This is a genomic window from Streptomyces sp. LBL (genome assembly GCF_029893585.1).
In the GTDB taxonomy this organism is placed as follows: domain Bacteria; phylum Actinomycetota; class Actinomycetes; order Streptomycetales; family Streptomycetaceae; genus Streptomyces.
Window position 1 is genome coordinate 1 of record NZ_JARXYX010000035.1, and the last position, 113276, is coordinate 113276.

Here is a 113276-nt window from a genome sequence, read left to right on the forward strand (position 1 = left end):
GTGAAAGAGGTCGCGGCGACCCCGCCGAAGCTGACCGCCGTCGCGCCGGTGAAGCCGGTACCCGTGAGGGTGACGGTGGTGCCGCCGGAGACCGGTCCCTGGGTGGGTGACAGGCCGGTGACGGAAGGGAACCCGAGGTAGGTGAACGTGAGGGCGTTGCTGGTGCCGCCGGGGGCGGTCACGGTGACGGCTGCGGTGCCGGCCGTGTGGGGCGGGGTGACCGCGGTGATCTGGGTGGCCGAGTTGACGGTGAAAGAGGTCGCGGCGACCCCGCCGAAGCTGACCGCCGTCGCGCCGGTGAAGCCGGTACCCGTGAGGGTGACGGTGGTGCCGCCGGAGACCGGGCCCTGAGCCGGCGTCAGACCGGTGAGGGACGGTGCCGGGACATAGGTGAAGAGCACCTGCGGGATGCTGGTGCCCTGATTGGTGGTGACAAGGACATACACCGAACCGGTGCCCGACGGACTGACCGCCGTGATCTGGGTGCTGCTGTCGACGGTGTACGAGGTGACGGGTTTGCCGCCGAAGCGGACGAGTGCCACTCCGGTGAAGCCGGTACCGGTCACGGTGACGGTGGTGCCGCCGGAGGCCGGTCCCGCGCTGGGACTGACCGAAGCGACCACAGGGGCGGACATTTCTGTACTCCTTCGGTAGGACACGCTCGTGATGCGAGTCGGGGCACTCCCGGTGATGCGGGTCGGGGCGCTCCCGGGCGACGGACGGCCCGTCGCCCGGGCGGCGTGTGGGGCCTGCCGCCCGGGCGCGGGTCAATGCCTCCGTCGCGCGAAGGCTGCCGGCTGGGTCAGATGCCGGGACCTGTGATGTAGGTGAAGCCGCCGACTGCGGTGGCCGACCCCGAGGGGTTGGTCACCACCACGTCGAACGCGCCCGCTGCGTGGGGCGGGGTGACCGCCGACAGCGTGGTGGCGTTGATCACCGAGAAGGGGGCGGCGACGCCGTCGAAGGTGACCGACTCGGTGCTGCTGAGGTTGGTCCCGGTGATGGTCACCGCCGTCCCGCCGGAGGTCGAGCCGGAGGTCGGGCTGATGGTCCCGATCGTCGGGTCGTCGATGTACGTGTATGTCAGGCCGTTGTTGGTGCCGCCGGCGGTGGTCACACTGACCCCCACCGATCCGGCCGCGGCGCCCGCCGGAACAACGACGGAGAGCTGACTGTCGCTGACCACGGTGGGGGTCGCGGGCGTTGCGCCGAAGGAGACGCTGGTGGCCGTGGAGAGGCCGGTGCCGTTGACGGTGATGGTGTTGCCGCCGACCAGTGGCCCGGAGCTGGTTCCGAGGGAACCCTTGAAGGGGGCTCCGACGTAGAAGAACGACACCGGGTTGCTGGTCCCGCCGGGCGTGGTCACGGTGACGCCCACCGTGCCGGTTCCGGAGGGGGAGACGGCGGTGACCTGCGTCGCCGTGACCTGAGTGATGCTGGTCGCCGACTTGCTGCCGAACTTCACGGCGCTGGTGTTGGACAGGTTCGTCCCCGTGATGGTGACCAGCGTTCCGCCACCGGTGGAACCCTGATTCGGAGAAATGGGCATGGGGCACTCCTCGCTGGTTGGTGGAGACTTGCGCGGAACCGGCAAAGGGCACCCGGCCACCGGCTGCCGCAGCTGCGGATCAGCCCTGCCGACAGGCAGGCCTGCTGCTCTCATCCCGGGTGATCGAGGAGCAGTCGGTGTTGTCGGACACGGGGCGAGGGAAGGGTCGTCCGCCTTCGCACACAGGGCGAGGGAAGAGTCGTCTGCTTCCGCACACAGGGCCGGAGGCACAGCAGCCTTCAGGCATCCCTGGGCACAGGGATAACCGGCAAGAGCTGCCCTTCTCAACGATGCCCCGGCACGGGATGGGCAGCCCGCCGGTTCGCACTCTCAGTGACTCATAGGTCCGATCGAGTGACAAGAGCCCTCAATGCTTGTCGCTCAAAAGAGTGACAAGTCGCTTGTTCGTCCTGGCCGGTGATGAGTGTCGAGATGTGGTCGAGAGGTCAAGGGCTCGACTCCAGGGCGGGAACTGGGGGCCGTGTCAGCCGGTGCCGCGGACGGCACCGGCTGAACGGGATCCGGATTCCCCACCGGGGGTGCCCATCGCGGTATGCCGACTGGTCACCCGGACTCTTCCGGAAAGCGCCGCGGGTGGGCCGACTGCCGCATCCCCCGGCGAGGGCGGGCAGCCCACCGGTCGGATCTGCTCCAGTTATTCATCGTGGCTATGCCAGCGGCAAGCCGCTCCCGACCGGCTCACACGAACGGCCCAACGCATCTTTCGTGTCGCCTCGTGTCTCCTCGTGTCCCCTCGTGTCCCCTCGCGTTCCGTCGGGTCGGCGAGCAACAAGCGGCGCATTCCGCCTGATCGCCGGCATCGTCGCCGGTGGCGCCGCCGCCGGCAGCCCCGTCACCGACAGCACGACCGATCAGTGCGCCCCGTCCGGCGCCGCCCCGGCTGCGGGGCAGTGACCGATCGTCAGAAGATGGCCACCGGCGCCACCGGAGTGCCCGTGGCGCCGACGAACGGCTCGGGCATCGCGGACAGCAGAAACGCGTAGCGGTTTTCTTGTCCACAGGCTGTGGACAACTTTTCCAGATTCCAGTTCTGGCCTTGCAACATGCCCATCTCCACGAGGTCGAGCGCGTGCACGGGCAGCCACAGATCCTCGATCTCGGGCGGGAAGATCTCGAAGGTGAGCGTGTCGTTGGCGACCGCGGCGACATCGCGCGCGTGGAACCACTCCGGGGTGCGGATCGACAACCCCGGCGACGGATAGCCGTACGCCTCCTTGTCGCCGGCCAGATACACCTGCACCTGGCCGGTCCGTACGAGCACGATGTCACCGGCGCGCACGCGGGTGCCCGCTAGTTCCTCGGCGGCTTCCAGGTCCTCCGGCGTGACGGCGTGCGCGCCGTCGAGACGGTCCCTGCCGTGCGCCCGGGCCACGTCGAGCAGTACCCCGCGCGAGATGATGTGCCGCGCCTTGTCGATGCCGCTGAACTCGGCGCCGCCGTGCGGGGTGATGCTGTCGGCGGGGCGGCCGTTGTAGAGCTTGCCCGAGTGTGAGACGTGGGGGAGCGCGTCCCAGTGGGTGGCTGCCTGGAGGCCCATGGTCACGGCGTCGTCGCTGCACGCCACCGATCCCGGGCCGAAGATCTCCTGGTTGATCTGCACCATGGCGTGCAGGGGGTTGACCCGGCCGGGGATCATCCCGGTCTGCACACCGTCCTGCCGGAGGGGAAGCGCGAGCGGGACACGACGGCCCGTGCGGACCTCCGCCGCCGCCCGTTGCACCACCTCGTCGGTGATCAGGTTGAGGGTGCCGATCTCGTCGTCCACCCCCCAACGGCCCCAGTTGTTCACGCGCTTGGCGATGTCGTGGAACGCGGGATGGAGCGTGGGTGACGACATCCGTCCTCCCGGGGGCTTGTCTCCGACTGTCCGACAGAGCAAAAATCTAACGGACCGTCAGAAACCGCGGGAAGGGGCCGGCGTGGGGAACTTCTTGGCAGGCAAGGTGATCGCCGTGACAGGCGCCGGGCGGGGCATCGGCCGGGCGGTGGCGCGCGCGGCCGCCGCCGAGGGCGCTCGGGTCGTCGTCAACGACTACGGGGTCTCCGTCGACGGCGCCTCGCCGACCAGCTCGGTCGCCGAGGCCGTGGTCAAGGAGATCGAGGCGGCGGGCGGGGAAGCGGTCCCGGTGGCCGACGACGTGTCGACCATGGCGGGCGGTCAGCGGATCGTCGACGTGGCGCTGTCGTCGTACGGACGGCTCGACGGTGTCGTGTGCGTGGCCGGGATCCTGCGCGAGCGGATGCTGTTCAACATGTCCGAGGAGGAGTGGGATCCGGTCGTGGCGACCCATCTCAAGGGCACGTTCACGGTGTTCCGGGCGGCGGCCGCGGTGATGCGGCAGCAGCGGACGGGGACCTTGATCGGGTTCACCAGCGGAAACCATCAGGGGTCCGTCTCCCAGGCCAACTACAGCGCGGCGAAGGGCGGGATCATCTCGCTGGTGCGGAGTGCGGCGCTGGGGCTGCACAAGTACGGGGTGACCGCCAACGCGGTGGCCCCGGTCGCCCGTACGCGGATGTCGGCGAACGTTCCCATGGAGCTGGCGGAGATCGGGGAGCCGGAGGACGTGGCGGCTCTGGTCGTCTATCTGCTGTCGGAGCGGGCCCGGGAGCAGGAAATCACCGGGCAGGTGTACACCATCGCGGGGCCGAAGATCGCGGTGTGGGCGCAGCCCAGGGAAGTGCGTTCGGCCTATGCGGAGGGGGCCGCCTGGACGCCGGAGCGGATCGCGGAGTTCCTGCCGGGGTCGGTCGGGGTCGACCCCATGCCGATGTTGGAGCGGCTCGCGGGGATGGAGAGGGCGGCGCGGGACGGGAACCGGCCGAACGCCTAGCGGCCCGCGGCGCAGCTGCCTGGGGCGCAGCTGCCGGGGGCGCGTGTTCTTAGGCGGGTGCGTGTGATTCGGGGGGTGGGTGTTCTTCGGCGGGTGCTTGTCCGTTGGCAAGTGCGGGTCCGTTGTGGCTGGGCGGGCCGTCGCGGCGGAGCCGCACATCGATACAGCCCCGTGCCCCTGGGGTGCCTGGAGCGCCTGGGGACTTGGGGACCTGGGGTGTTGGATGCGTCCGGTGTCGAGAGGAGACCCTGTGGACTTCGGGTTCAGTGTCGAGGACGATGCGTTCCGGGCGGAAGCCCGGGCGTGGCTGGCCGAACACACCCGTGCTGAACAGGACCGCCGTACCTGGGAACACACCCTCGGCAAAGCCGGGTGGATCGGGCTCGGCTGGCCCGAGTCGGGCTACGGCAATCGCAGCGCCGGTCTCACCCGACAGGTCGTCTGGGCTGAGGAGTACGCGCGGTCGGGGGCGCCCCCGCGGTCCGGTCACATCGGGGAGAACCTGCTCGCGCCGACTCTCCTCGCCCACGGGACGCAGGAGCAGAAGGCGCGTTTCCTGCCGCCGATCGCCGCCGGTGACGAGCTCTGGTGTCAGGGGTACAGCGAGCCGAACGCCGGGTCCGATCTGGCCGGTGTGCGGACCGCGGCCGTGCGTGAGGGGGCGTGTTATCGCGTCACGGGGCAGAAGATCTGGACCTCGCTGGCCCATGAGGCGGACTGGTGTTTCGTGCTCGCGCGGACGGAGACCGGCTCGCGTCGGCACCACGGGCTGAGCTTCCTCCTGGTCCCCATGGACCAGCCGGGGCGCATAGAGGTGCGGCCCATCCGGCAGATGACCGGGACCAGCGAGTTCAACGAGGTTTTCTTCGACGGGGCACGCGCGCGTGCGGAGCATCTCGTCGGGGGCGAGGGCGAGGGCTGGAAGGTCGCGATGAGCCTGCTCGGCTTCGAGCGGGGGGTGTCCACGTTGGCCCAGCAGATCGGCTTCGCCCAGGAGCTGGGGAGGGTGGTGCGCGCGGCTGCGGAGACGGGGGCTCTCGCCGATCCCGTCGTACGGGAACGGCTCGTCCGGCAGTGGGCCGAGCTGCGGGTGATGCGGTGGAACGCTCTACGGACTCTCGGGAGTTCGGGCGACGCGGGCGCGCCCAGCGTGGCCAAGCTGTTGTGGGCCGGTTGGCATCAGCGGCTGGGAGAGCTGGCGATGCTGGTGCGGGGCGCGGAGGCGGCCGTAGGGCCTGCGCCGTGGGCGGCCGCGGAGCCGTACCGACTCGACGCCCTGCAACACCTGTTCCTCTTCTCCCGGGCCGACACCCTCTACGGCGGCTCGGACCAGGTTCAGCGCACGATCATCGCCGAGCGGGTGCTCGGCCTGCCCAGGGAACCCAAGGGGGTCGTCTGATGCGAGGCGTGCTGTTCGACGGCAAGCGGACCGAGGTCGTGGACGATCTGGAGGTGCGGGATCCCGGGCCCGGGGAGGTGCAGGTCGCGATCTCGGCGGCCGGGTTGTGCCACAGCGACCTGTCTGTGGTGGACGGGACCATACCTTTCCCTGTTCCCGTGGTGCTCGGCCATGAGGGGGCGGGTGTGGTGGAGGCAGTGGGGGCGGGTGTCTCGCATGTGCGGCCCGGCGACCACGTGGCCCTGTCCACGCTCGCCAACTGCGGGACGTGCGCGGAGTGCGACCGTGGGCGGCCGACGATGTGCCGGCAGGCGATCGGGCGGCCCGGGCGGCCGTTCACGCGGAACGGGCGGCCTGTGTTCCAGTTCGCGTCCAACTCGGCCTTCGCGGAACGGACCGTGGTGAAGGCCGTCCAGGCGGTCCGCGTTCCGAAGGACATCCCGTTGCCGTCGGCCGCGCTCATCGGGTGCGGGGTGCTGACCGGGGTGGGCGCCGTGCTCAACCGGGCGAAGGTCGACCGCGGGGACAGTGTGCTGGTGATCGGCACGGGCGGGATCGGGCTCAACGTCCTCCAGGGGGCGCGGATCGCGGGGGCGCTGCGGATCGTGGCGGTGGACGCCAATCCCGCGAAGGAGGCGGTGGCCCGGCAGTTCGGGGCGACGCACTTCCTGACCTCCATGGAGGGCGTGCGGGACGTCCTGCCGACCGGGGCGGACCACGCCTTCGAGTGTGTCGGGCGCATCGAGTTGATCCGGGCCGCGATCGACTCGTTGGACCGGCACGGCCAGGCAATCCTGCTGGGTGTTCCGTCGGCGAAGGCCGAGGCGTCCTTCCTCGTCTCCTCCCTGTTCCTGGACAAGTCGATCCTCGGCTGCCGCTACGGCTCCTCCCGCCCGCAACGGGACATCATGCTGTACGCCGCGCTCTACCGGGAAGGACGGCTGCTGCTCGACGAGTTGGTGACCGAGACCTACCCGGTCGAGGACTTCGAGAAGGCGGTGGCGGACGCGGAGGCGGGGCGGGTGGCGCGCGGGGTGCTCACCTTCTGAAAGGGAGGGGTGCTGACTTCGCGAGGCCCTGCTCAAGGTGGCGGCGCCGTCCACGGCGGGTCGTGGCCGGGGTGGGCGTGACGCTGACGCTGACCTTGATCGGGTGGTGGGGCGAGGCTCGACGCGGTGACTGTTCAGCTCAGGGCGCCGACCGCGCCGTGGCGCTCGGTACCGCCGCTTCCGCCCCAGCCGCTTCCCACCCAGCCGCTTCCCACCTCGTTGCCTCCGGCCCGGAAGGTGCGTCGATACGCGGTCGGAGTGACGCCGAGGACCGCCTGTAGGTGCTGCCGCATCGACTGGGCGGTGCCGAAGCCGGCATCGCGGGCCACCTGGTCGACGGACAGGCCGGTGGACTCCAGCAGGTGCCGGGCCCGTTCCACTCGCTGCTGGGTGAGCCACTGGCCCGGGCTGACGCCGACCTCCTCGCGGAAACGGCGGGTGAAGGTGCGTACGGACATGGCTTCCTGCTCGGCCATATGGGCCCAGTGCGTGGTGGCGGGGCGGCCGTCGAGGAGGCCGGCGGCGGCCAGGACGTAGACGCCGGTGCAGATGGAGGCGAGCCGGGTGCCGGGGCGGATGCGCGTGAGAGCGGCGGCCAGTTCGCCGGTCAGGACGCCCTGCTCGATGACCGGGCCGAGTTCGTACGACGTCGGGATGATCACGGTGTCGGCGGTGGCCAGGGCCTCGGGGCCGTGGGCGACGTGGAGGGTGAAGTCGGCGTCGGTCCCGACCGGGCCCGGCGGCCGGACCGAGCAGGTGACCACGTCGTACAGATGACGTCCCCGGGCGTCCTTGGGGCGGCCGAAGATGCGGTGCGGGATGCCCAGCTCGAAGGGGAGCAGACCATCGAGGGCCAGCACGACGACGCGATGGGGGCGGAAGCCCGGCTCACGACTCATGGCCCGATCCTAGCGAACACTGTCCTACGGGCCAGTGGCTCGGAACGCGGACAGGCCGGAAGCTCTATGTCGTGACTCAGACAACTGACGCCGCCACCGTTCAGGAGCCCCGGGCGGGCCGGCGCCCTCGCATCCACCGTGCCTGGTTCGTCGCCGCCGTCACCTTCGTGACGATCATCGGCGCCGCCGCCTTCCGCTCGCTGCCCGGACTGCTCATCGACCCTCTGCATGCCGAATTCGACTGGTCGCGTGGCACCATCGGCGCGGCCGTCTCCGTCAACCTCGCGCTGTACGGGCTGACCGCGCCCTTCGCGGCCGCGCTGATGGACCGCTTCGGCATCCGGCGGGTGGTCGCCGTCGCGCTGACCGTGATCGCGGCCGGCGCGGGCCTGACGGTGTTCATGACAGCGCCCTGGCAACTGCTCCTGTGCTGGGGTCTGCTGGTCGGCCTGGGCTCCGGCTCGATGGCGCTGGCCTTCGCCGCCACCGTCACCAACCGCTGGTTCACCGAACGGCGCGGCCTGGTCACCGGCATCCTCACCGCCGCCTCGGCCTCCGGCCAGCTGATCTTCCTGCCGCTCCTGTCCTGGATGGTGGAGGAGCACGACTGGCGCCCGGCCGCCCTCACGGTCGCCCTCGCCGCCCTCGCGGTCGTCCCCTTCGTCTGGCTGCTGCTGCGCGACCACCCGGCCGACGTGGGCCTGAAGCCGTACGGCGCCCAGGAGTTCGTCCCCAAGCCCGAGCCGGTTCCGGGTGCCGCCCGACGCGCGGTCACCGTGCTGTTCAAGGCCGCCCTCCCCCACTCTCGGCTGCGCTCGAGCGGGGGGACCCCCATCGGCCCCTTCTGGCTGCTCGCCGGTACCTTCGCGATCTGCGGGGCCTCCACCAACGGCCTGGTGCAGACCCACTTCGTGCCCGCGGCCCACGACCACGGCATGCCCGCCACGGCGGCGGCCTCGCTGCTCGCGGTCATCGGTGTGTTCGACGTGGTCGGCACGGTGGCCTCCGGCTGGTTCACCGACCGCTTCGAAGCGCGTCGGCTGCTGGCCGTGTACTACGCCCTGAGGGGTGTCTCGCTGCTCTTCCTCCCGATGCTGCTGGCCTCGTCGGTCCACCCGCCGATGCTGTTCTTCATCGTCTTCTACGGCCTCGACTGGGTTGCCACCGTCCCGCCGACCGTGGCCCTGTGTCGCGAGCACTACGGCGAGGACAGCGCGATCGTCTTCGGCTGGGTCCTGGCCTCCCACCAGGTGGGCGCCGCGCTGGTGGCCTTCCTCGGCGGTGTCGCGCGGGACGCCTTCGGGACGTACGACATGGTCTGGTACGCGTCGGGAGCGCTGTGCGCGGCGGCGGCGTTGATGGCGTTGGTGATCCGACGGAGGCCGGTGGTGCCGGTGGTCTAGCTGTCCTGGTGTCTTACTGTCCGGATGTCCAGCTGTCGAGATGTCTAGAGGAAGTGCCCCTTGTGGAACAGCAAAGGGGCCGCGTCCTCGCCGTCGCCCGTGTCCAGGGCGTCCACCCGTCCCACCACGATGAGGTGGTCGCCCCCGGTGTGCACCGCGTGGATCGTGCAGTCGATCCACGCGAGTGTGCCGGCGAGACGGGGGGAGCCGGAGACGGGGGACGGGTCGTGGGTGACGCCCGCGAACTTGTCCGCGCCGCGCACGGCGAAGGAGCGGCACAGCTCGCCCTGGCCGGCGCTCAGGATGTTCACGCAGAAGACCCCGGCGCGGGCGATGCGCGGCCAGCTGGTCGACGTACGGCCGACCATGAAGGCGACGAGGGGCGGGTCGAGGGAGAGGGAGGAGAAGGACTGGCAGGCGAAGCCGGCGGGGGCGGTGTCGGGATCGGGGGCGGGAGCCGTGACAACGGTCACGCCGGACGCGAAGTTCCCGAGCACGCGCCGGAAGTCGCTCTGGTCGACGGGCACTCGTTCGTTCTCCCGCACACACCGCAGCTCCGGCCGCGGCAACGCCTCGACGGGGCGCGCGAACGGCGCGGTCCCGGTCGACCTGAGGTAGCGGACGGCGGCTTCGGCCATCCCGGCTTGTCCCATCATGTCTTGCATTAAAGCTGACGATATGTCAGATAGGAAGGCCGGCGCAGGCCTGACGAGAGACCTGCGCGGGTCTAACGCCCCCCGTACTCCGGGCTTCTGCGCTCCACGAAGCTCCGTACGCCCTCCTGCGCGTCCGCCGTCGTCATGTTGATCTCCTGTGCGGCGGCCTCGGCGGCGAAGGCGGCGGTGCGGTCGGTGTCGAGGGAGGCGTTGACGAGCTGCTTGGTGAGGGCGAGGGCGCGGGTCGGCCCGGCGGCGAGGCGTGCGGCCCACTCGCGGGCCGTCTTGTCCAACTCCGCGTCCGGTACGACGCGGTTGACGAGGCCGAGGCGTTCGGCGTCCGTCGCGGTGAGCGCGTCGCCGAAGAACATCAGCTCCTTCGCCCGCTGCGGTCCGACGAGCCGGGGCAGGAGATACGCTCCGCCGCCGTCCGGCACGAGCCCTCGCCGGACGAACACCTCGATGAACCTGGCGGTCTCCGCGGCGAGTACGAGGTCGCAGGCGAGGGCGAGATGCGCGCCGAGGCCGGCCGCGGTGCCGTTCACGGCCGCGATGACGGGTTTCTCGCAGTCGAGGACGGCGGCGATGAGGCGTTGGGCGCCGGTGCGGAGGGTGCGGGCGACGTCGCCGGCGGTTCGCTGCCCGGTCGTCGCGGCTCCGCGCAGGTCCGCCCCGGCGCAGAAGCCGCGGCCCGTGCCCGTGATCACCACCGCCCGTACGTCCGGGTCGGCGGAGGCTTCCGACAGTAGCTGAATGATGCGTTCCCGCTGGTCAGGAGTGAGGGCGTTGAGGGCTTCGGGCCGGTTGAGGGTGATGCGGCAGACCTGATTGTCAGTGGTGTGCCGTATCAATGACTCAACGGAAATTTCGGGCTCTCGGGGGGAATCGGGCGTGTTCATCTCAGTAGGAGTGTTCATCTCAGCGGCACACCGCCAACGCGTCCAGCGCCACCGCGCCCTGCCCCTGCGGCAGCACCATCAGCGGATTGATGTCGAGCTCCGCGAGGTCGTCCCCGAGTTCCAGGGCCATGCGCTGCACCCGCAGCACGACTTCGACCAGCGCGTCGAGATCGGCCGGGGGGCGCCCCCGGACCCCGTCGAGGAGGGCCCGCCCGCGCAGTTCGGCGCACATGTCCCGGGCCTGTTCCTCCGCGAAGGGCGGCACGCGTACGGCGGTGTCCCGCAGCACCTCGACGAGCACCCCGCCGAGCCCGACGGTCACGGTCGGCCCGAACAACTCGTCGTGGGTGACGCCGACGACCATCTCGACGCCCCGTTCGACCATCTGGCACACGAGGACGCCGTCCAGCGGGACGTCTTCGTAGCGGGCGATGTCGGTCAACTCCCGGTAGGCGTCCCGGACCTGGCTGGCCGAGGTCAGCCCGATCTTCACCAGTCCGAGCTCGGTCTTGTGGGCGATCCGCGCGCCGGACGCCTTCATCACCACGGGGTAGCCGACCAGTCCCGCCGCGCGCACGGCCGCCGCCGCGCTGGTCACCAACTGCTCACGCGGTACGCGAATGCCGTACGCCCGCAGCAGCTGCTTCGCCGCGTGCTCGCTCAGCTGCTGTCCTGGTCGCATCAGTGCCTGCGCCTTGCGGAAGGACGGCGAGGGGGTGCGGGGCGCGGAGTCGAAGGGGGAGCGGTAGCCGCTGACGAAGCGGTGGTGGTCGAGGTAGGCGCGGACGGCGGTGATGCAGTTCGCGACGGTGCGGAAGGTGGCCACGCGGGAGGAGCCGAGCAGGACCTCGCGGTACGCCCGCTCGGTGCCGACCGGGGAGCCCCACACCACGCACACCAGCTTGTCCGTCCGCTCGGCCGCGTCCACCAGATCCTGGACGAGCTTGTCGCTGAGGGGCGGGAAGGGTCCGGTGATCGGACAGATCAGCACCCCGACCTCGGGGTCGTCGAGGATCGCGTCGATGATCTTCCGCCCGCGCCAGTCGCCGACCGGGTGACCCCCGTTGTCGACGGGGTTGGCCACGCTGAGGTACTCGGGTATCCACTGGTGCAGCTCGGCCTGCCTGGCGTCCGACAGCCGCGGCAGGCTCAGGCGCGCCTCGGTGGCCAGGTCGGCGAAGTGGGCGCCCGTGCCGCCCGAGATCGAATAGACGACGACCCCGTCGGCGTGGGGCGGCCGGGCACGGGCCAGCAGGGTGGCGGTGTCCTGGAGTTCGTCCAGGCCGTCGACGCGGATCACCCCGTACTGCCGCATCGCCGCGTCCACCACCGCGTCGGCGCCGGTCAGCTTGCCGGTGTGTGAGGCGGCCGTGCGGGCGCCGGTCTCGGTGCGGCCCACCTTGACCGCGACCACGGGCACCTTGCGGCGGGCGGCCCGGTCGGCGGCGAGCAGGAAGGAGCGGCCGTCCTTGAGTCCCTCGACGTAGCAGGCGATGGCGCCGACCTCGGGCCGCTCGGCGAAGTAGGAGAGGAAGTCCGAGGTCTCCAGGTCGGCTTCGTTGCCGGTGGGCGCCCAGTGAGAAAGACGGATGCCGAGTTCCTGGAGGGCGAAGACCGGGCGGCCCTGATGGCCGGACTGGGTGATGAGGGCGATGGCCGGGCCGTCCAGGTCGTCCCGGAACTCCTCGAAGGCGTTGAGGTTGGTGTTGGGGCCGAGCAGCCGCATCCCGGACCGCGCGACGGCGGTGGCGAGCCGGGCCTGGGCGGCCGCGCCCTCCTCGCCCGTCTCGGCGAACCCGGAGGCGAAGACGACCGCGAACTTCACCTTGGCCTCGGCCAGTTCCTCGATCACGGGAAGGGGGTCGGCGACCAGCAGCACGGCGAGGTCGACCTGCTCGGGCAGGTCGGCGACGGAGGGGGAGCAGGCGATGCCGAAGACGGACGGACGGGTGGGATGCACCGGATGCAGCCGGGCGCCCACCCGCTCGGACCAGGCGAGCAACTGCCGGGTGACGCCGGTGTTCGGTCGGCCCTCGGCGTCCGAGGCGCCGATCACCGCCACCGACTCGGGCCGGAAGAAACGGTCCAGATCGGGGGTGGCGGCGTACAGGGTCCGGCCGCTGACGTCGAGGTCGTCCACCTCGGCGGGCCGGCCGTGTACGGCGGGCCCGGGTTGCTCGCCGCACGCGATGATCCGGGCCCGGCGGGAGTCGGTGGTGAGGGTGCCGTGGGTTGATCCAAGCATCGGTCCGCCCGCTCCTTTGTGACTGCCCAGTAAACTGACGCACTGTCAGATTACAGAACTGGCGGGATGTCAGGAATGGCCCTGCACGCAAAGGATGGCCGGTTCGCGTGACCGGTAGGGCGTACCCCGCCTGACCGGCAGGGCGTGAAGGTGTCCACGTCGGGCGCGTCTCAGGCGGGGAGCCGGGAGACCTGGCAGCCGGTGTCCTTGGCGATGGCCTTCGCGATCTTCTCGGCGTCGGCGGCCAGTTCGCGGAAGGTGCCGCTGATGGGGGTGACGAAGCCGGTGAAGTAGAGGCCGGGCGCGTTCTTCGGGGTACGGGCGCCGTTGACGACGGGCATGCCGTGCGCGCCGAGGACGTCGAGGTGGCCGACCAGGTCGTCCAGGGCGCGGGTGTAGCCGGTGGCGGCGATGACGGCGTCCGGGGAGATGGGACCGCCGCCGGCGAGGACCACCTTGCCGTCCTCGAAGCTCTCGACGGCGGACACGACCTCGACCCTGCCCCTGCGCACGGCGTCGATCAGGCCGACGTCCTGGACGGGGATCGCGCCCTCCTCGACCACGCGGCTGTAGAGGCCGGTGTCCGGACGGGGCAGGCCCTGCGCGGAGAGGTCCGGCACGCTCAGCTTGGCGAGCGGCACGGCGAGCCGGTCGACGAGCCGGACCGGCAGGCGGCGGACGAGGATGGCCGTCTGCTGGGCGGACCACCCGGCGGTGGAACGCCGGCAGATGTGCGGGGCCGTGCGGACCGACAGCCGCACCCGCGCGGCGCCGCCCTCCACCAGGTCGACGGCGATCTCGGCGCCGGTGTTGCCGACACCGACGACCAGGACGTCACGGTCGGCGAAGGGCTTCGCGTTGCGGTAGTCGCCGGCGTGCAGGAACTCGCCGCTGTAGGTGGCGCGACCGGGCCAGTCCGGTATGCGCGGGGTGTGGTTGTAGCCCGTGGCGACGACCACCGCGGCGCCGGTCAGTTCGCGGCCGCCGGTGGCGTGCAGCAGCCAGCCGGTGCCGTCGGCGGTGCCCTCGACGCGGGAGACCTCCACGCCGGTGACGACCTCCAGCTCGTGGTACTCGGCGTACTTCTCCAGATAGCGCACCACGTCGTCGCGGGCGACCCAGCGTCCGAACCGGCGCGGCATCGGCAGCCCGGGCAGGGCCGAGAGCCGGCGGGTGGTGTGCAGGTGCAGCCGGTCGTAGTGGCGCCGCCAGGACGCCCCGACGTGGTCGGACCTCTCCAGCACGACGGCACGCAGCCCTTTGGCGCGCAGGGCGTACGCGGTGGCGAGTCCGCCGGGGCCGCCGCCGATGACGTACACGGGGCGTTCTGCGTGATGCGTCGGCTCCGCCGGGTGCGCGGACACTGTCGAGTCGGCCATGTGCGCGAGCGTAATCCCGGGGGTGATTGATGGGTCTCGGTCAAGACCGGAATTGGTTGCGGATTGATCACGCTTGTAGGAGCAGTGGGTGGGGCTCGTGGCGTAGGACGCCTGGTTGTGTGGGGAATGGGTGGGCGGGCTTCTCGTATTCGGCTCGCATTCGGGTCCGCAGGCGGGCTCGCATTCGGGTCCGCATGCGGCTCGGATGCGCTTCTCGTGCGGTTCGCCTGCGCCTTGCCTGGTGCCTCGCCTGGTGGCTCGCCTGCACTTCGCCCGCGCCTTGCCTGTCACCTCGCCTGCACCTCTCGTGACCGTGGGGTTCCCGAGGGCGACTATCTGACGTACCGTCAGATCCGTGGATACGATCGGGCTCACCGGGGAGCAGTGGCTGGCCGTACTGCGCATAGGACTCGGGCTGTGGTGGTGGGAGAGCTGGCGGCACAAGGACAAGAAGACGTGGTTCGAGGGCGGCGGGATCACCTGGGCGGCCGACATCGCCGCCAAACACCGGTGGACCGCGGTGCGCAGCGGCTTCGACATGGTCGTCACTCCGCGCCCGCGGACGATGGCGTACGTCGTCGCCTACGCCGAACTCGCCCTGGGGCTCGGACTGGTCCTCGGCTTCCTGACTCCGGTCGCCCTCGTCGGCGGACTGCTGCTCAACGTCCTCTACTTCGTGCTCATGATCCATGACTGGGCCGAGCAGGGGCAGAACTCGATGATGGCGCTCATCTCGCTGGTGGCCCTGTTCGGGATGTCGTGGCAGGACTGGTCGGTGGACGCGGCGTCGGGGCTCTTCCAGTGAGCGCCTCGGACGTGCGCCACGACCTCCCCGAGCCGGACGCCTTCACCCGCACCTACTGGGACGCCGCCGCGCAGGGCCGGTTGCTGCTCAGGCGCTGTGGGGCGTGCGGGCGGGCCCATCACTACCCGCGCGAGTTCTGCCCGCACTGCTGGAGCGACGACGTCGTCTGGGAGGCGGCGAGCGGCCGGGCCACGCTCTACACCTGGTCCGTCGTCCACCGTAACGACCTGCCGCCCTTCGGCGGTCGCACTCCGTACGTCGCCGCCGTGGTCGACCTCGCCGAGGGGCCGCGGATGATGACCGAGGTCGTGGAGTGCGCCCACGAGGAACTGCGGGCCGGGATGGAACTGGAGGTCGCCTTCCGCGACGGGACGACCGGGGCGACCGGGGCGACCGGGGCGGCTGAGGCGGCTGGGACGATCCGGGTGACCGGGGCGGCTGAGATGACGGGTACGACCGGGACGACCGGGACGGCAGTGCGGGACGGGAGTGCCGGTCGGGAGGAGGCGCCAGCCGAGGTGTCCGGGGTCGTCTCCCGCGGCGGCATCTCGGTCGTCCGCGTCGTCCCCGTCGTTCCCGTCGCCCCCGTCGTCCTCGGCATCCCCGTATTCCGCCCGCGTCGGTGACGATGGCCAGGTTGAATTACCTGATGGCCGACGTCGACGATCAGTACAGCGCCCGCCGGCGCCCGTACTCCTTCCCCTTCCCGTTTCCCTTCCCCGAGCTGAGCGGCCACGGACTGCGTCTGCGCCCCTGGGACGCGGACTCCGAGGCCGACGTGGCGACCTGGTTGCGCGGGTTCACCGACCCCGAGTTCCAGCGCTGGAACACACCGATCAGGCCGGTCACCGACGCCGACAGCGCACGTGAGTCGCTGCGCTCCAAGGCCGTCCAGGCGGCGGACGGCAGCTCGGCGTCGTACTGCGTGACGGACGCCCGCACCGGTACGGTCCTCGGGCACATCGGCGTCAACGCCATCCACCCCGACCTGCGCTACGCCCGCGTCGGCTACTGGGTGCTTCCCGAGGCGCGTGGCCGCAGGGTCGCCACCCGCGCCCTGGCCCTCGCCGTCCACTGGGCCCACACCGAGCTGGGCATGCACCGCCTCGAACTCGACCACGCCGTCGGCCACGACGCCTCCTGCCGCATAGCCGAGCGGTGCGGTTTCCGGTTCGAGGGGATCCTGCGGGGCGCGATATTCGAGGCGGGGCGGCAGGACGCGTTCCGGGACACGCACCTGCACGCCCGCCTGGCGACGGACCCGGAGCCGGATCTGTCCCAGGGCTCGTCCTGAAGCAGCGGGGTGGGCCACCCACCGAAAAACCGCAGGCGTTGACCGTCCCCCGCACGTGACCATGAGGCATGCGCCCCGACAACTGGCACCGCACCGAAGACCTGCCCCGCTTCCTCGACCGCGCCGGGGACTTCCTGCGCTCCCGGCCCGCCCCGCACACCATCCCGCTGTCGGTGACCGAGACGCTGCGCAGGCGCGGGCCGCGGGCCTACGGCGACGAGCAACCCGTCTACGGCACCCTGGAGCGGGACGGCACCGTGCACGCGGTCTACCTCCAGACCCCGCCCCACCGGCTCAACCTCACCCCCCTGACCCCCGAGGAGGCCGACTCCCTCGCCGCTCACCTGGCCGGACTCGGCGTCCCGGTCCCCGGTGCCGGCGCGGACCGCGAGACCGTGGAGTCCTTCGCCGCCGCCTGGCAGGCCCGCACGGGCGCCACGCCCACCCTCCACCAGCGCCAACGCCTCTACCGTCTCGGCACGTTGACCGTGCCGGAGCCGGCCCCGCCGGGCCGGGCCCGGATCGCCGTCGAGTCCGACCGGGCCCAACTGGCCACGTGGTACGACGAGTTCGCCGAGGCCGTGGGCGACCCCGCCACCGGCGCAGGTGTCTGGGCCGACGCCCGCATCGCCTACGGCGGCGTCACTCTCTGGGAGACCCCGGACGGCACCCCCGTCGCCATGGCCGGAGTGACCCCGCCGGTCGCCGGCCAGGTCCGGGTCGCCCCCGTCTACACCCCCGCCCACCTGCGCGGCCGGGGCTACGCCGGTGCCGTGACCGCCGAGGTCAGCCGGGCGGCGCGGGACGCGGGCGCGGACGAGGTGCTGCTCTTCACCGACCTGGCGAACCCGACCAGCAACAGGTTGTACCAGCGCATCGGATACCGACCCGTCACCGACTTCGCGGCGTACGACTTCGCGGCGTACGACGTCGCGGAGAACGACGTCTCGGAGGTTCCCGCCGCGGAGAATGACGCCGCGGAGAACGGCGTAACGGAGAACGGCGTCTCGCAGAACCGAGTCACCGAGTAGCCCCTACCGTCGTTCGGCCCTCGCGATCCTGAAGAGCCGTATCTCCCGCTCAACCCGTGCCTGATACGCGGCGTACGGCGGCCAGAAGGCCAGCGCGGCCTTCCAGACGGCCGCCCGTTCGTCTCCCTCCAGCAGCCGGGCCGTGACGGGGATGTCCAGGCCCTTCCAGCTGATCGTGGCGTCCGGGTGGGCGAGGAGGTTGGCGGTCCAGGCGGGGTGACCGGTCCGGCCGAAGTTGGAGCCGACCAGAATCCAGCTCGCGCCGCCCTCCTCGGGCATACAGGCCAGCGGGGTACGCCGGGGCTGTCCGGTCCGTGCGCCGGTCGAGGTCAGGATCACGCCCGGGAGCAGCCGGGCGCTGAGGAGCACCTTGCCCCGGGTGAGCCGGTGGACGGCCCGGTCCAGGGCGGGGATCACATGGGGGGCGACCTTGGCGAACCCCGGGGTCGAGGACACCTTCTGGATCACTCGTACGCCGATCACATGGTCACCTCCTGCCCGGCGAACAGCCGGGCCGTCTCGGCGGCGTGCGCCCGCAGCCGGTGCACCGGGCCGAAGAGCAGTTCGTCGCCGGAGGCCCGCTTGAAGTACAGGTGCACCTCGTGCTCCCAGGTGAACCCGACGCCGCCGTGCAACTGGATCCCCTCGGCGGCGGCACGGCGCAACGCCTCCAGGGCCTGCGCGAGGGCGAGACCTCCGACGCGCTCCCCGTGGACGGTCGCCCACGCCCCGTAGTACGCCGCCGAGCGGGCCGCCTGCACCTGGACGTACACGTCCGCGAGCCGGTGCTTCACCGCCTGGAAGGACCCGATCGCCCGCCCGAACTGCTCCCGCTGCCCGACGTACTCGACGGTCCGGCCGAGCACCTGGCCGGCGGCCCCGACGGCCTCGCAGGCGAGAAGGACGGCGACCGTGTCCCCCACACCGGCGAGGGAGCCCAGGACATCCGCGTCCTCGTCGCCCAGCAACTCGGCCCGCACGTCCCGGAGCTGGAGCCGCGCCTGCGGCCGGGTCGCGTCCAGTGCGGTCTGCCGTACGCGGACGAGGCCCTCCGCGTCCCCGGGCACGAGGAAGAGCAGGGTCCGCGAGCGGGCGAATCCCCCGGCGTGGGCGGCGAGCAGCAGCAGCCCCGCGCTGTGCCCGTCGAGGACCTGGTCGACCTGCCCGTACAGCCGCCACCCCTCGCCCGTCCGACGGGCCTGCACCCCGCCCGCGCGCCCGCCGCCGGCCCACTCGCCGCCGTTGTCGCCGGTCAGCGCGAGGGCGGTGGCGAGACGGGGGCCGGGCACGGCGAGGGCGGCGGTGAGGCCGCCGGACGCGATACGGGGCAGCAGTTCCGTCCGCTGCGGGGCCGTCCCCAGGGACAGCAGCAGGGGGGCGGCGAGGCCGGCCGTGGCGAGCAGCGGGGAGGGGGCGAGGAAGCGGCCCGTCTCCTCGCAGGCGAGGGCGAGGTCGGTCACCGAGCCGCCGACACCGCCGTACGCCTCCGGGAGCGCGAGCCCGGGCAGGCCGAGCTGTTCGGCGAGGGCGCTCCACAGGGCGGGATCGTGCCCGGCCGGGGTGTCTACGGCGGCGCGTACCTCCGCCGGGCCGCTGCGCTTGCGGAGCAGTTCGCGCAGGGTGCGGCGGATCTCGTCCTGCTCGGCGGTGAAGTCGGTGTCCATGGGCCCCTTCTCCGCTGGACGCTGAACGCTGGTGGACGCTGAACGTTGGACGCCAGACGTTGGATCTGACGGTTCGTCATATTAGGGCTGCAGGGCGGGGATGCCCAGACCTGGGGCGCCCAGACCTGGGGCGCCCAGACCTGGGGCGCCCAGACCTGGGACGCCCGGACTTGCGACGCCCGGACCCGGGGCGCCCGGACCTACAACACCTGCCGCCCGACACCAGATCTGATGTACCGTCAGATCCATGACGCGCCTCCGGAAAGTCGCGATCGTCGGTGTCTCCCTCTCCGACTGCGGCCGCGTGGACGACGCGACCCCGTACGCGCTGCACGCCCAGGCCGCCCGCCGTGCCCTTGCCGACGCGGGCCTGGACCGCGCGGTGGTCGACGGCTTCGCCTCGGCGGGCACCGGCACCCTCGCACCCGTCGAGGTCGCCGAGTACCTGGGACTGCGCCCCACCTGGGTCGACTCCACCTCCGTCGGCGGCTCCACCTGGGAGGTCATGGCGGCGCACGCGGCGGACGCGATCGCCGCCGGCCACGCGAACGCGGTGCTGCTGGCCTACGGCTCCACGGCCCGCGCGGACATCAAGGCGGGACGCAGAACCGGCAATCTCTCCTTCGGTGCGCGCGGCCCGCTCCAGTTCGAGGTGCCGTACGGCCACACGCTGATCGCCAAGTACGCCATGGCCGCCCGTCGGCACATGGCCGAACACGGCACGACTGTCGAGCAGTTGGCGGAGGTGGCGGTGCAGGCCCGCGCCAACGCCGCGCTGAATCCCGAGGCGATGGTCCGCGAGCCGATCACGGTGGACGACGTCCTGTCCGGCCCGATGATCGCCGACCCCTTCACCAAGCTGCACTGCTGCCTGCGTTCCGACGGCGGCGCGGCGGTGCTGCTGGCGGCCGAGGAGTACGTACGGGACTGCCGTACGGCCCCCGTGTGGATCCTCGGCACCGGCGAGCACGTCTCGCACGCCGCCATGTCCGAGTGGCCCGACTTCACCGTCTCCCCGGCGGCGGTGAGCGGCCGGCTCGCCTTCGAGCGGGCCGGGGTACGGCCGGCGGAGGTCGACTTCGCGGAGATCTACGACGCGTTCACCTATATGACGCTGGTCACCCTCGAAGACCTCGGCTTCTGCGCGAAGGGCGAGGGCGGGGCGTTCGTGGAGAAGGGCCGGCTGAAGGTGGAGGGCGGGGAACTGCCCGTGAACACGGACGGGGGCGGACTGTCGGCCCAACACCCCGGGATGCGGGGGTTGTTCCTGCTGGTGGAGGCGGTACGGCAGCTGCGAGGGGAGGCAGGGGAGCGGCAGGTCCGGGGGCGGGGAGGAGAGTTGCCTCGACTGGGAGTGGCTTCCGGTACGGGTGGCTGGTTCTGCTCGGCGGGGACGGTGGTGTTGGGGCGGGGGTGAGAACGGATCGTCCGAATGCGGCACGAGAGACGGGTGGTGTCGTCGGATCCTGGAAGGGGCCGGTCGGCAGGCGCGTTCGGCAGGGCCGGTCGGTAGGGCCGGTCGGTAGGGTCCGAGCCGCTCGACACGTGACAATCGGGGCATGGGAACGGATCTTCATGAGCTGCTGAGGTCACTGCGGGTGTGGGACCCGGAGGTGACCACGCTGCCGTCCTTCGACCCGGACACCGCTCCGGACGACCCCGTCCCCCTCTTCACTGCCTGGTTCGCCCAGGCCGTCGCGGCGGGACAGGGCGAGCCGCACACCATGTCCCTCGCCACGGCCGACGAGGAGGGCCGGCCGGACGTACGGATCGTCATGCTGCACGGCGCCGACGTGGACGGCTGGTCCTTCGCGACCCACGCGACCAGCCGCAAGGGCGGGCACCTGGCGGCCCGCCCGTACGCCGCCCTCAGCTTCTACTGGCCCGTCCTGGGCCGCCAGGTACGGGTCCGGGGCCCGGTCACCGCCGCCCCGTCCGAGGAGGGCCGGGCGGATCTGCGGGCCCGCTCCACCGGATTACTGGCGGCCGCCCTCACCGGTCGGCAGAGCGAGGACCTCACGTCCCTCGACGAGCTGGCGCAGACCTCGCAGGCCGCGTGGGAACGGGCTCAGCACGAGCCGGAGGCTCCGGTGCCGACCTGGACGCTGTACCGCCTGCGCCCGGAGGAGGTGGAGTTCTTCCAGGGGGACGAGCGGCGGCGGCATGTACGGCTGATGTACCGGCGGGGGGAGGGGAGCGAGAGCTGGGGCAAGGGGTTGCTCTGGCCCTGAGCACCGACGGCTGAAGCTTGGCCGGCCGCTGCACCAGCAGGAACGCGCCCGACCGCGCCCGACTGGCCGGGCGGTGGGCCACCCGGGTGCGCTCCCTGACGGTGAGCACGCCGGACCAGGCAGGCAGGCAGGCAGGCAGGCAGGCAGACAGACAGGCTGCGGGGGCAGGAAGCCCGCCCGCCTGGCAGCCCGGCGCCCCGCCCCGGGGTGAAAAACGCTTCGGAGAACGCCGCGGGCGGTAGTCCACCCGAGTGAACTTGACCCGAGTGAACTACCGCCCGCCAGACAGGACTTGGGGACCGTATAAAGGATGTGGGTTACTTCGTCGGCTTCTTCCCGGTCACACCGAGGTGCACCAACAGCGCAAGGTTCGGCTTGAGTTCGGCCTGCTTCACACCCCAGGTCTGGAAGCCCTTCTGGTGCGAGGCGACGGCCGCGAGCATCGCGACGATCGAACCGGCGATGGCGGCCGGGTTCACGTCCTTGTCGACCTTTCCCTTGGACTGCAACTCGGTGACCGCGTCCACGAGGGAGTTGTTCACCGAGTTCAGAATTTTCATACGGAGCTTGTAGAACCGTTTGTCGCCCTCGGCGGCCCCGAGATCGACGACCCGGAGGATGGCATCGTGCCTGCGCCAGAACTCCAGGAACCCGTCGACAAGTTCCTGGGCGGTCTGCCAGCCGGCCTTGCCGACCCAGGAGCGGCCGGCGAGGAGCTCGGTCAATCCGGCGCCCTCCGCGGCCATTTGCTCGGCGATCTCCAGGACGGCGCCCTCGACGTCCGGGAAGTACTGGTAGAAGGTCGCGGGTGAAGTCCCCGCCTTCCGGGCGACATCGATGACTTTGACGTCCCGGTAAGGGGAGGAGCTGAGCATCTCGCTGAGGCAGTCGAGCAGCTTCTGCCGGGTCGCCTGCCCACGCCGGCCGGCCACGCGGCCGTCGACGGTACGCACTTGTCCTGTCATGACGTCAGCTTACCGAGGGGTGATGGGAGCGCGATTCAGCCGACTGCAAATGGGGTGCGCGGGGGTTCAGAGGCTGGTGTGCCTGGTCTGCGGGGTGTGGGCGACACGGTTACGTTGGCGACATGGCCGAAAACAGGGCATCGGGGTACGGAGAGGACGTCTACGGAGAGGGCGTCCCCTGCTGGGTGGACGCGCAGCTTCCGGACGTCGAGGCGGGCAAGCGGTTCTACGGTGAGCTCTTCGGGTGGACCTTCGACGACCCACAGGCGGCGTACGGCGGCTCCGTGTGGGCCCGTCGCGAGGGGGCACCCGTCGCCGCGCTCGCCCGCAAGCCGGACGGCCGGCTGCCCACCGTCTGGACGGTGTACTTCGCCACCCCGGACGTCGAGGGCCTCGCCGACCGGGTCTGGGCGGCCGGCGGCCAGGTCATCACCGCGCCCGTGCCGGTCGGCGAGCTGGGCGCGACCGCGCTGGTCACCGACGCCGAGGGCGCCGTCTTCGGCCTCTGGCAGCCGGGCACCCACGCCGGCTTCGGCAGACGGCACGAGCCGGGAACCTTCGCCTGGGCGGAGCTGTACGCCCGGGACACCGAGACCGCCAACACCTTCTACGGCGGCCTCTTCCATGACGCCCTCTTCGGACCGGAAGCGCGCCCCGACTTCGGGCGCGCGCTCGTCTCCGACGTCTTCCCGGCCGAGATGCCGCCGCACTTCCTCGTCCACTTCGCAGTGGAGGACTGCGAGGCCGTTCTCGGTACGGTGAACCGGCTCGGCGGACGGGTCCAGGTGCCTCCCTTCGAGGCGTCGTACGGAAAGGCGGCCGTCGTCACGGACGATCAGGGGGCGTCCTTCGCGATCCTGGAGCGGTGACTGGGCCGGACTGGGCGGGACCGAGTGGTGACGGAGCCGGACTGAGCGGTGACTGGCGGGACTGAGTGGTGACTGGGCGGGACCGAGAGGTGACAGAGCGATGGGTGGGCGTGGGATGGGTGATGGCTGAGTGATGGTCGGCCGATGAGCAATCCTGTATTGATGTGAGACACCCCATTTTGTCCTCGGGTTCGCCAGCAGCGCCCCGGCCAGGAAGAATCGGGGTGCGTGCCGCCATGGCGGTGCGGTGGTGAGACGCTGCACGGGGTCGCGTACATATCCAGGTGGCGCGGCTCGTACGGGGAGGTGGCAGGCAAGTGGTGGATCAGCTGACGCAGCACGATCCGCGGCGGATCGGGCCGTTCGAGGTGCTGGGACGGCTGGGCGCCGGCGGCATGGGGCTGGTCTATCTCGCGCGCTCGGCGTCCGGTCGGCGCGTGGCGATCAAGACGGTCCGGACGGAACTCGCCGAGGACCAGCTCTTCCGCGTCCGCTTCACCCGGGAGGTGGAGGCGGCCCGCGCGGTCTCCGGCTTCTACACGGCGGCCGTGGTCGACGCCGATCCCCGGGCGGCCGTGCCGTGGCTGGCCACCGCGTACGTGCCCGCGCCCTCGCTCGAGGAGATAGTGAACGAGTGCGGGCCGATGCCCGCCCAGGCGGTGCGCTGGTTCGCAGCGGGTGTCGCCGAGGCGCTGCAGTCGATCCACGGCGCCGGGCTGGTGCACAGGGACTTGAAGCCGTCCAACGTGCTGGTGGTCGAGGACGGGCCCCGGGTGATCGACTTCGGTATCGCCTCCGGGGTCTCGAACACACGTCTGACGATGACGAACGTCGCCGTCGGTACGCCCGCCTACATGTCTCCGGAGCAGGCCAAGGACTCTCGCAGCGTCACCGGCGCGAGCGACGTGTTCTCGCTCGGCTCCATGCTGGTCTTCGCCGCCACCGGACACCCGCCCTTCCACGGCGCCAACCCGGTCGAGACGGTCTTCATGCTGCTCCGCGAGGGCCCCGACCTCGAAGGCCTCCCCGACGAGCTGCGCCCGCTCATCGAGTCCTGCATGCAGATGGACGCCACGGCCCGCCCCAACCCGGCCGACCTCCAGGCCCAGCTCGCCCCCCACCTCTACGGCTCCGGCTCCGACGACAGCGGTACGGCGTCGGCGTGGCTGCCCGAGCGGGCGGTGAGCCTGATCGAGACCCGCCGCGGCGGCCGTACGGTGGTGCAGTCCGCGCAGGCGGGCGGCCGCAACGGGGGCGGCCGTCCCGTCCCGCTGCCGCCCCCGCCGTCCCACGACCCCGTCGTCCCGGCACCCGGCCCTGGCCTGGTGCCGTCCCCGCTGTCCGCGCCGCCCGTGTCCGTCGGCGGCCCCGACACCGGCCCGGTACGCCTCGCGGGCGCCGAGGTGCCGATCGGGCCCGGCCCGCGCGTCGCCGACGCCCGCGCCGCCGCCGTGAAGGCGCCCCCGCCGGAGGCCGGCCTGGTCGCCTCCTGGACCAAGCCCCGCCCTGGCGTCAACGGCACAGACGCTGCCGTAGGCCCTGCCGTACCGTCCCCGTCGCCCGTGCCCGCGGAGAGCGCGAGCGGCTGGCGGCCCTGGCGTTTTCGCATGTCGAACGATGTCTGGGGCACCCCCTCGGTCGCCGGCGACCTGGTGTACGTCACCTCCTTCGAGGTGCACGCCCTCGATGTGGCCACCGGCCGGCGTCGTTTCAAGACGCGGGACGTGGCCTGGTCGATGGCGGTCGCCGACGGCCGTATCCACGCCTCCGACGGACCCACCCTGTTCGCCCTCGACGCCCGCGAGGGCGGCGACCTGTGGCGGCTGTCCACGGACGCCTGGGTGTACACCCTGAAGGCCGACCGGGGCACCGTGATCACCGGCACCCGCGGTGGCGGCGTCCAGGCCTGGGAGGCCTCGACCGGGCAGAAGCTGTGGGAGACCACCGGCTGCCAGACCGACTTCGAGTCCGCGGAGGCGGGACCGACCCTGCACGAGGGCACGGTGTACCTCTGGCAGGACGCCCGGCTGCGCGCCCTGGACGCCCGGACGGGTGACGAGCGCTGGTCGTATCCGATCGGCGACGCGGCCTCCTGTGGCGGCGTGCCGGTGCGGGTGGCACCGGCCCACGACGGCTTCGTCTACGTGTCCGCGGGGACGCGCGTGATGGCGCTCGACGCGGCCGGCGGCCACGTCCGCTGGCACTTCGAGGCGCCGGCGGTCTTCCTGTGCCCGCCGACCTTCGTCCCGGGCCCGGCCGTGACCGGCGGCGGCATCTACCTCGCCGACTACCTCGGCACGGTCTACGCCCTCGACGCCACCGACGGCCGGGACCGCTGGCGCATCGCCACCGAGGGCCGCTCGTCCGTCGACTCGGTCCTGGTGGCCGCCGGGCACGTGCACGTGGGCAGCGGCAAGGGCCTCTACACCCTGGACGCCGTCACCGGCACCCCGAAGTGGCGCTTCCAGGCGGGCGGCGACATCGTCGGCGCCCCCGCGGTGGCGGAGGGACGCATCCACTTCGGCTCCACCGACCACCTGCTGTACACCCTGAAAGCCGACGACGGCCGCCTGCGCTGGAAACTCGCCACCGGCGGCGAGATCACCGGCTCCCCCGTCGTGAAGGACGGGGTGGTGTACGCGTGCAGCAAGGACCGCTGCGTGTACGCGCTGGACGCGGAGAAGGGAACGGGGACGGCCCGGACCGTCTGAGGTCGGGTTGGGGCTGTCCGAGGTTCGGACCGCCTGAGTTTCGGACGCCCTGACCCGTGCGTCCGGACAGGCCCTAGAGTGATCGTATGCATGCACGGGGGCGCACACTCAAGTTCACGGCGGTACTGGCCTTGGTCGTACTCGCACTGACCGGCTTCTCGACGGGGCGTCACGGTCACCGAAGTGGCAGTGACAGTGGCGGCGGGGGCGGTTGCAGCAGCTCCAGCCAGGACCACGACAGTTCGTCGTCGTCCTCGTCGTCGTCCGGTGGGGGCTCCTATGGATCCGGTTCGGATGACGATTCGTACAGCGGCTCGTCCGAAGACAGCTACGGCAGTGGGAGTGGCGGCAACAGCGGGAGCAGCGGCGGGAGTTCGTATCAACGCCGTCCCACGTACCGGTCCACGCCGACCGCGTCCGGCACCGGCAGCAGCAAGCCGCTGAAGGACGGGACGGCCAGGCTGATCAGTTGTGCGACCGACACACGGCCCTACGCCACGGTCGAGATCACGAACCCGAACAACCGCGAGGCCGAGTTCCAGGCCCGGGTCACCTTCTACGACGCCGAGGGCACCCAGCTCCTCAAGAACTCCTCCAGTACGGTCACGGTGCCCGCGCAGGGCAAGGCGACCACCCGGGTGAAGCTCGGGGAGCGCTTCCTGACGTCGGTCGACCACTGCGCGGCGGAGCCGGAGGCCGAGGTCCGGGACTGAGGTCCGGGGTTCGAGGTCCGGGGTCTGCGGTTCGGGGGTTGAAGTACGGGGTCCGAGGTCGGGGCCGATCACCAGGCCTTCACCGCGCGCCGGCGCGTGAATCGCTAACGCAACCCGAACTCGCGTTGCCGCGCCCGGAACAGCTCCGCCTGTCGCTCACCCGGGAGGTTCCCGAGCGCGACAAGATGCGGCGCCTGCGCGAACCCCTGGGTCAGGGAAGCCTCCTTGGCGGCCCACAGGGCACGCACGGTGCCCTGGGTGGCCTCGGTCGGGTAACCCGCGATGACGGCGGCGGCGGTGGTTGCGGCCGTCAAGGCTTCGCCCGGCTCGGTGAGTTCGGTGACGAGCCCGATGTCGTACGCCCGTCGCGCGGACATCCGCTCGGCCGTCCCCATGAGCGCCGTCCGTGCCGCCTCTCCGTGCGGCATCATCTGCGCCATGAGGATGGCCTCGTACGCGCTGACCATGCCGTAGGTGGTGTGCGGGTCGAAGAAGGTGGCCGTCGTGTCCGCGACGAGGAAGTCGCTCTCGCCGAGCAGATAGAAGGCCCCGCCGCAGGCCGCCCCCCGCACGGCGGCGACGACCGGCTTCCACAGATCGTTGGACTTCGGCCCGATCCGCAGCAGCGGGTCGTCCGCCATGTAGGGGGAGTCCGGCTGTGGCACGACCGCGTCCCGGTCGATCCCGGTGCAGAAGGCCCGCTCCCCGCTGCCGCTGATCACGATCGCCCGTACGGAGTCGTCGAACCGCAACTGACGCCAGGCGTTCTGCAGTTCGCCGACCATTGCGAGGTCGATCGCGTTGAGCCGCTCGGGCCGGTCGAGGGTGACGACGGCGACGCCGGTGTCCTTGTCGGGGCTGATCCGGCTGACCTGAACGCTCATGTCCGCTCCAGGACCCACTGGGGAAGCCCGGTTGCGTGGTCGAAGACGAACTGCACCTTGGCGCCGATCCGGACGCGGTCCGGGTCGAAGGAGCCGAGAGGCGCCCCGGCCTCGGTGACCAGGTTTCCGACCAGCCGGATGCCGGGGGCGTCGGTCAGCTCCACGAGGATGACGTTGTAGGGCGCCTGCTCCGCGTAGTCGGGCAGGAGGGGCGGGTGGGGGACGACGTAGGACCAGATACGCCCCTGCCCGGACACCGGGCGCCAGTCGTTCGCGAACGACTGGCAGCGCGGGCAGCAGGGCCGGGGCGGGAAGCGGGGTTCGCCGCAGTCGGCGCAGGTCTGGACGCGGAGTTCACCCTGCGCGGCGTACGCCCAGAAGGGGGCGCCGTCGGCGTCGACGAGGGGCTCGAGCATCTCAACTCCTCAGGTCTTCAGCAGAAGGGCGGAGGTGGGGACGCCCTCCCCGGCGGTGACGAGGCAGGTCGAGGCGCCCGGCACCTGGGCCGTGCTCGTCCCCCGCAACTGCTTCACGCCCTCGTTGATGAGGTTGAAGCCATGGACGTACGCCTCGCTCAGCCCGCCGCCCCCGGTGTTCAGGGGCAGCCGCCCGCCGATCTCGAGGGCGCCGCCCTCGGTGAACGCCCCGCCTTCCCCTCTGCCGCAGAAGCCGTAGCCCTCCAGGGAGAGCGGCACCAGGGGGGTGAACGCGTCGTAGATCTGGGCGACGTCGACGTCCTGCGGGGTGAAGTCAGCGTGTTTCCACAGGTGTCGGGCGGCGCTCCAGGCGGGGCCGGTGAGGGGGTCGTCGTTCCAGTAGTTGACCATGCCGTGATGCTGGGCGGGCAGTCCCTGGGCGGCGGAGTGGACGTACACGGGTCTGCGCCGGCAGTCCCGCGCCCGCTCGGCGCTGACGACCACGCAGGCCAACGCCCCATCCGTCTCCAGGCAGTTGTCGAAGAGGCAGAGGGGCTCGCTGATCCAGCGGGCGGTCATGTACATCTCGCGGGTGAGGGGACGGTCGTACATCATCGCGGCGGGATTCTGGTTGGCCCGGTTGCGGCAGGCGAGGGCGACGTTGAAGAGGTGGTCGCGGGTGGCGCCGTACTCGTGCAGGTAGCGGCGGGCGAGCAGGGCGATCTCGTCGACGGGCCGGAGCAGGCCGAAGGGGCGCGTCCACTGGGCCGGAGTGGGCAGTTGGACGGCGGTGTTGGTCCAGGGCCGGGGTCCGGAGCCGCGTTTGCGTGACCGCCAGGCGACGCCGACGGTGGCCTGCCCGGCGGCGATCGCGGCCGCGAGGTGGGCGACGGTGGCGCAGGACCCACCGCCTCCGTAGGGGACGCGGCCGAAGAAGGTGAGGTCACCGAACCCGACGGTCTTCGCCAGCTCCACCTCGTCGGTCTCCTCCATCGTGTACGAGGCGAGCGCGTCGACCTCGCCGGGAGCGATTCCGGCGTCGTCGAGCGCGGCGAGAACGGCCCGGCAGGCAAGGGCCTTCTCCCCCTCCTCGAGCCGTTTGGCGAAGGCCGTCTGACCGATGCCGACGATCGCGGTGGCGTCCTTGAGTCCGGCCATGCTGGGTATACCTCCCCCTGGCGGTGCTTTGTAGTTGACGCTGCGTCAGCGAGTTGGCGACTGGGGCTTGGGCTTGGGCCTGGGCCTGGGCGGCTGACAGTGCGTCAGGTTACAGCTAATCTGACGGATAGTCAGCTCATCGGTCGGGAGGCTGTTGTGCGCGGAGACCTGGAGTGGGGCAGCGTTCCGAGGCTCGTCCGATTCGCGGCCGAGCGGTACGCGGACGTCGAGGCGGTGGTGGAAGGACGTACCCGGATCTCGTACGCCGAACTGGGCGCCCGCGTCGAGCGTGCCACGGCGGCCTGTATGGCGGGCGGCGTGTCTCCCGGCGACCGGGTCGCGATCTGGGCCCCGAACACCCTCGACTGGATCGTCTCCGCGCTGGGTGCGGTGTCGGCGGGTGCGGTGCTGGTTCCGCTGAACACGCGTTTCAAGGGAGCGGAGGCGGCGGACGTGCTGCGGCGCAGCGGGGCGCGGCTGCTGTTCGTGACGGGGACCTTCCTGGGAACGTCGTATCTGGCGTCACTGCGCAGGGCGGTCGCGGACGGGCCGGAGCTCCCGGAACTGCGGGACGTGGTGGTGCTGGCGGACGACGCCCCGGCGGACTTCCGTACCTGGAAGGAATTCCTGGCGAGCGGGGACGGAGTGGGCGAAAGGGAGGTGCGGGAACGCTCGTCGGCGGTGGAGGGATCCTGGGCGTCGGACATCGTCTACACCTCCGGTACGACGGGACGCCCCAAGGGTGCGGTGATCACCCACGCCCAGACCCTGCGGGCGTACGGGATCTGGAGCGACTTGGCGGGACTGCGGCAGGGCGACCGCTACCTGATCGTGAACCCCTTCTTCCACACCTTCGGGTACAAGGCCGGGGTGATCGCGTGCCTGATGCGGGGCGCGACGATGATTCCGCAGCCGGTGTTCAGCGTGGACACGGTGTTGGCGAACATCGCGGCGGAACGGGTGTCGGTCCTGCCGGGTCCGCCGACCCTGCACCAGTCGCTGCTGGACCACGCCTCGCGGGACGCGTACGACCTCTCGGCGCTGCGGCTGGTGGTCACGGGCGCGGCGGTGGTGCCGTTGCGGTTGGTGGAGCGCCTGCGCGGGGAGTTGGGCGTGGAAACCGTCCTGACGGCGTACGGCCTCTCGGAGGCGAGCGGCATCGTGACGATGTGCCGCCACGGCGACGACCCGTCGGTGATCGCGTCGACATCGGGGCGGGCGATACCCGGCACGGAGGTGCGGGTGGAGGACGCCGAGGGGAGGCCGGCCGAGGCCGGCGTACCCGGCGAGGTCCTGGTCCGCGGGTTCAACGTGATGCGGGGCTACTACGAGGACGAGGCGGCAACCGCGGAGGTACGGGGAGAGGACGGCTGGCTGCGGACGGGTGATGTCGGGGTGCTTGACGGGGCGGGCAACCTGCGCATCACCGACCGGATCAAGGACATGTTCATCGTCGGCGGCTTCAACGCGTACCCGGCGGAGATAGAGCAACTCCTGGGCCTCCACCCGGACGTGGCCGACGTAGCCGTCATCGGCGTCCCGGACGCCCGCCTGGGCGAGGTCGGCAGGGCGTACGTGGTCCGGCGGCCGGGGTCGGTGGTGACGGGGGACGACCTGATCGCCTGGGCCCGCCGTGAGATGGCGAACTACAAGGTGCCGAGGTCGGTGGAGTTCTTGGGCAACCTGCCTCGGAACGCGAGCGGGAAGGTGCAGAAGGGGGAGTTGCGGGGGAGTTGAAGGGGGGTGGGGTTCCGCGTCGGCCGGGTGGGCGTGTGCCGGGCTTGTTCAGTGGCCCGCGGCGAGCCGTGCGGGAAGCAAGGAAACACGCGTCGGCCGCGGTGGCTCCCCCTCCGCGCCACCGCGGCCGCGCTTCCCCGTCCAGGGTGGTCTGCTACTTCGACGGCTCGCTGGATGCGTGAGCGTCGCCGGTGGTGATCTTCTTGCCGGATGCGCCGGCTGCGTCGGCATTCGCCGGCTCGCTGGACGCGTGGGCGTCGGCCGGCTTGAGGGGCTCACTGGACGCGTGGGCGTCGAGGGTGTGGAGCTCCTCGCCGGATGCGTGGGCGTCGGTCGGCTTGAGGGGCTCGCTGGATGCGTGGGCGTCGGTCGGCTTCAGGGTGTCACTGGTGTCGGCCATGGCGAACAACTCCTGGTTGATATGCGTACGCGGTGGATGAGCCCGTTCGGCAGCTCCCCCGTGGGCGCCGAACGGGCATCGCAAGGCCGATCACCTTAATCGGTGCGGCCGAGCCCGAGTCGCCTGCCCCCCGACGCGACGAATCGGTACCTATGAGAGTGCCGTGCGGCGATAAACGATTGATGAACGACGGCGCGGGCCTCAGACGACCGCGGCGGGGCGCAACAGCGACCGGACGTCGTTCGCCTCGGGGGACCCCAGCGTCTCGAAGACGGCGAGGGCGTCGGTCCAGCACACCTGGGCTCGTCCGGTCTGCCCGATCGCGGCGAGCCCCCGGCCGAGGACCGTCAGGATGTTGGCCCTGCGCCACTCGCCGCCGATGCCGTGGAGTACGGCGAGCGCCTGCTCCGCCAGCTCGGCGGCCTGTGCTGCCCGGCGGTCGACCAGATGAACCTCGGCCAGCCGAAAGAGCGTCATGCCGTGCCAGAACTGCTGGCGGTTCTCGCGGAACGTGTCCAGGGCCTCGGTGAGCACGGTTCGTGCGCGATCGACGTGGCCGGCTCCCGTAAGAGCCAGGCCGAGCGCGTACTTGCCGTTCGCGAGCCGCAGGGCCAGGCCGGTGTCCGCCGCTTCGTAGAGCGCGATTCCCTGTTGGGCCAGTTCGACGGCGCTTGCGGTCCGCCCTGTCGCGAGGTGTACACGGGACAGATTGCAGAGCGCGGCTGCCTCGCCGGGCCTGTTGCTGTCCGCGCGGAACGCCTTCAGGGCCCAGGTCAGATGGTCTTCGGCGTCGCCGTGCCGGTTCTCGTAGAGCGCGATGATGCCCCGCTGGTTCGGTGCCTGGCTCGACGACACGGGGTCTCCCGTGGCGATCCCCAGCTCGAGCGCCCGGCGCGCCTCGGACTCCGACTCGGCGAAACGGCCGGAGAGGCTGTGGACATGGGTCAGCATGGTCCGCGCCCGGGCCTCCGCGAGAGCGTCGCCCGCGGACCGGGCCGACTCGCTGACGGCCGTGGCCGCCTGCGTGAACTGGTAGGAGTTCGCGCCGGACTCGCCGAGATCCACGGCAGCCATGAGCAGGTCCGCAGCACGTCGTGTCATGCCGACGGTGGCCGACTGCCGGGCGCAGGACAGGAGGCTGCCGGCCTCGGCGAACAACCAGTCGAGAGCGGCTTGTTGGGTGGTGAAGGCGAGACCCTTGTACGAGGTGTCCTCGAAGTGGTCGAGTACCCGTTCGCCGGGGCGCTCCAGGGCGTAGACCCCGGCCGCCGTAGCCAGATAGAAGTCCAGCAACCGCGACATCGCCGCCTCCGGCTCGCTGGGCGGCCGTTCGTCCCTCTCCGCGCATGCACGCGCGTAGAGCCGCACCAGGTCGTGGTACCGGTAGCGGCCGGGAGCCGCCGATTCCAGCAGTGAGGTGTCGACGAGGGATTCGAGGAGATCCTCCGTGTCCTTGGGCGGGAGGTCCAGGACCGCCGCGGCTGCGGCGAGCGAGATGTCCGGACCGTCGGCCAGGCCCAGCAGCCGGAAGGCGCGGGCCTGCGCCGGCTCCAGCGCGCCGTACCCCAGCTCGAACGTCGCTTTCACCGCCAGGTCGCCGGCCTGGAGTTCGTCCAGGCGGCGGCGTTCGTCGGCCAGCTTCGCCGCCAGGACCGAGACCGTCCAGGTCCGGCGGGCGGCCAGGCGGGACGCCGCGATCCGGATCGCGAGAGGGAGGAAACCGCAGGCCGCGACGACGTCCAGGGCGGCCTTCCGCTCCGACGCCACCCGTTCCTCGCCCACGATCTTCGTGAAGAGGGACAGCGCCTCGTCGGGGGACATCACGTCCAGGTCGACGAGGTGGGCGCCGGCCAGGTCGACCAGGCGGACGCGGGAGGTGATGAGGGCCGCACAGCCTCCCGTGCCGGGCAGCAACGGGCGTACCTGGGCCGCGTCCCGTGCGTTGTCCAGCAGGACCAGTACCCGGCGGCCGTCCATGACCGAGCGGTACAGCGCCGCCCGTTCCTCCAGGGAGTCGGGGATGGCGGAGTCGGACGTGCCCAGGGCGCGCAGGAAGGAGCCGAGGACCGTCTCCGGTTCCGCCGCTCTCGATCCCGCGCCCTGGAGGTCGACGTACAACTGGCCGTCGGGGAAGGCGCTCCGTGCCTGGTGGGCGACGTGTACCGCCAGTGTCGTCTTGCCGACGCCTCCGATGCCGGCCAGGGCCGAGACCGCCATCACCCGGCCCTCCGCGGACTCCAGCACCTCGCCGAGTTCCGTGACGAAGGCGGATCGTCCGGTGAAGTCGGGTACGGTCGCCGGAAGTTGGGCGGGACGGACCGGTACCGCAGCGGGCTCCGCCTTCGGGCCCGAGGGTTCCGCGAGGCCCGGGTCCGCCTGGAGGATGCGCTGCTGGAGTTCGCGCAGGCCGGGGCGCGGGTCCACACCGAGTTCGTCGGCCAGCAGCCGACGCGTGTCGGCGTACACCGCCAGGGCCTCCGCCTGCCGGCCGCTGCGGTACAGGGCAAGCATCAGGAGCTCACGCAGCCGTTCGCGCAAGGGGTGTGCGGCCGTCAGGGCGGTCAGCTCGGACACCGCCTCCGCGTGGCAGCCCTGCTCCAGGTCCATGTCCAGGCGGGTTTCGAGGAGTTGCAGCCGCCACTCCTCCAGCCGGACCCGCTGCGTCTCCGCGTACGGGCCCGGCACCCCCGCCAGCACCTCCCCGTCCCACTGGGCGAGCGCGCGGTCCAGCACGTCACGGGCCCGGCACAGGTCCCCGGCGTTCTTCGCCTTCTCCGCCTCGGTCGCCAGGTCCTGGGCGACGGTCAGATCCAGGGCGCCCTCGGGCAGCCCACGCACGGCGTATCCGCCGGACTCGCTCACCAGGACCCCGGGGCCCAGCACCTTGCGGAGACGGGAGGCGTACGTCCGTAGCGCCGCCAGGGCCTGCAAGGGCGACTCCTCGCCCCACAGTGCGTCGATCAGTTCGGCGGCGGTCGCGGTGCGGCCCTCGCGCAGCAGCAGGGCGGCCAGCAGGGCGCGTTGCTGGGGGGAGCCGGTGCTCAGTGGCTCCTCGCCACGCCAGGCGCGCACCGGGCCGAGCACGCTGAAACGCAGCAGCACCCGCTGCGTCGCCGTCTCGGCCTCAGCCACAGCTTCTACTTCCGCTACCGCCTCGGCCTCCGCCACACCTTCGGTCTCCGTCACAGCTTCCGCTACCGCCTCGGCGTGCGTCACAGCTTCGGCTCCCTGAGCCACCGCCTCAGCTTCCGTCACCGCCTCCGCCTCGGTCTTCGCCTCCGCCTCCACCACGGAGGCGGGACGCCGCTGCTCCGGTACGCGCGGTACCTCCGGCGCCTCCGGTACCTCCGGCACTCGCGGTCCACCGTCCATCGCCGTCGTCCCCCTAGGGCCTGTTTACAACCCCGCCAGTTTGCCTTGTTCACGGCAGATGCGTCAGCTGTGGAGAGCGCGATCACTGGTCGGCTCACGGGATATCACAAGGCCCTCACCCCCTCTTCGCACACACCCGCCCAGGAATCACCACAAGCGCTCCCACAACCGACCCCCACGTACACAGCTGACGGATCGTCAGATCGGCGCTACCGTCAGCGCCATGGAGACCAAAGACGGCGCGCACACCCAAACCCCCGCCCGCACCCCCACCGAAACCTCCACCCCCACCGAGACCCCCACCCTCACCGAAACCTCAGCCCCCACCCATCCCTCAACCCAACCCCCCACCCCCCTCCCCCTGATCATCTCCGTCGACGACCACACCGTGGAGCCCGCCACCGTCTGGCAGGACCGGCTCCCGAAGAAGTACCGGGACACCGGCCCCCGGATCGTGCGCGCGCCCCTGCGGGAGATGACCTTCCTCGGCGGCCGCTTCAAGCCCGTCATGGGCACCCCGGGCACGGACGACGGTCCCCTCGGCGACTGGTGGGTCTACGAGGACCTGAACCGGCCCCTGACCCGCCTCGACACCGCCGTCGGCTACAGCAGGGACGAGATCAAGCTGGAGGTCATCACGTACGAGCAGATGCGGCCCGGTTCGTACGACGTCCCCGCCCGCCTCGCCGACATGGACGTCAACCACGTCCAGTCCGCCCTCTGCTTCCCGACCTTCCCGCGCTTCTGCGGCCAGACCTTCACCGAGGCCGCGGACCACGAACTCGGGCTGCTGTGCATCCAGGCCTACAACGACTGGACGGTGGAGGAGTGGTGCGGCCCCGAGGCCCACGGCCGGCTCATCCCGCTCACCCTCATCCCCCTCTGGGACGCGGAACTCGCCGCGCAGGAGGTCCGGCGCAACGCGGCCCGCGGGGTCCGGGCGGTCGCCTTCTCCGAGATACCTCCGCACCTGGGCCTGCCTTCCGTCCACACCGACGACTGGGACCCGTTCCTCGCCGCCTGCGACGAGACCGGCACGGTGGTCGCCATGCACATCGGCTCCAGCAGCCGGATGCCCTCCACCTCCGACGACGCCCCGCCCGCGGTCGGCTCCACCATCACCTTCGCCAACTGCTGCTTCTCGATGGTCGACTGGTTGATGAGCGGCAAGTTCGAACGCTTCCCGAACCTCAAGGTCATGTACGCGGAGGGCCAGATCGGCTGGATCCCCTACATCCTGGAGCGCGCCGACATCGTCTGGGAGGAGAACCGCGGTTGGGGCGGCGTCGCCGACAAGGTCCACCGGCCGCCGTCCGAACTCTTCGCCGAGCACGTCTACGGCTGCTTCTTCGACGATGCCTTCGGGCTGAGGAACCTCGACTCCATCGGCGTCGGGAACGTCCTGTACGAGACCGACTACCCCCACTCCGACTCCACCTGGCCCAAGTCCCGCGAGGTCGGCGAGGCCCAGATGGGGCACCTGGAGGCGGACGTGGTGGAACGGATCGTCCGCCGGAACGCCATCGACCTGCTCGGACTCACCCCGGACGGACTGTGGGACGGTTCGCGGTGATACGGACCGAGGGACGGACCGGGGGACGGCCCGAGGTGATCCAGTACGGCATCCAGCTCCCCGTCCAGTCCCAGAGCACGATCTACGCCGAACCCTGGGAGGCGTCCGCCGGCCCGTCCGACCTCGTCGAGATCGCGCGGACCGCCGACCGGGCCGGGTTCTCCTACGTCGCCTGCTGCGACCACGTCGCCGTCCCGCGCCGGCTCGCGCCCGCGATGAGCACGGTCTGGTACGACCCGGTGGCCACCCTCGCCTTCCTGGCCGCCGCCACCGAACGGGTGCGGCTGCTCAGCCATGTCGCCGTCGTCGGCCTGCGGCACCCGCTCGTCACCGCCAAGCAGTACGCCACCCTCGACCAGCTGAGCGGCGGACGGCTGGTCCTGGGGGTCGGCGCCGGGCATGTGGTGGAGGAGTTCGAGGCGCTCGGGGTCGACTTCCGGCAGCGCGGGGCCGTCCTCGACGAGTCGATCGACGCCCTGCGTGCCGCCCTGGGGCCCGACGAGTTCCCCGAACACCACGGCAAGCTCTTCGACTTCCAGGATCTCGGCCAGCGCCCCCGGCCCGCTCAGCCCCGCGTCCCCCTCTGGGTCGGCGGCTCCTCGCCCGCCGCCGTGCGCCGGGCCGCGCTCAAGGGCGACGGCTGGCTGCCGCAGGGGGACCCGCGGGAGCGGCTGCCCGCGCAGATCGAACGGATCAGGGAGATTCGCGCGGAGCACTCCCGCCAGGGCCCCTTCACCGTCGGTGCCATCGCCGAACCGCTGTACGTCGGCACCCCGGCCTGGGACGTCGGCCGGCGCACGCTCAGCGGGCCGCCCGACGAGCTCGCCGAGTCCCTGCGCGCCTACCGCGCGATGGGAGTCCACCAGATCCAGGTCCGCTTCCGCAGCCGCGGCCGGGCCGAACTCACGGACCAGATCACCGCGTTCGGGGCCCAGGTGGCCCCGCTTCTCACCGAGGAGTGACATGGGCAAGCTGGACGGACGTGTCGTGCTCGTCACCGGCGCGGCACGCGGGCAGGGGGAGCAGGAGGCCCGGCTGTTCCGGGAGGAGGGCGCCGAGGTCGTCGTCGCCGATGTGCTGGACGACCAGGGGCAGGACCTCGCGAAGGAGCTCGGCGCGCTGTACGTGCACCTCGACGTGAGCCGGGAGGACGAGTGGGAGTCGGCGGTCGCCGCCGTCCTCACGGCGTACGGCCGCATCGACGGGCTCGTCAACAACGCCGGCATCCTGCGCTTCAACACTCTCGTCGACACGCCTCTTGACGAGTTCATGCAGATCGTGCAGGTCAACCAGGTCGGAGTGTTCCTCGGCATCAAGACCGCCGGGCCCCGGATCGCGGAGGCCGGGGGCGGCACGATCGTCAACACCGCCTCGTACACCGGGATGACCGGCATGGCGTACGTGGGGGCGTACGCGGCCACCAAGCACGCCATCGTCGGGCTCACCCGGGTGGCCGCGCTGGAGCTGGCGGGCCAGGGGGTGCGGGTCAACGCCGTGTGCCCGGGGGCCGTCGACACCGCGATGAGCAATCCGGGTGGTGGCGCAGGGGAAGCGCTGGACGGGCTGTACCGCAAGCTCGTGCCGCTCGGCCGGATCGGGAGGCCGGAAGAGGTCGCCCGCCTCGCGCTCTTCCTCAGCTGCGAGGACTCCTCCTACATCACCGGGCAGCCGTTCGTGATCGACGGCGGGTGGCTGGCGGGTGTCGGCATCAGCTGACGGCTCGTCAGGTATTGACGCTCCCGGTGGCCGATGGAACAGTTCGAAGCCATGAATCTGACGATCCGTCAGAAATAACCGTGGGGACGGTGAACCTCCGTGGAATTCGGGCTCTTTGTACAGGGATACGTGGGCAAGCGCGCCGAGACCGATCCGCTGGCCGAACACAAGGCGCTGATGGAGGAGACCGAGTACGTCATCCAGGCGGACAGGTCCAACTTCAAGTACGCCTGGGCCTCCGAGCACCACTTCCTGGAGGAGTACTCGCACCTCTCGGCGAACGACGTCTTCCTCGGGTACCTGGCGCACGCCACCGAGCGCATTCACCTCGGGTCCGGGATCTTCAATCCCCTCGCCCAGGTCAACCATCCCGTGAAGGTCGCGGAGAAGGTCGCCATGCTCGACCATCTCACCGGCAACCGCTTCGAGTTCGGCAGCGGACGCGGCGCCGGCTCGCACGAGATCCTCGGCTTCCTTCCCGGCATCACCGACATGAACCACACCAAGGAGATCTGGGAAGAGACCATCGCCGAGTTCCCGAAGATGTGGCTCCAGGACGAGTACGAGGGCTTCCGGGGCAAGCACTGGCAGCTCCCGCCCCGCAAGGTGCTCCCCAAGCCGTACGGGAAGTCCCACCCCGCGATGTGGTACGCCGCCGGGTCGCCGCCCTCGTACGAGATGGCCGCGCGGAAGGGCCTCGGGGTGCTCGGGTTCAGCGTGCAGAAGGTCTCCGACATGGAGTGGGTGCTGGAGAAGTACAAGAACGCGATCGTGGACGCCGAGCCGGTCGGGGACTTCGTCAACGACAACGTGATGGTGACGACGACGGCGATCTGCGCGCCGACGCACGCCGAGGCGATCGAGATCGCGGTCAGCGGGGCGCTGCACTATCTGCCGTCGCTGGTGTTCCGGTACCACGACACGTTTCCCCGTCCCGAGGGGTTCCCGGTGTGGCCGGAGACGCTGCCCGCGTACAACGAGGAGCTCATCGAGCTCCTCATCGCCGAGGAGCTGCTGATCTGCGGGGACCCGGACGAGGTGCTCACCCAGTGCAAGCGGTGGGAACAGGCCGGGGCCGACCAGCTGAGCTTCGGGCTGCCGGTCGGCGTGCCGAAGGAGAAGACGCTCCAGACGATCCGGCTCGTCGGGGAGCACGTGATTCCGAAGATCGACACGGATCCGGTGCACCGCACCACACGGTTCCGCCAGGGCGCGTAATCGCGGCGGGGCGCGTGATCGGCGCGGCGGAGCCGCATATCGACACGGTCCCGCGCCCCTTTGGGAATGTTTGGGAACGTTTGGGAACACCTGGGAACGCGCCCTGCGCATCGGAACTTGAGGAGGCAAGGTCCATGCTCGATCACGTCATCAAAGGCGCGACCGTCGTCGACGGTACGGGCGCTCCCGCGTACGTCGCCGACGTCGGTGTCCGGGACGGTCGTATCGCCGTCATCGGAGGCGTCACCGAGGAGGCCCGGACCACCGAGGACGCGGAAGGCCTGGTCCTCGCCCCCGGGTTCGTCGATCCGCACACGCACTACGACGCCCAGCTGTTCTGGGACCCGTACGCCACTCCCTCCCTCAACCACGGCGTGACCACGGTCGCCGCCGGGAACTGCGGGTTCACCCTGGCGCCGCTCCACCCGGACCGCCCGGACGATGCCGACTACACGCGGCGGATGATGTCCAAGGTGGAGGGCATGTCGCTGGTCGCCCTGGAGGAGGGGGCGCCCTGGAGCTGGAACTCCTTCGGGGAGTATCTGGACGCCCTGGAGGGACGGATCGCGGTCAACGCGGGCTTCATGGTGGGGCATTGCGCGCTGCGGCGGTACGCGATGGGGCCGGAGGCCGTCGGGGGGCAGCCGAGCGAGGAGCAGCTCGCGGTGATGCTGCGGTTGTTCCACGAGGCCATGGACGCCGGGGCGTGGGGTCTGTCCACCACCCAGTCGTCCACCCACTCCGACGGCGACGGGAAACCGGTCGCCTCCCGGCACGCGCTCCCCGCCGAGCTGCTGGCGCTCTCCCGGGCGGTCGGTGAGCACGAGGGCACCCAGATCGAGGCGATCGTCGCGGGCTGCCTGGACCAGTTCAGTGACGCCGAGATCGATCTCCTGGTGGAGATGAGCGCGACGGCGGGACGGCCCCTGAACTGGAACGTCCTCACCGTCGACGCGTCCGTCCCCGAGCGGGTGCCCCGGCAGTTGTCCGCGAGTGAGCAGGCCCGGAAGGCGGGCGGCCGGGTCGTGGCGCTGACCATGCCGATCCTGACCCCGATGAACATGTCCCTGGGCACCTTCTGCGCCCTCAACCTCATCCCCGGGTGGGGGCCCGTCCTCGGCCTGCCGGTGCCGGACCGCATCGCGCGGCTGCGCGACCCGGACGTACGCGCCGAGCTGCTGGCGCACGCCGTGTCCAAGGAGGCCGGCGTCTTCCGGCGGCTGACGAACTTCGGGCGGTACGTCATCGGCGACACGTACAGCGAGGCGAACCGTGGGCTCAGCGGGCGGGTGGTGCGGGAGATCGCGGCGGAGCGCGGGCAGGAACCGTTCGAGTGCCTGGTGGAGATCTGCGCCGCCGACGAGCTGCGTACGGTCCTGTGGCCCATGCCGACCGACAACGACCCGGCGTCCTGGGCGCTGCGTGCCGAGACCTGGCGGCACGAGGACGTCCTCCTCGGCGGATCGGACGCCGGGGCGCATCTGGACCGGATGTGCGGGGCCCCGTACACGACCCGCTTCCTCGGGGACTGTCTGCGCGGGCGGAAGCTGGTGGGGCTGGAGCAGGCCGTGAAGATGCTGACGGACGATCCGGCGCAGTTGTTCGGACTCCGGGAGCGGGGCCGGATCCGGGAGGGCTTCCATGCGGACCTGGTCCTCTTCGACCCGGAACGGATCGCCGCGGGTACGGCCACCCTGGTGCACGACCTGCCGGGTGACAGCCCGCGGCTCGACTCCCAGGCCATCGGGATCCGCGCCGTGTGGGTCAACGGGGCCGAGGCGATCCGGGACGACGTGGTGACCGGGGCCGTACCGGGGAAGGTCCTGCGGTCGGGGCGGGACACCCGGACGGTGGCGACCAGGTGACCGGGGGACAGCGGCTGTTCGTCGGCGGGGCCTGGGTGGAGCCCGAGGGCGGCCACTACGAGGTCGTCGACCCGGCGACGGAGGAGAGTGTCGGGTGGGCTCCGGAGGCCTCGCGTGATCAGGTGCGCGCGGCCTGTGCCGCGGCCCGCGAGGCCTTCGGGTCGTGGTCGCGTACGGCGACCGGGGAACGGGCGGCGGTGCTGGCGCGGGCCGCGGAGATCATCGGCGGTCACCTGGCGCCGTACACCGAGCTGGCCCGGGCGGAGACCGGGGCGACCACGGCGACGGCCCGGGGGATGCAGGTCGGGGTGGCCGCCGCCCGGTTCCGGCGGTACGCGCGGGTGGAGCCCGCCGAGTGGGCGATCCCGCCGCAGATCAACGAGGCCGGGCCGATGGGGAGGGCGGCGGTGATGGGCGCGCTGGCCGTGCGCCAGCCCGTCGGGGTCGTCACCTGTATCACCTCGTACAACAACCCCTGGGCGAACCCGGCGGGCAAGGTCGCCCCGGCGCTCGCGATGGGCAACACGGTGGTGGTGAAACCGGCCCCGCAGGACCCCCTCTCCGTCTACCGGATGGCTGAGGCGCTGGAGGCGGCGGGCGTGCCGCCCGGGGTCGTGAACGTCGTCTCCGGCCGCTCGGTGGAGGTCGGCGAGGCGGCCGTGGACTCGCCGGACGTCGACATGGTCAGCTTCACCGGCTCCACGGCGGTCGGGCAGCGCATCGCCTCCGTCTGCGGGCGCGACATGAAACGGCAGTTGATGGAGCTGGGCGGGAAGGGCGCGGCGGTCGTCTTCGACGACGCGGACGTCCGCGCGGCGGTGGCCGGGATCGGGACGACGTTCTCCTTCTACAGCGGGCAGATCTGTACGGCGCCGACGCGGGTGCTGGCACAACGGGGGGTGTATGACCGTCTCGTCGAACAACTGGCCGCGTACGCGGGCCGCCTGAAGGTGGGCGCTCCGGCCGAACCGGACACGATCGTCGGCCCGGTGATCTCCGCCACCCACCGGGACCGCGTGGAGTCGTACGTCGAACTGGGCCGCAAGGAGGGCGCGGTGGTGGTGACGGGCGGCGAACGCCCGCCCCTGGACCGGGGTTTCTACGTTGCCCCCACCCTCCTCGCCGACTGCACCAACGACATGCGCGTGGCCCGCGAGGAGATCTTCGGCCCGGTCGTGTCGGTCATCCCCTTCGACGAGGAGGAGGAGGGCGTGGCCCTGGCCAACGACACCGACTACGGCCTCATCGACTACGTCTGGTCGGCGGACGTGGCCCGCGCCTTCCGCGTCGCCCGGCAACTGCGGGCGGGCGGGGTGGGTGTGAACACCGTCGGCCGCAACATGGAGGCGCCGTTCGGGGGGTTCAAGAAGAGCGGGGTCGGCCGGGACGTGGGGTCGTACGCCCTGCACGCGTACAGCGAGGTGCAGGCGATCGTGTGGCCGGGGTGAGGAGCGCCTGGTCGCTCTCGGACCGTTTGCTCGCTCTCGGGCCGGGCTGCCTGGGCAGCCCACCGGGTTACCCGGGTCACAGATCGAAGACGGCTCGCAGGCCGATCTCCACCGCCTCCATGACGCGCTCGTCCACAGGACCCAGGTCTTCGGTGAAACGGACGGCGGACAGCGTCCGGAACTCACCGAGCACGACCGTGCCGACCGAAGGCGTGCCGACCGGGATGTCCACGAGTGTGGCGTCGCGAACCTGCTGCGGGTAGATCAGCACGCAGGTCGCGGACTTGTTCTGTTCGTTGAGCGGGTCGGACGAGATCACCAGAACGTGCGCGGGACCTCCGGCGAACGACAGCTCGTAGACGTGCCCCCGCTTCACCGGGGGGCCACCCGCGCCCACCGTTCCAAGGTGGCCTCTTCGCTCTCGGCGGGTTCTGCGGCCGTCGCCACGATTCCGGCTTCGGCCCGCATCCGAGCGGACCTCTCCAGTTCCTCGGCGAGCATCTGCCGACGCAGTATGCGGGCCGTGTAGGCGGAGGCGTTCCCCTTCGACTTCACGAAGGCGGCCACTTCATCGGGCAGGCTCATCGTCATGTTGACCGTCATGCCGGGATCATACGGTGCTTCATGTGCGACGTATGGCGAAACGGTCGGTATCCGGCGCGGTAGCTCGGCCGACGTGGCTCATGGCCTGTCCGCCGCCTTCAGTGCGCTGAGCAGGGCGCCGAATGCGGCGGGGTCGGTTGTGAGGACGGTCTGGGCGGGGTCGGCGCTTTCGATGAGGTGGATGGTGGTGGAGGCGGCCGATATGTGGACGCAGGATTCGCCCTGGCCGCAGTAGGACGACTTCTGTGCTGCGGCCGCGACATGGACGCAGGATTCGCCCTGGGCGCAGTAGGACGATTTCTGCCATGCGTAGTCGGTCATGAGGGCCCTCTCACAGTTCGGTGGCCAGCTTGTGGATGAAGTCCCGGGTCTTCTCCGGGGGGAGAGCCACGGATTCCATGCGGTGCAGCAGGTTCCGGTACGTGTCCAGTTCGGCCTCGGCGTCGACCAGTACAGGTCCGTGCGACTGGTCCAGCGAGACAGTGTCGAGCCGGGGGACAGGGCCGTGGATGTACAGGAACGTCTGGCCCGAACCCGGGTAGGCCCCGATGGCGAACGGAATCGCCTGGATCGTGATGCCCTTTCGCTCGCTCTGCTCCACCAGGTGCTCCAGTTGACGCTTGGCGACGGCGTGGCCACCGACCGGAATGCGGAGAGCGGCTTCGTGGATGATCGCGCGGAACGGAGTCGGTTCGTTCTGGTCCAGTAGCGCCTGGCGCTGTAGTCGATGACTCACCCGGTGCTCGATGTCTGATCGCGAGAACTCGGGAACGACCTGTCGGAAGATCTCGCGGGCGTGGTCGGTGGTCTGGAGCAGTCCCGGGATGTGTGCGGTGTTGGCGGACCACAGTGCGGTGGCGTGGTGCTCCAACTCCGCGATGTTCAGGAGTGTCGGGGGGAGCACTCTCCGGAAGGTCTCCCACCAGCCACGGGACTACCCGAGGGTGCCTCCCGGCTTCTCGGACCGGGACAGCCCGACGCCCCCACTGGACGCGGAGGACGGTCGTGGCCTGCACCTCGTCCGCGCCTGCGCGAACGCATGGGGGACCTCTGTGCTCCGAGAGCTGGGCGCGTCGAAGGGCGGCAAGCTGCTGTGGGCCGAGTGCGGTGGCGAGGCGACGACGTGGTGATGCGGGCCACGCGTGGTGAGACATCCAGGCGCACGTAGAAAGCACGGCAGAAGACGATGTGCTCCCGCGTCACCGGGATGCTCGGAACCGACCGGCCACCGCCGCCTACGCCCGCCCCAGGAACACCGGGTTCGTGAACGCCGCCAATGCCCCCGGTACCGGACCCGCCGCCGTCTCGTGCCGCAACTCCGCGCGGACGTAGGCCGCGTACGAGGGCGTCGTGTGCCACTCCACGACCCCCGAACCGGCCACCGGCAGCGGCGCGCTGGTGAACAGGACGCCCTGGTCCGTGACGAAGCGGACGGTGCAGCGTGGGGCGCCCGTGACCTCCAGGCGGACCGTCACCGGGGTGTCGCGGGCGACCGCGAGCCGCCCGCCGATGCCCGCGTGTTCGCCCCGTCCGCTGCTCGCCGTGAAGGACAGGGACAGCGTCTGGGACTCGGCGACGTACGAGCGGCCGGCCCGGATGCCGTCCTGGATCGCCTCGCGGGTCAGGTCGTCGGCCAGGACCACCGTCTGGGGCAGGCCGACCGAGTCCGGGTCGCGGTGGGTGTCGCTGCTGCCCATCGCCGGGATCCAGTCCCGGCTGCCGTCCCGAACGGACGCGACGAGCATGCTGTCCCAGTCCGCGAGGGTCACCTCGTCGTCGGGTGTGTAGGGGCCGTTCCACACCTCCACCGCGTCCGCCTCGCCGAACCCGAACTTCCAGTTGCAGCCGACGCAGGTGGCGTGCGGGTGGGCCGGTACGACCAGGCCGCCCGCGCGACGGATCCGGCGGGCGAAGCGGCCGAAGCGGTTGTCGCGGGCCCGGTAGCGCCAGTCGACGAAGGTGCCGGGATCGATACCGAGGGCGACCACGTGGCCGTTCCTCGTGGTGACCTCCTCGCCGAGCATGATCAGCAGGTCGTCGCCCGCCTCGGACGCCCAGTGCGCGTGCGCCGAGTGCGTGTTGTGCTCCGAGGAGTTGATGAAGTCCAGGCCGGCCGCCCGGGCGAGCGCGGCGATCTCCGCGGGGGTGCGGCGGCCGTCCGAGTACCAGGAGTGCAGATGGCAGTCGCCCCGGTACCAGGCCCGGCCCCGGCCCTTCGCCCGGGACGGCGGGTACGTGGGGCGGAAGGTCTCGCCGGGTGCGCCGTAGGTCAGCGTGATCGTGATCTCGTACGTCAGTCCCTGCGGGGCGACCGTGTACGGGCCGAGGGCGATGTGCCAGGTGCCCTCCCGCACCGGTCCGGGGAGGTATCCGGGCGTCGCGTCGTCCGCCCGGACGACGAACTCCGTGCGCGCCCCGCCCGACCAGCCCCGGAAGCCCTCGCCGCCCACCTCCGTGCCACGCTCGTCGAAGATGCCGATGTCGAGGGCGTTGCCCGGGGTGCCCGCCGGGACGGACGGCCGGTCGTAGGTGTACGCGACCTTGATCTCCCGCACTCCGGTGGGGACCTCGACGGGCAGGTACACGAAGTCGGGGGAGCCGGGAGGCAGGGTGCCGCGCACCGTTCTGGTCTCCTGGCCCCCGTCGGCCGCTCCGGCCGCTGAAGCGAAGCTCACACTTCCCAACGTAAGGGCGGCGGCGGCTCCCGTCACGAACAGCGCGCGTCTTCCGACGCCGTGGTGGACGTCGTTGTCGTGGTGGACCTCGTTGTCGTCACACATGCCTCCACCGTGCCGGACGCGTGTGAACTGCCATGGAAAAGCAGGGGAATTGGCGCATACCCGTCATGGTCGGAACGAGATGCCGACCAGTCGGTATGGACAGGTGGGATCCGAGCCGGTACAGATGATCCATGCGCATCTCCGTGACGATCTTCCTCACCGACGAGACGATCGCCCCGACCCGGCTCGCCCGTGAGCTGGAGCAGCGGGGCTTCTCCGGCCTGTACCTGCCCGAGCACACCCACATCCCCGTGGAGCGGACCTCGCCGTACCCGGCCGGCGGCGAGCTGCCGCCCGAGTACGGCCGTACGCTCGACCCCTTCGTCGCGCTCGGCCAGGCAGCGGCCGTCACCGAGCGGCTCGGGCTCGGTACGGGCATCACGCTCGTCGCCCAACACGACCCCATCGACCTCGCCAAGCAGATCGCCACGCTCGACCACCTCTCCGGCGGGCGGTTCACCCTCGGCCTCGGCTTCGGCTGGAACGTCGAGGAGGCCGCCGACCACGGTGTGGAGTGGCGCACACGGCGCGAGCTCGTCCGGGACCGGATGGCGTTGATGCGGGCCCTGTGGAGCGAGACGCCCACCGCGTACGAGGGCGCGTTCGGGAGCGTGCGGGCCAGTTCCGCGTACCCCAAGCCCGTACAGAAGCCGCGCGGGCCGGTCGTCGGCCCGCGCACGCTCGTCGGCGGGGCCGCCGGTCCGAAGCTGTTCGCGCACATCTGCGGGTACGCCGACGGGTGGCTGCCGATCGGTGGGCGGGGCCTCGGTGAGTCCCTGCCCCGGCTGCGTGCCGAGTGGGCCGACGCGGGCCGCGACCCGGCCGCCCTCCAGGTCGTTCCGTACGCCGTCCAGCCCGCGCCCGGCAAGCTCGCGCACTACGCGGAACTCGGCATCGAGGAGGTCGTGGTGCAGCTGCCGCCCGCCGGGGAGGCGGACACCCTCAAGGCGCTCGACGGCTATACCCCCTTTCTCCCGTCTGCCGGTGTTCTCCCCGCTGTGCCTGACATCGAGTAATCAGGTGACGGACGGCGGGCGGGGCGTGGCGGACGGCGGGCGGGGCGTGGCGGACGGGGGCCGGGGCGTGGCGGACGGGGGCCGGGGCGGGGCGGACGACGGGCGGGGCGTGGCGGACGACACGTCTGTCCTGATCACCGCGCTCGTATGCTCGAAGGATGACGACTCCCGCGACCTCCGGAACCGGCCCCACCGAGAACTCCATGCGTCGTGCCCTCAAACGCGCCCGGGACGGCGTCGCGCTCGACGTCGCCGAGGCGGCGGTGCTGCTCCAGGCACGAGGTGAGGCCCTCGACGACCTCACCGCGTCCGCGGCCCGGGTGCGGGACGCGGGCCTCGACGCGGCGGGCCGCCCGGGGGTCATCACGTACTCGAAGAGCGTCTTCATCCCCCTCACCCGGCTGTGCCGGGACAAGTGCCACTACTGCACCTTCGTCACCGTGCCCGGCAAGCTGCGCCGGGCCGGGCACGGAATGTTCATGTCGCCCGACGAGGTCCTGGACGTGGCCCGCAAGGGCGCCGCTCTCGGCTGCAAGGAAGCCCTGATCACCCTCGGGGACAAGCCTGAGGACCGGTGGCCGGAGGCGCGCGAGTGGCTCGACGCGCACGGCTACGACGACACCATCGCCTACGTCCGCGCCATCTCCATCCGCATCCTGGAGGAGACGGGCCTGCTGCCGCACCTCAACCCGGGCGTCATGTCCTGGACCGACTTCCAGCGCCTGAAGCCCGTCGCCCCGTCGATGGGCATGATGCTGGAGACGACGGCCGAGCGGCTCTGGTCGGAGCCGGGCGGCCCGCACCACGGCTCCCCCGACAAGGAGCCCGCCGTACGCCTGCGCGTGCTGGAGGACGCCGGCCGCTCCTCCGTCCCCTTCACGTCCGGGCTCCTCATCGGCATCGGCGAGACCTACGAGGAGCGCGCCGAGTCCCTCTTCGCGCTGCGGAAGGTCTCCCGTTCCTATCACTCGATCCAGGAACTGATCATCCAGAACTTCCGCGCCAAGCCGGACACCGCGATGCGCGGCATGCCGGACGCGGAACTCGACGAACTCGTCGCCACGGTCGCCGTCGCCCGGCACATCATGGGCCCGTCCGCCTGCCTCCAGGCCCCTCCCAACCTGGTCGACGCCGAATACGAGCGGCTCATCGGGGCGGGCATCGACGACTGGGGCGGCGTCTCGCCCCTGACGATCGACCACGTCAACCCGGAACGTCCCTGGCCGCAGATCGAGGAACTGGCGTCCCGTTCGGCGGCCGTCGGCTTCGAGCTGCGGGAACGTCTCTGCGTCTACCCCGAGTTCGTGCAGCGCGGCGAGCCCTGGCTGGACCCGCGGCTGCGCCCGCACGTGGCGGCGCTCGCCGACCCGGAGACGGGACTGGCGCTTCCCGGAGTACTGCCGAAGGGGCTGCCCTGGCAGGAGCCCGAGGAGGTGTTCGAGTCGACCGGCCGCACCGACCTGCACCGCACCATCGACACCGAGGGCCGCACCTCCGACCGCCGCGACGACTTCGACGAGGTGTACGGCGACTGGGGCGCCCTGCGCGAGGCGGCCGCCCCCGGCATGGTGCCGGAGCGTATCGACACGGACGTACGCCAGGCGCTGGCGACGGCGGCCGACGACCCGACCCGGCTCACCGACGACGAGGCCCTCGCGCTGCTGCACGCGGACGGCCCGGCGCTGGACGCGCTGTGTCAGGTGGCCGACGATGTCCGCAGGTCGATGGTCGGGGACGACGTCACCTACATCGTCACGCGGAACATCAACTTCACCAACGTCTGCTACACGGGCTGCCGTTTCTGCGCTTTCGCGCAACGCCGTACGGACGCCGACGCGTACACGCTCTCCCTGGACCAGGTCGCCGACCGTGCCCAACAGGCCTGGGAGGTGGGCGCGGTGGAGGTGTGCATGCAAGGCGGCATCCACCCGGACCTGCCCGGCACGGCGTACTTCGACATCGCGAAGGCGGTGAAGGCCCGCGTCCCCGGCATGCATGTGCACGCGTTCTCGCCGATGGAGGTGGTGAACGGGGCGTCGAGGACCGGCCTGTCCATCCGCGAGTGGCTGACGGCCGCGAAGGAGGCCGGCCTGGACTCGATGCCCGGCACGGCCGCCGAGATCCTCGACGACGAGGTCCGCTGGATCCTGACCAAGGGCAAGCTGCCCACGGCCACCTGGATCGAGGTGATCACGACCGCGCACGAGCTGGGCATCCGCTCGTCGTCGACGATGATGTACGGGCATGTGGACCAGCCCCGCCACTGGCTCGGCCACCTCCGCACCCTCGCCGGGATCCAGCAACGCACCGGCGGCTTCACGGAGTTCGTCACGCTCCCGTTCATCCACACGAACGCGCCGGTGTACCTGGCGGGGATCGCGCGCCCCGGCCCGACGATGCGGGACAACCGGGCGGTGACGGCGATGGCCCGTCTCCTCCTCCACCCGCACATCCCCAACATCCAGACCAGCTGGGTGAAGCTGGGCACGGAGGGCGCGGCCGAGATGCTCCGCTCGGGCGCCAACGACCTGGGCGGCACGCTGATGGAGGAGACCATCTCCCGGATGGCGGGCTCCTCCTACGGCTCGTACAAGTCGGTGAAGGACCTGATCGCGGTGGCGGAGACGGCGGGACGGCCGTCCAGGCCGCGCACGACGCTGTACGGGGAGGTACCGGAGGAGCGTCAGCGGGCGGCGACCGTCTCGGACGGGCATCTGCCGGAGCTGCTGCCAGTGCTGGACTGATCCGCGCGGCGATCCCGCGTGGCGATCCCGCGTGGCGATCCCGCGTGGCGATCCGCACGGCGGAGAGGAGCCCGGACCGCTCACAGTACGATGATCGGACCCTTCGTGTGAGGGGACTCGTACCTGAGGAGATGCGTGCCCGTGCCTGCCCGACGGCTTCCCTCGTGGATCTGGGTGACCGGTCTGACGGCGGGCGCGGTCGCTGCGGTCGTCGTCCTGGCCGTGCAGGCGGACAGCGGTCCGCACCCCACCGTCACGGCCGCCCGGCCGAGCGTTTCGGCGAGCCCGCGGCCCTCCGCGTCGAAGCCCGCGGCGCCCGCCGTGGTGCCGGCCGGCTCCGGCACCGGGCGCCGCGTCGTCTACTCGCTGGGACAGAAGCGGGTGTGGCTGGTCGACGCGAGTGACGTCTCCCGCCGGAGCTTCGCGGTGTGGCCGGGCACGGTGAGCCCGGACCCCGGCAGCTACACGATCTCCCTGCGCGCGGAGCCCACCACCGGCTCCGACGGCGTGCAGATCGAGCACATCATGTACTTCGCCGCCAAGTCCGGCCGGTCGATCGCCTTCTCCAACGCCCTGGACGGCTCCTCGCCCCCGCCCGCCTCGGGCATCCAGACCAGTGGCATCCGGATGAGCAAGGCGGACGGGACGGCGCTGTGGACGTTCGGGGAGACCGGGACGACCGTGGTCGTGGCCAGGTAGGGCCGATCGGGTAGAGGCGGTCGGGTACGGGCCGACCAGGTACGGGCCGACCAGGTACGGGCCGACCGGGTACAGGTCGACCGGGTACAGGCCGGTCGGGTACGGGCCGATCCGGTGGCGGAGCGTCCCGCACCGGGCGGTCAGGTGGCGGAGCGTCCCGCACCGGACGGCAGGTTGACCACCACCAGCACGACCCCGCTCAGCAGGAACACCCGCATCGCCGCGTCCAGCCCGTTCCAGTCCTCCGACTGCCACATCGAGAACCACTCACCGCCGATCGCGAGGAACCCGGCACCGAACAGCACCATGACCATGAGCAGGCCGTACGTGGAGAACCGGCGGGCGCGGTCCTGGTCGTGCCGCGCCCAGAACCAGGTGCCGTAGATGAGGACGAGGGCGGCGAGCGTCTCCCAGACGATGATGGCGACATACGCCGCGTTCTGAAGTCCCTTGCTGGTGACGGCTCTCCACATGAGGTCGTCGTCCTTGAATGTCGTATCCATAGCGAGGACATGCTGTACGAACTGCTGGTTGGTACCGAAGTCGGTGATGTTCCCTAAGGCGACGAGGGCCATGTAGAGGGCGACGGTGGCGGTGAGGACAGTGGCGCCGAGGGACAGGGCGCTGCGGGGGGTCGTGGACATGCCGATCATTTTCCACGCGGGACGGCCGTGTCCGGTAGGCATTGAGCCAGAATCACGCGGCTCACCGCGCGGTCGAACCGATCGATTCCCGCTGGCGTCATGGCGTTCATGGCACAGAGTGGGAGCACGATGGGTGAGGAACCGGGCTGGGCAGAGCTCCTGCTGTCCTTTGTCCTGATGGCGGCTGTCCCCACCGTCATCGGAGGGACGTTGATCCTTTCCCTGGTTGGACTGACGATGTGGGTGACAGCACCGCTGCGCCGACGCAGGCGTTCACGCTCCGCTGACAACCAGGGAGTTCCGTATCGATCAGGGAGCTGATCAGAGGAAGATGCCTGCGATGTGGAGTTCGGCCAGGTAGATGGTCGCGGTCTTCTCAAAACCACCCGGGATTCCTTGAGGCACACCCCTGAGGTACACCCCGTACACAAATCTGCCCCTGAACTCGTTGTCCCCGTTCGATTACAGTGCTGAGTTGTCGTACGTCGGGACGGTGCCGTGGGAGGTCTTGGTGGGTGCGACAGCCGGGGCCGTCTGGGGGCGGGCCGAGCAGCAGGACTTCCGGAGCAGGGTGCGCGGCACGCTGCTGGGGGCGGCCGTCGGGGACGCGCTCGGCGCGCCGGTCGACGGGCTCGGGCTGGAGGAGATCCGCGAGGTGTACGGCGCCGAGGGGCTCGTCGATCTCGGGTCCGGGTACGGGCGGCGCGGTACCGTCACCCATCTCACGCAACTGTCCCTGTTCACCGTGGACGGGCTGATACGCGCCCAGGTCCGCCGCGACACCGGCGCCTGGCATCCGCCCACCGATCTGCACCGGGCGTATCTGCGGTGGGCCGCCACGCAGCGCGACTGGGGCCCCGACCTGCGGCGCAAGGACGACGGATGGCTGGCCCACGAGGAGTGGCTGTACGCCCGCCGGGGCCCCGCCCGCTCGCTGCTGCTCGGGCTGGGCGACGAGAACATGGGCACGCTGGAGGCACCCAAGAACCCGGACGAGACCGGGCCCGAGGCCGCCGCCCGGTCCGCTCCCTTCGGGCTGCTCGTGGGCTGGGAACCGGGGCTCGTCGTCCAGCTCGCCGTGGAGTGCGCCGCGCAGACCCACGGCCACCCCACCGCCTACCTCGCGGCGGGTGCGTACGCCGCGATCGTGCACGCGCTGGCCCTCGGCGAGAGCCTGGACACGGCCGTCCAGCGGGCGCTCGCCCTGCTCGCCGCCCGTCCCGGTCATCAGCCCGTCTCGGACGCGCTGCAACGCGGGCTGGGCGCGGTACGGCAGGGAATGCCGACCTCTGCCCGGGTCGAGGAGCTCCTCGCGGAGGGTACGGCGGAGGGAATGCTGTCGGTCGCCGTGTACTGCGCGCTGGTGGGGGAGGACGTACGGCACGGGCTGCGGCTCGCCGTGAACCACGCCGGAGCCTCCGCCGTCGCCGGCGCCCTCACCGGCGGCCTGCTCGGTGCCCTGCACGGCGAGACGGCCCTCCCGCCGGCCTGGCTGGCCGAGCTGGAGGGCCGTCCCACGGTGCTGGAGCTGGCCGACGACTTCGCGATGGAGATGACCCAGGGCCCGGCGCTGCACGGGCCGGCGGGGTCGTCGCCGGGGTGGCTGGCCCGTTATCCGCGGGCTTGAGTCCGGGCTGGTTGTCCGCGGGCCGGACGGCCGGGTCCGCTGTCCGCTGTCCGCGGGCCTGACCGCCGGGCCGGTCAGGCCTTGGCCGGTGCCCGCACCTCCGCGCGCTGAACCCGCGCCCGCGCCCTGGCAGCCTGAACCGATGCCCGCACCTCCGCGGCCCGCACCTCCGCACCCCCCACCTCCGCACCCCGCACGGCGAACGGCCCTCCCGTCGGCCTGTCGGCCGAGCTGGAGGGCCGTTCGGGAGCCCGAGGCTCCCCGGACTGGAGTCGCAGGTCAGTCCTTCACCGGCGTCGTCCCCACCACGCCGTCGCCCGCCGCAGCCGGCGTCGGGACCGCCGCGGCGGCGCTGCTGTCGTCGTCCGTGTTGACCTTTTCGATGATCGCCAGACGGCCCGGGGTGTCCTCAGGCTTCAGGAAGCCGACGAGGATGTAGAGGACCAAGGAGACGGCGAGCGGGATCGAGACCTGGTACTCGAGCGGGACGCCGCCGTCGACACTCCAGTTGATGGGGTAGTTGACCAGCCAGAAGGCGAGCAGGCCCATCGACCAGCTGGTGAGCGCGGCCGTCGGTCCGGAGCGGCGGAAGGTGCGCAGCAGGCCGAGCATCATCGGGATGGCGATCGGGCCCATCAGGCCGGCGACCCACTTGATGACGACGGTGATGATGTCCTTGAAGGCGGGGGAGTTGACCTGCGTCGCCACCGCCATGGACAGTCCGAGGAAGATGACCGTGGTCACGCGGGCCGCGATCAGACCGGAACGTGAGTTCCATGCCCGGGCCCGCGACGACAGCACCGGAGCCACGTCCCGGGTGAAGACAGCGGCGATCGCGTTGGCGTCGGAGGAGCACATCGCCATGGTGTGGGAGAAGAAGCCGACGATGACCAGGCCCAACAGGCCGTGGGGGAGGAGCTGTTCGGTCATCAGCCCGTAGGAGTCGGAGCCGTCCGGCTTCTGGGCGTCGACCAGGAGCGGGGACATCCACATCGGGAAGAAGAGGACGACCGGCCAGATCAGCCAGAGCGCCGCGGACAGGCGGGCCGAGCGGGTGGCCTCGTGCGGGTTCTTCGTCGCCATGTAGCGCTGGGCCTGGTTGAGCATGCCGCCGTTGTACTCGAACAGCTTGATGAAGAGGAAGGCGAGCAGGAAGACGGTGCCGTACGGGCCGACCAGGGGCTTGCCGTGGCCCTGCAGGGCGGGCTCGTCCCAGGCGCCGAAGAAGCTGATGCCCTTGTCGTTCAGCTTCAGTACGACCGCGACGAACATCGAGACGCCGGCCAGCAACTGGATGACGAACTGGCCGAGTTCGGTCAGCGCGTCCGCCCACAGGCCGCCGATCGTGCAGTAGACGGCGGTGATCGCACCGGTGATGAGGATGCCCTGGTTCAGGGATATCCCGGTGAAGACGGACAAAAGGGTCGCGATCGCGGCCCACTTGGCGCCCACGTCCACGATCTTCAGCAGCATGCCGGACCAGGCGAGGGCCTGCTGGGTCTTCAGGTCGTAACGGTTCTTCAGGTATTCGAGCGGGGAGGCCACATGCAGCCGGGAGCGCAGTCGGTTGATACGGGGCGCGAACAGCTTCGAGCCGATCGCGATGCCGAGGGCGATCGGGAAGGACCAGGTGGTGAAGGAGGTCACGCCGTAGGTGTAGGCGATGCCCGCGTACCCGGTGAACATGACCGCGCTGTAGCCCGACATGTGATGGGAGATGCCGGACAGCCACCAGGGCATCTTGCCGCCGGCGGTGAAGAAGTCGCTGACGTTGTCCACGCGCTTGTGTGACCAGAGGCCGATCGCGACCATCACGCCGAAGTAGCCAATGAGCACGGCCCAGTCGAGACTGTTCATGGGTCCTTCCAGGGTCTTCCGCCGCCAGGGTCAGGCATGTGAACTGTGGGTTCGAGGGCATGCTCACGGCAATAAAGAGGAAGGTCAAGAGAGGGTAAAATAGTTCGGTGTGATGTCCTTCATTCAAATATGTGAACTTCTGGGGACCTCCAGGAGTCGCAGGTTGGCTGAAATCGATCAGCTCAGCGCATCAACTCACCCGCGTTGACCAGCAACGACTGCCCCGTGATCGCACGCGACCGGTCCGAGGCGAGGAACACCGCCGCGTCCGCCACGTCCGCGTCCGCGGCCAGCTCGGGCAGGGCCATCCGCCCGGCCAGCCGCTCCAGCACCTCCGCCTCCGGCACCCCCTCCGTCTGCGCGGTGAACCGCACGTACGCCTGCACCGGCGGCCCCCACATCCAGCCCGGCAGTACGGTGTTGACCCGGATGCGGTACGGCCCGAGCTCCCGCGCCAACGAGTACATCGCGCTGGTCAACGCCCCCTTCGAGGCCGCGTACGCCGCCTGCCGCACCTGCGTCGGAGCCGCCACCGCCGACTGCGTCCCGATGAACACCACCGACCCGCCGCCCGCCTTCAGCCCCGGGAGGCAGGCCCGGGTCATCCGCAGCGAACCCAGCAGATTCACGTCGATCACCGACTGCCAGGTGGTGAAGTCGGCGTCCTCCAGTCCGCCGAAGTGGCTGTCCCAGGCCGCCACATGGACCACCGCGTCGACCCGCCCGAACCGCTCCCGCGCCAGCCCCGCCAGCGCCTCGCACTGACCCTCGACCGTGATGTCCGTCGCCCGGTACGCGGTGTGCGCCCCGTCCGGATCGATCTCCGCCGCGCTCTTGGCGAGGTTCGCCTCGGTGCGCGCACCCAGCACCGCGTTCCCTCCGTCCCGTACGACGGCCGCAGCGACCTGGTGGCCGAGCCCGGCCCCGACCCCTGACACGACGACGGTCTTGCCTGCGAGCAGTGACATCGACGACCTCCCGGCTCTGGCGCACTATCTGACGGAGCGTCAGAGTAGAGGTGGGTGCGGGAGGAGGGAAGGGAAAGGGTCCGGGTGTCGACGGTGCGCTGCTCGACCGAAATCGTGGTCAACGAGCACGTCGGGCGTCTTGATCCGGACTGTCTGATCCTCGCCGGCCCACTGAAACCCGCCGCAACGCTTGAAACTCACCGCAATGCTTGAAACTCACCGCAGTTCGTCTGCGTAACGGTCCGTTCCTGGGATGGTCGGTATGAACGGTGCGACGAACTCCACGGTGCCCAGGCCCTTGGCCGCGACTGCTGTGTCCAGGTCTGTGAAGTGGTCCTGCCAGACGTCGCGGGGATGGTGCTGGAGGAACCACAGGAGTGTCAGCCGGGTTCCGACTCCCTCGACCTGTTTGACGTACGTCATCCGGTCCAAGGGAAGGGGCGTGGGCATGAAGACGGTCACCATGGCTGCGGGCGAGCCCGCCAACCGTTTCGGGAGGTGGTCCTCGCGCAGCCACGCGATCAGGTCCTCGCGTTGGCCGGGGGAGCCGGCGTCGATGACCTGGACCACGAGTCCCGCGTAGGGGTGGTCGAGGGCATGGACGTCACGCGGGCCGTGGTCCCCATCGCGGTAGATGGTCCCCACGTGGTCCTGGAAGGCCGTGAAGATGTGCGTTCGGTCCTGGAAGACACGGTGGTCACGGTTGAGGCGCTTGTTGATGCCGACGGTCCACCGCATGTGGTCGGCGTAGCGGCCCGCGGTGATCCAGTACGTGGATATGTAGCATCCTGCGGTGACCGGCTGCGCGACAGCGGACTTCTCGGGGTAGCGCAGTAGTTGGAGTTCGCGGGTGGCGACCCATCGGCGTCCCGCGTACATCCAGGGCATCGCCATCGCGCCTGCGATGTAGTGGTCGTCTTCGTACCAACGGTTGTACTCGCGCTCGTGGCCGGGGTGCGGCTCCACCATGGTGATGAGCGCGTGCCCGAGGTCGGCTCCATAAGGGCCGACGGCGGCCAGTTCCGCGTACAGGTGACTTCGGGTTTCCTCAGGTCGCGCCGCGTCGTCTGTCATGTATCAGGTGTAGCTGACGAAGTGTCAGATATGGAAGAGTGCCGCAGCTGTCAGCGGCCGGACCACGTCGTGGTTGCCTGCGGCAGCTGATTGGGCAGCTGATTGGGCAGCTGATTGGGCAGCTGATTGGGCAGCTGATTGGGCAGCTGATTGGGCAGCCACGGGCAGGGCCTCCGTCGACCACGTGGTCCGGGTGGACCGGTTGTGCTGAGGTCGAGGCCTGCGTCCCGAGGCCTGCGTCCCGAGGCCCGCGTCCCGAGGCCTGCGTCCTGGCCGACCGGGTCGGTCATTTCAACTCGTCCGGACACGGAGTGCCCCGCGGCACCGTGTACGGCGCCGCCAACCGGTACGTCCCCGTCTTCGGCGCGACCAACATGGTCCACCGGTCCCCCTCCGCGTCCTCCTCCGTCTCCAACAGACACCCGTTGACGTTGTCGTACGACTTCGCCTCCCCGTCCCCCCGCTCCTTCGACGCCTTCGTCTCCTGCGGCGGCTTCAGCTTGTTCCCCTCGGAGTCCACGATGCTCAGCCACGGCGAGTACGGGATACGGATGAGGATGCGCCCCGTTTTCTTCACCTCCATGGTCAGCTCGCCCTGCGCCGCCCGGTCCACCACGGCGTCCGGCTCCGCGAGCGGCGCCGGGTCGGTCACCTTGAACAGCTGCCAGTTGGCGTCGCCCCAGATCTGCCGCAGATACGGCATCCCGCGCTGCACCAGTTGCCGCTCCCGCTGGCCTCCGTCACCGTCCGGCTCGTCCTTGGGCAGCACGACGAAGTGCACGGCCCAGCGCTGCAACCACTCGTGGTAGTTCGCCGAGTTGAGCGTGTCGTCGTAGAAGAGCGGGTTGCGCTCCATGTCGGCCTGCCGGTTCCAGCCGCGGGCCAGGTTCACATAGGGCGCGAGTGCGGACGCCTCGCGATGCGAGCGGGCGGGCACGACCTCCACCCGGCCCTTCTCCGCGCCGACCCCCTGGAGCTCGTTGACCAGCGGCGCGAGTTCACGCGCCCAGGACGCCGCCGGGGTGGTGTGGAGGATGTCGTCGACCGTCTTGAAGCCGATCCACCCGGTGAAACCGGCGAAGGCCAGCACGGCCGTGTACCACTTGCGCGAGCGCGGCACGGTGAACGGCAGCGCCGCCAGCAGCACGACCCCCGCGAACAGCATCGGCAGCCGCGTGATGTTGGAGCCGATCTGGGAGCTGACCAGCCATACCAGCAGCACCCCCAGCCCGTACACGACCGACGTGATCCGTACGGTCGTCCACTCGCGAGGGACCACGGCGTACACGGCTGCCGCGGACGCCAGCGGCAGGATCGTCGAGAAGATCGACATCGGCTGGGTGCCGGAGAACGGAAACAGCCAGGCAGACACCGCCACGACGGCCGCCGGGGCGAGGCCCAGCGCCCACGCGCCCGGCCGCCGCTTCTGCAGGAACAGCGCGACCGCCACCAGCCCCACGAACAGGCCCGCGACCGGCGAGGACATGGTGGCCAGCGCGGCCAGCGGTGCCGCGCACAGGGCCTTCGCCCACCGTTTGTAGCGCCAGCGGTGGGGCCAACAGAACACGACGGCGACCGCGGCCAGGGAGAACATCGTGCCCAGCCCGAACGTCACCCGCCCCGAGATCGCGTTGCACAGGAGGGCGAAGACCCCGGCCAGCGCCGGCCACAGCGGCTTCCGCACCGGCCGGCTGCGCACGAGGACCAGCATCAACAGGGTCGCCGAGAGCGTCCCCGCGATCATCATCGTCGTACGGACGCCGAGGACCGACATCAGATACGGCGACACCACGCTGTACGACACCGGGTGCATCCCGCCGTACCAGGCGAGGTTGTACGCCGAGTCCGGATGCCGGCCGACGAACTCCGCCCACGCGTCCTGCGCGGCAAGATCGCCACCGCTGTTCGCAAAGGTGAAGAACCAGGCGACGTGGAGCACACCGGAGAGGATGGTGACGAAGAGGACGGGATGGCGCCGGCTCCATGCGCGGAGGGTGGCGAAGCGAGCGGCGAAGCCGGTGGTGGATTCGGTGGTGGATTCGGCGGTGGATTCAGAGGTGGATTCGGACGCAGGGTGGGCGTCCTCCTCATTGCCGGTTTCCGTGCCGGTTTCCGTGTCGATCTCCGCACCGCCGTGGTCGTCTTTCGGGTTCGCGGGCAGCCGTATTCGCGGGCCTGTTCCCGGGCCCGGATCGGTCTCGTCGGCGCGTGTCGGCTCCGCTGTGGCCACCTGAAGGCACTCCCCGTGGTGTCCCGTCTTCTGGTCTCGGCCGCGCCCCGTTCCCCGTGCGTTGCCGGCCGTGTCTTCCCTGGTTCGGCGACCGCGCCCCGTCAGCGGCTACTGCCCCGTTTCGTGACGCTAGCACGCACCCCGCCGACCGGAACCGGGACGGGTTCCGGTCGGCGGGGTGCGAGGGCGCGCTTTCTTCACCCGTTTCAGCCGAGGCGCGTCAACTTGTCCGAGAAGCCCGGCTCCACGAGGTCCCGCTGAAGGGCGACCGGAACCTTGACCGCGCTGCCGGACCCGTCGCCGACGGTGAGCGAGCCCACCTGGGTGCCCGCCTTCGCCGTGTGCGGAAGGTCGTTGGCGGCGAAGGTCAGCTTGACGGTCAGGCCCGCCCAGCCGACGGCCGTGACGTCCTTCGTGACGACGACCGGGGTCCGGCCGCCGACACCGTCGTCGGCGTACCCGACGACCTCGCCCTTCTTCAGGATCGTCGCGGACTTCAGCTCGCCCTGCGCGGCCCGGATGAGCTTGTCGCCCGCGTCCAGTGCGCCGGCGAGGATGGTGTTGTCGGACCCACCCGCAGGCTGGCGCACGACCGCCCCGACGATCCTCCGGATCTCACCGTTGATTTCCTTCTTCGCCGCGAAGAGGAGGTTGCCCAGGGCGGAGGTGGTGGTGCCGGTCTTGATGCCTACGACGTCGTTGTAGCCGACCAGGCGGTTCCAGTTGTCGTGCTTGACGCCCTTGTGGTCGACGTACGACATCATCGTGGCGACCTCACGGAAGGCGGGCTCCTCCATCGCCTTCTTGCCCAGTTTCACCTGGTCCACGGCGGTGGAGACGGTGGTGTTGTTCAGACCCGACGGGTCCGTGTACGTCGTGTTGGTCATGCCGAGATCCTTGGCGGCGGCGTTCATCTTGCTCACGAACGACTTCTCGGACCCGGTGTCCCAGCGGGCGAGCAGCCGCGCGATGTTGTTCGCGGACGCAATCAAAATGCTCTCCAGGGCCTCGCGCTGGGTGAGCGAGTCGCCCTTGGTCACCTTGACCGTCGACTCCTGGCCGGCGTCCGACTGGTCCTGGGCGGTCTGGTCGATCTGGATCTTCGGCCCGTCGGCACCGCTTTTCAGCGGGTGGTCGCGCAGGATCACGTACGCGGTCATGACCTTGGCGACACTGGCGATCGGCACGGGCCGCTGCTCGCCCGACGAGCCGAAGCTGCCGATGCCCTGCACGTCCAGAGCGGCCTGCCCGTCGGCCGGCCAGGGCAGGTCGGCCTTGTTGCCCTCGAAGGTGTAGCCGTCCTCCGCGGTGAGCTGGAGCTCGGGGGTCGGCAGCGGGCGTACGGCCTGTGCGACCGCGATCACGACCAACAGCAGCAGCACCAACGGGGTCCAGATCTTGACCCGGCGGATCGCCGTGCGGACCGGGGTGTCCGGGGGTGGCGGTGTGTTCGTCAGCTCCGCCAGCAGATCCAGCGGCGGCTTCGGCGGCAACGGCTGCTGGGTCGTCCGCTCCGGCCCGACCTGCGGCCCGACCTGCGGCCCGGCCGAGGTGACGTCGGGGGTCCGCTTCACCTGCGGCAGCGCGGTGGTGGCGTCGGCGGCCTTCGGCTTCCGCGTCGCGGAATCGTCCAGCGGCTTCAACGCGACGAACTTACTGGTCCGCTCGGCTTCGGCCTCGGGCTTGGCTTCGGCCTCAAGCTTGGCCTCGGGTTCGGGCTTCGCCTCGACCTCGGGCTTGCGGGCCTTGCCGGCCTTCTCGTCCCCCTTGGCTCCCTTGGCTCCCTCGGTCTTGCTCGCCCCACCGAACTTCAACATGGTCGTCGGCTGATCCACGGCAGGCGCGGAGGGCCGGGGCGCCTTGAACACGGCGGTGGGCTGATCAACGGAGGGCTTCTTGGGGCCGGCGCCTTCTATGCATTCGTCGGCGTCTGTGCCTTCGTCAGCGTCGGCGATCTTCGCGTCCGCATCCTTTGCACTGGCCGAGACAGCCTCCTCGGAGGCCCCTCCGTCGATACCGGCGCCCTCGGCGGGGGAGTCGTCCGTGACAACGTTCTCGGCGTCGTCGGTCGCGGCCTCAGGCTCCGTGTCCTCTGCGGGGGAGTCGGCCGTGGCTTCGGGCTTGGTTTCGGTGGGGGGCTTGGCCGGTGTCCCGGCTTCGGTGCCGTTTCCGGCGTCTGCCGTCGGGGTCGGCTTGTCCCCGGTCTCGGCGGAGGCGTCGGCAGGGGGCTCGTTCCCGGCGCGGGTGTCATCCTCGGGTTCGGTTTCGGTCTCGGCGCCACCCTCCGCCGCCGTTTCCGCCTCAGCCGGTGTGTCGGACTGGGCCGCCGACTCGGGCTCTACGGCGGCCCTGTCGGCGTCCTTCGCGGAATCCCCGGCCGCCGGTGTCGGTGTCGGTGTCGGTGTCGGCTCGGACGTGTCGACGGAGGGAGCCGTCCGGGCACCCTCGGCCGGAGACGGGTCCGCGTCCGTGTCGGCGTCCGCTGCCGCGTCGTCACCCCCGGCATCCTCGTCCTGGGGCTCCGCGCCGCCCTCCACGGGCGCTACGGCGTTCTGGGCGCCCTCGGCCCCCTCAGGGCCCTCCTGGGGCTCTCCGGCGCTCTCAGAGGCTCCTGCGCCCCCTTTCGCGCCCTCTACGGCCCCCTCGACCGCCGTGTCGGTCACGGTGTCGGTCGTCGCGTCGGCGACTTCGGCGGCAGCCGTCGGCTTCTCGTCCGCCGACCGCACCCACGCGGCCACAACGTCCCGCAGCCGGCCGTCCCCGCCCGCAGCGGCCTCGTCGCGACTGCCAGACGGATCGTGGTCCTCGGAGGCGTCGGAAGCACCGGAAGCGTCGGAAGCGCCTGAGGTGCTGGAACCGGCATCGGAGGCGTCAGCCGCGTCCGTAGCCGCGTCCATCTCGTCCTCGGCTGCCCCGGAACCCGCCGCCTCGGCGTCGTCACCGTCCGCGCCCAGGGCGCCCCCCGTGTCCGAAGCCTCGGAGTCGTCGCCGGAGGCGTCGGCCGCCCCCCGCTCCTCCCTGGCACCGGAGTCACCAGAAGCAGCACCGGAGCCGTGCCCCGCGCTCGAGCCGCCCTCGGCCCGGCCGTCCCCGTCGCGAGCGCCCCCGGCATCCGTGGTGCCCCCTGAATCCGTGGCGCCCCCGGCGTCCGTCGAGTCCGTGGCGCTCCCGGCGTCCATGGCACGTCCGGCGTCCTCGGAGCTCTCCGTCGCCTCCGCGAGTTCGCGCACCGACAGCACCTTCGTCGCCGTATCGACGCCTCCCCGTGACGTCGACCTCGGCCGGCGCCCCGACGTGCGGGCCACCGCGAGCCGGGGGTCACGGGGTGTGCTCGTCTCGTTCCTGGCCTCGGGAACCGGACCCGCGCTCCCCGACGTCGGTTCTCCCGACGACTCGTGCTGCTTCGAACTGTCGGGGGACTCGCCCGCCACCGATGCCTCCTCCATGCGCCACGCGCACTTCGCGCGGCAACCGAATCGTGAACAGCCGCCCGGGACAACGCTTTAAGCGATGTCCGAACCATGTACCAGTGTCCTGTGTGCGGGCTTGACTCAAGCGGTAGACGAGAACGACATACCTACCGGTTCCCTCACAAACAGGTAACGCACCCTCGACAGACCAATGTGAGAGGGGTCACCCTGTCATTCATCCACGCGGGGAGGCATGGATGGGCAGGAGCCGCAGAACGATTCCGGAGGAGCTTCTGTTGCTGGCGTTGGACCCGACCACGGGTACCACCGCACAGCCGCAGTCGCTCGACCTTGGTCTGGCCGGAGCGCAGCTAGTGGAGCTGGCGCTGGCCGGACGGATAGCCCCTGACGGGGATCGTATCGCCGTGGTGTCCCCACGGCCGACAGGAGATCCAACATTGGACTGTGCGTTGGAGTTGCTGCGAAGGCGTGGCGCTCCCGTACGGGCTGTCCACTGGATTGGCGGGCCGCGTCTTGGGCTGCGCCAGACCTACCTCTCGTATCTGGAGCGGTGCGGCATGGTGCATGCCGCGGCGGGCCAGATGTGCGGGGTGTTGCCGACGACTCGCTATCAGGCGACGGAAACCGAGATCAGCCGGGAGATCAGAGCCCGACTGGACTCCGCGATCCGCACCGGCGTACCGCCGGACCCGCGGACCGCGGCGCTCGCCGCACTGGCGCACGCGGTCGGCCTGGGCAAGCATCTGTACCCCGGGAACGAGGGGCGGTCCTCCCGCTCCCGGCTCAGGGATCTGATCAGGCACGACCCCATGGGCGGTCTCGTCGCGCACGCGGTGATGGACGTCCAGAACGGCGTGGGCGCCCAGCCACGCCGCAGCCCGGCACCGGCCGGCCGTCAGGTCGCCCCCGGAGCCAGGCCCGCACCGGAACCCGCTCGCGGTGTTCCGATGCAACCGCGCCGTGGTTCCATGGCGCGCGCCGTGGCTCACTGAGCGGCGTTTCCACGCACGACCACGCGGCGCAAGGCACCGCACCGCACCGCAGCACGCAGCACGCAGCACCGCAACGCCGCACCATGCAGAACCACGCACCACGCTGAACCGAGCCGCCGCACCGCAGTCCCCATGACCCGGTCCGGGAGCCGCTGGTCCGCGCGGGGTGACGGGATCGTACGTCCGGGCCACCGGACGAAGAAACGGTCCCGCCGCCCCGCGCGGCCGTATGCGTGGGCGTATGCGTATGAAGTGGGGCGTGTGGCGAAAACCCTTCAACCCCCGTGCGCGCAGCGCATATCAACCCCCATGCGCTCAGCGCATATCCACTGTTTCCCAGCGGTAGTAAGCACCTTGGTGGCAGTCTGCTCAACAGCAGATACGCAAAGTCGCAAGTATGAGGCACGCAGCCGGAGGTGCACGTCCCGTGGCGTCCAATGTCAATCCCACCGTCCGGCGGCGCCGGCTGGGCCAGGAGCTGCGCCGACTCCGCGAGCTCAGGGGCATGACGGCCGAGGAGGTCGCCGAGCGACTGCTGGTGTCGCAGTCGAAGATCAGCCGTCTGGAGAACGGGCGGCGCAGCATCAGCCAGCGCGACGTGCGTGATCTCTGCGGGGTCTACGAGGTCGAGGATCGGCGCGTCGTCGAGTCGCTGATGCAGATGGCCAAGGATTCGCGGCAACAGGGCTGGTGGCACGCGTTCGGGGACATCCCGTACAGCGTCTACATCGGTCTGGAGACCGACGCGGAATCGCTCAGGGTCTACGAGCCCCAGATCATCACCGGCCTGCTGCAGACCCGCGCCTATGCCGAGGCCATCATCAGAGGCGGTTCGCCGGAGACCTCGGACACCGAGATCGACAAGCGCGCGAAGGTCCGGCTGCGGCGGCAGGATCGTATCGCCCTTGAGGGGGAGCCGCTCAGGTTGTGGGTGGTGCTGGACGAGGCGTCGCTGCGCCGGGTGGTGGGAAGCCGACAGGTGATGCGCGAACAGCTGGAGTACCTGGCCGAGGTGTCCCAGCGTCCGCACATCACCGTGCAGGTGCTGCCGTTCGACGTGGGGGCGCATCCCGGCATCAACGGCCAGTACTCCATCCTGGAGTTCGCCGACGCGGCCGACTCGAGCGTGGTGTACATCGAGGGTGTCACCAGCGACCTGTACCTGGAGAAGGCGCACGACGTGCAGAAGTACACGGTCATGTACGAGCACCTGCGGGCCCAGGCGCTGAACGTGGACCAGTCGCGTCAGCTGATCGAGGACGTGGCCAAGGAGTACGCCCGGGAGTACGCCAGTTGAGCCTTTTCCGGGCGGGGGTGCCGGATAATACACCCCGGGTAAGCCCTCCTGGAAGAGGCATCTGGAATATGCCACACGGAAGAGTGAACGACTGCTCCGAAAGGGGAGGCTGGCGAGTAGCGTCGATCACGCCAACGATCAGTAAAGGTTGGCGGAAATCGAACAGTGCTACTGCCTAACGGAGCAAACAACATGGCAATTCGCCTGGGTGCCACGAAAACGTGGCTGACGTCCTCGTACACGAACAACAATGGCGCCTGTGTGATGGTCAGGTCGACCACGGAGACGTCGCTGGACGTGGGGGACACCAAGGTCGGCCCCGACGGAGTCAAGGTGAAGTTCCCCGCGGACGCGTGGAACGCCTTCGTGGCCTCGGTCAAGGGATAAGGGAGCGGTTCCTTCTGGTCCCGGTCCGAGCGGGGTGCGTCACCGACAACTGCACAAGCACCACGTCACGAGCCCTCTCGACCAGATCGCCGTCCTTGCCGAGGGGGCTCGGCTCTGCCCGCACCCGGCACGCGGGCCGACCGACGCGCGGGCCGACCGAACGCGGCCCGTCCGACGCCCGGGCCCGTCGGCGCGCGGCCCGTCGGCGCGCGGCCCGCACCCGGTGGGCGGGCCGCTGGGCGGTCACGTCAGCCGGCGAGCTGTGCCTCCACGGCGGTCACGACCTCCGCCGACTCCGGCTCGGTCTGCGGCGAGAAACGTGCGACGACCGTGCCGTCCCTGCCGATCAGGAACTTCTCGAAGTTCCAGCGGATGTCCCCGCTGTGCCCCTCGGCGTCGGCGAAGCCGACCAGACGGTCGTAGAGCGGGTGCCGTCCCTCTCCGTTGACGTCGACCTTCTCGGTCAGCGGGAAGGTCACGCCGTACGTCGCCGAGCAGAACTCGGCGATTTCGTCGGCGCTGCCGGGCTCCTGCCCCATGAACTGGTTGCACGGCACCCCGAGCACGGTGAAGCCGCGCTGGGCGTACTGCTCGTGCAGCCGCTCAAGTCCGCTGTACTGCGGGGTCAGCCCGCACTTGGAGGCCACGTTCACGACGAGCACGGCCTGCCCGGCGTACTGCGAAAGGTCCGCGGAACCGCCCTTGAGGGCGCCGATCTCGGTGGCGAGGGGAGAATTGCCGTTGCTGTCTGCAGTCGTCATGCCCGGATGCTAGCCCCGCCAGGTGTCGCGCTCCTGATCGGGCCCTGACCCTTCACGGGGCACCCTCAGCTTTCGTATGGGACAGGGCTGTTGTCTGGCGGCGGAACGGTTTGGTGTCCGCGTGCGTCGTCCCTCTCCGGGGCGCAGTGGCTGTGTCCCGGAGAGGGGGACCGGGTGCATACGGGCGGCTTCGCCAAGTGGACACGGCGTTTCGAGGACGAGCGTGAGCGCAGGGACGCCCAGGGGGATCCGGACTGGGGACGAAGCGCGGTGCTGCATCCGGCGGTGTGGGCCGGTATTCAGCGCTTCCAGGTCGGCGAGGACGGTGACGGCGCCAACCTCGTCGGCAAAGCGGACCGGGCCGGCGACGCCGACTACGGGCAGGCGGTCCGACTCTTCGTCGCCGAGGAACAGAACCACGCCCGTCTCCTTGCGCGACTGCTGGCTGCGGGCGGCGTACCGACGTTGACCGGCCACTGGAGCGACGCGGTCTTCGTACGGTTGCGGCGTCTCATGGGCCTACGCATGGAACTGCTGGTGCTGATGATCGCGGAAGTGGTGGCGCTGCGTTATTACCGGGCCCTGCGCGATGGCACCGACGACCCGCTCACTGCGGAGGTGGCGGGGCGGATCCTGTCGGACGAGCAGCGCCACGTCCCGTTCCACTGCGAGCGACTGCACGCCTCCCTGGCGGAACTGCCCCGCCCGACGCGCCGCCCGGTGATGGAACTGTGGCGACTCCTTCTGCTCGCGGCGACTCTCGTCGTCGCCGCCGACCACGGCCCGGCACTGCGCCGACTCGGCGTCGGGCGCCTGCGATTCGTGGCCGACGTCATGACCTCGTCCCACGCGGTGGTCTCCGCGGTGCTGGTGCCCTGCCCGGACGCATGGACGAGCGCGGGGTGACAACAGCAGGCAGCTCCACCGCTTCCTGCGACCTCGCCTCGTCAGGAGAGAGGCGGGGGCGTCGTCCTGCCGGTGACCCGCTGCACACGGCATCGGTTTGCCGCAAGATCAATTATTGAGTTGGTGCCGGGGGGCGGTTGTCCGCGCATAAGCGCAGGTCGAGGACGTACCCATGAGCCCACCCTCATGGGTATCGGCCGAATCTCGATACATATGTCCTGATCGGTGTGAATGCGAATAAAACAGTCACTCGCTTACATGAAGGGCTGAACGTCAGTGCTCGTGTGAGGAGGAGTGGCTGATGAGCGAGGCAGCGCAGGGCGGTGACACGACGAGGTTGCGGCAGAGCGGCGAGACCGCCAAGGCCGAGGCGTCGGCCACCGCCGATCAGGCCAGGCAGGCCGCGGGACAGGTCGCGGGTACCGCCGTGGACCAGGCCAAGGCCGTGGCGGGGGAGACCCGACAGCAGGTCGGCGCGGTCACCCACGACCTGCGGAGCCGTGCGATGAACGAGGTCGAGGAACAGACCAGGCGGGCTGCCGGCTCGCTGCATCAGTGGCCGATGGCCGCCCGAGTCCCCCACTCCGCGCACCGCCCGAGGAGGTGGCTCGCATGACGGAGCCGAACAGTTCAACTCTGCAGAAGCCCGGTCCGAATGAACCCCGCACTCGCCCGGGTACAGCGCTGTCGACGGCGCCGGAGCTCCGCGGCAAAACGACTGTTGCGGACGGGGTGGTCGAGAAAATAGCCGGGATCGCCGCAGGGGAGGTCCCCGGTATCAACGCACTGGGCGGTGGATTCACCCGGGGCATGGGAGCCGTGCGCGACCGGGTACCAGGTGGACGCCCGAGCGCCGGGCGCGGCGTCAAGGTCGAGGTCGGAGAGAAGCAGACCGCCGTTGACCTTCAGGTCATTGTGGAATACGGGGTGAGTCTCAGCGACGTCGCCGCAGAGGTCCGCGAGAACGTGATCGCGGCAGTGGAACGGATGACGGGTCTGGAAGTCGTCGAGGTGAACATCGCGGTCAACGACGTCCACTTGCCGGGCGAGGACGAGGGCGAGGGCGAGGTCACACCGGAGACCAGCGAGGGGCGTGTGCGGTAGGTGCAGTGGTGCGATGCCTCAGAAGCTGCAGGCGGAGTCGGAGACCGATAACAACCGGAACCGCGGGAGAACGTGGTCTCTGCGGTGGAGCGGATGGCGGATCGGGAAGTCGTGGAAGTCAACATCGTGGTCAGCGACGTGAAGTTGCCCGAGGAAGAGGGCGAAGGGGAAGAACGGCAGCGGATCCAGTAGGGGCGGAGCAGCTCGCTTGAGTGAAGGAGCGTGTGATGAGCAGGGCCGTGGTGGGCTTGATGGCCGGAATGACGCTGGGTTTCGCCGCGTACTTCGGAGGCTTCTGGGCTTTCCTGCTGGTGCTGGTGCTGGGGCTGGGCGTCGTCGGTCTCGTGGTCGGGCGGTTCATGGAAGGTGATCTCGAACCGGGCGACTTCGTCCGCCGCCGGGACCGGCAGGAGCGGATCCGCGATGACCGGCGACGGACTCGAGGAGACTGGCGGCAGTGACCGGGGAAGCCGATCGGCGTCCGGACATTCCCCGCGAGGAGCGCGGTGCGACCACCGTCGCCGACAAGGTCGTTACGAAGATCGCTTCCCACGTGACACGCGAGGCGCTGAGCAAGTATGGCCAGGCGACGAACAGGATGCCCTGCAACACCAGCCGGTCCGGATGCTCTTGCGCCCAGGGTACCGGCGTTGAGGCTCCACCATCGCTCACAACGCGTCATCGGCTTCCCGCGGCTTCGGTTGAGCCACCCCGCACCCCCAGAACATCGACTGCGCCGAAACCCCGGCAGCTCCACGACACGCGCCGTTCTCGACTACTGCGTGCGCCTCACCGAACCGATCACCCACCATGGCGTGACCCTGCCGGGCTGGTGGGCGGAGGAACCGGCGGACGTCGGCGGTGGTGTGGGAGAGGAATCGGAAGCCAATGGGTTGGTGGTGCAGCTCGCTTACGGCTTCGCCGGCGCCCTCCCGGCCTTCGACGCACAGACCCGGCGGCGTGAAGCGGTTGTTCTGTAGACGCATGAACACGACCGGCGCCGCAGTTGGAAATAACCGGTGGGTATGCCCCTCACTGTTGGTTAGTCTCACGCCGATGGAGATTCGGACGTTTGAGGAGTCTGATTGGCCGCAGATCTGGCCGATCATCGAGCAGATCATCCGCAAAGGGGACACCTTCTGCTACGACCCGCTACAAAGTGAGGTGCAGGCGCGCGACGGGTGGGTGGTACCGCCGCCAGGGCACGTCGTAGTGGCCGTGGAGGGGCAGCGCATAATCGGCACCTCCAACATGTACCCCAACCGGCCAGGCCCGGGTTCGCACATCGCCAGCGGAAACTTCATGGTCGCGCCAGAAGCACGCGGTCGAGGTGTCGGCCAAGCGTTGGGCGAGTATCTGCTGGACTGGGCACGGAGTCGCGGGTTCGCCGGCGTGCAGTTCAACGCTGTCGCGGCCTCTAACGCACCGGCAGTCAGGCTGTATGAGCGTCTCGGGTTCGCCGTGATCGGCACCGTTCCCGGCGCGTTCTGTCATCCAGCGCTGGGTCCGGTCGGCCTGCATGTCATGTACCACAATCTGGACTCGTGACTGCCCAACGTGCCTCTATGGGAGCTGACTGTTCACGTTGTCCTCGAACAGCTGCCGGGCACGGCGCAACAGTGCTTCCCGCACATCGTCCGGCGACAGGACCCGGAGCGGTGTGCCCAAGCTGAGGAGGTACTTGGCGAGACCGTCCGCGTCGGGGCCGCCGATGTCGACAATCGTGGCGTCGGGGCCTTCCGGGCGGTGGGTGCCGACCGTCGCCGGGATCAGCGTCAGCGCCTGGTTCATGGGCAGCGGGAGGCGGATCGTCACGTAGAGGGGGTAGGCGCCGGCTGCGATGGAGCGGGAGACGAGCAGTGCTGGGTCGGGCGAGTCGACGAGTTCCACCGCGTGCCCGGTCGGCCGTATCTGCGCGACCCTGTCGGCCCGGAACGTCCGCCACTCGCCGCGCTTCACGTCCCGGGCGACGAAGTACCAGCGGCGTCCCGTGTGCACAAGGCGGTATGGATCGACGTCCCGGACCGTGGACTTGCCTTCCCGGTCGCGGTAGGACAGGCGGGTGCGCTCGCCCCGGCGGCACGCGGTGGCCAACTCCAGCAGCATGCCGGGCGCGATCTGCGCCTCGTCCGGCCGGGAGGTGTGCACGAATGCCGCGTCCATCTCGCCCAGCCGGTCCGCGATCCGCGGCGGCAGGACTTGCCGCAGTTTCAGCAGCGCCGACAGCGCGGCCTGGTCGCTGCCGAGGACGCCGCTGAGCGCGGCCTCCCGCAGCCCGACAGCCACGGCGAGTGCCTCTTCGTCGTCGAGGATGAGTGGCGGTATCCGGGTGCCGCCGCCGAGGCGGTAGCCGCCCCATGGCCCGGGGTCGGATTCGATTCCGTAGCCGAGTTCCCGGAGTCTGGCGACGTCCCGCCGCACCGTGCGCTCGGTGACTGCCATCCGCTCGGCGAGCTCGCCGCAGGTCCACGACGGCCGTGCGGACAGCAGTGAGACCAGTCGCAGCAGGCGGGCGGATGTGCTGATCACATCGTGAAGTGTCCCGCATGACCAGGACCGAATCTGTCCTGGTCCCGTCATAGCGTCTGTCCCATGAGCACTGGAAACACATCCGCGCCCGCGATCCGCTATGCGGCCGTCACGTTCGACTGCCCGGACCCCGCCGAACTGGCCCGCTTTTATGGCGATGCCCTCGGCCTGCCCGTCGTCTACTCCACTGACGACTTCGTCCTGCTCGGCCAGGAGGGCTCGGCCGGACTGGGGTTCAACCGGCTGGCCGACTACCGACGTCCCACCTGGCCGGACCCCTCCCAGGAGAAGCAGGCCCACATCGATCTGGGCGTCGACGACCTGGACTCCGCGCAGGCTCACCTGCTTGCCCTGGGCGCTGTCGAGCCCCCGGCCCAGCCCCAGCCCGATCGGTGGAGGGTCCTGCTCGACCCCGCCGGCCACCCGTTCTGCATCTCCACCCTGGTCTGAACATGATCGGCCGATTGATGACCATGACAGCGCACCCGGGCAGAGGTGGCGAACTCGCCGCCGTCCTGCTGAGGGTCGCGGAGAGGCTTCGCGGCTTCCCGGGCTGCGAGATCTACCTGATCAGCCAGGACAGAGCAGACCCGGGCACGGTGCACGTCACCGAGGTCTGGCAGGACGACGCCAGCGCGCAGGCCGCCCTCGCTGCTCCGCCGCCCGCTGACGGTCCGGCCCCCGCCGACGTCCTCGCCCTGCTGTCGGCCCCACCGCACCGCACGGACCTCACCGTTCTGGGCGGGGTTGGCCTCCCTGCCGACGGCCGGCTCTGACGAACGGGCCTGCGCAGGAATCCCGACCGGGGGACCTCGCCGTCCGGTTCGCGCTGTCACTCGCTGGGGCGGTTCTGGTCACGCATCATGTTCCGCAGGGCCTGAACCGCCCCGGCTTTCTCAGAGTCCTCACGCCGGCGAGCGCCTTCTCCCAGGGGTACGCCTTCGGGTTCCCCCGCTTCGGAGGGTGCGACTCGTACCCGTCCGGGCCGTCGAGGACGAGAACACCCTGCTCACGCAGCACGGCGATCGACCGCGCCACCGCAGGCTGCGCCCCCTGCGCCTGATGGAAGTACGGCATGGCCGCCACCGGTACGCCCATGGCACGCACTTTGCGTGCCCTCCTCTGTTGTACCGCGTCCTACGGTCTCGTGTGTGAGACGGATCACCGTGACCGTGGAGGCCGGACCCATGCCACCAGAAGCCGCCAGCACCACCGCCAGCCCACTCTTACTGCTCCCCCTGCCTGCCCTTGACGGGCTGTCACAGGAGCAGGTACGCGGCGCGGCATGCGTCTGGTGTGGCGTCCGCCTTGTCACCACCACGGCGATTGACCTGGGCGAGCGCTGCCACAAGCGTCTGGACGGCGCTTACTCGACGTTCCCCCGGGCCTGCCGTGGCTGCGCTGGAGAAGCTGCCGTGCGAGCGCTCCGCGACCACGCCGGACAGTGCGAGCAGTGCACCGACGGCGCCTCACTGTGCGAGACCCGCACCGCACTGGAGCGCCTCACCCGGGAGGGAAGGCGATGAGCACCGAAACCCTCACCTCGGCCGCGGAGGCGTTCATCTCCCTCGTCGACCACTGCACCAAGTGCCCCGACTGCAGGGCGACCCCGGCCCTGCCGGACAAGACACCCGAGTGCCCGGAGGCTGAGTCGCTGTACCGGGCCTGGTTCACCCTCTGGCGCAAGGAGATGAAGTCATGATCTGCGCGCGCTGCGACCTCGGCTGACCCGGCTGCATGCCACGACGGCAGCAACAGGCGAATCGCACGCGGGCTGAATCTCCGTCCAGGACCCCGGGCCGGACGGTGGCGGGCTCCTGACGAGATCAGCGAGGTCGACGCCCATGGCGTCGGCGATGCGGATGAGGGTGTCGAGGAGGGGCGAGGAGTGGCTTTGCTCGATCCGGCTGTACGTGGCGAGGTCGATCCCCGACCGGCGCAGGCGTCGGACTGGGTGAGGTTGTGGTGCTCGCGTGAGTGGCGGATCTGGTCCCCCACCTGGCGACGGCGGGCGAGGACCCGGGCGTCGGGTGGGGTGGGACGTGGCGCAGGTCCACGCTTCCGACCCCAAGATCAAAAGTGATTAGGGTCCACCCCAAATTGCGTGATCACGCGAGGAGTGGGCACACGTCCCCCGCCACCCCCTCACGTGACGGCCCGCTACGAGCGCGCATCTGGCGCACGTGGGGGAGACGCACCAGCCCTCGCATGCACACTGTGAACGGATATATGCATGATGCCACTACCCCCTGTGAGTGAAGCGATCGTGGGGATGTGGACTCTGATCATGAAACATGCCTCCCGTTCGAACAGAACGTGAGGCATGTAACTCTCTGACCTGCTACTTCGGTCGTGCCCCCGGCAGGATTCGAACCTGCGACACCCGCTTTAGGAGTTTTCCCTGATCAAGGCTGTGACCTGGGAAAATGTCGACCACGATACGTCTGGCCTGGGAAAATGCCCCCTGTAGTTCTCGCGTGTTCACGAGGTTTCCCGTTCGCATGTGTGCCGAATCCGTTCTGTGGGACGTCTGTCCGACAGGGCGAGCACGCGTGATGCGCGCGGCCGGCGGCAGCGCGGACGATGCGGCCTGCGAGCACTTCGACGCGGCCCTGAAGCCCGAGACCTTCCAGGGCGCCCACAACTACAGTGAGGCCGCCACCTGCAGGAGTACCGTCATCCGTCGGCTCACCGGTTACAGTCCCGCCGCAACACACACGAACCCGTGCCCTCCCTCGCGGGCGAAGGCCCCAGTCGTCAAGCGCACGGTCAGCGCGGTGCGCACGGGCGCCGTGTATGTCGAGCACGGCCTGGAACTGTTGGCGCGCCTTCAGGACGCGGCCGTCGCCAAGTAGGCGCGGCCCAGGCAGCCGTGAATGTCCGGGCTCTCGGACACGGCGCGCGGGTTCACGACCTTTACGCCGGGCTGCGGCTGCGGTACGGAGGCGGCTGGCGGGCGCCGGCGGAGAGGACGTACGAACATCATCACCATCTCCCGCCAAAGCTTCCACCTCCTGGAGGAGTCGGCTTCACCACCACCGCTTGGCGTCAGTCGCATGACGTGCGGTAGGCCAAGTGCGGGAACAGTTGTTTCCACTGGTCTTCGGGGATATTCATGGGATACGACTTACAGAGGGTCTCGTAGAGGCCGTCGGTGTCGAAGTCGAGCAGGTAGGTCCTCTCCTCTGTCATGGTGGTGCTGCCGTAGTCGGTGACAGCCAGCCAACGAGGGCCCTGTGGTGAGTTCGCCGGGGGCACATGTATCGCATCCGCGTTCTCCAGCGTGGCGAACTCCGGAGTGCTCCACCGCCCGTCCTTCCCGACGGACCAGATGCGATAGGGCTTGCTCGTGACCGCGTAGCGGCCGTCGGCGGTCATGTTGATCGACGGGATCTGGCGGCCGATCAGGAGGTCGCGCTTCTTCTGGGGCCGGAAAGGGTCGGTGACGTCCCAGAACTCGACGGTTCCATCGCGGAGTGCCGCCGCCAACTCCCCCTTGCGTGTGGGGAAGTAGCCTCCAGGGGAGGCCGGAAGCAGGCCGGCCTTGACGGGGTGCGCGGGCCGGGAGAGGTCCCAGAGCTGGACGTTGTCTCCCGTCTCCTCGGTGATGAGGAGATGGGACGAGCCGTAGTACATCGCGCCCTGCATCGTTGCCGCGTCGTCGACGCGCCCGCCCTTGCGGGGCCGGGCGGGGTCGGAGACGTCCCAGAGCCTGATGTGCCGTCCGTCCTCCACCGTCGCCAGGGATCGCTTCCCAGCGAACCATAGGCTTCTCTCGGCCCCGAGGTCGCCGCTCGCCTTCACCCCGACCGTGCCCCGGAGGACGGGTTTCACCGGATCCCGGATGTCCCACAGCGCGATGTCGGGCTCCTCTTGCGAGCCCACCACGAGGAGAAGACCGTCGGGACTCACGGCGATGCTCGGCATCTCGGCGGTGAACCGGATGCTGGGGCTCTTCTTCAAGGCTCCGTCGGAGTCGAACTGCCAGATCTGGAGGGTGTGGTCCAGCCTCTTGGTCACGTAATGCGCCAGGAACACGGGCGACTTGTGCCGCGTGATGAAGTACTTCGCCTCCCATCCCCTCGGCAGGGTGTACCGGACCTTCGGTGCGTTCGGGTCGCTGACGTCCCACACCTTGGTCGTGTCTGTGCTGTCCGCGTTCGACTGGGAGGCGATGACGAGCTCACCGTCGGGGTTGAACGGGCTGGTCCCCGCCTGGGGCGTGACATAGATGCCGCCCTCGAATGCGGGCGCCCAGGGCCGGTCGGGCCACAGCCGCAGCTCTCCGCCCACCTCACCGGCCGCCAGATACCGGCTGTCCGGGCTGAAGGCGACCGACTGGGTCGGCTCGCCCGACGGCAGGGTGACCTCGCGCATGCGCTCCACCAGATCCGACACCTTCCGGGTCACCTCGGCCCGCTTGACGCCGCCGGCGCGGTCCGCTCCCGCCAGGTACCTGCCGTCCTTGCTGAACGCGAGCGACGGCATGTCCTCTGCGACGCCCCAGGTGTCCATGTACTGCTTCGCCTTCACGCGCCGCAGTTCCCGCCCGTCCGCCACCTCCCACCAGGCGATCTTCCCCGCCGCACCGGTCGCGACCACCAGGTCGCGCCGGGGATCGGCCGCGACCGCCATGACCGTGTCGGCCTGCTCCGTGTCCCGCAGCAGGGGCCGGTCCGGATCGCTCACGTCCCACAGCCGCACCTGTGCGGGCTGCCCGCTCCCCGACTCTCCGTTGCCGTTGCCCGTGATCAGGTGGTGCCCGTCGCGGGTGAACGCCACGGAGATCACTTCCACCTTGGCGATCGTCCGCTGCGTCCGCAGTGCGGGGCGGGCGGGGTCGCTCACGTCCCACAGCCGCAGCTGTCCCTTCTGACTGCCCGCCGCGAGTGTCCGGCCGTCCGCGCTGAACGCCAGCGTGTACGTCACACCGTGGGCGAGCCGAACCAGGGAGAGCCGCCGCGGCTTCTGCGGGTCCGCGGTGTCCCACAGCGTCAGTTCGTCTGCCGACTGTGCGGCCAGGAGCCGTGAGCGCGGATGGTAGGCGATGACCGGACTGCTCCTCAGCGTGAACCGGCCCGCCTCCACCGGCCTGGTCGGCACGGACAGGTCCCACAACTGGACCCGGTCACCCCGGTGACTCGCGGCCAGGACCTTGCCGTCCGGGCTGTACGCGACGTTGAGAACCGGCTTGCGGTACCGCTCCTTCGGGACGAGGCGGGTCGGTGTGAGGGTCGTCGCCGCCGTGTACAGGCTGGAGCGGGTCTCCGGGGTCACCGCGGTGCGGTACGCCGCCAGGCTGAGGCGGAGCGCGGTCTGCGGGTCGCGCTCGCGCAGGGTGTCGGCCTGGGTGGCCAGTTCCCTGGCGATCAGGCTCTCCTCCCGGCTCGCCGCCTGCCGGTTCTCGTGGAACGCCCATCCGAAGAGCGATGCGGCCACCAGGAGCAGGGCCGAAAGACCGGCGATCCACGCCTGCGTGACGAAGCGTCGACGCCGTTGCGCGTGGTCGCTCGCGGCGACGAAATCCCGTACCACTTGGCGGACAGGGACGCCGACGGTCGACGGCGTGCCTGCGACGGCCGAGCCGGCGGTGACCACCGGCTCGGCCGCCTGGGCCGCCTGGGCGTCGTCCGCCGTGAGTTTCTTCGCCTCCTTCAGGGCGTCGCCCTCGTAGAGGCCGCTCGGCCTCCGTCCCGCGTCGGCCCAGCCCTCCGCCGCCGCGGTCAGCCGCCGCAGTCTCAGCAGGTCGTCCCGCACCTCGTCGATCCAGCCGCTCAGCCGCCCCCACGCGTGCAGCAGCGAGTCGTGGCCGAGCTGGGCCCCGCCCTCCTCGTCCACGACGACCAGGCGGGCGTCCGCGAGTCGGCGCAGCAGGTCCTCGCTCCTGGCCAGTTCCTCCGGCGGCACCCGGCGGCGTACCAACCGTCCCTCGCCGTCGGCCACATGGACCATGGCCAGCAGGAGGCTCCGCAGGGCCGTACGGCCGGTCTCGTCGAGAGCGTCGTAGATCTTGTCGGCGGCCCCTGCCACCGCGCCCCGTATGCCTCCGGCGCCGGCGTACCCGGCGTAGGTGAGCGTCGTTCCCTGCCGCCGCAGCCAGATCTCCGGCAGGGCGTAGGCGAGGAAGGGCAGTGCCGCGGCATCGCCCGCGGTGCGCCGCTCCTCGTTCACATCACGTCGCAGAAGCTGCGGTACGCCCTCCTCCCACCGCAGTCCCGCGTACTCCGCCGGGCCCACGATCGCCGCCTCGACCTCCTCGTCGCCCAGCGCGGGCACGGCGAAGTGACCCGTCCGCACGACAGGCGCCAGGCGGGGGTCGCTCAGGGCGTCGCCGTAGTAGTCGGCACGCAGCGCCAGGACGAGACGCGGGCCGGCCCCGTCCCCGTTCCCGCCGCACTCCTCGTGCGCTCCCGCGGTGAGGGCGGCGGCGAATCGCTCACGTTCGGCCGCGTCCGAGCAGAGCGTGAAGTACTCCTCAAGCTGGTCGATGACGAGGACACGCGGTGCCCGCCAGCCCGTGGCCCCCGTGGCCGCGGGCTGGCTGAAGCGCCCCCGCTCCAGATCCCGTACGACGTCGGAGGGCGCCCTGCCCACCGCCGCCGCCCACGCCTCGGCGAGCGTCCGGAACGGCCACTCACCCGGCGCGGACACCAGCCGCACAGGGCCGAGCCCCGCCTGCTCCGCGGCCACGCTCAGTCCGGCCCGCAGCAGCGAGGACTTGCCGACCCCCGACGGCCCCACCAGGACCACCGGCTCACCGGGTCGCGCCCGTTCGACGCGCCGCAGCAGCTCCCGGGTCAGTTCCTCCCTGCCGAAGAAGAGACGGTGGTGCTCGGGGAGGAACGGGAGGATGCCGGGGTAGGGGCAGACGGCGTCCGGATCCGGGACGTCGGCCACGGGCTGCCCGGCGTCCGGGCTCGGCCGTGGCTCGTACTGGCGGTTGACGGCGAGAGTCAGTTCCCCCATGCGCGCGGTGCCACCGCCGTACGGGCGGGCCGCGCTGCCCTGGAGCCGCTGGTCGAGCAGCCGGTAGACGCCGCCCAGCGTCAGCCACTTCGGGCCGCCCACGTCGCCCTCCCGCAGTAGGCTGAGCAACTGGCCGCTGAAGAGGGTGTGCTCCGCGTCCGGTGGGGCATACGCCAATGCGTTGGGCATCGCGGACGCGAGCAGGTAACTGCCGGCGGGCCGCGCACCGGCGAACGGGTCCGCTGCGGTCGGCCGGCCCGGCTCTTGGGCATTCCCCGCGAAACAGCAGTCGAGGATCACGACCGGGTCGGCGGCGGCGTCGCTCAAGTAGCGCTCGATCTCCGTGTAGGGGATGGAGTGCGCCATGTCGGCCTGGGACTTGGTCGTCGCCGTCGCCAGGTACAGCTGCTGACCGGGTCCGCGCAGCCCGTGCCCGACGAAGTAGAGCAGGACGGTTCCGCGCTCGTACCGCCCCTCCGTGGGCTCAGCCCGGCCGATTGCCGCGGCCATTGCCTCCAGGACGTCGCTCGGCGACGTCGGGTCAGTGAGCAGCGTGACCCGATCGCCCATACCGCACACTGTGCTCAGCGCCTAGGCCACGTCCTGCGCCGACCGTAGAGCGGACGGCAGAGCAGGCAGCTGCTGCCCCGGGTGGGTGGCTGTCCCGACCACCAGCGCGTGGCAACCGGCTCCCGTCAGATCCGCTCTCATCCGTAGATCCGGCGCCCCCCGCGACGGCACGGTCAGCCTGCCTCTCGCGACGGAGCGACCCGACCGTCATCCTCCGCCGTATCCCGTGTCTCCTGTGGATTTCGCTCCTGTCGAAGCGCCGCGGCGACCCGCTCGGCCAGCTCACTAGTGCCCTCGGCGGTCAAGCCGCGCACCTTCTCCGAGGAGACCACGACCTGCGCACCGTCCGGCAGGTTGATGGTGACGGTCTGGTTGCCCCGGCGGCTCTGGAGCCACACCACGACGGCCGCCCCCAGAGCCGCCGTCGGACCGCCGGGAGCCAGCAGCAGCGTGATCAGCTCCCCCAGCGCGCCCATGGCTCCGCCCGGCGGCGCGGCGGCGGCCTCCCGGCGGATGAAAACGCGCAGATCAGGGTCCTGGCGCAGCCACTGGTACAGATCGTCCGAGGCTCCGGCCGCGTCTCCGTTCCAGGCGTCAACGGCCACGGTGACTCTCATCCCTGCCCCCTTCAGGTACAACACATGTCCATCTGTCTCAACTGTCGGTGTAGCCATAAGAGTTGGCAACAGGAGTGGCGATGAAGAACATCGGACCCGCGCCTTCGAGGACCGTGCATGAGGCACCCCCCGAACACCACTTCTGCAGCCGCACCCGAGCGCGACAAGGCGGAAGAGCCCGTGCCGGACGGTGCTGATCGGTTGGGAGAAATTTCGGGACCGGGGGAGCCGTCCACTCGCACACCACTCACACAAACGGCCTCGGACGAAGAATCCGAGGCCGAACAGAGCGCCTCCCTGAGGAGGAAACCCCAGGTCAGCGGCATGACGCGTTGTGCCCCCGGCAGGATTCGAACCTGCGACACCCGCTTTAGGAGAGCGGTGCTCTATCCCCTGAGCTACGAAGGCGGGGCTCTGTGGGAAAATGTGTGGGAAATTGCGGGGATGCCCGCAAGGTCCCACATGATCTTCCGTTAGAGCCGCATGGCGCACTGCCCATCAGGGCTGTGCACCGCCGCCAGTGTAGCGGGTGAGCCCCGTCGGTGGCTGAGGGGTGTCGAAGGCTCGGGGCTGGCTCAGGGGCTGCCGGCTGTGGCGAGGGCGATGGAGTTGATCATCCAGGCGTACCCGAGGTAGCCCAGGAGCGCGCCCTCGGCGCCGTACATGGGGATCCTCTTGTCCCAGTGGGAGTAGTCGAGGGTCGAGTTCGACGACTCGCTGTCCTGCCGCATGCCGAGGAGCCGGTCGCCGTAGAGGGTGTCCGGCGGGATCTGGCGGAGGTGTTCGGTGCGGTTGAATTTCATGCGCTTGGTTCTGGGGTCGATGGCGCTGTCTTCTTCTGTTTCGTAGACCGCGATCAGTTCGGTGTGGGGTCCGTTACGGCAGGAGATTTCGATGGAGTGATAGAAGCGCCATCCTGATTTTCCTTCGCGGACAAGGAGCTCTCGGACGGGGAGCGGATTGTACATAGTTTTGCCGTCTACAGTGAGTCGCCGCTCGCAGGCTCGGCCGCCTGCCGCATACACATCGTGAGAGCATTCTGATTTCTCGTACTGGTACTTGTTCAGGGGATGGGGGGTGATGCCGCTGTGCTGTCGGGTGAAGACGATGAGGCCTCTGCGGATCAGAGGTGCGCGGTGTTTTCCGCGCCAGGCGGTGTCGTAGCTGGCGGCGATGACTCCGGGGGCGCGGTCCAGGATTTCGTGGGTGAGGCGGACGGCGGTGGTGGCTTCTTCCTCGCGTTCCGGGTCCTGTTCGGGTGATCGGTGGCGGGCGTTGTCGGCGTTGAGGATGAAGCGGCTGTGGCACTTCGCTTCCTGGCGTACGGAGAACGCGACGATCTTCTTGCCGTAGATGATGTTGTCATCACCCTCCACCTGGATTCCGGCGTCGTGGTCGACGCGGTGATAACGAATCTCGCCGGTCTTTTCGTCTTTCTCGTACTCTTCCGTCTGGTCCGAGGGCGGGCGGACGACGGTGCCGTCGCCATTGATGACCTGGCTGCGGTGTGGGCGAAGCCAGTCCCCACGCTTTCGTTTCTGGGAGAGCATGCCGAGGGCGATCGCCTGTTGGATCCAGACGTCCCTGGACGCCTTGCGGAATTCGTGTACGGCGGGATGCAGATGGTCGCTGTAGAAGTCGTTCCACTGGTCGCGACTGGGTCCGCGGTTGGGCAGAGCGTCGGCCTCTTTGTCGCCGAGCTGGCGGCGCACTCCGACGCAGACAGCTTTCCACGTGTCGGGGTGTCGGAGGGTGGCATCGGTGCGGCGTGAGGAGTCGTAGATGGCGATGCAGGTGAGGTAGATCAAGTAGATGTAGGGCGGGTAGCGCGCGGGCCTGCCCGGCCCCTTGCGGATCTTGGGCGGGAAGACGGTGGCTGCCACCTCGTAGAGGGCGGGGTTGGCGACGACGTATTCCAGGCGAGTGAGGTCACAGATGCTGGGGGCTTCTGGGGCTTTGGGCTCGGGCCGGAAGTTGGCGGGGCTCAGGATGTCTTGTGGGATGGGGCCAAAGATCCATTTGGGCTTCTTCTTGGCTGTCTTGCGGGGGCTCTTCGCGGTTTTCTTGGCCGTCTTCGGGGCGGTGCTTTTCTTGGCGGGCGTGCGTGCCGCTGCGGCAGACGACGGGCTCACTCCTCGCCTTCCCCGGCGGGCGTGGGCCGCCACTCGTATCCGGCGAGGCGGGCAGCGCCGTCGAGGGAGGACAGGCCGAAGCGGAGCGCTACGTCGGCGATCTGGCCGGTTGTGGCCAGGGTCTTCGCCGCAGCCCAGCTGGTGACGTCGCGGGGACGGGCCGGGTCGCCGTCTGGTGCGGTGCCGCTGGAACGGGCGGTCTCGCCGAAGGCGGTGCAGACGCTGGACTGCCGACGGTAGGCGGGTGAGCCGGCGACGGTGGCGAGTGTGTGCGGTTCGTCGGGCGCGGTGTGCGTGCGGACGAAGTCGGCGCGCAGGCGCAGGACTTCGCGGGCCCAGTCGTCGAGCGGGCAGTAGCGGGCGGTGATGCGGGTGGCGCCGAGGGACCAGACACGGTTGTGTTCGAAGTCGAGGTCTGTGGTGCGGGTGAAGCCGATCTCGGCGGTGTGCTGGCCGGACAGGAGCAGGCCCAGGACGGCGGCGTGCCGGGTCTGAGGCATGCCGCGTTCGGAGTGGAAGCGCAGGACGTCGATGTCGGCGTCGGTCAGTCGTCCGGCGGTGAGCCGTGCGGAGCGTGGGATGGGTGGCAGGTCGATGAGAGGGGCCTGCATTGTCAGGCCGAGGGCGCGGCAGGTGGCGAAGAGCGCGTCGACGGCCGACTTGCGTACGCGGCGGGTGCTGTCGGCGGGGGTGGTGATCAACTCTCCCTGGCGGTTGTGACCGGGGGCGTCGATGAAGGCCTGTGCGATGGTGTCGGTGACGTCGTCCAGGCGGACCAGGCCGAGCGCGGCGGCGTAGCGCACGAGGCGCTCGCAGGCCTGGATGTATTTCTCGGCGGTCTGCAGGCGCATGGTGCCGCCCTGGACCTGTTCGGCCCAGGCCCGGCTGGCGCGGAGCACGGCGTGTCGCAGGGTGACCCTAGCCATGGCGTGCTCCGAGCGGTCGGCTGGATTCGGGCCATGGCGTGGTGGGCCGCGCAGGGTGCGTGATCTTGGGTGTCGTGGAATCTGCGGGAGCGTGCGGTGAGCGCGCGCTACGGTGGGTGGTGGCTCTCGCCTTGTGTGAGGGCACGCCAAAGCCCCTCTCTCGCGGCCTGTGCCGCGCGGGGAAGTCATCGGGTTGCGGCGGAGGGGTCCGGGGGCGCTGATCCCGGCCAGGAAATGACGCCCTCGGACCCCTGTCTCGTCTCAGGTGTTCGTCGGCTGCCTCCTGAACGGTGCGGTGGCGGCCAACTGCCGGACCAGGTCATGGGTGTTGAGCCAGTCCTGCCGGCTGCAAGCGGCGATGGCCAAGGGGGTCCACGGCGTCAGCAGCGTCGCGTTCAGCGGGTCGCTGTGGCGCTCGGACCGCTCGTGCATCGCGGACAGGATGCCGAGCAGTCCGGTGAGGTGGTCATGCAGGGTGCCGGCCTCCTCCGAGGTCAGATGCAGGACGTCGTGCAGGCCGAAGGCGGTGGTGAGCAACCCCTCGGTGCTGGGGTGGTGCTGTGCGGATGTGGCGGGTGCGGGTGCGGGGGCGGGGGCGTCCGCGTGGCGCGCGGACGGGAGGGGGATGCGTGCGCCGGCAGTGGCGCCCACGGCAGTGCCGTGCACACGGTTGGGAAGGGCCTCGGTCGGCTCCGTCGCCTGGGGCGGCACGGGCCGTGCCAGGTCTTTGCTTCCGTCCTTCGCGCGGGCGGGATATGGCGAAGCCGTGCTGGACTCTTCCGTCGCCGTGACCTCTGCTGCGGGGGCCTGGGGGTGCCCGTGCCAACGGATGAATCCGTCCGGCTCCTCCACAAGGAAACCTGTGGCGACCATCAGGTCGAGAAGCCGGTTGACCGCAGACTCGTGCCCCGGCCCGGGCAGCCGCCGCAGCAATGCCAGCTGCAGGCCGGTCCGGACGCCCGGACCGTCCTGTAGCCGCGCCTGTGCCGACCGGACGAACCACAGCTCGCCCCAGGCACGACGCAGGGCGTCGAGGCCCTCCTGCTCGCTGACCGACCAGGCCTGGGCGACGGACAAGGCCTGCGCGGTGGCCCGGTAGGTGCCGCGCGCGCCGGGAACCGGCTCCACCAGTCCGCAGTCCACCAGGAACTTCATCGCGATGCCGGTGCCCCACACACCGGTCCCGGCAGCCGCGGCGATGTCGCGGACGTGGCAGGGCTGCGGCAGCGCCCCGATGGCGGGGAGCAGCTTCAGGTGCGTGCCTGCCGGGATGCGGGGGTGAGGCAGCGGCGGCCGGGCAGCTGTGCCGGACGCGGGGCGGCTGCGTGACCTGGACACGGAACTTCTCCTCAACTTGGCGTGTTGAGCGGATGGTTGTCGTACAGCGGTGGTGAAGCGGGTGGCTCGCTGCGTGTGCAGCTGGCCGCGACGTCATGGGTGTGCATCCCACAAAAGCCTGCTACTGTGATAGCAAGTGGTGGGCAGGCGCGCATCCCGAGCGTCCTTCCGTCACACTTGTCGCGTGGCTGAAGGAACGAGGCGTGGAAGAAGGCCGAGGGCGTTCGTGGTCGGCGGCATCTGGCCGCACGCCGTGATGGAGCCGCACCGCGGCGCCCTCGTCGCTCAGGTGGTCGCGCGCAAGCTCGCCGAGGCCATGGCGGAGCAGGAACTGAGCGCGAACGCACTCGCACGCAAGAGCGGCGTCAACCGGCAGGTGATCACCAACGTGCTCAACGGCGAGGTGTGGCCGGACATGGTCACCTTGGTCGACCTGGAGGGCGCGCTCGGCGTCATGCTGTGGCCCCAGCACGCCAAGTGGCGCATTCCGGCGCCCGGCGAGGCCCCCGACGGCGTCACGGACGAGATGCTCTGAGCGGCCGCAAGTGGCGGAAACCCGGCATCGCGCACAGCGAGGCTGTGTGCGCGGGCGCGGCCGCAGGGGTAGAACGCGGCGGGAGGGGCGGGTGTGGCAGACCTGCGGTGGTGAATACGCATGACGATTCGGCACTCCACGGGGCAAAGCGGATGGGCAGGGAGAGAGATGAGGCCGAATGCCAAACGCTCCCGGCCGGGGCCGGGTAGGGTCGGAAACGGCCTGTCTAGGTCACGCCGTCACCGCGGGCGCCCTTTCTGATTCGACCCAGGCGGGAGCTCCGCGGTGACGGCCACGGCACGTCAATGCAGCGTGACGTGCGGGGAGTTCAGGACGTTGAGGTCAGGTCACACGGACTCCCAGTTCATGAGGGGGCGGTAGTAGACGTGGTGGTCGTCCTCGCGGGTGACCCGCTCCAGCGCACCGGACACGACCAGCGCCTGCAAGCAGTTGCGCAGGGCCTTGCGTGCCTTGGCCTCCTTGGGGATGCCCAGCGCCTTGGCGATCTCCTCGCTGCCCCACGGCGGTTCTGACTCCGGACGCGAGGCGAGCGCCGTCAGGACGTTCTGCTGCGCCTTGCTCCGGATCGCGACCGTGGCCGGTCGTCGCGCCGCCTGCGGCTCGGGGGATGTCACGCAGGAGGCAGGGCCGGGGCCGGAAGGGTTCTCGGAGCCGGAGTGACTGTCGGACGTATGGGAGATTCCGGAAGCCGTCTCCCCGACCTTGCTCGCTTCTTCCTTGCCGTCCGGTACGAGGTGCAGGGATGCCTGGTGGGCTGACGGTCCGCGCGGGATTCCGTACCTCGCCGCGTGTTCCCGCATGTTCCGCAAGCGGGCGTCGACGCCGAGCAGGCTTGCTGCCTCGTCGCGCAGGGCGCGGATCGCCTCGTAGGTCTCGGTCTCCTCGCGGAGGGACTCCTGCAGTCGGCTGATGGTGGTGCCGGACACCTCGAGCTTGGCGTCGCACTCGCGGACCACCTGCGCAGCCTCGTCGCCGGTGTCGATCGGCTGGCCGAGGAAGGCTTCCTGGTGCGTCATGGTCATCACGGTAGGCCGTCGGGTAGCCACCTGTCTGCCAAATGAGGTACCAGAAGGCTGAATTGATGGCTGGAAACGAGGAGGCGTTGGCTTTTGTGACACCAAGTCCCCTTCGCTTCGCCGTAGTTCACCGAAGATCATGCTGCCATGGGAGGAGTCGTAGTCGCCTCGTCGCCTCTTTGCATCCGGTCTTGGCTGCTACGTTTTACTGAGGCTGTGCGGCTGAAGTTGGCCACCAGGGCTCACTCATCTCTGAGTGTGCGACTCAAATCCACTGCCGGGCACCGGTAGCTCGGACAGCAGCCCGCCGGTCAGCTTCTCCGTGCCGTCCTGGATGGCACGCACCGCTGCGGCGCGGAGCAGGTAGGCAAGTCGGCCGACATTGCCGCCCGTTCGCCGGTACAGGGTGTGGGACAGGGCGGACAGCGTGCCTGGCGGGTGCGCGCTCAGCCGGAGGGCTTGCTCGGTGTCACGCAGGAGCCGCGTCCAGGCCTCGTCTTCGGGAAGGTCGGCCAGCGCAACGGGCAGCAAGCGGCGGTGCGGGAGGCTGGCCAGGGACGAGGCCAGCAGGTCTGGCGCGTCGAGTGCCGCGTAGACGAAGGTGGCCGGCACCCGGTCGCACAAGAAGTCCAGGGTGTCGGCGGTCCTGGTCCGGGTCCAGCCGGGGCCTCCCAGGTGATGGGCTTCGTCGACGAGGATGAGGCTGGTACGTGCCTCCCGTAACGCGAGGCTGACACGGTGCGCGAGGTCGCTCGTCGTGGGCCCGCCGCGCAGCGGGACGCCCAGGGAGCGGGCCAGCTCCGCCATGAGCTGACGAGGTGACGTGGCGGGCGGCAGTCGGACATGGATCGCGGGACGCTGCCCGGCGGCGGGCGGCTGAGGCGCTCGCCGCAGGTGCTGGACCGCGGCCTGCCTCAGGGCGGTCGTCTTGCCGGTGCCCGGCGGGCCGTACAGCAGGACTCCGTGACGGCTGCCCAAGGAGGCCTGGTTGAGGAGGACCGCCTCCTCGATCCGGCGTATGGCGGAGGCGATGGCCGGGGCCGGCAAAGGGAGTTGAGCGTGATAGGCGATGCGCGCAGAGTCGGTCCGGGCGGCTGAGCCGGCTTCGGCTGGCGTCGCGTCCTCAACCGTGATCGCCCGGGGAGACGCGGGGCGACCGGGCGCGGGCGACGCCGACCGCCCGGCATACACGGCAGCCTGCTGCAATCCCGCATGCCCCAGGGACTCTCGCAGCGTACCCGGCACGCCGGGCACCACCGGGGCTTCCAGCCACCGGCCCTCAGACCCCTGTACCCACACGCGGCGCAGGTCGTACGGATCCCAGCGCACCGGAACCTGCTGCCCGCCCATGGCACCCGTGGACCGCGAGGAACGCAGCGGATCCAGAGCCGGAGCGTCGTAGGTGCGGCCCGCCAGGTGCACACCAGTCGGCCCGATGACTCGGGTGGCCGCATCGAGCCGTTCGGCAAACTCCTGTGGAGGCAGGGGAGTGGGCGTCCACTGTGCGTCGGACACCAGGGACTCGTACCGCCCCATGGGCGTCCGATGTACGTCCGGGGGCGACGCGGCGACGGGGTCGTCGGCGTACGGCCACACGCGCGCGACCCAGTAGTCCAGCAGTTCCTGGACCTCCTCCGCCGACCACCCGGACGTGCCCGGACCGCGGGGGGCGAACGTCAGCAGGTGGTCCGTGAACAGCGAGGCCGCTCGCGCCAGGGAACGTTCGACATCGCGCCGTTCCGGCTGAGTCCGGCTTGTCTGTCGTACGTGAATCCCCAGGCGTCCACAGCAATCGCGCAGCACAGCCAGGCCCGGCCAGGCCGCGCTGTCGAGCACGAGAGCGGACGGGCGGACCAGCGGCGCCCGCTCCCCAGGCCCGAAGCCCGGCGCGTCCCCCGCCCCCCGGCCGCGATCCGGGCTGTCCAGGCCGGGCCACCGGTGGCGCTGGTCCTGGGGTACGCACATCCGTGCCAGCAGGGCCGGTCCCACGGACGGCAACGGCCTGGTGGCGAACACCACGGCCGTCAGGATGAGCCGAGTCGCCTCGTCCACCGCGAACAGGATCCCCAGACCTCCGTGAGACCCGTGCCCGTCATGAACCGGCACGGGCGGGTGCACCGTGCCCAGGTGCACACGTTCTCCCACCTGTGAAGCTCTGTCGCTCCCGGCCTCAGGCGCGGACGCCTGACGTGTCAACTCGGTGCACAACCGGTGGATCGCCGAGCGGGAGGGCGCGGACAACTCACCGCGGCCGATCGGCCCCGCCAGTCGCCGCGCGACCTCCGCCCGCACCCGCTCGCTTCCTGGCCGCCGCCCCGCGACGGGCGTCAGCACGATGTCCCGTACCGCCTCCACGATCCGCGGATCGAGCCGGGCCCCGGGTGCCTCTCGCCGCCCGGCTCGTCCGTCCACCAGACCGGCCACCCCCTGGGCCTGGTAGCGCTGCCGCTTACGCCGCACCGTGCGGGCCGAAACCCCAGTGCCCCCAATTTCCGTCAGCTCCTCAGCCTTGGCCTTCTCCCGCTCGGCCAGCGAGTGGCACGCGGGGTCGTACCCGGGACGGGGCCTCGCGTTGGGCGCGGCGTCGGACGGCAGCCCGGTGAGCACCTCAAGGATGTGCGACTCCCACCACAGCGCCCGCTCCAGGGACGCGTCACCGGAGCCATGCGCCGCTCGCCGGTGGTCGGTGCCGGCCACGGGCCGCAGCACGACGAAACCGGGGCTGAACAACAGCGCCAGCACGTCCGACTCGTGCTCGTGGCCGCATTCGTCCGTGAGCGTGACCTGCCGCCCGCGCACCGCCGTGATCGTGTACGCGGCACCGCCCCAGCGGACCTGGTCACCGACCGCCAGCCGGTCAGGCCACAGCCGTCCTTCCACCCCTTGACTCCGAACCCTTTGACCTTGACTCCGAGCACGACAGGAACAGCCTGCTCCCACCTGGCTCTCGTACGCCATGACGAGGGGCATCCTGCCCGACCTCGTACGCGCGGAACACCCCGTACCGGTCGGGGACGTTCTCCGCGCCCCGCTCAGCACACCCCGAAGCGCCGCAGGTGAAGCCCCGGGGCGGGGAGCCCCGCGACCCTGCCGAGTCCGTCGATGTACGGGTGTACGGAGCGGCGCAGTTCGCCCAGGGCCTCCGCGAACGCCGCGTACTCCTCCCACTCCGCCGGGGCGTGGCCGGGGTGCGCTCGCTCGTACGCGGCCAGGCGCGGATGCCACACGGACAGGAACGGGCGAAGGCCACGGGTGAGGATGGCCATGGCCAGCCAGTGGACGGGCACGCCATTCGCCGAGGGCGGCGGGTCGGCCTTCGGCTGGTCCCGGTACATGGCGAAGAGGGCGTAGAGGGAGTTGAGGGTGTTCCGCGGCGTGCCGCCGCCGTCAGCGTCGAGCCGCCGCCCGATGCGCGGTGCGGCCTGGAAGAACATCCGGGTCGCGGCCTCCCGGGCCCTCGCGTCCGACGTGATCGTGAATTCGCCCTCAGGAAGCGTGACATGAGTTCTGCGCACGTGTGGGTGTCTCACCGTACGAACGTACCAACCTACTCAGGGGGACATCGACGAAAGGTGCCCACTGGGTGGCTCGACACCCGGGGATGCTCCGCCTGCCCCCGAGGACATCTGTGAGACCCGCGGTTGAGCGGGAAGTGACCTTCCGGTGGGGTCGAGTTTTCGACATAGCGGCACCGGCGGGAGAACTATGGAGGCCATGAGTTCCTCCAACACCACGGTCCCGGTCACCTTCTCCGCGGACGAGTACGCGGCCGTCGCTGAGCAAGCTGCCCAGCGCGGCGTCCCCCTCGACACCTACATCCGGCAGGCCGCCGCCCAACGGGCCCACGACGGGAAGTCCAAGAACGCCTTGATCCAGGAGATCGCCGCACGGCGCGGGCAGAGCGTCAAGGAGCTCCTCAAGCCCGGCTTCCTCATCGACACCGACGACATCATCGACGCCGAGTTGGACCGGCGCCTGCCCGCGGCTCTCGGCACCCAGGCCGAGCCCGAGACCAATCGCTAGCTCAAGCCGGCGACGTTCAGCACGTTTCGTATGTCGATCAGTGTCTTCCCGGTCCGTTCGGCAGTCTCCGGCACCGGCATGCCGGCCCGGCGCTGAGCGATGATCGCGGCAGTGACCTTTCGGCAGGCCGCGACTCGGCCACGGCCTGCTCCAGCACACCCTGCTCACCCGTCATACCGTCCATCGTGACAGGACCCGGCGCCCGCTCCGTCGTCATCTGAACCGCCTGCGCCTCGTCGGCCACGGTTCGGAAGGCGAGCCCGGGGACGGGGACGCATCACGGCGGTCCGAGGGATAGGCTCGTTCGTCTGCCGGGCCGGAATGGAGTGACCATTGTGAGCGTCTACGTCGCGACCATCGAGCAGGACGGACACGGCCGCTGGACGGCGTCCGCCGACGGCCTGACCGGGACCGGGAACGGCTACACCGCCGCCCGCGACACCCTCACGGACGCCCTGTTCGCCCGGGACGGCGAGGAACCCGAGCTTCGACGAGACCGCACCGAGATCCCGATTCCCGGCCGCGCAGAACGCACTCCCGACCGGCTCCTGGCCCTGGTCGCCACCGAGTTGCCCGACCAGGCCGAGAAGCTCGCCAGCTCGCTTGAGAAGGCCCGCGGACTGGACGCGCGGGACGGCGAGGCGTTGGCGGTGACCGCGTGGTGCGTCGAGACAGCCGGGCTCATCGTCACCCACCGGGCCCGCCCCGCCGGCGAGGATGTCGAGCCGGCGTTCGTGCCCTGGACCAAGCCGGACCCGCGCGCCGGCAACGATGTGTTCCTGTCCTGCTGGAGCCCGCACCAACTCGACGACCTCCCCACTCTGACCAAGATCGCGGACGTCCCCCGCACGGTGCTGGGCATCCTTGATGCGCTCGCGCCGACCGAGCGGGTCCGGGCATGGCAGGAGATGACGACCGCCGAGCACGGGCCCGCCCTGGACCGGGCCATGGCCCGCTGGTGGAACATCGCCATGGTCATGGGGACCACCGCGCTGCAGCACACCGTGAAGCAGAGCACGAAGCGCCTGACCGCGGGAGACCGCGGCACCCCGGCGACCGACCTGCCCGCCAGCCGGGCCCTGGACGACCTCCACCACGACCTCACCGACGAGGAGCAGACCGCCCGGCGCACAGCCTGGGACCGCTCGCAGCGGGAACAGGCCGAAGCGCGAGATGCGCGCGAGGACGCCTACGTCGCCGACCTCGAACGTCTCCTGGCCGACGCCAGGCAGCACCGTGACATGCAGCTCGAGCACCGGCGGCGACGCCAGACCGTGAGCGATGCACGCTCCCGCATCGACACCCCGGCGCATGAATTCCCCATCGACACCGGCCTCTTCGCCCGCCTGCGCGACGGCCTGCCGATCACGATGCACCTGCCCGCCCGGCCCTGGCGCCACGTGACCACCGGCGAGTCCTGCCACTTCGTCTTCACCAGCGAGACCGAAGCCCAGCTCGCCCGCGTCACGAACGTTAGGCACTACGACAGCATCGAAGCCTTCGACCACGCCGGCGAGCATGCAGGCACCGCCGGCACCACGCCCACCACCTGGAAAGAACTCGAGTCCTACCCCGCCCAGTGGGGCGGGATCATCACGCTGACCGCCACACCCACAGCCGAGCTGGTGCTGCACCACACCGCTCGGTCTCCGCTGCCGGAAGCAGCCGTCGAGCCGGAGTGACGCGGACAGCGTCCCCACCCGGCGCTGAGACCCGCTCCCGGGCTGTCCGGCCCAGGACACGGGTCGGCACAATGATCGCGATGGCGACGAACAAGTACGAGGACGACTGCGCGCACTGCCGACGTCGGCTGCCACCGGGAGCGGGGACGCTGCGCAAAGGCCGGACCGGATGGCTGGCCTACTGCCCTGCCGAGGCCCCTGACCCGCGGCGGCCGGGTCCAGTGCTCGAGCCCCGCAACCCGGACCGGCGGCGGCACGACCCACTGGCGGCATTCCTGCACGCCCGCTTGGACGAGGACGAGGAAGGCACCGACGGCGACGGCACCTCCTGGCGGCACCACCCTCCTCGAAGCGGCACCGTCATCGACGACCACGACCAGCCCGTGCTGCATACCCGGCGCGACGTCGCCACCCACCTGGCCACCTGGAATCCGAACCATGTCCGGGAGAACCTCACGTCCCAGCGTCTGATCGTGGACCTCTACGAGGCCGCCAGCGGCACCGCAAAGGAAGCGCTGCACGACGCGGTCCGAGCACTCGCCATGACCTACTGGAGCCACCCCGACTTCGATCCGTCCTGGCTCCTGCGGGAATGGTGACGCCCTCCGACCGCACCGCCCTCCACGCCTCATTCCGTCCAGCGGCGCAAGCACCGGAAAAAGCCCAACTCCCCTCCCTGAAACTTCACTTGAGGACTCTCGCGTTCCACCTTGCGGCTTCTGATGCATATATAGAGTTAGGAGTCGTGAGGACCCCCTTTCGCATCACGTCGGCCACGCTCGACGTTCTCGAAGCGTTCCTGGCCTCCCGCGAAGAGCTCCACGGTTTCGCGGTCGCCAAAGCAGCCGGCAAACCGACAGGCTCCATCTATCCGATCCTGGCCCGCCTCGAACAGGCGGGCTGGCTCGACAGTCACTGGGAGGCAGAACACCCCGAAGAAGGCCGGCCCCGCCGCCGCTTCTACTTCCTGACCCCGACCGGCGCCCAGGAGGCACGCACCATCGTCCTCGAACGACGCGGCCAGCTGCCGACTCCGTCGGTCGCGCAACCGCCCCGCCCCAAACTCGCGTTCGGCTTCCTGGCCCGATGGGCAGGCGCTTGGTGAACGACGTCTTAACCAACCTGGTCATCCCCACCGCCCTCAGCATGGTCATCGGCGAATGCACCGAGGTCTCGCCCTGGCTCGCACGCCGCGTCCTGCGGCTCGCCGCCCGCCTGCTGGGCAACCCCGAGGCCACCGAGCGTTACGAGGCCGAATGGGTCGCCCTTCTCGATGAGCGCCCGGGCAAGCTGCTGAAGCTGTTCTTCGCGATCTGGATCGCCCTGCGCGGCACCTGGACGCTGCGGTCGATTCACCGGCCTGCCGTCTCCGGGCCGGAGTCACGCTCGGACCGGGCTGCGGCGTCAGACTCGGAAGAGCCCCAGCAGCCTCCCGCGCGCGACGGGCAGCATGACCGGCCCCGTTCCCGGCCGCGGCCGGCAGTCCCGCCCTCGGGCGTCGTGGTCAGGGGGCACTACCGCGTCCGGCGGCGATGGCCACACCGGACGTCGTCACAGCGTCCTCCGAACATGATCCCCCTTGGCCTCACCGTCCTCGCGCTCTGGGCCGTCCACCTCGTCACCACCACGGACGACCTCGCGGGATTCGCCGAAGCGGCCGCCTCGCTGTCGTTCCTCGCGGTGCTGACCTGGCTCTACTGCACGACGACCATGAAACGCGTCCGGTCCCGACTGGCCGCCGCCTCGCTCCGGAAAGAGGACTGGGCACTGCGCATCACGCGCATCCCCGACGGGACGTTCAGGCGCATCAGGAAGGCCCTCGCCGACGGCGAGGACGTGCACCTCGTCGTCCCCGGACACAACGGGGCCAGCTTCGTCCGCGTCATCGACATCCCGCCCCTCAGCGGGCTCGCCGTCGTGGCCCGGCCCCGACGCCGTCCGCAGTCCTGATCCGTTCCGAACCCGGGGCTCTGGCTGCAGGCCGGGGCCCCTTCGGCTTTTCCCAGATCAGATGGCACTGTCAGTGCCTTCTGTCACCATGCAACCTCATTCCGTCACAACATTTCCAGGGAAGGGGCATACGTTGGGGAAGGCATCACGGCGCCGCCGCGAACACCGGCTGGGACAGTCAGGGCCGCGGCCACTCGCCCTCACGTTCTGCGACGTCGACTTCGAACGTGGCTCCCCCGCTCACGGCCGCGGAGTCGAGCCCGCGCCCCCGGAAGGCTGGGTGATCGGCCGGGCCGGGCTCGTCCACGCCGAATGGAACGGCGAGGAACTCCGCTTCACCGGCGACGAGCTGATTGACGGCCCCCGGCCCGCCAGCCGTCTGATCAACGCCCTGCACGGCAAGCAGCTGGTCATCGGCCACGGCATCCTCACCGCCGACCTCCGCGCGGCCTCCATGGTCACCGAGGTGCCCGATTCCCCGCTCAAGCGGACCATCGACATGCTCGCCTTCGCCCACCGCATCCGCGGCAAGCGATATCCCACCGGCTGCGGCCGGTCCGCGCTGGCCAAGCCCGCGTCGCCTTCCACTCCGGGATGTGACGCTACTCTGCGAGACTCCTCCCAGCCCTCGCCAGAGTCGGGGATACTGGTTCGCTGGTGATCCATCTGCCGCTCACGGGTTCGTTGTGACTGGCTTCAAAGGAGGGATCGCCGGGCTGGGTGTGAGGGCGTCGATGAAGGAGTCTCGTCAGGTGGGGACCGCTACGGAACGTCCGCAGGAAGCGGAGAACAGCGCCGGGCGGACGGTGGCGTTGCCGCCGGTCCCCGAGCCGGGGCAGGTCGTCAAGGTTCGGGGTTCCACGTGGGCGGTGTCAGACGTGCGTCGCCAGGGGCTTCCGCGGAGTCCCGCCGATGAGGGAGTTCCAGGCCTGACGCATGCGGTCAGTCTGCAGTCGCTGGACGAGGACCGGCTCGGCCAGGAGCTGACAGTGGTCTGGGAGCTGGAGCTTGGCCACACCGTCGAGCCGGACCAGGGGCTGCCGGAAACCGTACGACCCGAGGCATTCGACGATCCGAACACGCTCGCCGCGTTCGTCGACGCAGTGCGCTGGGGCGCGGTGACCTCAGCAGATGCCAACTCGTACCAGGCTCCTTTCCGCAGTGGTGCGAATGTCGAGGCGTATCAGCTGGAGCCGTTGCGCAGGGCGCTGCAGTCTTCCCGAACGAACCTGCTGCTCGCCGATGACGTGGGCTTGGGAAAGACCATCGAAGCAGGCTTGGTCTTGCAGGAGTTGTTGCTGCGTCACCGGGCACGGACGGCCGTCATCGTCTGCCCGCCGAGTTTGGCGTTGAAGTGGCAGGACGAGATGCGGGAGAAGTTCGGCCTGGAATTCGTGATCGTCAACAGTGCGCTGATGGCGAAGGTGAAGCGCAGCCACGGACTGAATGCGAACCCGTTCCGACTGTACCCGCGTGTCATTGTGAGCATGGCCTGGTTGCCGTCGCTGCGGGCGCAGCGGCTGCTGCGTGACGTGATGGCCGATGTGCGCAGCGCGTCGACTGCTCGGCGGTTCGCCTTCGACATGCTCGTGGTCGACGAGGCGCACCATGTGGCGCCAGCCAGTCCGACAACGGCTCCGGGACAACGCGGGTACGCGGTGGACAGCCAGCGCACCACGGCGACGATGAGGCTGGCCGAGGCATGTGAGCACCGCCTGTTCCTGAGCGCGACACCGCACAACGGCTACTCGGAGTCGTTCACGGCCCTCTTGGAGATGATCGACAGCCGCCGGTTCACCCGCGGCGCCAGCATCGACGAAAAGGCGCTGCGCGACGTGGCCGTACGACGCCTGAAGAGCGAATTGCCGGAGAAGGGATTCAAGGCTCGTCAGCTCAAGACGATCCAGTTCGAGCCGTCACAGGGGGAGCAGAAGCAGTTCGAGAGACTGGAGCGGCTGCTTGCCGAGAGCGCCCGCGCCAACGGTAAGGGCAAGGGCGGCGACATCGTCTCGATACTTCTGAAGAAGCGTTTCCTGTCCAGCCCTTGGTCGTTCGCCAGGACCATGGAGCTGTACGAGGCAGCCGATCCAGGCGACCGCCAGCTGGACCTGGACGACGACGCCGGGTACTACGCCGAGGTCATGGGCAGCGGACAGTCGGACGAGGAGGAAGGTGACGCCGACCACCCCGAGTTCACCGCCCTTCGGCACTCCAAGGGCTCGGACGCGTTGGTCGCGGCCACCGACAGCGAGATCGCCTCACTGGTTGAATGGGGCCTCAGTTACGAGCACAAGCCGGATTCCCGGCTCGAGGCCCTCATCTCCTTCCTCAACGTCCACTGCCGTACGTCCGACGGGCAGCTCTGGACGAATGAGCGGGTGGTGGTCTTCACCGAGTACGCCGCCACGCTCGACTGGATCGCCGGAGTGCTGCGCCAGCGTGGCTACAAGGACAGGCTCGAAACGATCCAGGGCTCGACCCCGGCTGAAGAGCGCGAGAAGATCCGGGCGCGGTTCACCGAGAGTCCCGACAAGCATCCGGTGCGCGTCCTGCTCGCTACTGATTCTGCGGGCGAGGGCATCGACCTCCAGACGCACTGCCACCGCCTGATCAACTTCGACATCCCGTTCAACCCTTCCCGCCTCGAGCAGCGGATTGGCCGGATCGACCGGTACGGGCAGACACAGAGTCCCGAGATCTACCACTTCGTTCCCGAGTCGACCTCCACGACGTATACGGCGGACATGCAGTTCATGGGGATCATCGCCACCAAGGTGGGAACGGCAACTAACGATCTCGTGGGCAAGGTCAACCAGGTCATCGACTCCGACGTTCAGGAGCACTTCAGCCCGTCCGGCGGCAGCCGCAAGTCGCGGCCCACCCCGCCCGACGACGGAAACGAGGTCATCAACCAGGCACTGGCCGGCGGCGTTGGGCTGAACCGTCAGCTCACCGAACTCGCCCGGAGCTACGACGACCGTAAGGCGGCGATGCACCTGACACCGGCCAACGCCCGACGCGTAGTGGACACCGCGCTCGCTCTGGACGCACAGCCGCCCCTGGAGGAAATCGGTGACGACCGGACCGAAGCGCAGGTCTTCGAGGTTCCCTACCTGGGCCGATCCTGGCAGTTTGCCCTGCGAGGCCTGGACACACGGCTGGATCCGGGCGTGCTGCGACCGATCACCTTCGACGACAAGGCGGCACAAGGACGCACGGACCTTGTCCACATCCACCTCGGCCATGCCCTGATGCAGCGGGCCACCCGCACCCTGCGCAGCGCTCTGTTCAGCGTGAACTCGCAGATCAACCGGGTCAGCGCAGTCGTCACTCCCGGTCTCACAGAATCGTGCGTAGCCGCTGTGTCCCGGCTCGTCCTGGTCGGACGCGGAGGCCTGCGGCTGCACGAAGAAGTGTTCCTCACCGGCATTCGACTGCGCGGACGGGCGCTCGCCGAGGCCAAGGTCGAACAGGTACTGGATGAGACCCTGGACGCCGACAACCTGGAACTGGCCGACGAGCAGGTACGCGCCCACCTCTCAGCCCTCTGGAACGACGACGGAGCCCGACTGCGTCCCCGGCTGCTGAATGCGATGGAACGCAAGAGCGAGACTCTGCAGGAGAAGGTCACCCAGACCCTCAAAGACCGCGAACAGACGGACATCAAGCGGGCCCGTGAGATCTTCGACGCGTTCCGAGTCAACCTGCGGGACTCCCGCGACGCGCTGGACCGGGCCATCCGAGCGGAAGAAGAAGACGTCCTCTTCAGCGACGACCAGCAGAAGCAGCGCCGCCGGGACCTCAACCACATGAACGAGCGCCTCGAGAGCCTGGACAACGAGGAGGCCCGCGAGATCGCCTCGATCCGGGAGCGCTACAGCGACATCAAGCCGTATGTTTCGGCCGCCGCTGTGGTGTTCGCACTGACCCCTGAAGACGCGAGGAACGGAATGGTCGAGGCATGATCCGCAAGTACCCCCCGACTGCCGCTGGCTTGCACCGCGCCTGGCTCGAACTGGTCGACGCAGACGGCCCATTCCTCGCCGTGCCGGCCCTCGAACGAGTCTGGCCCCAGGGAATTCCCCAGCCGAACCCCCGGGCCCTCGACGCACTCAAGGACGCCAAACCCGCCTTTGAGAAGGCATGGGAGAACTGGGACACCCACCGCGAAGACACGGCCGCTCTGGATTTGTACCGCGAGGCCCGCGACACCTGGGTCGACCTCGTACTGCGCCAAGGGCTGCGCTGGATCAACTCCTACACCGTCCCCGCGCCGGCCGCCGCCGAGGTGCGCTCACCCGACTACACCGTGACCGTCCGTGCCGACGGCGCCCTCGTCGAAGGCGAGACCACGGGGGCGCTTGTCCTGGTCATCGACCCCGTTGACTCCCTGCGTGATCCGCTCACTGACGGCTGGTCCGCGAGCCCGATCGACCGTATGGACGAGCTGCTGCGCGCCTCCGAGATCCCCATCGGTGTCGTCACCGACGGCCGCTGGTGGGCGATCGTCAGCGCCCGCCCGCAGACCATGGTCGCCTCCGGCATAGTGGATGCCCAGGACTGGATCACGGAGCCTCAGACCCGTAACGCCTTCATCGAACTCCTCCAACGCCGGCGTCTGGTCGGCGGAAAACCGGCCGACCGGCTCACAGAACTGTTCGGCGAGTCCGTCGCCGCTTCGGAGAAGATCACTGAGGCGCTCGGCACCCAGGTTCGACGCGCCGTCGAACTCATCGTCCAGGCCCTGTCCGAGGGAGGCCTGGACGCAGTGCGCGGCGGCGAACCCGACCCGCTCCCGGACCGGCGCGGCGAGGTCTACGAGGCGGCCGTCACCGTCATGATGCGCGTCGTCTTCCTTCTCTTCGCGGAGGAACGAGGCCTGCTCCCCGAGAACGAGCTGTTCGCGATGGGATACGGCGTCAGTGACGAACTCGACCAGCTCGATGCCCGGCAGAACGAGGAAGGCGACCAGGCCCTCGATGCCACCTACCTCACCTGGCACCGCCTCCTGGCCACATCCCAGGCCCTCTACCAGGGCGCTACCTTCGAGGACCTGCGTCTTCCCGAGTACGGCGGCTCGCTTTTCGACCCCTCCCGCTTCCCCTTCCTCACCGCCCGTGACTCCCAGGGCGCCCTGGCCATCACTGTCAGCGACCGCGTGATGCATGAAGTGCTGCGCGCCGTCCAGATCGCTCAACTGGCTGGCGGCGCCCGCCGCATCTCCTTCCGAGACATCGACGTCGAACAGATCGGCTACATCTACGAGGGCCTGCTCGGATATTCCTGCGAGGACGTGGACGAGGTCATTGTTGGACTCGCTGGTCGGGCGGGCTCCGAACCCGAGATGCCGCTCGTCACACTCGAGGAGCTCGCCGAGGCGGCACCCGACGAGGTCGCTCTCGCGGAAGCCATCTTGGTATGGGTCAAAGAGAACCAGCCCGCCGCCAAGCCTCCGACGAGGGCTGCTCTCACCAAGGCGCTCAAGGCCGGCGACACCCTCGACGACACCGAGAACGCCCTGCGTGACCTCACCGATGACGAAGATCTGCGCGAGAGGCTGCGCCCGTTCATCGGCATCATCCGCAGAGACCTGCGAAACCGCCCCCTTGTGGTCGAGCCTGGCGGTGTCCTCCTGGTTGAGACACCCTCACGTGCTTCGGCCGGGGCGCACTACACACCACGCTCACTCGCTGAAGAGGTGGTACGCCACGCTCTGGAACCACTCGTCTACTTGCCCGGCCCTCACCAGACGGCCGATCAGGACACCTGGCAACTGGTTTCCTCGGACGAGATCCTCGATCTCAGGATCGCAGACATCGCGTGCGGCTCAGGCGCATTCCTGGTCGCTGCAGCCCGGTACTTGGCCGCCAGGCTCGTCGAGGCATGGCGTCGTGATCACGTGGCCACCGGAAATGCACATGACCTGCATGTCCGCGCGATAAGGAAAGTTGTCGCGAGGTGCCTCTATGGCGCGGACATCAACGGCATGGCCGTTGAGATGTGCAAGCTGTCGCTGTGGTTGGTCTCCCTCGACCCGAAACTTCCGTTCTCGTTCGTCGACGACAAGGTGCTCCACGGCAACTCTCTGCTCGGACTCACGGACGCCGAGCAGATCCGCGCGCTACACATCACCCCGGGCAAGGGTGCGGCAACCCCCCTCTTCGACCTCGATGATGGCGCAAAGGTGATCCGGCACCTCGACATCGACGGCGTGCTCACCCGGGCGTCGAGGCTGCGCCAAAGTCTCGCGAGCGAGATCAACGTCGATGACCCACAGCGTTCAGCCACCACCAAGCGGCGGCAGTGGCGCGAGTATCAAGAGCTGACCCGACAGCTCACAGACGTCGCCGACGGTGTGATCGCGGCCGGCCTACGCGTCGGAGGCAAGCCGGGCAAGGCACTGACCGAGGCGTACGAGAACCTTCGCATCGCGGTCAGCCTGGCCCACCCCGCGGAGGAGGGTGGTAGGTCCAACCTCACCATGCTCGACGACATCCTCGCCGCAGGCCTCACACCCACAGTGGAGACGGACTACGCGCGCTGGAAGCCGCTGCACTGGATCCTCGCTGTGCCGGACGTCATGGAGCGAGGCGGGTTCGACGCGATCATCGGCAACCCACCGTTCCTGGGCGGCCAGAAGCTCACTGGGACTATGGGCACGAACGTCCGCGACTGGTTCGTCTCCGTGCTCGCGAACGGCCGCAAGGGAAGCGCGGACCTCGTCGCCTACTTCACCCTCCGGGCGCACCAGCTTCTCGCGGCTCGTGGATACACCGGCCTCATCGCCACCAACACGCTCGCGCAGGGCGATACGCGGGAAGTGGGGCTCGACCACATCACGGAAAGCGGCGTCGACATCCGAAGGGCCATCAAGAGCGCACCCTGGCCGTCCGCCTCGGCGGCGCTGGAGTACTGCGCGGTGTGGACTAGCAAGCAGCCGCTTGCGCCCGAGGCGACGCGTGTCCTGGACGGTGAGGAGGTATCGGGCATCACCTCCTCCCTCGACCGCAAGTCCCGAGTCTCGGGTCGGCCATTCCGGCTGGTAGCCAACCGCGGGAAGTCCTTCCAAGGATCCAATGTGCTCGGCAAGGGTTTCATTTTGGAGTCCGAGCAGGCACACGATCTGATCGAGCGTGACCACCGCAACAAGGACGTCCTCTTCCCCTACCTGAACGGCGAAGACCTCAACTCCCGGCCTGACTTCTCGGCAAGCCGCTGGGTGATCAACTTCCATGACTGGCCCGAGGAACAGGCGCGGAACTACCCCGAAGTATTCGACATCGTCGAGCGCCTCGTGAAACCCGTACGCTTGTCAAATAACCGCAAGGTCTACCGGGACTATTGGTGGCAGTATGCCGAGAAGCGACCTGCCATGCTCGCGGCCATCGAAGACCTGGATCGTGTCCTGGTGGTAGCTCGCGTCAGCAAGACGTGTCTCCCGGTCTTCGCCCCAACAGGTCAGGTAATCAGCGAAGCCACTGTGATCTTTACGAGTAACAGTGCATCGGACCTCGCGCTGCTCAGTAGCGGCATCCATTACTTGTGGGCTAGCACATGGGGGTCCAGTCTCAAGGGAGACTTGCGCTATACGCCGTCTGACGTTTTTGAGACATTCCCGCAACCGGCCCTCTCGGCCACGAAAAGCCTGGCCGACCTGGGTGCTCTACTGAATGAGACTCGATCTGCGATCATGCTTGAACACAATCTCGGCCTGACGAGACTTTACAACAGATTTCACGACCCTGCCACCACCGAGAAGGAAATTGGCGAACTAAGAGATATTCACACCCGTATCGATCAAGCCGTGGTGAGCGCTTACGGATGGAATGATCTCGATCTCGAGTACGTTTTTCAGCAGGGCAAGAAGGGGTCTCGTCGCTCCTTTAACGATGCCACCCAATTGGAGACCCTAGACCGCTTGCTCGCCCTCAATCATGCGTACAGTCAAGGAGAAAAATGAGCATCGCGATACCTCGAGTAGAGGGTCAACTATTGACTCATTCCGCACGGCGACGCCCATGGTTTAGTTCGAGTAGCCGATCGAGAATCTCGGCATTGATGGCACCATCGAGGGTGCGGCGAACGCCTTGTCTAGTTTCATGGAAGCCATGTCGAATATCCAGATCGTGCCAGCCGTACAAATCTGCCACTGTGCGATCGATGACCTCATGCGCTTCTCGCAGGGTTCGAATGCCTGCATCAGTGATGACGGGGTCATGGAAGGCATTGTAAAGCTTTGTTAGCCCTTCGCCGCGTTCCATCGCGAGTTCTTTTCGAAGTCGATGCAGGGCTGCACCCTGTTCTGTAAGAGCAGGCTTAAATCTGGGATGAGGAAGAGTCTCATAAGCATCGGAAGGTGAGTAATTTAGATCTGCCTTCATTGTTGATGAATTGCGCCATGCCCAGCTGGTATGAAACGAACTGGACAGGAAAGCGAGATATTCGTCATCATCGACCGCGAAGACGCAGAGCTTATGGGCCAAGACTTGCCGACTAGACGTCCACGTCGGCATCATCGTCCTGCTGACAAGAGCTACCACCAGGACACGATCCAGGTCTTCGATGGCCGCGAGCATGGCAGGTCGCTTCTCGGCATACTGCCACCAATAGTCCCGGTAGACCTTGCGGTTATTTGACAAGCGTACGGGTTTCACGAGGCGCTCGACGATGTCGAATACTTCGGGGTAGTTCCGCGCCTGTTCCTCGGGCCAGTCATGGAAGTTGATCACCCAGCGGCTTGCCGAGAAGTCAGGCCGGGAGTTGAGGTCTTCGCCGTTCAGGTAGGGGAAGAGGACGTCCTTGTTGCGGTGGTCACGCTCGATCAGATCGTGTGCCTGCTCGGACTCCAAAATGAAACCCTTGCCCAAGACGTACGAGCCGATGAACGATCTTCCTTGGTTGGCTACCAGCCGGAACGGAATAAGCCTATTTACTGACTTGGTATGCGAGTCGCCTTCCAGGAATAACCGCGCCGCAGTCGGTCAAGTATTGCGGCATGGTGATCGACAGGTATGTGACGGCTCAGCGTGCGGATGGCTACGCTGCCAACACCATCCGTGCCCGAGTGAACTGCATCAAGGCGATCGCGAAGTATTCAGGCTTGGCGGCTGACGGGATCCGCGCGGAGCATGTGCAGGCATATTTTTCGACTCGTGCGCTTACGAACTGGACTCGGCGTACCTACCTCAACCATCTGGCATCTTTTGGCAAGTGGATCGGCAGTAACCTCATTGAAGGAATCCGGAAGCCGCCGGCTCCCCGTGCCACCCCGGATCCCATTGCGGAGCGAGAACTCAAGGATTTGCTGGGCTCCACGGCTCAACCTGATCACCGTGCGTGGGTGCTACTCGGAGCCTACTGCGGGCTTCGTGCGCATGAGACGGCCAAGCTGGCTGCCGAGGATCTGCATGAGAGCAGTGACGGGCAGACACTTCTGCGCGTAGTGGGCAAGGGAGGGCGGACCGACGTGGTCCCGGTGCCCCCTGTTGTGCTCGCTGCGCTCAACCGTCAGAGCAGTGGGCGGTTCTGGCCCGATCTTCGTCCTGAGAAGGTCTCGCGCTCCATCTCGCGGGTGGCCAAAGCGATGGGGATGAAGATGCGCTATCACCAGCTTCGTCACCGCTTCGGGACCGCCGTCTACCGGGCTTCCGGGCAAGATCTCTTGATGACTCAGAGGCTCATGCGGCATGCATCCCCTGCGACCACGGCCGGTTACGCAGCAGTTGCTGATGATCGGTTTCAGGAAGTCGTCCGGGATCTTCCCGGTGCCCTTCACGTGTGATGACCGATGTGCTGCGCGGCTGCGAGGGCGAGTGAAATACATGCGCGATCGGGGTTCGACTGTCAGTGCGGCGCGGTAGCGTCAGTCGCAGTGATCACGAAGAGGTAGGGGTGCGACTGTGACGTTCACGAAGGCGGCCGGAGGCGCTGCAGTACGCTGCAGCCGAGCCCGCTATGCGGCGGAGGAACCACCTCGGACGGCTTTTGACAGGCTGCGAACGAGCCTGGGCGAGGAGTATGCCAAGTGAGTGTCCCCCACCCTCCGCAGGAGCCGTCCTACTCGCTCGACTTCGAACCGGACGGGCGGTCCTGGACTGTCCGGGAGAACATGGTCGACATCCTGAGGCGTGAACTCCTCGGTCCGGCTGGCGGCCCCGAAGAGATCATCGAAGGTGCTCCTGACTCCGCGTACCTGGTTGGCCGTATCGCCCCGGAGCGTCTCACGGCCGGCGAGGCCAACCCGACCCAGGCAGATTCCGACGATGCGGCCACCGATGTCGGAGATGCTGTCGATGCGGCTGAGAGCCGGGGCATCCCGCTGACCGCAGTCGACGACAGCAGTGCCTCTTCGGAGGAAGACGACGTGGACGATCAGCCGCAGAAGCGCGGGCTCATGATTCCAGCGTCGATGGGGCTGCGCTGCCAGATCCCGGAGGACGTGGATGCGTTCACGGTGGTCACCGAGTTCGGTACGTATGAGCCCGTGAAGGAGAAGCAGGGCGAGGGCGACGAACCGGCGTCGCGCCTTCGTCGGTACCAGCGTATTCCGCACCGCTTCAACACGACGATCAAGATCGCAGACCTTACGCCGTCTCAGACCAAGACGTACGTGCTGAAGGACCAGGTCCTTCTGCGCGTGGACCGTTATGACGACGGCGAACGGGGCTGTCGTCTGATCGAGATTGCCCTGTGCAATGACAAAGAGACACCACGCCAGATTCCGGTGGAGGCGTGGCTCTACCAGACACAGCTGACCGCCAGGGCGTTGGACGGGTCACCCGCGTTCCTGCCGGTGAACGACGTACTCCTGGACACCCACGAGGAGCAGGACGACGAGCTGCGTCGCCTGCGGCTGCAGTACAGGAACCGACTGGAGTTCGCGGTGGGGCGGACCTGCTCGGTGGACTGGACGCAAGTCAAGGGCACCCGCCGTGCCTCTGAGGTCCGGACGACGTGGCTGCCGGTTGCCGAGACTCCGCAGACAGCAGCCGAGGAAATCAGCTCTGCCATGCTCGACATGCGAGCGCTGGAAGTGGCAACCCCAGCCGAATTGCGCGCTGGTCTGGAGCCCATCGTCGAGGGTTATGCCGCCTGGCTGGATGCCGAAGAGCAGTGTGCTCGCGAGCTACCCGACCACCTGAACCCGGAAGGGCTTGAAGCCGTCGGCGACGCGCGCCGGGTGCAGAAGCAGCTCAGGGAGGGCCTGGAGTTCCTACTGGCCGACGGGGAGAACTCTGCTGAAGCCTTGCGCTGCTTCCGATTCATGAACCGGGTGATGGCCGACCAGCGCGTTCAGTCCCAGGTGGCTCAGCGGCGCGCCGGCCAGAGCGAGGAGAGCCGGGAGACCATCGACGAGGCCATCAGCACGATCATTGAAGCCGAGGGCGTCATAGCTCACTCCTGGCGAACCTTCCAGATCGCCTTCATCTTGATGCAATTGCCGTTGCTGTCCGACCCGGCAGCCGACAAGAGATCAAGTGACCTTGCCAACGCCCAGCTGCTGTTCTTCCCGACCGGTGGTGGCAAGACAGAGGCATACCTAGGACTCGCCGCGTACACCTTTGCTGTGCGGCGGCGTCAAGGCATAGTGGACGCCTTTGATGGTCCACTGGACGGCCGTTCCGGCGTGGCTGTGCTGATGCGATACACGCTTCGGCTGCTCACCGCTCAACAGTTCCAGCGAGCCACCGCTCTGGTGTGCGCGGCGGAACGGGCACGTAAGCAGGAACCGGAGATCTGGGGCGATGAGCCGTTCCGGATCGGGTTGTGGGTCGGCACGGACGTGAGCCCCAAGCGATATGACGAGGCCGCCAAGCAGCTGGAGAGGGCCAATCAGGGGCATGGCTTTCGCCTGACGGTGCTGCAGGTTCAGCGCTGCCCCTGGTGCGGTACTCCTATCGAGGCGCGGAACGTCCGGGCCGATGACGCCCGACGCCGGGTGTATGTGTACTGCGGTGATGAGCTCGCGGACTGCCCCTTCGCGGACGGCGGGGAGATCGACGAAGGGCTGCCCGTCCTGACCGTCGACGAGGAGATCTACCGCCTCGTCCCAGCCTTCGTCATCGCAACAGTGGACAAGTTCGCCCGCCTGGCTCGCGAGGGAGAGGCAGCCTCGCTGTTCGGGTACGTTTCGCGGCGCTGTGAGCGGCACGATTTCGTCCACCCCGATTACTCACAATGCTCGATCAAGGACGGCAGCAAGCATCCGAAGAAGGACGGCATGTCGGCCGCCGCAGTGCTCTCTGTGACCCGACTGCGGCCTCCGGACCTGATCATCCAGGACGAGCTGCACCTGATCACCGGAGCTCTCGGCACGACGGTCGGTCTGTTTGAAGTGGCCATCGACGTGATGACGCACTGGCAGACCGAGGACGGACGTCCTGTACGCCCGCTGCTGGTCGCTTCCACGGCGACTGCCCGTAATGCTGCGGATCAGGTGACGGCTCTGTACGGGCGGGGCACCACCATCTTCCCGCCGCAGGTTCTCGATGCAGGTAACACCTTCTTCTCCAAGGAGATCGAGGTCTCGAAGGAGGCTCCCGGACGCCGCTACATCGGGATCAGCACAACCGGTGTACGGCTCACCACGGCCGAGATCCGCGTTGCCGAAGTTCTCATGGCAGGCGGCCAGTTGCTGCTTGACCGCTCGGGCAAATCCGCGGATCCGTACATGACCCTGGTCGGCTATTTCAGCGCGACCCGGGAACTGGCCGGTATGGCCCGGTATATGGGCGACGACATCCAGACGGCACTTGCCAAGCGCCGCCCGTGGTCCAGGCTGCCCAGTCGTACAGGCACCAACTTTGGTGCCTTGCATGTCGCTGAGCTGACCTCCCGCGTGGCCAGCGCGGACATCACCTCCACCCTTGACCGGATGGCCGTCAGGTTCGATCCCGACTTCGACTCCACCGCCGGAAAACGGAACTTGCGTGCCCTGAGAGAAAACAAGGCTCGTACACCCGAGAGGGACGTGAACCCGTACGACGTCGTGCTCGCGACCTCCATGCTCCAGGTGGGTGTGGACGTAACCAGGCTTGGACTAATGCTGGTGGTCGGTCAGCCGAAGAACACCGCCGAGTACATCCAAGCTTCCTCGCGTGTCGGCCGTGACGGAGAACGCTCCGGACTGGTCGTGGCGCTCGGTAACTGGGCCAGGCCCCGAGACCTGGCGCACTTCGAACAATTCCGTCACTACCACGAGACGTTCTACGCCCAGGTCGAAGCGCTATCCGTCACCCCGTTCTCGGTGACGTCGCTCGAGCGTGGCCTGGATGGTGTCCTGGTCAGCGCGGCCCGTGTTCGCCAGGCGGTCCGGACGCAGAGCCTGTCCCCGGAGTCCGGAGCCGACCGGATCGACACCGAGCGGCACTTCGCTGTGGATCTCGTCGACGCGCTGGTGCGGAGGGTCGCCAAGGCCGGGGGCGAGGACGCGGCCGAACGGGCATGGGATCTATTGACTAACCGACTCGACCAGTGGAGCAAGCGCCGTAGCCATCTCATGGTCAACCGCAAGTCGCTGGTCTACGAGAAGGTGCTCGACGACTCTCAGCACGAGGCGCTCATGATGAGCGCCGAGGATGCCAAGGCTGGCCGTTACAGCCAGGACGCTCCGCCGTTCGTCGTTCCCAACTCGATGCGTGAAGTGCAGCCCGAGATCAACCTGCTGGTCAGCCCTATCAAGGAACGACTCGTGTATATCGAGCCCATGACTGCGCCTCAGTGGGAGATGCGGGAGGAGAGCTCGTGACTGACGACGGTCGCTTCGTCTACGACGCGAACAGGGCGGTCGACCCGCTGGGCGACCTGGATGAGGAAGCGGAGCGCCAGGCCAAGCACAACCGGGCCAAGGTCGGCTCCGCCAGGCCTTCCTCCCTTCTGTACACCTACGGCCCCGGTTCGATCACGGACCTGCCGCAGTTCACGATCATGTCCACCGGTCTTGATGACTGGGAACGCATCTGGCGCAGACGCGATTCGCTGCCACCGGTCATCCACGCACCGAGGCTGAAGGGCGTCGTACGGATGGCGCTCAGGTCGAACGACGTGGAGCTCCGGCCGCACCCTTGGCAGCCGAAGAAGCACAGCCGGTCTGCTGAGGGCAATGACCTTGGAGTGCCGGCCCGGGTCTTTCCGCAGTGGTTGCGGTGCACTGGTTGTGACCTGCTGGGAAAGCTCTCGCAGTTCGACTACAAGAACACTCATCCATTCCGTACAGACCTGGCCACGTTCGAGCACACGAAGTGCACGGGCCGTTCCGGCAACCGGAACAGACGGCCGATGCGCCGCCCCGCGGTGCCCGCGCGCTACCTCCTGGCGTGCGCCGACGGGCACCTGGACGAATTCCCGTACGACCTGTGGGTTCACCACGGTCAGCAGTGCGCCAATGCAGAGCTTCCGGTCCTGAAGATGACCGACCACACCGTTGGTAAAGGCGCCTCAGCCGTCATCCGCTGTGAGTCCTGTGGGATGCGCAGGCCGATGAACGAGGCCCAGGGTGAGGCCGGAAAGAAGAAGCTGCCGAAGTGTCGAGGGCGTCATCCGCACCTGGATGCCTTCGATCACCGGGGCTGTCGGCACCAGACGCGCCTGATGCTGGTGGGTGCCTCCAACCTGTGGTTTCCCGCCACCTACTCGATCATTGTCATGCCAGAGTCTCAGCAAGAGCAGGAAAGTGACCTGGCCGATCGGATCCGCACCACGTTGGGGGAGCGACTCGTCAAGTATCGGGATCATCTCGACATGATTCGGGACTTGCTCGTGGATCGGGTGGACGTCACTGGACTGTCTGATTCCGAACTCGCTGCAGTGGTCGAGGCTGCCTGTGCTCCCCAGCCCACAGAGGAGGAGCACGAGGAGCGGTTCAGTGACTGGGACCCGGTCGACCTGCTACTGCCCGAATGGCGCTACCTGCTGCTCGATATCAATGGTTCTCGAGTTGAAGACCCCAAGAGCGGTCTCACGCTGGCCACGAGGCAACGTGGCCCCGAGCTGAGGCCAGAGATCACCCGTGTCCTCGCCGTAGAGAAGCTCCGTAAGGTCAATGCACTCGTCGGGTTCACACGGATCGATGCCATGGACCGCGCCGGAGACCTGCAGAGCCGCTTGGCACCTCTCACCAGAACCCGCCGTCCCTCATGGACAGTGGCGACCGAGGACCGCGGCGAGGGCCTCTTCCTGCAGTTCGACGAGGACTCCGTCGCCGCCTGGGAGGAGCGCATCCTCAAGTCCGACATATGGGAGGCTCATCGCGCGGCCCATGAGCGGAATTTCAACCGACGCTTCTCGGAGACTGCCGAGAAGGTCAAAGCCAACAGCCGACTCAAGCCCCCGCGTTACTGGCTGATCCACACCTTTGCCCACACTTTGATCCGAGAACTCGCCCTCAGCTGCGGCTATTCGGCTGCCAGCCTCAGCGAACGCCTGTATGCCTGGCCCGCCGAAAACCGGGAGCCTGCGGCTGGCTTGCTCATCTGCACCACGGCCTCCGACAGCGACGGGACCCTGGGCGGGCTCGTTCAGCTCAGTGACCCTGAGCGGCTTCAGCGCGTCGTCGCCGACGCCCTGCGCAAGGCACAGCGTTGCTCCTCCGACCCGATCTGCGCGATGCGTACCCCGCAGCCCCCGGAAGATTTTCTCCACGGAGCCGCCTGCCACTGCTGTGTCATGGCTTCGGAGACCTCTTGCGAACGGGCGAACCGGTTCCTCGATCGTCGCTTCCTGATCGACCTGCCCGGCAGCAATCTTGGATACTTCTCAGCCGATGAGTGACGCTCAGGCTGCTCTTCTCCTGGGCAGACTCCTCACTCGCAGCGAGGCCAAGGGCGTCGCAGACAGACTCGCGGACGGCGACACGCTCACCGCTGCCCTCAAAGCGGTTGCCCCAGCTCGACGAGTTGAGGCGAGGAGATTCCTGGCGGTGGCCGGCGGAGTCCCTGGGGCGGAGGCCCAGCGCATTGCCCTGCTCCGGGCGATAGAGGGGGCACGGACGCTACCGACCACGCTCACACCCTTGTGGACAATGCCTGGTCACCTCGCCCGAAGCGGGCCACTCACTACGTCCGTGCCCCATCTGATCGCCAACGCGCGCCTTGCGGTGACCTGCTCCACCTTCAACTTTCAGCGAACTTCTGGCCTGTGGACCGCTCTCCAGGACGTCGCACAGCGCTCCGAAGTCGCCCTACGGATTTACCTCGACACCCGTGCGGCAGACGACCCAGGTGTCTTCCGAGCGCCGACGACCTCCGAGGTCGCCCAGCACCTCAAGCCGGCCGAGGTGTGGCGCACCAAGACGTTCGACGGCACGTACGTCCGCAATCACGCCAAGTTCCTTGCCATCGATCACCACCTGCTCCTGGTGACCAGCGCGAACTTCTCTTGGAGCGCGGAGAACAGCAACGTCGAGTTTGGAGTCATGATCGACAACGCGAGTCTCACGGAGACCGTCGAGCGCGAGATGCGTGAAGTGGAGGGAATCCTGTACGAACGGGTACAGGAGGGGTAGGCAGGTAGAAGCCCAGGGGTGCTGCAGCTGTTGCTGTGGGTCAGTCGATGAGTCAAAACCCCTGCTCATCAGGTGACTTGAAACATCACAGCACTGCTGTCACTCCTTGTGCAGTGCGCAACGAGCCGACTACTGTCCTAGTGGTGTCCAGCATTCCCGACCGAGTCCTGAGCCTGATTGAGAAGTCAGGCATGAGCCGCGCTGACTTCGCTCAGCAGATCGGCTTGGCCGAAACCCAGCTCACCGATTCCCTCGACGGTTCACGAGGGTTCTCGACCGTGGAAGTTGCACGCATCGCGCAGGCGTGCGACGTCTCCGTGAAGTGGCTGATCACCGGTGCAGAGCCTCCACTGGCGGTGGCGGGCAGGACGACCACAGGACAGGCCGGTGAGGCCGTTGCAGTGGCCCGCCGGTACACCTCGCGGCGTGCGGACCTGGCAGGCATCGGTTATCCCCAGCCCTGGCAGCCTGTATCCGTGAGTCTGAGTGAGGGAAGCTACTCCGACCAAGGAGAGAGGCTGGCCCGCAAGGCCTACGTTGCAGTAGTTGGCGCGGGCCGTTCGGTATGGGATGGCGATCTGGCAGAGCTCCTCGAGGAGGTCTTCGGCGTCGAAGTGGCTGTCGAGGAACTTGGTGAAGGTTTCGATGGCCTTGCCACGGCAACCAGCGAAGCCAAGCTGATTCTCCTGGCCACCACCTCGAATCCGGCGCGTCAGCGCTTCACGCTCGCCCATGAACTGGGGCACCTTCTTGCTGAGGACGATCAAGAAGTCCACCTCGACCGAGACATCTTCGACCTGGCCCAGAAGAAGGCGCCGAGCGAACAACGTGCCAACGCCTTCGCATCCGCGTTCCTCATGCCAGAACCTCTTCTACGGAAAGACATCGCGCGCCGTGGCACCCTGACCCAAGCTGATCACGCTGCCCTCGCCAGCCGGCTGATGGTGACACCCGAAGCACTCGCCTATCGGCTCCTCCGCCTACGCATCATCGACGCAGGTACCTGCGACCGCTACAAGCGCATGTCTGCCAAGGAGGCGGCTGACCTTGTCGGCCGAGGCAAGGAGTTCGAGCGGCGATCAGCCGAATCGACGACGCGCAGACTCCCAGGCCCACTTCTACGTGACACGCGTGCGGCCTACGACGCTGGCCGGGCCACGCTTCGACCGTACGCCAGCCTGATCGGGGTGGATGTCGACGAGCTCAGCCGCAGGATCGAGGAGCAGGCAGCCGGTGGTGAGTCATGAGCGAGTTCCTGTTCCCTGACAATACGGTCCTGTGCAACTTCGCCGCTGTCGACCGCCTTGATCTCTTGCGTGCAGCCTTAGATGGGCGCGGTAGGTGGACGGCCGCCGTCGCCAATGAGGCCCAGAGCTCGGCGAGATGGATCCCTGCTTTGAGTAGCCTCGAACGGCAGGGGTGGCTGGGAGAGGCCATCCGGATCACGACTGCAGAGGACATCGAGAAGGTTTTCGATGAGCGGAGCGCCGTGTTCGGCGGTACTCCCGAGAGGCTCCTCCAGCATCTTGGTGAGGCCGAAACGCTCTACATCATCAAGCACTGGGACGATTTCGCTGGCTCTTGGTGGATCTCGGACGACCGGGAGTCCCTGCGCTACGCCCAGCGACAGGGCATCACGACTGCGGAGACGGTCGGCATGGTCCGTCTTGCGGTCGGTGACGGGCACATCTCAGCCCAGGACGGCTTCGACCTGATGAAGCAGATGTGGGATGTGAATCGTCGCCCACGGCTGCCCGACTCCGTCACAGATCTGAAGCCGTAACGAAGTTCGTGCCGAAGTCCGTACTCATGGGGGAAGACTCTGTGGAAGCTGAGTTGACAGCTCTTGCAGTATCCGGGGCCACGACACTCGTCGGGCTGATGGTTTCGGAAACCTGGACACAGGCGAGGGACCGAGTCGCTCGATTCTTCGCACGTGGTGGGGACGAGGGCTCCGCTGTGGAGGAACTGGGACGGTCTCACCAGGAACTCATGGCAGCTCGTGCTGCCCAGGACGAACTCGCCGGAGCGGACATCGAGGCCGAGTGGCGGACGCGACTGCGTCGCGTTCTGCAGGCTGATCCCCAAGCTGCCGAAGAACTGCGGAGTCTGCTGGCTGAGTTGGAACCGATTATCGATGACAAACAGGGCGCTTCCGTGCACAACAGCATCAGCGGGGGCGTGCAGAACGGCCCGGTCATCCAGGGGCAGCACTTCTCCGGCCTGACCTTCGGCAGCCCCGAACGGGTTTCGCCCGAGCAGGGGGCCGGAGGACAGTGAGGAGCGAGAGTCCTGAGGGCGTGCCCCAAGGATCGCAGGTCAGGAACGAGCTGTCCGGGAACGTCGACGGACCGGTCGTTCAGGCCCAGGAGGTCCATGGCGGCATCACGTTCCACGTCCATTCGGCGCCGCTCGATGATCCGCTGTCCCGTCCTGATCAGATGCCACCGCTGCCTGGGCGGTACGTCAACCACACGAATGCGCTGTCGTTCCTGGACTCGGGTCTGGCCGATGCCACGCCCGATTCCTCCGGCATCGGCTTCGGCGTGGTCTCCGGTATGCCTGGTGTCGGCAAGACCACGCTGGTCTGCCGGTGGGCCGGCACGGTGCAGGACCGCTTTCCGGACGGACAGCTCTTCATCGACTACGCCAAACTGCGTCGGAAGAAGGGTGGCGCCGTGTCGGCAGCGGTCACAGCGTGCCTGAAGAGCCTCGGGGTACGCGACGCGTTCTTGCCGGAGTCCCTTGAGGACCTGACCGCGCTCTTTCGGACCCGCTCTGCTGGCCGCCGGATCCTCGTCGTGCTCGACGATGTCGACGAGCCTGCCCAGGTGCTGCCGCTGGTGCCGAAAGGGCCTGGCAGCGTGCTGCTGGTTACCAGCAACATCAGGCTGGGGGAGCTGAGTCTGGACGGCGCCCGCCCGCTGTACCTCGAACCGTTGGACATGGACAGTGGGCTTCGGTTGCTGGCACAACGGTGTGGTGAGGAGGCTGTGGAGGCGGAGCGTGACGCAGCCGAACGACTCGTCGTGTTCTGTGCGGGCCTGCCGAAGGCGCTGCACCTGGTGGCGGCTCGCTTCCTGAACAGCAAGCGGATCACGATGAGCCGACTCGCCGAGGAACTGGCCGATGAATCGCGACGCCTGCGAGGGCTGTCTCTGCGAGGAGAACACTCCGTGGCCGCAGCGCTCGAGCTCGTCTATCGGGCACTCCCGCTCGATGCAGCGCGCCTGTACCAAGCCCTGGGCTGGATCCCGGGCCGCACCTTCGACGCCGGCACGGCTGCTGTTGCTGCGCATCTCGACACGGTACAGACAGAGGAGCTCCTGGACGTCCTGGAGGAAGCCAGTCTCGTTGATGTGACCGAAGACGGCCGCTTCCGCTTACACGACCTTGTTCGCCTCCACGCACGCGAGCGCGCGACCGGAGCAGCCGAGCAGGACCCTGAGGTTGGCCAGCTGGCCGTGGTGGAGCGCGTGGCCACCCACTACTTGGCCCTCACTGCTTTCGCCGACCGTTCCATCAGAGAGGAGCGGCTCAGGATCGGGGACTTGGAGGGCCTCCAGCGAGGTGCGCCGGACCCCTTCGCCGTGGACGGCGGACCGGATCCGCTGGCCTGGCTGGAAGCCGAGAGCGCCAATATCCTGGCCGTTCTACGGGATGCGTCACGGCTCGGGCTCCACGCGTGCGTATGGCAACTGGCTGAATGCTTCACGGTTCTGTTCCTGCACCGCAGGTATCTGGAGGAATGGACGGAGTCCCTGGAACTGGGCGTGACGGCAGCGGCCAAGGCAGTGGTGCCAGCCGCGGAGGGCCGGTTGCGCAGCCTGCTGTCGCGGCCGCTCATGGACCTTGAACGGAGCGAGAGGGCACGGGCGGAGCTGGAGAAGGCAGTCGCCTGCGCCGAGGTGTCGGGGCATACCGCACTGCAGGCCTCTGTGCAGGAGTTCTTCGGACGCTACTGGGACCGCTTCGACGCCGCCCGTGCGGTGGAGGCGTACCGACAGTCCGTCGAGCTCAACATCGAAGCCGGGGAATGGCGAGGGGTGGCCATTGCTACCTACTTCCTCGGCTGTGCGCAAGACGCCGCCGGCCACCACGAGCAGGCACTGGACACACTCTGCCGGGCCCAGCAGGACCTGCTGGCCCGCAACGACAAGCGGATGGCCGCTAGGGCCTTGGCTGCGACCGGGGCCGTCCATGACCATCTGGGCGACCCGGGCACGGCGATGCGCGTGCTGGGCGAGGCAGCAGATGCACTCCGTGAGGAGAAGGCGAGCCACTACGAGGCGCAGGCCCTGGTGCTGCTTGCCGACATCGCGGGCCGCACCGGGGGAGCCCTGGAGACCGTACGGGAACATCTTCGCCGGGCCTACGAGATCTACAAGACAGGTGGCAGCCTGGAGGCGGCCAAACTGCAGGAACGACTCGATCTGCTGGACGGAACCGGCTGATCGCGTTCCTCAGAGCACCGAGGCGGTGGGCGGGAAGCGCCTCAACCAGAGGCCGACGTCGTCCGTCCTTGCATCGCCAACGCGTAGCGTCACCAGGGCGTCGTCAAGCGGCAGGCCCTCGCGCAAGCATGTGTAGACGGCGGCGGCGGGTAGCCCGGGGTCCACAATGGGTCCCGTGACCGTCGTCTCTACGATCCGCCCGTCGCGCAGCCCCACCAGAGAGCTGTTCCTTCCCGTCACCGTGGCGGCGAGCCGGCAGCCGGGAAATCGGCTCAGAGTGTCCCTGATCCAGGAAAGAGCGCTGACCGCGTTCGGAGTGTGATGGCGGCGCATGACTACCGATGCGCTCTCGGCCAACTGGCGATCCCGCTCCTCCTCGTCACAGGCGAGGTGCCGGATGTGGACGTTCACGTATTTCCCCGGGGCTGAGTTCACGTAATTCCCCAGCCCCGGGCGCCGATGGCGTCTACTTGACCGACGGCTTGGCGGGCTT

95 protein-coding genes, 1 tRNA gene and 2 pseudogenes are annotated in these 113276 nt (G+C 69.2%); 56 read left to right on the plus strand and 42 right to left on the minus strand.

What is annotated here, in order from left to right; genetic code table 11:
* From M2271_RS33740 to M2271_RS33750, 3 genes are all read right to left on the minus strand, one after another.
* Window positions 1-635: IPT/TIG domain-containing protein (locus M2271_RS33740; RefSeq protein WP_280891225.1), on the minus strand; the 635-nt coding region annotated here is incomplete at its 3' end.
* 167 nt (window positions 636-802) lie between these two features.
* Entirely contained in the window at window positions 803-1549 is a 747-nt protein-coding gene (locus tag M2271_RS33745; protein ID WP_280891226.1) for an IPT/TIG domain-containing protein, read from the minus strand.
* 922 nt (window positions 1550-2471) lie between these two features.
* Complete coding sequence (locus M2271_RS33750) at window positions 2472-3407, minus strand: cyclase family protein (protein ID WP_280891227.1); 936 nt, start codon at window positions 3405-3407, stop codon at window positions 2472-2474.
* 82 nt (window positions 3408-3489) lie between these two features.
* Here M2271_RS33750 and M2271_RS33755 point away from each other — a divergent pair, with 82 nt between their 5' ends.
* The 3 genes from M2271_RS33755 (at window position 3490) to M2271_RS33765 (ending at window position 6852) form a co-directional block, all read left to right on the plus strand.
* Window positions 3490-4404 (plus strand): SDR family NAD(P)-dependent oxidoreductase, encoded by a 915-nt coding sequence (locus M2271_RS33755; RefSeq protein WP_280891228.1) that lies wholly within the window; start codon window positions 3490-3492, stop codon window positions 4402-4404.
* 250 nt (window positions 4405-4654) lie between these two features.
* Complete coding sequence (locus M2271_RS33760) at window positions 4655-5803, plus strand: acyl-CoA dehydrogenase family protein (protein ID WP_280891229.1); 1149 nt, start codon at window positions 4655-4657, stop codon at window positions 5801-5803.
* Window positions 5803-6852: a Zn-dependent alcohol dehydrogenase gene (locus M2271_RS33765; protein WP_280891230.1), complete on the plus strand. Its 1050-nt coding sequence runs from the start codon at window positions 5803-5805 to the stop codon at window positions 6850-6852. The genes M2271_RS33760 and M2271_RS33765 overlap by 1 nt, the downstream gene beginning before the upstream one ends.
* Before the next feature lie 134 nt (window positions 6853-6986).
* On the opposite strand, the gene M2271_RS33770 is transcribed toward M2271_RS33765, so the two are convergent.
* Entirely contained in the window at window positions 6987-7751 is a 765-nt protein-coding gene (locus M2271_RS33770) for a helix-turn-helix domain-containing protein (protein WP_280891231.1), read from the minus strand.
* Between the two features lie 71 nt (window positions 7752-7822).
* Between M2271_RS33770 and M2271_RS33775 the strand changes: the two genes are divergently transcribed.
* Window positions 7823-9154 carry an MFS transporter gene (locus M2271_RS33775; protein WP_280891232.1) on the plus strand — a complete coding sequence of 444 codons (1332 nt, stop codon included), beginning with the start codon at window positions 7823-7825 and terminating at the stop codon, window positions 9152-9154.
* 44 nt (window positions 9155-9198) lie between these two features.
* Here M2271_RS33775 and M2271_RS33780 read toward each other — a convergent pair whose 3' ends face one another.
* The 4 genes from M2271_RS33780 to M2271_RS33795 all read right to left on the minus strand — a co-directional run bounded on the left by M2271_RS33780 (window position 9199) and on the right by M2271_RS33795 (window position 14333).
* Window positions 9199-9807 (minus strand): flavin reductase family protein, encoded by a 609-nt coding sequence (locus M2271_RS33780; RefSeq protein WP_280891316.1) that lies wholly within the window; start codon window positions 9805-9807, stop codon window positions 9199-9201.
* A gap of 74 nt (window positions 9808-9881) precedes the next feature.
* Window positions 9882-10709 carry an enoyl-CoA hydratase-related protein gene (locus tag M2271_RS33785; protein ID WP_280891233.1) on the minus strand — a complete coding sequence of 276 codons (828 nt, stop codon included), beginning with the start codon at window positions 10707-10709 and terminating at the stop codon, window positions 9882-9884.
* A gap of 19 nt (window positions 10710-10728) precedes the next feature.
* A complete protein-coding gene (locus tag M2271_RS33790) occupies window positions 10729-12954 on the minus strand; it encodes an acetate--CoA ligase family protein (RefSeq protein ID WP_280891234.1) in 2226 nt (741 codons plus the stop codon).
* A gap of 170 nt (window positions 12955-13124) precedes the next feature.
* On the minus strand, window positions 13125-14333 hold the full coding sequence (locus M2271_RS33795; protein WP_280891235.1) for an NAD(P)/FAD-dependent oxidoreductase: 1209 nt from the start codon (window positions 14331-14333) through the stop codon (window positions 13125-13127).
* A 355-nt stretch (window positions 14334-14688) separates the two neighbouring features.
* On the opposite strand from M2271_RS33795, the gene M2271_RS33800 reads away from it, so the two are divergent.
* From M2271_RS33800 to M2271_RS33815, 4 genes and pseudogenes are all read left to right on the plus strand, one after another.
* A complete protein-coding gene (locus M2271_RS33800; protein ID WP_280891236.1) occupies window positions 14689-15138 on the plus strand; it encodes a DoxX family membrane protein in 450 nt (149 codons plus the stop codon).
* Window positions 15135-15506: pseudogene (locus M2271_RS33805) on the plus strand (Zn-ribbon domain-containing OB-fold protein); the annotation flags it as partial. The gene M2271_RS33800 and the pseudogene M2271_RS33805, both read left to right, overlap by 4 nt.
* A 281-nt stretch (window positions 15507-15787) precedes the next feature.
* Window positions 15788-16432: a GNAT family N-acetyltransferase gene (locus tag M2271_RS33810; RefSeq protein WP_280891237.1), complete on the plus strand. Its 645-nt coding sequence runs from the start codon at window positions 15788-15790 to the stop codon at window positions 16430-16432.
* A 68-nt stretch (window positions 16433-16500) separates the two neighbouring features.
* Window positions 16501-17463, plus strand: a complete 963-nt coding sequence (locus M2271_RS33815; RefSeq protein ID WP_280891238.1) for a GNAT family N-acetyltransferase — start codon at window positions 16501-16503, stop codon at window positions 17461-17463.
* 3 nt (window positions 17464-17466) lie between these two features.
* Here the strand turns inward: M2271_RS33815 and M2271_RS33820 are convergent, their stop codons facing one another.
* Together M2271_RS33820 and M2271_RS33825 are read right to left on the minus strand one after the other, a co-directional pair.
* Entirely contained in the window at window positions 17467-17946 is a 480-nt protein-coding gene (locus tag M2271_RS33820; protein ID WP_280891239.1) for a nitroreductase family deazaflavin-dependent oxidoreductase, read from the minus strand.
* Complete coding sequence (locus M2271_RS33825) at window positions 17943-19127, minus strand: acyl-CoA dehydrogenase family protein (RefSeq protein WP_280891240.1); 1185 nt, start codon at window positions 19125-19127, stop codon at window positions 17943-17945. The genes M2271_RS33820 and M2271_RS33825 overlap by 4 nt, the downstream gene beginning before the upstream one ends.
* A gap of 247 nt (window positions 19128-19374) precedes the next feature.
* On the opposite strand from M2271_RS33825, the gene M2271_RS33830 reads away from it, so the two are divergent.
* Window positions 19375-20544, plus strand: coding sequence for an acetyl-CoA acetyltransferase (locus tag M2271_RS33830; protein ID WP_280891241.1), 1170 nt, complete (start codon window positions 19375-19377; stop codon window positions 20542-20544).
* A 142-nt stretch (window positions 20545-20686) separates the two neighbouring features.
* Entirely contained in the window at window positions 20687-21358 is a 672-nt protein-coding gene (locus M2271_RS33835) for a pyridoxal 5'-phosphate synthase (protein WP_280891242.1), read from the plus strand.
* Window positions 21359-21675: 317 nt separating this feature from the next.
* On the opposite strand, the gene M2271_RS33840 is transcribed toward M2271_RS33835, so the two are convergent.
* Complete coding sequence (locus M2271_RS33840; RefSeq protein WP_280891243.1) at window positions 21676-22323, minus strand: TetR family transcriptional regulator; 648 nt, start codon at window positions 22321-22323, stop codon at window positions 21676-21678.
* Window positions 22324-22445: 122 nt separating this feature from the next.
* Between M2271_RS33840 and M2271_RS33845 the strand changes: the two genes are divergently transcribed.
* From M2271_RS33845 to M2271_RS33855, 3 genes are all read left to right on the plus strand, one after another.
* Window positions 22446-23192: a VOC family protein gene (locus M2271_RS33845; protein ID WP_280891244.1), complete on the plus strand. Its 747-nt coding sequence runs from the start codon at window positions 22446-22448 to the stop codon at window positions 23190-23192.
* Window positions 23193-23509: 317 nt separating this feature from the next.
* Window positions 23510-25903 carry a PQQ-binding-like beta-propeller repeat protein gene (locus M2271_RS33850; RefSeq protein ID WP_280891245.1) on the plus strand — a complete coding sequence of 798 codons (2394 nt, stop codon included), beginning with the start codon at window positions 23510-23512 and terminating at the stop codon, window positions 25901-25903.
* A gap of 86 nt (window positions 25904-25989) precedes the next feature.
* Window positions 25990-26616, plus strand: a complete 627-nt coding sequence (locus tag M2271_RS33855; RefSeq protein ID WP_280891246.1) for a hypothetical protein — start codon at window positions 25990-25992, stop codon at window positions 26614-26616.
* Between the two features lie 104 nt (window positions 26617-26720).
* Here the strand turns inward: M2271_RS33855 and M2271_RS33860 are convergent, their stop codons facing one another.
* Genes M2271_RS33860 through M2271_RS33870 form a run of 3 tightly spaced genes read right to left on the minus strand, consistent with a single transcriptional unit; the run spans window position 26721 to window position 29074 of the window.
* A complete protein-coding gene (locus M2271_RS33860; RefSeq protein ID WP_280891247.1) occupies window positions 26721-27500 on the minus strand; it encodes an enoyl-CoA hydratase/isomerase family protein in 780 nt (259 codons plus the stop codon).
* A complete protein-coding gene (locus M2271_RS33865) occupies window positions 27497-27916 on the minus strand; it encodes an OB-fold domain-containing protein (RefSeq protein WP_280891248.1) in 420 nt (139 codons plus the stop codon). The genes M2271_RS33860 and M2271_RS33865 overlap by 4 nt, the downstream gene beginning before the upstream one ends.
* A 9-nt stretch (window positions 27917-27925) precedes the next feature.
* Window positions 27926-29074, minus strand: a complete 1149-nt coding sequence (locus tag M2271_RS33870; protein WP_280891249.1) for a lipid-transfer protein — start codon at window positions 29072-29074, stop codon at window positions 27926-27928.
* A gap of 156 nt (window positions 29075-29230) precedes the next feature.
* On the opposite strand from M2271_RS33870, the gene M2271_RS33875 reads away from it, so the two are divergent.
* Window positions 29231-30811 (plus strand): FadD3 family acyl-CoA ligase, encoded by a 1581-nt coding sequence (locus M2271_RS33875; protein ID WP_280891250.1) that lies wholly within the window; start codon window positions 29231-29233, stop codon window positions 30809-30811.
* Window positions 30812-30965: 154 nt separating this feature from the next.
* On the opposite strand, the gene M2271_RS33880 is transcribed toward M2271_RS33875, so the two are convergent.
* Both M2271_RS33880 and M2271_RS33885 read right to left on the minus strand, forming a co-directional pair.
* The gene (locus M2271_RS33880; RefSeq protein ID WP_280891251.1) at window positions 30966-31211 is read right to left on the minus strand and encodes a hypothetical protein; all 246 of its coding nucleotides are present in this window, start codon (window positions 31209-31211) and stop codon (window positions 30966-30968) included.
* 201 nt (window positions 31212-31412) lie between these two features.
* The gene (locus tag M2271_RS33885) at window positions 31413-34343 is read right to left on the minus strand and encodes a BTAD domain-containing putative transcriptional regulator (RefSeq protein ID WP_280891317.1); all 2931 of its coding nucleotides are present in this window, start codon (window positions 34341-34343) and stop codon (window positions 31413-31415) included.
* Between the two features lie 463 nt (window positions 34344-34806).
* On the opposite strand from M2271_RS33885, the gene M2271_RS33890 reads away from it, so the two are divergent.
* The 6 genes from M2271_RS33890 to M2271_RS33915 all read left to right on the plus strand — a co-directional run bounded on the left by M2271_RS33890 (window position 34807) and on the right by M2271_RS33915 (window position 42403).
* Window positions 34807-36156: an amidohydrolase family protein gene (locus M2271_RS33890; protein ID WP_280891252.1), complete on the plus strand. Its 1350-nt coding sequence runs from the start codon at window positions 34807-34809 to the stop codon at window positions 36154-36156.
* Between the two features lie 38 nt (window positions 36157-36194).
* Window positions 36195-37118, plus strand: coding sequence for a TIGR03619 family F420-dependent LLM class oxidoreductase (locus M2271_RS33895; protein ID WP_280891318.1), 924 nt, complete (start codon window positions 36195-36197; stop codon window positions 37116-37118).
* 1 nt (window position 37119) lies between these two features.
* Window positions 37120-37872, plus strand: coding sequence for a glucose 1-dehydrogenase (locus tag M2271_RS33900; RefSeq protein ID WP_280891253.1), 753 nt, complete (start codon window positions 37120-37122; stop codon window positions 37870-37872).
* Window positions 37873-37971: 99 nt separating this feature from the next.
* Complete coding sequence (locus tag M2271_RS33905) at window positions 37972-39090, plus strand: LLM class flavin-dependent oxidoreductase (RefSeq protein ID WP_280891254.1); 1119 nt, start codon at window positions 37972-37974, stop codon at window positions 39088-39090.
* Between the two features lie 134 nt (window positions 39091-39224).
* Window positions 39225-40955, plus strand: a complete 1731-nt coding sequence (locus M2271_RS33910) for a D-aminoacylase (protein WP_348539213.1) — start codon at window positions 39225-39227, stop codon at window positions 40953-40955.
* Window positions 40952-42403, plus strand: coding sequence for an aldehyde dehydrogenase family protein (locus M2271_RS33915; RefSeq protein ID WP_280891256.1), 1452 nt, complete (start codon window positions 40952-40954; stop codon window positions 42401-42403). Before M2271_RS33910 ends, M2271_RS33915 begins: the two co-directional genes overlap by 4 nt.
* A 76-nt stretch (window positions 42404-42479) precedes the next feature.
* On the opposite strand, the gene M2271_RS33920 is transcribed toward M2271_RS33915, so the two are convergent.
* From M2271_RS33920 to M2271_RS33935, 4 genes are all read right to left on the minus strand, one after another.
* A complete protein-coding gene (locus M2271_RS33920; protein WP_280891257.1) occupies window positions 42480-42779 on the minus strand; it encodes a type II toxin-antitoxin system PemK/MazF family toxin in 300 nt (99 codons plus the stop codon).
* The gene (locus M2271_RS33925; protein WP_280891258.1) at window positions 42776-43006 is read right to left on the minus strand and encodes a hypothetical protein; all 231 of its coding nucleotides are present in this window, start codon (window positions 43004-43006) and stop codon (window positions 42776-42778) included. Before M2271_RS33925 ends, M2271_RS33920 begins: the two co-directional genes overlap by 4 nt.
* A gap of 78 nt (window positions 43007-43084) precedes the next feature.
* Complete coding sequence (locus tag M2271_RS33930; protein ID WP_280891259.1) at window positions 43085-43327, minus strand: DUF397 domain-containing protein; 243 nt, start codon at window positions 43325-43327, stop codon at window positions 43085-43087.
* A gap of 10 nt (window positions 43328-43337) precedes the next feature.
* Complete coding sequence (locus M2271_RS33935; protein ID WP_280891260.1) at window positions 43338-43910, minus strand: DUF5753 domain-containing protein; 573 nt, start codon at window positions 43908-43910, stop codon at window positions 43338-43340.
* A gap of 40 nt (window positions 43911-43950) precedes the next feature.
* Here M2271_RS33935 and M2271_RS33940 point away from each other — a divergent pair, with 40 nt between their 5' ends.
* The gene (locus tag M2271_RS33940; protein ID WP_280891261.1) at window positions 43951-44136 is read left to right on the plus strand and encodes a hypothetical protein; all 186 of its coding nucleotides are present in this window, start codon (window positions 43951-43953) and stop codon (window positions 44134-44136) included.
* Window positions 44137-44241: 105 nt separating this feature from the next.
* Here M2271_RS33940 and M2271_RS33945 read toward each other — a convergent pair whose 3' ends face one another.
* Window positions 44242-45786: a CehA/McbA family metallohydrolase gene (locus M2271_RS33945; protein ID WP_280891262.1), complete on the minus strand. Its 1545-nt coding sequence runs from the start codon at window positions 45784-45786 to the stop codon at window positions 44242-44244.
* 131 nt (window positions 45787-45917) lie between these two features.
* Here M2271_RS33945 and M2271_RS33950 point away from each other — a divergent pair, with 131 nt between their 5' ends.
* The 3 genes from M2271_RS33950 (at window position 45918) to M2271_RS33960 (ending at window position 50245) form a co-directional block, all read left to right on the plus strand.
* On the plus strand, window positions 45918-46802 hold the full coding sequence (locus tag M2271_RS33950; RefSeq protein WP_280891263.1) for an LLM class F420-dependent oxidoreductase: 885 nt from the start codon (window positions 45918-45920) through the stop codon (window positions 46800-46802).
* 158 nt (window positions 46803-46960) lie between these two features.
* On the plus strand, window positions 46961-49546 hold the full coding sequence (locus M2271_RS33955) for a bifunctional FO biosynthesis protein CofGH (RefSeq protein WP_280891264.1): 2586 nt from the start codon (window positions 46961-46963) through the stop codon (window positions 49544-49546).
* Window positions 49547-49681: 135 nt separating this feature from the next.
* Window positions 49682-50245: a hypothetical protein gene (locus tag M2271_RS33960; protein WP_280891265.1), complete on the plus strand. Its 564-nt coding sequence runs from the start codon at window positions 49682-49684 to the stop codon at window positions 50243-50245.
* 140 nt (window positions 50246-50385) lie between these two features.
* On the opposite strand, the gene M2271_RS33965 is transcribed toward M2271_RS33960, so the two are convergent.
* Complete coding sequence (locus M2271_RS33965) at window positions 50386-50889, minus strand: DUF2165 domain-containing protein (protein ID WP_280891266.1); 504 nt, start codon at window positions 50887-50889, stop codon at window positions 50386-50388.
* A 511-nt stretch (window positions 50890-51400) separates the two neighbouring features.
* Between M2271_RS33965 and M2271_RS33970 the strand changes: the two genes are divergently transcribed.
* Entirely contained in the window at window positions 51401-52516 is a 1116-nt protein-coding gene (locus M2271_RS33970; RefSeq protein WP_280891319.1) for an ADP-ribosylglycohydrolase family protein, read from the plus strand.
* A 279-nt stretch (window positions 52517-52795) separates the two neighbouring features.
* On the opposite strand, the gene M2271_RS33975 is transcribed toward M2271_RS33970, so the two are convergent.
* From M2271_RS33975 to M2271_RS33995, 5 genes are all read right to left on the minus strand, one after another.
* On the minus strand, window positions 52796-54373 hold the full coding sequence (locus tag M2271_RS33975) for a Na+:solute symporter (protein WP_280891267.1): 1578 nt from the start codon (window positions 54371-54373) through the stop codon (window positions 52796-52798).
* Window positions 54374-54555: 182 nt separating this feature from the next.
* Window positions 54556-55341: an SDR family oxidoreductase gene (locus tag M2271_RS33980; protein WP_280891268.1), complete on the minus strand. Its 786-nt coding sequence runs from the start codon at window positions 55339-55341 to the stop codon at window positions 54556-54558.
* 216 nt (window positions 55342-55557) lie between these two features.
* Complete coding sequence (locus M2271_RS33985; protein ID WP_280891269.1) at window positions 55558-56415, minus strand: hypothetical protein; 858 nt, start codon at window positions 56413-56415, stop codon at window positions 55558-55560.
* A gap of 286 nt (window positions 56416-56701) precedes the next feature.
* A complete protein-coding gene (locus M2271_RS33990; protein ID WP_280891270.1) occupies window positions 56702-58645 on the minus strand; it encodes an MFS transporter in 1944 nt (647 codons plus the stop codon).
* Between the two features lie 206 nt (window positions 58646-58851).
* A complete protein-coding gene (locus tag M2271_RS33995) occupies window positions 58852-62076 on the minus strand; it encodes a D-alanyl-D-alanine carboxypeptidase (protein ID WP_280891271.1) in 3225 nt (1074 codons plus the stop codon).
* A 236-nt stretch (window positions 62077-62312) separates the two neighbouring features.
* Between M2271_RS33995 and M2271_RS34000 the strand changes: the two genes are divergently transcribed.
* The 3 genes from M2271_RS34000 to M2271_RS34010 all read left to right on the plus strand — a co-directional run bounded on the left by M2271_RS34000 (window position 62313) and on the right by M2271_RS34010 (window position 64752).
* A complete protein-coding gene (locus tag M2271_RS34000) occupies window positions 62313-63068 on the plus strand; it encodes a GPP34 family phosphoprotein (RefSeq protein ID WP_280891272.1) in 756 nt (251 codons plus the stop codon).
* A 427-nt stretch (window positions 63069-63495) separates the two neighbouring features.
* Window positions 63496-64365: a helix-turn-helix transcriptional regulator gene (locus tag M2271_RS34005; protein WP_280891273.1), complete on the plus strand. Its 870-nt coding sequence runs from the start codon at window positions 63496-63498 to the stop codon at window positions 64363-64365.
* Window positions 64366-64557: 192 nt separating this feature from the next.
* Window positions 64558-64752, plus strand: a complete 195-nt coding sequence (locus M2271_RS34010) for a DUF397 domain-containing protein (protein ID WP_280891274.1) — start codon at window positions 64558-64560, stop codon at window positions 64750-64752.
* A 248-nt stretch (window positions 64753-65000) separates the two neighbouring features.
* On the opposite strand, the gene M2271_RS34015 is transcribed toward M2271_RS34010, so the two are convergent.
* Window positions 65001-65513 carry a glutathione peroxidase gene (locus M2271_RS34015; RefSeq protein WP_280891275.1) on the minus strand — a complete coding sequence of 171 codons (513 nt, stop codon included), beginning with the start codon at window positions 65511-65513 and terminating at the stop codon, window positions 65001-65003.
* A gap of 174 nt (window positions 65514-65687) precedes the next feature.
* On the opposite strand from M2271_RS34015, the gene M2271_RS34020 reads away from it, so the two are divergent.
* From M2271_RS34020 to M2271_RS34050, 7 genes and pseudogenes are all read left to right on the plus strand, one after another.
* On the plus strand, window positions 65688-66419 hold the full coding sequence (locus M2271_RS34020; protein WP_280891276.1) for a ferritin-like domain-containing protein: 732 nt from the start codon (window positions 65688-65690) through the stop codon (window positions 66417-66419).
* A 301-nt stretch (window positions 66420-66720) separates the two neighbouring features.
* A complete protein-coding gene (locus M2271_RS34025) occupies window positions 66721-67035 on the plus strand; it encodes a hypothetical protein (protein ID WP_280891277.1) in 315 nt (104 codons plus the stop codon).
* A complete protein-coding gene (locus M2271_RS34030) occupies window positions 67023-67523 on the plus strand; it encodes an Asp23/Gls24 family envelope stress response protein (RefSeq protein WP_280891278.1) in 501 nt (166 codons plus the stop codon). The genes M2271_RS34025 and M2271_RS34030 overlap by 13 nt, the downstream gene beginning before the upstream one ends.
* A 63-nt stretch (window positions 67524-67586) precedes the next feature.
* Window positions 67587-67715, plus strand: a pseudogene (locus M2271_RS34035) (Asp23/Gls24 family envelope stress response protein); the annotation flags it as partial.
* Window positions 67716-67750: 35 nt separating this feature from the next.
* Window positions 67751-67984: a hypothetical protein gene (locus M2271_RS34040; protein WP_280891279.1), complete on the plus strand. Its 234-nt coding sequence runs from the start codon at window positions 67751-67753 to the stop codon at window positions 67982-67984.
* Window positions 67985-68305: 321 nt separating this feature from the next.
* Window positions 68306-68503: a hypothetical protein gene (locus M2271_RS34045; RefSeq protein WP_280891320.1), complete on the plus strand. Its 198-nt coding sequence runs from the start codon at window positions 68306-68308 to the stop codon at window positions 68501-68503.
* 76 nt (window positions 68504-68579) lie between these two features.
* Window positions 68580-69071, plus strand: a complete 492-nt coding sequence (locus M2271_RS34050) for a GNAT family N-acetyltransferase (RefSeq protein ID WP_280891280.1) — start codon at window positions 68580-68582, stop codon at window positions 69069-69071.
* Between the two features lie 15 nt (window positions 69072-69086).
* Here M2271_RS34050 and M2271_RS34055 read toward each other — a convergent pair whose 3' ends face one another.
* On the minus strand, window positions 69087-70052 hold the full coding sequence (locus tag M2271_RS34055; RefSeq protein WP_280891281.1) for a WYL domain-containing protein: 966 nt from the start codon (window positions 70050-70052) through the stop codon (window positions 69087-69089).
* A 63-nt stretch (window positions 70053-70115) separates the two neighbouring features.
* Here M2271_RS34055 and M2271_RS34060 point away from each other — a divergent pair, with 63 nt between their 5' ends.
* Entirely contained in the window at window positions 70116-70502 is a 387-nt protein-coding gene (locus M2271_RS34060; RefSeq protein ID WP_280891282.1) for a VOC family protein, read from the plus strand.
* Between the two features lie 2 nt (window positions 70503-70504).
* Window positions 70505-70828, plus strand: a complete 324-nt coding sequence (locus M2271_RS34065) for an antibiotic biosynthesis monooxygenase (protein WP_280891283.1) — start codon at window positions 70505-70507, stop codon at window positions 70826-70828.
* A gap of 85 nt (window positions 70829-70913) precedes the next feature.
* Here M2271_RS34065 and M2271_RS34070 read toward each other — a convergent pair whose 3' ends face one another.
* The gene (locus tag M2271_RS34070; protein ID WP_280891284.1) at window positions 70914-71150 is read right to left on the minus strand and encodes a hypothetical protein; all 237 of its coding nucleotides are present in this window, start codon (window positions 71148-71150) and stop codon (window positions 70914-70916) included.
* Window positions 71151-71574: 424 nt separating this feature from the next.
* On the opposite strand from M2271_RS34070, the gene M2271_RS34075 reads away from it, so the two are divergent.
* On the plus strand, window positions 71575-71754 hold the full coding sequence (locus M2271_RS34075) for a hypothetical protein (protein WP_280891285.1): 180 nt from the start codon (window positions 71575-71577) through the stop codon (window positions 71752-71754).
* Here the strand turns inward: M2271_RS34075 and M2271_RS34080 are convergent.
* A complete protein-coding gene (locus M2271_RS34080) occupies window positions 71749-72129 on the minus strand; it encodes a helix-turn-helix transcriptional regulator (RefSeq protein ID WP_348539214.1) in 381 nt (126 codons plus the stop codon). The genes M2271_RS34075 and M2271_RS34080 overlap by 6 nt on opposite strands.
* A 475-nt stretch (window positions 72130-72604) precedes the next feature.
* On the opposite strand from M2271_RS34080, the gene M2271_RS34085 reads away from it, so the two are divergent.
* Window positions 72605-72907 (plus strand): hypothetical protein, encoded by a 303-nt coding sequence (locus tag M2271_RS34085; RefSeq protein WP_280891287.1) that lies wholly within the window; start codon window positions 72605-72607, stop codon window positions 72905-72907.
* Between the two features lie 193 nt (window positions 72908-73100).
* Here the strand turns inward: M2271_RS34085 and M2271_RS34090 are convergent, their stop codons facing one another.
* The 6 genes from M2271_RS34090 to M2271_RS34115 all read right to left on the minus strand — a co-directional run bounded on the left by M2271_RS34090 (window position 73101) and on the right by M2271_RS34115 (window position 82601).
* On the minus strand, window positions 73101-77588 hold the full coding sequence (locus M2271_RS34090; RefSeq protein WP_280891289.1) for an AAA family ATPase: 4488 nt from the start codon (window positions 77586-77588) through the stop codon (window positions 73101-73103).
* 173 nt (window positions 77589-77761) lie between these two features.
* Window positions 77762-78205 (minus strand): hypothetical protein, encoded by a 444-nt coding sequence (locus M2271_RS34095; RefSeq protein ID WP_280891290.1) that lies wholly within the window; start codon window positions 78203-78205, stop codon window positions 77762-77764.
* Window positions 78206-78540: 335 nt separating this feature from the next.
* Window positions 78541-78613: transfer RNA gene (locus M2271_RS34100), tRNA-Arg, on the minus strand.
* A gap of 167 nt (window positions 78614-78780) precedes the next feature.
* Entirely contained in the window at window positions 78781-80337 is a 1557-nt protein-coding gene (locus M2271_RS34105; RefSeq protein ID WP_280891291.1) for a hypothetical protein, read from the minus strand.
* Window positions 80334-81263: a hypothetical protein gene (locus tag M2271_RS34110; protein WP_280891292.1), complete on the minus strand. Its 930-nt coding sequence runs from the start codon at window positions 81261-81263 to the stop codon at window positions 80334-80336. Before M2271_RS34110 ends, M2271_RS34105 begins: the two co-directional genes overlap by 4 nt.
* 261 nt (window positions 81264-81524) lie before the next feature.
* Window positions 81525-82601 (minus strand): hypothetical protein, encoded by a 1077-nt coding sequence (locus M2271_RS34115; protein ID WP_280891293.1) that lies wholly within the window; start codon window positions 82599-82601, stop codon window positions 81525-81527.
* Window positions 82602-82785: 184 nt separating this feature from the next.
* Here M2271_RS34115 and M2271_RS34120 point away from each other — a divergent pair, with 184 nt between their 5' ends.
* Window positions 82786-83136 carry a helix-turn-helix transcriptional regulator gene (locus M2271_RS34120; protein WP_280891294.1) on the plus strand — a complete coding sequence of 117 codons (351 nt, stop codon included), beginning with the start codon at window positions 82786-82788 and terminating at the stop codon, window positions 83134-83136.
* Between the two features lie 347 nt (window positions 83137-83483).
* Here M2271_RS34120 and M2271_RS34125 read toward each other — a convergent pair whose 3' ends face one another.
* The 3 genes from M2271_RS34125 to M2271_RS34135 form a co-directional block, all read right to left on the minus strand.
* On the minus strand, window positions 83484-84173 hold the full coding sequence (locus tag M2271_RS34125; protein WP_280891295.1) for a hypothetical protein: 690 nt from the start codon (window positions 84171-84173) through the stop codon (window positions 83484-83486).
* A 246-nt stretch (window positions 84174-84419) separates the two neighbouring features.
* Window positions 84420-87053 carry an AAA family ATPase gene (locus M2271_RS34130; protein WP_280891296.1) on the minus strand — a complete coding sequence of 878 codons (2634 nt, stop codon included), beginning with the start codon at window positions 87051-87053 and terminating at the stop codon, window positions 84420-84422.
* A 152-nt stretch (window positions 87054-87205) separates the two neighbouring features.
* Window positions 87206-87688, minus strand: a complete 483-nt coding sequence (locus tag M2271_RS34135; protein ID WP_280891297.1) for a hypothetical protein — start codon at window positions 87686-87688, stop codon at window positions 87206-87208.
* 199 nt (window positions 87689-87887) lie between these two features.
* On the opposite strand from M2271_RS34135, the gene M2271_RS34140 reads away from it, so the two are divergent.
* From M2271_RS34140 to M2271_RS34175, 8 genes are all read left to right on the plus strand, one after another.
* Window positions 87888-88196 carry a hypothetical protein gene (locus M2271_RS34140; protein ID WP_280891298.1) on the plus strand — a complete coding sequence of 103 codons (309 nt, stop codon included), beginning with the start codon at window positions 87888-87890 and terminating at the stop codon, window positions 88194-88196.
* Between the two features lie 335 nt (window positions 88197-88531).
* Window positions 88532-89878 (plus strand): hypothetical protein, encoded by a 1347-nt coding sequence (locus tag M2271_RS34145; protein ID WP_280891299.1) that lies wholly within the window; start codon window positions 88532-88534, stop codon window positions 89876-89878.
* An 80-nt stretch (window positions 89879-89958) separates the two neighbouring features.
* Window positions 89959-90477, plus strand: a complete 519-nt coding sequence (locus tag M2271_RS34150) for a DUF6221 family protein (protein ID WP_280891300.1) — start codon at window positions 89959-89961, stop codon at window positions 90475-90477.
* Between the two features lie 146 nt (window positions 90478-90623).
* Window positions 90624-90983: a PadR family transcriptional regulator gene (locus tag M2271_RS34155; protein WP_280891301.1), complete on the plus strand. Its 360-nt coding sequence runs from the start codon at window positions 90624-90626 to the stop codon at window positions 90981-90983.
* Window positions 90980-91828: a hypothetical protein gene (locus tag M2271_RS34160; RefSeq protein WP_280891302.1), complete on the plus strand. Its 849-nt coding sequence runs from the start codon at window positions 90980-90982 to the stop codon at window positions 91826-91828. The genes M2271_RS34155 and M2271_RS34160 overlap by 4 nt, the downstream gene beginning before the upstream one ends.
* A 133-nt stretch (window positions 91829-91961) precedes the next feature.
* The gene (locus M2271_RS34165; RefSeq protein ID WP_280891303.1) at window positions 91962-92489 is read left to right on the plus strand and encodes a hypothetical protein; all 528 of its coding nucleotides are present in this window, start codon (window positions 91962-91964) and stop codon (window positions 92487-92489) included.
* A gap of 91 nt (window positions 92490-92580) precedes the next feature.
* Window positions 92581-95793, plus strand: a complete 3213-nt coding sequence (gene drmD, locus M2271_RS34170; RefSeq protein WP_280891304.1) for a DISARM system SNF2-like helicase DrmD — start codon at window positions 92581-92583, stop codon at window positions 95791-95793.
* Window positions 95790-99788, plus strand: a complete 3999-nt coding sequence (locus M2271_RS34175) for a DNA methyltransferase (protein ID WP_280891305.1) — start codon at window positions 95790-95792, stop codon at window positions 99786-99788. The genes drmD and M2271_RS34175 overlap by 4 nt, the downstream gene beginning before the upstream one ends.
* A 37-nt stretch (window positions 99789-99825) precedes the next feature.
* Here M2271_RS34175 and M2271_RS34180 read toward each other — a convergent pair whose 3' ends face one another.
* Window positions 99826-100695 carry a type IIL restriction-modification enzyme MmeI gene (locus M2271_RS34180; protein WP_280891306.1) on the minus strand — a complete coding sequence of 290 codons (870 nt, stop codon included), beginning with the start codon at window positions 100693-100695 and terminating at the stop codon, window positions 99826-99828.
* Window positions 100696-100823: 128 nt separating this feature from the next.
* On the opposite strand from M2271_RS34180, the gene M2271_RS34185 reads away from it, so the two are divergent.
* The 8 genes from M2271_RS34185 (at window position 100824) to M2271_RS34220 (ending at window position 112783) form a co-directional block, all read left to right on the plus strand.
* The gene (locus tag M2271_RS34185; protein ID WP_280891307.1) at window positions 100824-101609 is read left to right on the plus strand and encodes a tyrosine-type recombinase/integrase; all 786 of its coding nucleotides are present in this window, start codon (window positions 100824-100826) and stop codon (window positions 101607-101609) included.
* A gap of 327 nt (window positions 101610-101936) precedes the next feature.
* Entirely contained in the window at window positions 101937-105575 is a 3639-nt protein-coding gene (drmA, locus tag M2271_RS34190; RefSeq protein ID WP_280891308.1) for a DISARM system helicase DrmA, read from the plus strand.
* Window positions 105572-107596, plus strand: a complete 2025-nt coding sequence (locus M2271_RS34195) for a DUF1998 domain-containing protein (protein ID WP_280891309.1) — start codon at window positions 105572-105574, stop codon at window positions 107594-107596. The genes drmA and M2271_RS34195 overlap by 4 nt, the downstream gene beginning before the upstream one ends.
* Complete coding sequence (drmC, locus tag M2271_RS34200) at window positions 107589-108329, plus strand: DISARM system phospholipase D-like protein DrmC (RefSeq protein ID WP_280891310.1); 741 nt, start codon at window positions 107589-107591, stop codon at window positions 108327-108329. Before M2271_RS34195 ends, drmC begins: the two co-directional genes overlap by 8 nt.
* A 143-nt stretch (window positions 108330-108472) precedes the next feature.
* Window positions 108473-109576 (plus strand): XRE family transcriptional regulator, encoded by a 1104-nt coding sequence (locus M2271_RS34205; RefSeq protein ID WP_280891311.1) that lies wholly within the window; start codon window positions 108473-108475, stop codon window positions 109574-109576.
* Window positions 109573-110112, plus strand: a complete 540-nt coding sequence (locus tag M2271_RS34210; protein ID WP_280891312.1) for a hypothetical protein — start codon at window positions 109573-109575, stop codon at window positions 110110-110112. The genes M2271_RS34205 and M2271_RS34210 overlap by 4 nt, the downstream gene beginning before the upstream one ends.
* Before the next feature lie 209 nt (window positions 110113-110321).
* Window positions 110322-110609, plus strand: coding sequence for a hypothetical protein (locus M2271_RS42635; protein ID WP_348539215.1), 288 nt, complete (start codon window positions 110322-110324; stop codon window positions 110607-110609).
* Between the two features lie 161 nt (window positions 110610-110770).
* Window positions 110771-112783 (plus strand): NB-ARC domain-containing protein, encoded by a 2013-nt coding sequence (locus tag M2271_RS34220; protein WP_280891314.1) that lies wholly within the window; start codon window positions 110771-110773, stop codon window positions 112781-112783.
* 9 nt (window positions 112784-112792) lie between these two features.
* Here the strand turns inward: M2271_RS34220 and M2271_RS34225 are convergent, their stop codons facing one another.
* Window positions 112793-113194: a hypothetical protein gene (locus M2271_RS34225; RefSeq protein WP_280891315.1), complete on the minus strand. Its 402-nt coding sequence runs from the start codon at window positions 113192-113194 to the stop codon at window positions 112793-112795.
* Between the last annotated feature and the right edge of the window lie 82 nt (window positions 113195-113276).

What these genes read in the sequence shown, in the direction of transcription:
- M2271_RS33745 (WP_280891226.1), bottom strand. Translation starts at nt 1,549, where the DNA reads ATGCCCATTTCTCCGAATCAGGGTTCCACCGGTGGCGGAACGCTGGTC.
- M2271_RS33750 (WP_280891227.1), bottom strand. Translation starts at nt 3,407, where the DNA reads ATGTCGTCACCCACGCTCCATCCCGCGTTCCACGACATCGCCAAGCGC.
- M2271_RS33765 (WP_280891230.1), top strand. Translation starts at nt 5,803, where the DNA reads ATGCGAGGCGTGCTGTTCGACGGCAAGCGGACCGAGGTCGTGGACGAT.
- M2271_RS33770 (WP_280891231.1), bottom strand. Translation starts at nt 7,751, where the DNA reads ATGAGTCGTGAGCCGGGCTTCCGCCCCCATCGCGTCGTCGTGCTGGCC.
- M2271_RS33780 (WP_280891316.1), bottom strand. Translation starts at nt 9,807, where the DNA reads ATGGGACAAGCCGGGATGGCCGAAGCCGCCGTCCGCTACCTCAGGTCG.
- M2271_RS33785 (WP_280891233.1), bottom strand. Translation starts at nt 10,709, where the DNA reads ATGAACACGCCCGATTCCCCCCGAGAGCCCGAAATTTCCGTTGAGTCA.
- M2271_RS33790 (WP_280891234.1), bottom strand. Translation starts at nt 12,954, where the DNA reads ATGCTTGGATCAACCCACGGCACCCTCACCACCGACTCCCGCCGGGCC.
- M2271_RS33795 (WP_280891235.1), bottom strand. Translation starts at nt 14,333, where the DNA reads ATGGCCGACTCGACAGTGTCCGCGCACCCGGCGGAGCCGACGCATCAC.
- M2271_RS33810 (WP_280891237.1), top strand. Translation starts at nt 15,788, where the DNA reads ATGGCCGACGTCGACGATCAGTACAGCGCCCGCCGGCGCCCGTACTCC.
- M2271_RS33815 (WP_280891238.1), top strand. Translation starts at nt 16,501, where the DNA reads ATGCGCCCCGACAACTGGCACCGCACCGAAGACCTGCCCCGCTTCCTC.
- M2271_RS33825 (WP_280891240.1), bottom strand. Translation starts at nt 19,127, where the DNA reads ATGGACACCGACTTCACCGCCGAGCAGGACGAGATCCGCCGCACCCTG.
- M2271_RS33830 (WP_280891241.1), top strand. Translation starts at nt 19,375, where the DNA reads ATGACGCGCCTCCGGAAAGTCGCGATCGTCGGTGTCTCCCTCTCCGAC.
- M2271_RS33835 (WP_280891242.1), top strand. Translation starts at nt 20,687, where the DNA reads ATGGGAACGGATCTTCATGAGCTGCTGAGGTCACTGCGGGTGTGGGAC.
- M2271_RS33840 (WP_280891243.1), bottom strand. Translation starts at nt 22,323, where the DNA reads ATGACAGGACAAGTGCGTACCGTCGACGGCCGCGTGGCCGGCCGGCGT.
- M2271_RS33845 (WP_280891244.1), top strand. Translation starts at nt 22,446, where the DNA reads ATGGCCGAAAACAGGGCATCGGGGTACGGAGAGGACGTCTACGGAGAG.
- M2271_RS33855 (WP_280891246.1), top strand. Translation starts at nt 25,990, where the DNA reads ATGCATGCACGGGGGCGCACACTCAAGTTCACGGCGGTACTGGCCTTG.
- M2271_RS33860 (WP_280891247.1), bottom strand. Translation starts at nt 27,500, where the DNA reads ATGAGCGTTCAGGTCAGCCGGATCAGCCCCGACAAGGACACCGGCGTC.
- M2271_RS33865 (WP_280891248.1), bottom strand. Translation starts at nt 27,916, where the DNA reads ATGCTCGAGCCCCTCGTCGACGCCGACGGCGCCCCCTTCTGGGCGTAC.
- M2271_RS33870 (WP_280891249.1), bottom strand. Translation starts at nt 29,074, where the DNA reads ATGGCCGGACTCAAGGACGCCACCGCGATCGTCGGCATCGGTCAGACG.
- M2271_RS33880 (WP_280891251.1), bottom strand. Translation starts at nt 31,211, where the DNA reads ATGGCCGACACCAGTGACACCCTGAAGCCGACCGACGCCCACGCATCC.
- M2271_RS33890 (WP_280891252.1), top strand. Translation starts at nt 34,807, where the DNA reads ATGGAGACCAAAGACGGCGCGCACACCCAAACCCCCGCCCGCACCCCC.
- M2271_RS33900 (WP_280891253.1), top strand. Translation starts at nt 37,120, where the DNA reads ATGGGCAAGCTGGACGGACGTGTCGTGCTCGTCACCGGCGCGGCACGC.
- M2271_RS33910 (WP_348539213.1), top strand. Translation starts at nt 39,225, where the DNA reads ATGCTCGATCACGTCATCAAAGGCGCGACCGTCGTCGACGGTACGGGC.
- M2271_RS33925 (WP_280891258.1), bottom strand. Translation starts at nt 43,006, where the DNA reads ATGACGGTCAACATGACGATGAGCCTGCCCGATGAAGTGGCCGCCTTC.
- M2271_RS33930 (WP_280891259.1), bottom strand. Translation starts at nt 43,327, where the DNA reads ATGACCGACTACGCATGGCAGAAATCGTCCTACTGCGCCCAGGGCGAA.
- M2271_RS33945 (WP_280891262.1), bottom strand. Translation starts at nt 45,786, where the DNA reads ATGTGTGACGACAACGAGGTCCACCACGACAACGACGTCCACCACGGC.
- M2271_RS33950 (WP_280891263.1), top strand. Translation starts at nt 45,918, where the DNA reads ATGCGCATCTCCGTGACGATCTTCCTCACCGACGAGACGATCGCCCCG.
- M2271_RS33955 (WP_280891264.1), top strand. Translation starts at nt 46,961, where the DNA reads ATGACGACTCCCGCGACCTCCGGAACCGGCCCCACCGAGAACTCCATG.
- M2271_RS33965 (WP_280891266.1), bottom strand. Translation starts at nt 50,889, where the DNA reads ATGTCCACGACCCCCCGCAGCGCCCTGTCCCTCGGCGCCACTGTCCTC.
- M2271_RS33975 (WP_280891267.1), bottom strand. Translation starts at nt 54,373, where the DNA reads ATGAACAGTCTCGACTGGGCCGTGCTCATTGGCTACTTCGGCGTGATG.
- M2271_RS33980 (WP_280891268.1), bottom strand. Translation starts at nt 55,341, where the DNA reads ATGTCACTGCTCGCAGGCAAGACCGTCGTCGTGTCAGGGGTCGGGGCC.
- M2271_RS33985 (WP_280891269.1), bottom strand. Translation starts at nt 56,415, where the DNA reads ATGACAGACGACGCGGCGCGACCTGAGGAAACCCGAAGTCACCTGTAC.
- M2271_RS34000 (WP_280891272.1), top strand. Translation starts at nt 62,313, where the DNA reads ATGGGCAGGAGCCGCAGAACGATTCCGGAGGAGCTTCTGTTGCTGGCG.
- M2271_RS34010 (WP_280891274.1), top strand. Translation starts at nt 64,558, where the DNA reads ATGGCAATTCGCCTGGGTGCCACGAAAACGTGGCTGACGTCCTCGTAC.
- M2271_RS34015 (WP_280891275.1), bottom strand. Translation starts at nt 65,513, where the DNA reads ATGACGACTGCAGACAGCAACGGCAATTCTCCCCTCGCCACCGAGATC.
- M2271_RS34025 (WP_280891277.1), top strand. Translation starts at nt 66,721, where the DNA reads ATGAGCGAGGCAGCGCAGGGCGGTGACACGACGAGGTTGCGGCAGAGC.
- M2271_RS34040 (WP_280891279.1), top strand. Translation starts at nt 67,751, where the DNA reads ATGAGCAGGGCCGTGGTGGGCTTGATGGCCGGAATGACGCTGGGTTTC.
- M2271_RS34050 (WP_280891280.1), top strand. Translation starts at nt 68,580, where the DNA reads ATGGAGATTCGGACGTTTGAGGAGTCTGATTGGCCGCAGATCTGGCCG.
- M2271_RS34060 (WP_280891282.1), top strand. Translation starts at nt 70,116, where the DNA reads ATGAGCACTGGAAACACATCCGCGCCCGCGATCCGCTATGCGGCCGTC.
- M2271_RS34065 (WP_280891283.1), top strand. Translation starts at nt 70,505, where the DNA reads ATGATCGGCCGATTGATGACCATGACAGCGCACCCGGGCAGAGGTGGC.
- M2271_RS34070 (WP_280891284.1), bottom strand. Translation starts at nt 71,150, where the DNA reads ATGGGCGTACCGGTGGCGGCCATGCCGTACTTCCATCAGGCGCAGGGG.
- M2271_RS34075 (WP_280891285.1), top strand. Translation starts at nt 71,575, where the DNA reads ATGAGCACCGAAACCCTCACCTCGGCCGCGGAGGCGTTCATCTCCCTC.
- M2271_RS34090 (WP_280891289.1), bottom strand. Translation starts at nt 77,588, where the DNA reads ATGGGCGATCGGGTCACGCTGCTCACTGACCCGACGTCGCCGAGCGAC.
- M2271_RS34095 (WP_280891290.1), bottom strand. Translation starts at nt 78,205, where the DNA reads ATGAGAGTCACCGTGGCCGTTGACGCCTGGAACGGAGACGCGGCCGGA.
- M2271_RS34110 (WP_280891292.1), bottom strand. Translation starts at nt 81,263, where the DNA reads ATGGCTAGGGTCACCCTGCGACACGCCGTGCTCCGCGCCAGCCGGGCC.
- M2271_RS34125 (WP_280891295.1), bottom strand. Translation starts at nt 84,173, where the DNA reads ATGACGCACCAGGAAGCCTTCCTCGGCCAGCCGATCGACACCGGCGAC.
- M2271_RS34140 (WP_280891298.1), top strand. Translation starts at nt 87,888, where the DNA reads ATGAGTTCCTCCAACACCACGGTCCCGGTCACCTTCTCCGCGGACGAG.
- M2271_RS34150 (WP_280891300.1), top strand. Translation starts at nt 89,959, where the DNA reads ATGGCGACGAACAAGTACGAGGACGACTGCGCGCACTGCCGACGTCGG.
- M2271_RS34175 (WP_280891305.1), top strand. Translation starts at nt 95,790, where the DNA reads ATGATCCGCAAGTACCCCCCGACTGCCGCTGGCTTGCACCGCGCCTGG.
- M2271_RS34185 (WP_280891307.1), top strand. Translation starts at nt 100,824, where the DNA reads ATGGTGATCGACAGGTATGTGACGGCTCAGCGTGCGGATGGCTACGCT.
- drmA (WP_280891308.1), top strand. Translation starts at nt 101,937, where the DNA reads ATGGTCGACATCCTGAGGCGTGAACTCCTCGGTCCGGCTGGCGGCCCC.
- drmC (WP_280891310.1), top strand. Translation starts at nt 107,589, where the DNA reads ATGAGTGACGCTCAGGCTGCTCTTCTCCTGGGCAGACTCCTCACTCGC.
- M2271_RS34210 (WP_280891312.1), top strand. Translation starts at nt 109,573, where the DNA reads ATGAGCGAGTTCCTGTTCCCTGACAATACGGTCCTGTGCAACTTCGCC.
- M2271_RS42635 (WP_348539215.1), top strand. Translation starts at nt 110,322, where the DNA reads ATGGCAGCTCGTGCTGCCCAGGACGAACTCGCCGGAGCGGACATCGAG.
- M2271_RS34220 (WP_280891314.1), top strand. Translation starts at nt 110,771, where the DNA reads ATGCCACCGCTGCCTGGGCGGTACGTCAACCACACGAATGCGCTGTCG.